This window comes from Bradyrhizobium sp. SZCCHNS3052 (assembly GCF_032484495.1).
In the GTDB taxonomy this organism is placed as follows: domain Bacteria; phylum Pseudomonadota; class Alphaproteobacteria; order Rhizobiales; family Xanthobacteraceae; genus Bradyrhizobium.
Genome location: NZ_JAUETB010000006.1, coordinates 57672 through 171382, shown reverse-complemented (window position 1 = coordinate 171382; position 113711 = coordinate 57672). Strand labels below are relative to the sequence as shown.

At 65.2% G+C, this 113711-nt stretch carries 107 protein-coding genes and 4 tRNA genes (1 of these 111 only partly in view); 72 read left to right on the top strand and 39 right to left on the bottom strand.

The features are described 5' to 3' along the window. The 5 genes from QX073_RS20485 to QX073_RS20465 all read left to right on the top strand — a co-directional run. A protein-coding gene (locus QX073_RS20485) for a riboflavin synthase (RefSeq protein ID WP_316226268.1) crosses the window boundary here: on the top strand, window positions 1–192 show its final stretch. It extends 417 nt beyond the left edge of the window; 192 of the gene's 609 nt are visible here — the last part of the coding sequence; the start codon falls outside the window, past its left edge; its stop codon occupies window positions 190–192. A 182-nt stretch (window positions 193–374) separates the two neighbouring features. Next, window positions 375–866, top strand: a complete 492-nt coding sequence (gene ribH / locus QX073_RS20480; RefSeq protein WP_315752917.1) for a 6,7-dimethyl-8-ribityllumazine synthase — start codon at window positions 375–377, stop codon at window positions 864–866. Between the two features lies 1 nt (window position 867). After that, window positions 868–1377, top strand: coding sequence for a transcription antitermination factor NusB (gene nusB, locus QX073_RS20475; protein ID WP_315752916.1), 510 nt, complete (start codon window positions 868–870; stop codon window positions 1375–1377). 187 nt (window positions 1378–1564) lie between these two features. Then, window positions 1565–2557 (top strand): thiamine-phosphate kinase, encoded by a 993-nt coding sequence (thiL, locus tag QX073_RS20470; RefSeq protein WP_316226267.1) that lies wholly within the window; start codon window positions 1565–1567, stop codon window positions 2555–2557. Window positions 2558–2758: 201 nt separating this feature from the next. After that, a complete protein-coding gene (locus tag QX073_RS20465) occupies window positions 2759–4879 on the top strand; it encodes a sodium-translocating pyrophosphatase (RefSeq protein ID WP_315711448.1) in 2121 nt (706 codons plus the stop codon). 85 nt (window positions 4880–4964) lie between these two features. On the opposite strand, the gene QX073_RS20460 is transcribed toward QX073_RS20465, so the two are convergent. The 3 genes from QX073_RS20460 to QX073_RS20450 all read right to left on the bottom strand — a co-directional run bounded on the left by QX073_RS20460 (window position 4965) and on the right by QX073_RS20450 (window position 7892). Then, complete coding sequence (locus tag QX073_RS20460) at window positions 4965–6047, bottom strand: DUF2336 domain-containing protein (RefSeq protein WP_316226266.1); 1083 nt, start codon at window positions 6045–6047, stop codon at window positions 4965–4967. A 219-nt stretch (window positions 6048–6266) separates the two neighbouring features. Beyond that, on the bottom strand, window positions 6267–7274 hold the full coding sequence (locus QX073_RS20455; protein ID WP_315752914.1) for a tripartite tricarboxylate transporter substrate binding protein: 1008 nt from the start codon (window positions 7272–7274) through the stop codon (window positions 6267–6269). Window positions 7275–7430: 156 nt separating this feature from the next. Continuing rightward, the gene (locus QX073_RS20450; RefSeq protein ID WP_316226265.1) at window positions 7431–7892 is read right to left on the bottom strand and encodes an outer membrane protein assembly factor BamE; all 462 of its coding nucleotides are present in this window, start codon (window positions 7890–7892) and stop codon (window positions 7431–7433) included. Window positions 7893–8021: 129 nt separating this feature from the next. Here QX073_RS20450 and QX073_RS20445 point away from each other — a divergent pair, with 129 nt between their 5' ends. From QX073_RS20445 to QX073_RS20405, 9 genes are all read left to right on the top strand, one after another. Further along, window positions 8022–8558, top strand: coding sequence for a ubiquinol-cytochrome C chaperone family protein (locus tag QX073_RS20445; RefSeq protein ID WP_315711454.1), 537 nt, complete (start codon window positions 8022–8024; stop codon window positions 8556–8558). A 4-nt stretch (window positions 8559–8562) separates the two neighbouring features. Next, entirely contained in the window at window positions 8563–9189 is a 627-nt protein-coding gene (locus QX073_RS20440; protein ID WP_315827201.1) for a DUF177 domain-containing protein, read from the top strand. Window positions 9190–9508: 319 nt separating this feature from the next. Beyond that, window positions 9509–10570, top strand: coding sequence for a phosphate acyltransferase PlsX (gene plsX / locus QX073_RS20435; RefSeq protein WP_315752912.1), 1062 nt, complete (start codon window positions 9509–9511; stop codon window positions 10568–10570). Further along, window positions 10567–11541, top strand: coding sequence for a beta-ketoacyl-ACP synthase III (locus QX073_RS20430; RefSeq protein WP_315711459.1), 975 nt, complete (start codon window positions 10567–10569; stop codon window positions 11539–11541). The genes plsX and QX073_RS20430 overlap by 4 nt, the downstream gene beginning before the upstream one ends. 132 nt (window positions 11542–11673) lie before the next feature. Beyond that, the gene (locus QX073_RS20425; RefSeq protein ID WP_315711462.1) at window positions 11674–12030 is read left to right on the top strand and encodes an integration host factor subunit alpha; all 357 of its coding nucleotides are present in this window, start codon (window positions 11674–11676) and stop codon (window positions 12028–12030) included. A 135-nt stretch (window positions 12031–12165) separates the two neighbouring features. Then, on the top strand, window positions 12166–12729 hold the full coding sequence (locus QX073_RS20420) for a MerR family transcriptional regulator (protein WP_315711463.1): 564 nt from the start codon (window positions 12166–12168) through the stop codon (window positions 12727–12729). A 203-nt stretch (window positions 12730–12932) separates the two neighbouring features. Next, window positions 12933–13010: transfer RNA gene (locus QX073_RS20415), tRNA-Pro, on the top strand. Between the two features lie 186 nt (window positions 13011–13196). Beyond that, window positions 13197–14072 carry a class I SAM-dependent methyltransferase gene (locus QX073_RS20410; protein WP_315827200.1) on the top strand — a complete coding sequence of 292 codons (876 nt, stop codon included), beginning with the start codon at window positions 13197–13199 and terminating at the stop codon, window positions 14070–14072. Window positions 14073–14173: 101 nt separating this feature from the next. Further along, entirely contained in the window at window positions 14174–15055 is an 882-nt protein-coding gene (locus tag QX073_RS20405; protein ID WP_315752910.1) for an AraC family transcriptional regulator, read from the top strand. Window positions 15056–15583: 528 nt separating this feature from the next. Here the strand turns inward: QX073_RS20405 and QX073_RS20400 are convergent. From QX073_RS20400 to QX073_RS20365, 8 genes are all read right to left on the bottom strand, one after another. Beyond that, on the bottom strand, window positions 15584–17143 hold the full coding sequence (locus QX073_RS20400) for an oleate hydratase (protein ID WP_315827199.1): 1560 nt from the start codon (window positions 17141–17143) through the stop codon (window positions 15584–15586). Between the two features lie 115 nt (window positions 17144–17258). Next, window positions 17259–18818 carry an oleate hydratase gene (locus tag QX073_RS20395; RefSeq protein WP_315827198.1) on the bottom strand — a complete coding sequence of 520 codons (1560 nt, stop codon included), beginning with the start codon at window positions 18816–18818 and terminating at the stop codon, window positions 17259–17261. Window positions 18819–18971: 153 nt separating this feature from the next. Then, entirely contained in the window at window positions 18972–20447 is a 1476-nt protein-coding gene (locus QX073_RS20390) for an ABC transporter ATP-binding protein (RefSeq protein ID WP_316226314.1), read from the bottom strand. Between the two features lie 50 nt (window positions 20448–20497). Beyond that, complete coding sequence (locus QX073_RS20385) at window positions 20498–21181, bottom strand: isochorismatase family cysteine hydrolase (protein ID WP_315827197.1); 684 nt, start codon at window positions 21179–21181, stop codon at window positions 20498–20500. A 15-nt stretch (window positions 21182–21196) separates the two neighbouring features. Beyond that, window positions 21197–22123, bottom strand: coding sequence for an ABC transporter permease (locus QX073_RS20380; protein ID WP_315827196.1), 927 nt, complete (start codon window positions 22121–22123; stop codon window positions 21197–21199). Window positions 22124–22126: 3 nt separating this feature from the next. Further along, window positions 22127–23236, bottom strand: a complete 1110-nt coding sequence (locus tag QX073_RS20375) for an ABC transporter permease (RefSeq protein ID WP_316226264.1) — start codon at window positions 23234–23236, stop codon at window positions 22127–22129. Further along, the gene (locus tag QX073_RS20370; protein WP_316165183.1) at window positions 23233–24342 is read right to left on the bottom strand and encodes a BMP family ABC transporter substrate-binding protein; all 1110 of its coding nucleotides are present in this window, start codon (window positions 24340–24342) and stop codon (window positions 23233–23235) included. The genes QX073_RS20375 and QX073_RS20370 overlap by 4 nt, the downstream gene beginning before the upstream one ends. Window positions 24343–24743: 401 nt before the next feature. After that, window positions 24744–24899: a hypothetical protein gene (locus QX073_RS20365; protein WP_315711478.1), complete on the bottom strand. Its 156-nt coding sequence runs from the start codon at window positions 24897–24899 to the stop codon at window positions 24744–24746. A gap of 224 nt (window positions 24900–25123) precedes the next feature. Between QX073_RS20365 and QX073_RS20360 the strand changes: the two genes are divergently transcribed. After that, entirely contained in the window at window positions 25124–26092 is a 969-nt protein-coding gene (locus QX073_RS20360; protein ID WP_315711480.1) for an SDR family NAD(P)-dependent oxidoreductase, read from the top strand. A 202-nt stretch (window positions 26093–26294) separates the two neighbouring features. Here QX073_RS20360 and QX073_RS20355 read toward each other — a convergent pair whose 3' ends face one another. The 3 genes from QX073_RS20355 to QX073_RS20345 form a co-directional block, all read right to left on the bottom strand. Then, window positions 26295–26771, bottom strand: a complete 477-nt coding sequence (locus QX073_RS20355) for a GcrA family cell cycle regulator (RefSeq protein ID WP_316226263.1) — start codon at window positions 26769–26771, stop codon at window positions 26295–26297. An 86-nt stretch (window positions 26772–26857) separates the two neighbouring features. Next, window positions 26858–27055: a hypothetical protein gene (locus QX073_RS20350; protein WP_006614936.1), complete on the bottom strand. Its 198-nt coding sequence runs from the start codon at window positions 27053–27055 to the stop codon at window positions 26858–26860. Between the two features lie 1041 nt (window positions 27056–28096). Then, a complete protein-coding gene (locus tag QX073_RS20345) occupies window positions 28097–29038 on the bottom strand; it encodes an acetamidase/formamidase family protein (RefSeq protein ID WP_316175218.1) in 942 nt (313 codons plus the stop codon). Window positions 29039–29168: 130 nt separating this feature from the next. On the opposite strand from QX073_RS20345, the gene QX073_RS20340 reads away from it, so the two are divergent. Beyond that, entirely contained in the window at window positions 29169–29957 is a 789-nt protein-coding gene (locus QX073_RS20340; protein WP_315755032.1) for a YdcF family protein, read from the top strand. Here QX073_RS20340 and QX073_RS20335 read toward each other — a convergent pair. After that, complete coding sequence (locus tag QX073_RS20335) at window positions 29954–31801, bottom strand: tetratricopeptide repeat protein (RefSeq protein WP_316226262.1); 1848 nt, start codon at window positions 31799–31801, stop codon at window positions 29954–29956. The genes QX073_RS20340 and QX073_RS20335 overlap by 4 nt on opposite strands. Window positions 31802–31987: 186 nt before the next feature. Between QX073_RS20335 and QX073_RS20330 the strand changes: the two genes are divergently transcribed. The 3 genes from QX073_RS20330 (at window position 31988) to QX073_RS20320 (ending at window position 35301) form a co-directional block, all read left to right on the top strand. Continuing rightward, on the top strand, window positions 31988–32773 hold the full coding sequence (locus QX073_RS20330) for a DUF169 domain-containing protein (protein WP_315711487.1): 786 nt from the start codon (window positions 31988–31990) through the stop codon (window positions 32771–32773). Window positions 32774–32904: 131 nt separating this feature from the next. Further along, window positions 32905–34083, top strand: coding sequence for a saccharopine dehydrogenase family protein (locus QX073_RS20325; protein ID WP_315711488.1), 1179 nt, complete (start codon window positions 32905–32907; stop codon window positions 34081–34083). 39 nt (window positions 34084–34122) lie between these two features. Beyond that, window positions 34123–35301 (top strand): saccharopine dehydrogenase family protein, encoded by a 1179-nt coding sequence (locus QX073_RS20320; protein ID WP_316226261.1) that lies wholly within the window; start codon window positions 34123–34125, stop codon window positions 35299–35301. Here the strand turns inward: QX073_RS20320 and QX073_RS20315 are convergent. The 3 genes from QX073_RS20315 to QX073_RS20305 all read right to left on the bottom strand — a co-directional run bounded on the left by QX073_RS20315 (window position 35298) and on the right by QX073_RS20305 (window position 39413). Next, a complete protein-coding gene (locus QX073_RS20315) occupies window positions 35298–36572 on the bottom strand; it encodes an O-antigen ligase family protein (RefSeq protein WP_315827190.1) in 1275 nt (424 codons plus the stop codon). The genes QX073_RS20320 and QX073_RS20315 overlap by 4 nt on opposite strands. An 87-nt stretch (window positions 36573–36659) precedes the next feature. Next, window positions 36660–38189: an undecaprenyl-phosphate glucose phosphotransferase gene (locus tag QX073_RS20310; protein ID WP_315755021.1), complete on the bottom strand. Its 1530-nt coding sequence runs from the start codon at window positions 38187–38189 to the stop codon at window positions 36660–36662. A gap of 153 nt (window positions 38190–38342) precedes the next feature. Continuing rightward, complete coding sequence (locus QX073_RS20305) at window positions 38343–39413, bottom strand: glycosyltransferase family 4 protein (protein WP_315712597.1); 1071 nt, start codon at window positions 39411–39413, stop codon at window positions 38343–38345. Here QX073_RS20305 and QX073_RS20300 point away from each other — a divergent pair. Continuing rightward, window positions 39363–39515, top strand: a complete 153-nt coding sequence (locus tag QX073_RS20300; protein ID WP_315827303.1) for a hypothetical protein — start codon at window positions 39363–39365, stop codon at window positions 39513–39515. The two genes, QX073_RS20305 and QX073_RS20300, sit on opposite strands and share 51 nt — an antisense overlap. 325 nt (window positions 39516–39840) lie before the next feature. Continuing rightward, complete coding sequence (locus QX073_RS20295; RefSeq protein WP_316170099.1) at window positions 39841–42144, top strand: lipopolysaccharide biosynthesis protein; 2304 nt, start codon at window positions 39841–39843, stop codon at window positions 42142–42144. On the opposite strand, the gene QX073_RS20290 is transcribed toward QX073_RS20295, so the two are convergent. Beyond that, a complete protein-coding gene (locus QX073_RS20290; protein WP_315755017.1) occupies window positions 42141–43373 on the bottom strand; it encodes a GNAT family N-acetyltransferase in 1233 nt (410 codons plus the stop codon). The two genes, QX073_RS20295 and QX073_RS20290, sit on opposite strands and share 4 nt — an antisense overlap. Before the next feature lie 275 nt (window positions 43374–43648). Here QX073_RS20290 and QX073_RS20285 point away from each other — a divergent pair, with 275 nt between their 5' ends. Further along, the gene (locus tag QX073_RS20285) at window positions 43649–44710 is read left to right on the top strand and encodes a polysaccharide deacetylase family protein (RefSeq protein ID WP_316226260.1); all 1062 of its coding nucleotides are present in this window, start codon (window positions 43649–43651) and stop codon (window positions 44708–44710) included. Here the strand turns inward: QX073_RS20285 and QX073_RS20280 are convergent, their stop codons facing one another. After that, window positions 44711–44932 (bottom strand): DUF2842 domain-containing protein, encoded by a 222-nt coding sequence (locus QX073_RS20280; protein ID WP_315711497.1) that lies wholly within the window; start codon window positions 44930–44932, stop codon window positions 44711–44713. Window positions 44933–45034: 102 nt separating this feature from the next. On the opposite strand from QX073_RS20280, the gene QX073_RS20275 reads away from it, so the two are divergent. The 4 genes from QX073_RS20275 (at window position 45035) to QX073_RS20260 (ending at window position 47652) form a co-directional block, all read left to right on the top strand. Beyond that, entirely contained in the window at window positions 45035–46123 is a 1089-nt protein-coding gene (locus QX073_RS20275; RefSeq protein WP_315711498.1) for a COX15/CtaA family protein, read from the top strand. Between the two features lie 704 nt (window positions 46124–46827). After that, window positions 46828–47121 (top strand): BrnT family toxin, encoded by a 294-nt coding sequence (locus QX073_RS20270; protein WP_315711499.1) that lies wholly within the window; start codon window positions 46828–46830, stop codon window positions 47119–47121. Beyond that, complete coding sequence (locus QX073_RS20265; protein ID WP_315711501.1) at window positions 47114–47326, top strand: hypothetical protein; 213 nt, start codon at window positions 47114–47116, stop codon at window positions 47324–47326. Before QX073_RS20270 ends, QX073_RS20265 begins: the two co-directional genes overlap by 8 nt. 29 nt (window positions 47327–47355) lie before the next feature. Further along, window positions 47356–47652, top strand: coding sequence for a transcriptional regulator (locus tag QX073_RS20260; protein ID WP_315711502.1), 297 nt, complete (start codon window positions 47356–47358; stop codon window positions 47650–47652). A gap of 174 nt (window positions 47653–47826) precedes the next feature. On the opposite strand, the gene QX073_RS20255 is transcribed toward QX073_RS20260, so the two are convergent. Both QX073_RS20255 and QX073_RS20250 read right to left on the bottom strand, forming a co-directional pair. Beyond that, on the bottom strand, window positions 47827–48735 hold the full coding sequence (locus tag QX073_RS20255; protein WP_315711503.1) for an amino acid ABC transporter substrate-binding protein: 909 nt from the start codon (window positions 48733–48735) through the stop codon (window positions 47827–47829). Between the two features lie 172 nt (window positions 48736–48907). Next, a complete protein-coding gene (locus QX073_RS20250; RefSeq protein ID WP_316226259.1) occupies window positions 48908–49807 on the bottom strand; it encodes a LysR family transcriptional regulator in 900 nt (299 codons plus the stop codon). Window positions 49808–49936: 129 nt separating this feature from the next. Here QX073_RS20250 and QX073_RS20245 point away from each other — a divergent pair, with 129 nt between their 5' ends. Further along, window positions 49937–50569, top strand: coding sequence for an RraA family protein (locus tag QX073_RS20245; protein ID WP_316226258.1), 633 nt, complete (start codon window positions 49937–49939; stop codon window positions 50567–50569). Window positions 50570–50680: 111 nt separating this feature from the next. Here QX073_RS20245 and QX073_RS20240 read toward each other — a convergent pair whose 3' ends face one another. Next, window positions 50681–51019 carry a hypothetical protein gene (locus QX073_RS20240; protein ID WP_315750861.1) on the bottom strand — a complete coding sequence of 113 codons (339 nt, stop codon included), beginning with the start codon at window positions 51017–51019 and terminating at the stop codon, window positions 50681–50683. A 318-nt stretch (window positions 51020–51337) separates the two neighbouring features. Here QX073_RS20240 and QX073_RS20235 point away from each other — a divergent pair, with 318 nt between their 5' ends. After that, window positions 51338–51532: a hypothetical protein gene (locus tag QX073_RS20235; RefSeq protein WP_316226257.1), complete on the top strand. Its 195-nt coding sequence runs from the start codon at window positions 51338–51340 to the stop codon at window positions 51530–51532. 330 nt (window positions 51533–51862) lie between these two features. On the opposite strand, the gene QX073_RS20230 is transcribed toward QX073_RS20235, so the two are convergent. The 3 genes from QX073_RS20230 to QX073_RS20220 all read right to left on the bottom strand — a co-directional run bounded on the left by QX073_RS20230 (window position 51863) and on the right by QX073_RS20220 (window position 55017). Beyond that, window positions 51863–53146 carry an O-acetylhomoserine aminocarboxypropyltransferase gene (locus QX073_RS20230; RefSeq protein WP_315750864.1) on the bottom strand — a complete coding sequence of 428 codons (1284 nt, stop codon included), beginning with the start codon at window positions 53144–53146 and terminating at the stop codon, window positions 51863–51865. A 225-nt stretch (window positions 53147–53371) separates the two neighbouring features. Beyond that, entirely contained in the window at window positions 53372–53956 is a 585-nt protein-coding gene (locus tag QX073_RS20225; protein ID WP_315711509.1) for a CoA-binding protein, read from the bottom strand. Between the two features lie 239 nt (window positions 53957–54195). Next, on the bottom strand, window positions 54196–55017 hold the full coding sequence (locus tag QX073_RS20220; protein ID WP_315750868.1) for an enoyl-CoA hydratase: 822 nt from the start codon (window positions 55015–55017) through the stop codon (window positions 54196–54198). Between the two features lie 70 nt (window positions 55018–55087). On the opposite strand from QX073_RS20220, the gene QX073_RS20215 reads away from it, so the two are divergent. The 3 genes from QX073_RS20215 (at window position 55088) to rpsI (ending at window position 56623) form a co-directional block, all read left to right on the top strand. Continuing rightward, entirely contained in the window at window positions 55088–55516 is a 429-nt protein-coding gene (locus QX073_RS20215; RefSeq protein WP_315827182.1) for a PaaI family thioesterase, read from the top strand. Window positions 55517–55674: 158 nt separating this feature from the next. Continuing rightward, window positions 55675–56139 carry a 50S ribosomal protein L13 gene (rplM, locus tag QX073_RS20210; RefSeq protein WP_315711511.1) on the top strand — a complete coding sequence of 155 codons (465 nt, stop codon included), beginning with the start codon at window positions 55675–55677 and terminating at the stop codon, window positions 56137–56139. Window position 56140: 1 nt separating this feature from the next. Further along, entirely contained in the window at window positions 56141–56623 is a 483-nt protein-coding gene (gene rpsI / locus QX073_RS20205; protein ID WP_172109671.1) for a 30S ribosomal protein S9, read from the top strand. A 96-nt stretch (window positions 56624–56719) separates the two neighbouring features. Here rpsI and QX073_RS20200 read toward each other — a convergent pair whose 3' ends face one another. Beyond that, the gene (locus QX073_RS20200; protein WP_316226256.1) at window positions 56720–58819 is read right to left on the bottom strand and encodes a LamG-like jellyroll fold domain-containing protein; all 2100 of its coding nucleotides are present in this window, start codon (window positions 58817–58819) and stop codon (window positions 56720–56722) included. A 390-nt stretch (window positions 58820–59209) separates the two neighbouring features. On the opposite strand from QX073_RS20200, the gene QX073_RS20195 reads away from it, so the two are divergent. The 4 genes from QX073_RS20195 (at window position 59210) to QX073_RS20180 (ending at window position 62721) form a co-directional block, all read left to right on the top strand. Continuing rightward, a complete protein-coding gene (locus QX073_RS20195) occupies window positions 59210–60433 on the top strand; it encodes a GGDEF domain-containing protein (RefSeq protein ID WP_315711515.1) in 1224 nt (407 codons plus the stop codon). Window positions 60434–60501: 68 nt separating this feature from the next. Continuing rightward, a complete protein-coding gene (locus QX073_RS20190) occupies window positions 60502–60804 on the top strand; it encodes an antibiotic biosynthesis monooxygenase family protein (RefSeq protein WP_315711517.1) in 303 nt (100 codons plus the stop codon). Window positions 60805–60841: 37 nt separating this feature from the next. Beyond that, on the top strand, window positions 60842–61390 hold the full coding sequence (locus QX073_RS20185; protein ID WP_316226255.1) for a phosphohydrolase: 549 nt from the start codon (window positions 60842–60844) through the stop codon (window positions 61388–61390). Between the two features lie 161 nt (window positions 61391–61551). Beyond that, window positions 61552–62721: a M20 aminoacylase family protein gene (locus QX073_RS20180; protein ID WP_315711520.1), complete on the top strand. Its 1170-nt coding sequence runs from the start codon at window positions 61552–61554 to the stop codon at window positions 62719–62721. Window positions 62722–62739: 18 nt separating this feature from the next. Here the strand turns inward: QX073_RS20180 and QX073_RS20175 are convergent, their stop codons facing one another. Beyond that, on the bottom strand, window positions 62740–63888 hold the full coding sequence (locus QX073_RS20175) for an AI-2E family transporter (protein ID WP_315711522.1): 1149 nt from the start codon (window positions 63886–63888) through the stop codon (window positions 62740–62742). 235 nt (window positions 63889–64123) lie between these two features. On the opposite strand from QX073_RS20175, the gene QX073_RS20170 reads away from it, so the two are divergent. From QX073_RS20170 to QX073_RS20160, 3 genes are all read left to right on the top strand, one after another. Further along, complete coding sequence (locus tag QX073_RS20170; protein ID WP_316226254.1) at window positions 64124–64894, top strand: gamma-glutamyl-gamma-aminobutyrate hydrolase family protein; 771 nt, start codon at window positions 64124–64126, stop codon at window positions 64892–64894. 82 nt (window positions 64895–64976) lie between these two features. Continuing rightward, on the top strand, window positions 64977–65585 hold the full coding sequence (locus tag QX073_RS20165; RefSeq protein ID WP_315711525.1) for a hypothetical protein: 609 nt from the start codon (window positions 64977–64979) through the stop codon (window positions 65583–65585). A gap of 58 nt (window positions 65586–65643) precedes the next feature. Then, on the top strand, window positions 65644–66219 hold the full coding sequence (locus tag QX073_RS20160) for a hypothetical protein (RefSeq protein WP_410051865.1): 576 nt from the start codon (window positions 65644–65646) through the stop codon (window positions 66217–66219). Between the two features lie 426 nt (window positions 66220–66645). On the opposite strand, the gene QX073_RS20155 is transcribed toward QX073_RS20160, so the two are convergent. The 3 genes from QX073_RS20155 to QX073_RS20145 all read right to left on the bottom strand — a co-directional run bounded on the left by QX073_RS20155 (window position 66646) and on the right by QX073_RS20145 (window position 69227). Next, window positions 66646–67038 carry a hypothetical protein gene (locus QX073_RS20155; protein ID WP_315711527.1) on the bottom strand — a complete coding sequence of 131 codons (393 nt, stop codon included), beginning with the start codon at window positions 67036–67038 and terminating at the stop codon, window positions 66646–66648. Window positions 67039–67256: 218 nt separating this feature from the next. Next, window positions 67257–68666, bottom strand: a complete 1410-nt coding sequence (glnA, locus tag QX073_RS20150; RefSeq protein ID WP_006611030.1) for a type I glutamate--ammonia ligase — start codon at window positions 68664–68666, stop codon at window positions 67257–67259. Window positions 68667–68888: 222 nt separating this feature from the next. Continuing rightward, window positions 68889–69227 carry a P-II family nitrogen regulator gene (locus QX073_RS20145; RefSeq protein ID WP_009027873.1) on the bottom strand — a complete coding sequence of 113 codons (339 nt, stop codon included), beginning with the start codon at window positions 69225–69227 and terminating at the stop codon, window positions 68889–68891. Window positions 69228–69765: 538 nt separating this feature from the next. Between QX073_RS20145 and QX073_RS20140 the strand changes: the two genes are divergently transcribed. Continuing rightward, a complete protein-coding gene (locus QX073_RS20140) occupies window positions 69766–71265 on the top strand; it encodes an NAD(P)H-hydrate dehydratase (RefSeq protein ID WP_316194897.1) in 1500 nt (499 codons plus the stop codon). Window positions 71266–71369: 104 nt separating this feature from the next. Here QX073_RS20140 and QX073_RS20135 read toward each other — a convergent pair whose 3' ends face one another. Both QX073_RS20135 and QX073_RS20130 read right to left on the bottom strand, forming a co-directional pair. Then, the gene (locus QX073_RS20135) at window positions 71370–72452 is read right to left on the bottom strand and encodes an enolase C-terminal domain-like protein (RefSeq protein WP_316226253.1); all 1083 of its coding nucleotides are present in this window, start codon (window positions 72450–72452) and stop codon (window positions 71370–71372) included. Window positions 72453–72479: 27 nt separating this feature from the next. Next, the gene (locus QX073_RS20130; protein WP_316226313.1) at window positions 72480–73784 is read right to left on the bottom strand and encodes a multicopper oxidase domain-containing protein; all 1305 of its coding nucleotides are present in this window, start codon (window positions 73782–73784) and stop codon (window positions 72480–72482) included. 174 nt (window positions 73785–73958) lie between these two features. On the opposite strand from QX073_RS20130, the gene QX073_RS20125 reads away from it, so the two are divergent. The 7 genes from QX073_RS20125 (at window position 73959) to QX073_RS20095 (ending at window position 82054) form a co-directional block, all read left to right on the top strand. Further along, window positions 73959–74043, top strand: a tRNA-Leu gene (locus QX073_RS20125). A gap of 171 nt (window positions 74044–74214) precedes the next feature. Continuing rightward, complete coding sequence (gene tig, locus QX073_RS20120; RefSeq protein ID WP_315711530.1) at window positions 74215–75573, top strand: trigger factor; 1359 nt, start codon at window positions 74215–74217, stop codon at window positions 75571–75573. Between the two features lie 298 nt (window positions 75574–75871). After that, entirely contained in the window at window positions 75872–76504 is a 633-nt protein-coding gene (locus tag QX073_RS20115; RefSeq protein ID WP_315711531.1) for an ATP-dependent Clp protease proteolytic subunit, read from the top strand. Between the two features lie 444 nt (window positions 76505–76948). Then, entirely contained in the window at window positions 76949–78223 is a 1275-nt protein-coding gene (gene clpX / locus QX073_RS20110; RefSeq protein WP_012044595.1) for an ATP-dependent Clp protease ATP-binding subunit ClpX, read from the top strand. A gap of 327 nt (window positions 78224–78550) precedes the next feature. After that, a complete protein-coding gene (lon, locus tag QX073_RS20105) occupies window positions 78551–80974 on the top strand; it encodes an endopeptidase La (protein ID WP_315711533.1) in 2424 nt (807 codons plus the stop codon). A gap of 185 nt (window positions 80975–81159) precedes the next feature. Next, window positions 81160–81236: transfer RNA gene (locus QX073_RS20100), tRNA-Val, on the top strand. A 332-nt stretch (window positions 81237–81568) separates the two neighbouring features. Next, the gene (locus QX073_RS20095; RefSeq protein WP_316165221.1) at window positions 81569–82054 is read left to right on the top strand and encodes a cyclic nucleotide-binding domain-containing protein; all 486 of its coding nucleotides are present in this window, start codon (window positions 81569–81571) and stop codon (window positions 82052–82054) included. Here the strand turns inward: QX073_RS20095 and QX073_RS20090 are convergent. Then, on the bottom strand, window positions 81993–82820 hold the full coding sequence (locus QX073_RS20090; RefSeq protein WP_316226252.1) for a metallophosphoesterase: 828 nt from the start codon (window positions 82818–82820) through the stop codon (window positions 81993–81995). The two genes, QX073_RS20095 and QX073_RS20090, sit on opposite strands and share 62 nt — an antisense overlap. Here QX073_RS20090 and QX073_RS20085 point away from each other — a divergent pair. Both QX073_RS20085 and QX073_RS20080 read left to right on the top strand, forming a co-directional pair. Continuing rightward, a complete protein-coding gene (locus QX073_RS20085; protein WP_316193065.1) occupies window positions 82819–83580 on the top strand; it encodes a hypothetical protein in 762 nt (253 codons plus the stop codon). The genes QX073_RS20090 and QX073_RS20085 overlap by 2 nt on opposite strands. Before the next feature lie 112 nt (window positions 83581–83692). Beyond that, complete coding sequence (locus tag QX073_RS20080; protein ID WP_316193064.1) at window positions 83693–84550, top strand: class I SAM-dependent methyltransferase; 858 nt, start codon at window positions 83693–83695, stop codon at window positions 84548–84550. A 17-nt stretch (window positions 84551–84567) separates the two neighbouring features. Here QX073_RS20080 and pepT read toward each other — a convergent pair whose 3' ends face one another. Continuing rightward, complete coding sequence (gene pepT / locus QX073_RS20075) at window positions 84568–85824, bottom strand: peptidase T (protein ID WP_315711541.1); 1257 nt, start codon at window positions 85822–85824, stop codon at window positions 84568–84570. Between the two features lie 698 nt (window positions 85825–86522). On the opposite strand from pepT, the gene QX073_RS20070 reads away from it, so the two are divergent. Then, window positions 86523–86599: transfer RNA gene (locus tag QX073_RS20070), tRNA-Asp, on the top strand. A gap of 194 nt (window positions 86600–86793) precedes the next feature. Here the strand turns inward: QX073_RS20070 and QX073_RS20065 are convergent. After that, complete coding sequence (locus tag QX073_RS20065) at window positions 86794–86994, bottom strand: hypothetical protein (RefSeq protein WP_315711542.1); 201 nt, start codon at window positions 86992–86994, stop codon at window positions 86794–86796. 589 nt (window positions 86995–87583) lie between these two features. On the opposite strand from QX073_RS20065, the gene QX073_RS20060 reads away from it, so the two are divergent. The 22 genes from QX073_RS20060 (at window position 87584) to mtnK (ending at window position 108389) form a co-directional block, all read left to right on the top strand. Further along, window positions 87584–87949, top strand: a complete 366-nt coding sequence (locus tag QX073_RS20060; RefSeq protein ID WP_008964559.1) for an NADH-quinone oxidoreductase subunit A — start codon at window positions 87584–87586, stop codon at window positions 87947–87949. Then, the gene (locus QX073_RS20055) at window positions 87946–88530 is read left to right on the top strand and encodes a NuoB/complex I 20 kDa subunit family protein (protein ID WP_173424458.1); all 585 of its coding nucleotides are present in this window, start codon (window positions 87946–87948) and stop codon (window positions 88528–88530) included. Before QX073_RS20060 ends, QX073_RS20055 begins: the two co-directional genes overlap by 4 nt. A 12-nt stretch (window positions 88531–88542) precedes the next feature. Next, window positions 88543–89148 (top strand): NADH-quinone oxidoreductase subunit C, encoded by a 606-nt coding sequence (locus QX073_RS20050; protein ID WP_315750887.1) that lies wholly within the window; start codon window positions 88543–88545, stop codon window positions 89146–89148. A gap of 43 nt (window positions 89149–89191) precedes the next feature. Further along, window positions 89192–89572, top strand: a complete 381-nt coding sequence (locus QX073_RS20045) for a four helix bundle protein (RefSeq protein ID WP_316170112.1) — start codon at window positions 89192–89194, stop codon at window positions 89570–89572. Window positions 89573–89627: 55 nt separating this feature from the next. Then, on the top strand, window positions 89628–90824 hold the full coding sequence (locus tag QX073_RS20040; RefSeq protein ID WP_315711546.1) for an NADH-quinone oxidoreductase subunit D: 1197 nt from the start codon (window positions 89628–89630) through the stop codon (window positions 90822–90824). Then, window positions 90824–91783, top strand: a complete 960-nt coding sequence (locus tag QX073_RS20035; RefSeq protein ID WP_315750889.1) for an FkbM family methyltransferase — start codon at window positions 90824–90826, stop codon at window positions 91781–91783. The genes QX073_RS20040 and QX073_RS20035 overlap by 1 nt, the downstream gene beginning before the upstream one ends. Before the next feature lie 14 nt (window positions 91784–91797). Further along, window positions 91798–92409 (top strand): NADH-quinone oxidoreductase subunit NuoE, encoded by a 612-nt coding sequence (gene nuoE, locus QX073_RS20030; protein ID WP_172109602.1) that lies wholly within the window; start codon window positions 91798–91800, stop codon window positions 92407–92409. Continuing rightward, a complete protein-coding gene (locus QX073_RS20025; protein WP_315711550.1) occupies window positions 92406–92621 on the top strand; it encodes a hypothetical protein in 216 nt (71 codons plus the stop codon). The genes nuoE and QX073_RS20025 overlap by 4 nt, the downstream gene beginning before the upstream one ends. 22 nt (window positions 92622–92643) lie before the next feature. Further along, entirely contained in the window at window positions 92644–93969 is a 1326-nt protein-coding gene (gene nuoF / locus QX073_RS20020; RefSeq protein ID WP_316226251.1) for an NADH-quinone oxidoreductase subunit NuoF, read from the top strand. Window positions 93970–94068: 99 nt separating this feature from the next. Then, a complete protein-coding gene (nuoG, locus tag QX073_RS20015) occupies window positions 94069–96138 on the top strand; it encodes an NADH-quinone oxidoreductase subunit NuoG (protein WP_316226250.1) in 2070 nt (689 codons plus the stop codon). A gap of 10 nt (window positions 96139–96148) precedes the next feature. Further along, window positions 96149–97219: an NADH-quinone oxidoreductase subunit NuoH gene (gene nuoH, locus QX073_RS20010; RefSeq protein ID WP_315711556.1), complete on the top strand. Its 1071-nt coding sequence runs from the start codon at window positions 96149–96151 to the stop codon at window positions 97217–97219. Between the two features lie 7 nt (window positions 97220–97226). Further along, a complete protein-coding gene (gene nuoI, locus QX073_RS20005; protein ID WP_006611003.1) occupies window positions 97227–97715 on the top strand; it encodes an NADH-quinone oxidoreductase subunit NuoI in 489 nt (162 codons plus the stop codon). A 9-nt stretch (window positions 97716–97724) separates the two neighbouring features. Then, window positions 97725–98363, top strand: coding sequence for an NADH-quinone oxidoreductase subunit J (locus QX073_RS20000; RefSeq protein WP_015666525.1), 639 nt, complete (start codon window positions 97725–97727; stop codon window positions 98361–98363). Next, entirely contained in the window at window positions 98360–98668 is a 309-nt protein-coding gene (gene nuoK, locus QX073_RS19995; protein ID WP_315711558.1) for an NADH-quinone oxidoreductase subunit NuoK, read from the top strand. Before QX073_RS20000 ends, nuoK begins: the two co-directional genes overlap by 4 nt. A 65-nt stretch (window positions 98669–98733) precedes the next feature. Then, window positions 98734–100806 carry an NADH-quinone oxidoreductase subunit L gene (gene nuoL / locus QX073_RS19990; protein ID WP_315750892.1) on the top strand — a complete coding sequence of 691 codons (2073 nt, stop codon included), beginning with the start codon at window positions 98734–98736 and terminating at the stop codon, window positions 100804–100806. Continuing rightward, window positions 100803–102311, top strand: coding sequence for an NADH-quinone oxidoreductase subunit M (locus QX073_RS19985; RefSeq protein WP_316226249.1), 1509 nt, complete (start codon window positions 100803–100805; stop codon window positions 102309–102311). Before nuoL ends, QX073_RS19985 begins: the two co-directional genes overlap by 4 nt. Before the next feature lie 29 nt (window positions 102312–102340). Continuing rightward, window positions 102341–103768 carry an NADH-quinone oxidoreductase subunit NuoN gene (nuoN, locus tag QX073_RS19980; protein ID WP_315750893.1) on the top strand — a complete coding sequence of 476 codons (1428 nt, stop codon included), beginning with the start codon at window positions 102341–102343 and terminating at the stop codon, window positions 103766–103768. Further along, window positions 103769–104572, top strand: a complete 804-nt coding sequence (locus tag QX073_RS19975; RefSeq protein ID WP_315711562.1) for a biotin--[acetyl-CoA-carboxylase] ligase — start codon at window positions 103769–103771, stop codon at window positions 104570–104572. It abuts the gene before it with no gap. Beyond that, complete coding sequence (locus QX073_RS19970) at window positions 104573–106243, top strand: ribonuclease J (protein ID WP_316226248.1); 1671 nt, start codon at window positions 104573–104575, stop codon at window positions 106241–106243. It abuts the gene before it with no gap. Between the two features lie 47 nt (window positions 106244–106290). Continuing rightward, window positions 106291–106695: a methylmalonyl-CoA epimerase gene (mce, locus tag QX073_RS19965; RefSeq protein ID WP_316170116.1), complete on the top strand. Its 405-nt coding sequence runs from the start codon at window positions 106291–106293 to the stop codon at window positions 106693–106695. Between the two features lie 15 nt (window positions 106696–106710). Further along, entirely contained in the window at window positions 106711–106986 is a 276-nt protein-coding gene (locus QX073_RS19960) for a DUF1467 family protein (RefSeq protein WP_315711565.1), read from the top strand. Window positions 106987–107087: 101 nt separating this feature from the next. Beyond that, a complete protein-coding gene (gene mtnK / locus QX073_RS19955) occupies window positions 107088–108389 on the top strand; it encodes an S-methyl-5-thioribose kinase (protein WP_410052380.1) in 1302 nt (433 codons plus the stop codon). 166 nt (window positions 108390–108555) lie between these two features. On the opposite strand, the gene QX073_RS19950 is transcribed toward mtnK, so the two are convergent. From QX073_RS19950 to QX073_RS19940, 3 genes are read right to left on the bottom strand one after another with little or no spacing between them, the layout of a single operon-like run. Then, window positions 108556–109593: an ABC transporter permease gene (locus tag QX073_RS19950; RefSeq protein ID WP_315711566.1), complete on the bottom strand. Its 1038-nt coding sequence runs from the start codon at window positions 109591–109593 to the stop codon at window positions 108556–108558. A 10-nt stretch (window positions 109594–109603) separates the two neighbouring features. Beyond that, the gene (locus QX073_RS19945; protein WP_316226247.1) at window positions 109604–111109 is read right to left on the bottom strand and encodes a sugar ABC transporter ATP-binding protein; all 1506 of its coding nucleotides are present in this window, start codon (window positions 111107–111109) and stop codon (window positions 109604–109606) included. 10 nt (window positions 111110–111119) lie between these two features. Beyond that, window positions 111120–112142 (bottom strand): sugar ABC transporter substrate-binding protein, encoded by a 1023-nt coding sequence (locus QX073_RS19940; RefSeq protein WP_316226246.1) that lies wholly within the window; start codon window positions 112140–112142, stop codon window positions 111120–111122. A gap of 197 nt (window positions 112143–112339) precedes the next feature. On the opposite strand from QX073_RS19940, the gene QX073_RS19935 reads away from it, so the two are divergent. Next, the gene (locus QX073_RS19935; RefSeq protein ID WP_316226245.1) at window positions 112340–113185 is read left to right on the top strand and encodes a metallophosphoesterase family protein; all 846 of its coding nucleotides are present in this window, start codon (window positions 112340–112342) and stop codon (window positions 113183–113185) included. The last annotated feature ends 526 nt before the right edge of the window (window positions 113186–113711 follow it).

The window sequence follows — 113711 nt, the reverse complement described above, 5'->3', positions numbered from 1 at the left end:
ACCAAGGGCTCAGTAACCCTCGACGGCGTCTCGCTCACGGTCAACACCGTCGATGAACTGGTCTTCTCGGTGCTGATCATTCCGCATACGCTGTCGGTCACCACGCTGTCGTCCTGGCAGGCCGGCAGCGAGGTCAATCTCGAGGTCGACCTGATGGCGCGCTATGCCGCGCGCCTCACGGAAATGAAGTAGCCTCGAAGGGGGCTTTCCGTCTTGGCTTTGCGGGCGCTCGCGCCTACAAGGCCAGCCCTCATGGCGAGGAGGCGCCGATGTGTCGTCTCGCAGCATGAGGCCGATTTCATCTCGCTCTTCGCGACGCGGCCGGATGGCCGCTCCATTGGGGCGAGGCACCTGAAGACAATGGAAACAGAACCATGGCAGACGCACGGCGCGCGCCGCTCAAAGACCAGACCGACATCTCCGGCGCCCGCGCGCTGATCGTCGAGGCCCGCTTCTACGATGACCTTCAGGACGCCCTGCTGGAGGGCGCCACCGCCGAGCTGAAGGCGGCGGGCGTGGGCTATGATGTTCTCACCGTCGCCGGCTCGTTGGAGATTCCGGCGACTATTGCCATTGCGCTCGATGCTGCCGCGAAGGCCGGCAAGCCCTATGACCTCGCGATCGCGCTCGGCTGCGTCATCCGTGGCGACACCATCCATTTCGAGATCGTGTCGCAGGAATCCTCGCGAGCCCTGATGGATCTGTCGGTGGCGCGCGGCCTGCCGCTCGGCAACGGCATCCTCACCGTCAACAATGAGGACCAGGCGTGGGCGCGCGCCCGCGTCTCCGAGATGAACAAGGGCGGCGATGCCGCCCGCGCCGCGCTCGCCGTGCTGCGCATCAAACGCCGTCTGGCGCGAGGCTGACATGGCCGAGAGCAGCAACAAGCCAATCAAGGGCCCGGTCCGTGCCGGCGACCGCAAGGCCAATCGCCGTGGCGCCGCCCGTCTCGCCGCCGTGCAGGCGCTCTACCAGATGGACATCGCAGGCGCCGGCATCAACGACGTCCTGGCCGAGTTCGAGAGCCACTGGCTCGGCAACGAGGTCGAGGGCGAGCAGTATCTGCCGGCCGAGGCTGCGTTCTTCCGCGACATCGTCTCCGGCGTGGTGCGCGACCAGACCAAGATCGATCCGGTGCTCGATACGGCGCTGGAGCGCGGCTGGCCGCTGCAGCGGATCGAGGCGATCCTGCGCGCGGTGCTGCGCGCCGGCGCCTATGAACTGGAGCGACGCAAGGACATTCCGGCGCGGGTCGTCGTGTCCGAATATGTCGACATCGCCCATGCCTTCGTCGAGCGCGACGAGACCGGCATGGTCAACGCGGTGCTGGAGCAACTCGCCCGGCAATACCGCGCCGACGAGATGGGGCCGAAGTAGCGATGGGCGGCGCCGGAGCACGATCGCTGCGAACCGGCGCGATGCCAGTCTCTTTCCTCGACTGTCATCACCCGCGACGGCGGGTGATCCCGTATTCCACAGACGTTCAAGGGATACGGAAGGGCCGCGGCGTACTGGATCGCCCGGTCGAGCCGGGCGATGACAGCAGAGTGTGGGGGACGAGCGCGTGACCCGCGACGCCTCCGGCGAAGATTCCCTGATCGCCCGCTACTTCAAGCCGCTGGCGACCGACCCCGGCGCGTTCGGCCTCCTCGACGATGCCGCGATCATTCCGGCCAATGGTGACGACATCGTCGTCAAGACCGACGCCATCGTCGAAGGCGTCCATTATCTCGCCAACGATCCCCCCGACACCATCGCGCGCAAGGCGCTGCGGGTGAACCTGTCCGATCTCGCCGCCAAGGGTGCGGTGCCCGCCGGCTTCGTCCTGACGCTGGCGCTGCGCGAGAAGGACGACGCGTGGCTGTCGGAGTTCGCGCGTGGCCTCGGCGAGGACGCGGCGGCGTTCGGCTGTCCGCTGCTCGGCGGCGACACCGTGTCGACGCCCGGTCCCGTGATGATCTCGATCGCGGCTTGGGGGAGGGTGCCCAGGGGCCGGATGGTGCATCGCTTCGGCGCGCGTCCCGGCGACCGGGTGATGGTGACCGGGACCATCGGCGACGCCTTGCTCGGCCTGCGCATCCTGACGGGCACAGCCGAGGCCGCGGCGCTGGCCGACGATGCCGCCGCGCGGGATATGCTGATCGGCCGTTATCGCAAGCCGCAGCCGCGCAATGCACTGGCCGCGGCCGTGAGAGACTGCGCGACCGCCTCGATGGATGTCTCTGATGGCCTCGCAGGCGACCTGACCAAGCTCTGCGCCGCCTCTTCCGTGAGCGCCGACATCGCGCTGTCCGACATTCCTCGATCGCCGGCAGCGGCGAAGCTGCTTGCTGTCGGGGCCGCGCAGCTTGAAGGCATGATCTCCGGCGGCGACGATTACGAGATCCTCTGCACTGTTCCCGCAGCGCAATGCGCAGCGTTCCGTGCTGCAGCCGAGACGGCGGGCGTTGCCGTCACCGACATCGGCGCCATCGTCGAAGGGGCGCGAGCCCCGCGCTTCCTGGACGGGCAGGGCCGTCCCGTCACACTGACGCGGTTGTCCTTCAGCCACTTCTGACACCTATTTGCACCGCACAATGCGACCAAAGAAGCGTCTGAATTTGGAGCGGTTCAGGCGTCGCGGCGTTGCGTCATCATGGCGATTTTGGCAAGCTTCATATGTTCGAGGCGGCTCCGCCCGGAGCGGCCTGACAGGGGGCGTGCGTCGCACCATCGCGGCGTGACGTAGTTAGAAAAAGCAAAGAGCCGAGGAAACTAAATGTCAGCTTTATGGGTGATCGTGCTCTGCGGAGCGCTGTCGATCGTCTATGCGATCTGGGCCACACAATCGGTGCTCAGCGCGGACGCCGGCAATGCGCGCATGCAGGAAATCGCGGCGGCGGTGCGTGAGGGCGCGCAGGCCTATCTTCGCCGCCAATATACGACGATCGGAATCGTCGGTGTCGTGATCTTCGTGCTCCTTGCGTATTTCCTCGGCATGCTCGTCGCGATCGGCTTTGCGATCGGCGCGATCCTCTCCGGCGCGGCCGGCTTCATCGGCATGAACGTGTCGGTGCGCGCCAACGTCCGCACCGCACAGGCGGCCATCACCTCGCTCGCCGGCGGCCTGGAGCTCGCCTTCAAGGCCGGCGCCATCACCGGTCTGCTCGTGGCCGGTCTCGCGCTGCTCGGCGTCACCATCTACTTCGGCATCCTCACCGGCTTCATGAAGCTCGCGCCCGACAGCCGCACCGTGATCGACGCGCTCGTCGCGCTCGGCTTTGGTGCCTCGCTGATCTCGATCTTCGCCCGTCTCGGCGGCGGCATCTTCACCAAGGGCGCCGACGTCGGCGGTGACCTCGTCGGCAAGGTCGAAGCCGGCATTCCCGAGGACGATCCGCGCAACCCCGCGACCATCGCCGACAACGTCGGCGACAACGTCGGTGACTGCGCCGGCATGGCCGCCGACCTGTTCGAGACCTACGCGGTGACCGCTGTCGCCACCATGGTGCTGGCGGCCATCTTCTTCGCCAAGTCGTCGCTGCTGACCAACATGATGACCCTGCCGCTCGCCATCGGCGGCATCTGCATCATCACCTCGATCGCCGGCACCTTCTTCGTCAAGCTCGGCGCCAGCCAGTCGATCATGGGCGCGCTGTACAAGGGCCTGATCGCCACCGGCGTTCTCTCGCTCGGCGGCGTCGCGCTGGCGATCGGGTGGCTGATCGGCTTCGGCAAGCTCGACGGCGTCGACTACACGGGCACGGCGCTGTTTATGTGCGGCGTCGTCGGTCTCGTCGTCACCGGCCTGATCATCTGGATCACCGAATACTACACCGGCACCGACTTCCGCCCGGTGAAGTCGATCGCGGCCGCCTCGGTCACCGGTCACGGCACCAATGTGATCCAGGGCCTCGCCATCTCAATGGAGTCGACTGCGCTGCCCGCGATCGTCATCATCGCCGGCATCCTGGTCACCTACAGCCTCGCCGGCCTGTTCGGCATCGCGATCGCGACCACGACGATGCTGGCGCTGGCCGGCATGATCGTCGCGCTCGACGCCTTCGGCCCGGTGACGGACAACGCCGGCGGCATTGCCGAAATGGCCGGCCTGCCCAAGGAGGTCCGCAAGTCGACCGACGCGCTCGACGCAGTCGGCAACACCACCAAGGCGGTCACCAAGGGCTACGCGATCGGCTCCGCCGGTCTCGGCGCCCTGGTGCTGTTCGCGGCCTATAACCAGGACCTGCAGTTCTTCATCGCGGATTCGGCGCACCATCCCTATTTCGCGGGGATCAAGCCGGACTTCTCGCTGAACAACCCGTATGTCGTGGTCGGTCTGCTGTTCGGCGGCCTGCTGCCGTATCTGTTCGGCGCGATGGGCATGACCGCGGTCGGCCGTGCCGCCGGCGCGATCGTCGAGGAGGTGCGCCGCCAGTTCCGCGAGAAGCCCGGCATCATGCAGGGCACCGACAAGCCGGATTACGGCAAGGCCGTCGACCTGCTGACCAAGGCGGCGATCAAGGAGATGATCATTCCCTCGCTGCTGCCGGTGCTGTCGCCGATCGTCGTCTACTTCCTGATCTACGCGATCGCAGGCGGTGGCGCGGCCGGCAAGTCGGCAGCGTTCTCGGCCGTCGGCGCCATGCTGCTCGGCGTCATCGTCACCGGCCTGTTCGTCGCGATCTCGATGACCTCCGGCGGCGGCGCCTGGGACAACGCCAAGAAGTACATCGAGGACGGCCATTTCGGCGGCAAGGGCTCCGATGCTCATAAGGCTGCGGTCACCGGTGACACCGTCGGCGATCCCTACAAGGACACCGCGGGCCCCGCGGTGAACCCGATGATCAAGATCACCAACATCGTGGCCCTGCTGCTGCTGGCGATCCTCGCGCATTGAGGCGCGCCGACGCGTCTTGACGAGCGAAGACCCCGCGGCGCGAGCCGCGGGGTCTTTTCATGAGGCTGTGTTGTTTGGTTGTTTGCTACTCGGCCGCGCGCTGCCGCGTCCGATAGCTCTGCAACGTGCTCTGCGCCATGCGCGGCTGCAGCTGCGAGAAGCTCGCCAGATGCTGGTCGAGCTGTGGGCGTGCGCTGCCGCTGGCGCTCGCCTGCATGAACAGCAGCGTCGTCGTCGTGACCCAGGACAAGTCGAGCGCCTTGGCGAGCACCAGGAGCTGGTCCGGCTGGTTGCGCACGAAGGCGCGCTCGACCACGTCGAGCGGCAGCTTGCACATCAATGACAGCGCCAGCGTGACCTTGTCGAAGCTGGCTTCCTTGGCGAAGCCGTGCAGTTGCGCCTCGTGGAGCTGGCCGGTCGCGTGCAGCAGCTCGACATAGTCCCTGGCGGTGACGAAGTCGGCCGAGCGTGTCCGCGCGGCGGCCTGCAGATGATCCGAAGCCTGCGCCACGGCGAGCTCGACGATCTCGGTCCGCGCCGCGTCGGCGCTGGCGAGCTGGCTGCGCACCGCGTCGGAGGCTTCGACGAACAGCCGAACCAGCACCTCGCGTGGGCTGTCGGGTCGACTCCAGAGTTTCAAGGCGAGGCCGGGATCGTCGGACGCCTTCGTCACCAGGCCGGAGAAGCCGTGATCGGAGAAGCGCGCGCCGCCATTGTTGGCGGTGTTCGAGACGACGGCCTGATTGCCGCGATCGACCAGAACGTCGGTGACGGATTGGGTGAGGATCTTGCGGTCGGAGATCGCGAGCAGATGCTCCTGGCCCCGGGTCTGCGCGGTCGCAACCAGGATCTCGTCGTCGAGCCGGTCGCTCCGGCGCAGCACGGGGCCTGCCACCGCAATCGTCTCGTCGCTGGCGAGCAGCCGGAGCAGCCGCGGCGGTGCATCAGGCAGGACCGCGAGCCGGCTGCCGAGCTGCGCCCGCGCCGCAATGGCGACGTTGTCGAGCAGCTTGGACAGCACGTGGTCGAACAGATCGACATGTTCTTCGGTGAACTTGCCCGAGCCCACCACGAACAGGTCGGTGACGCGCTCCAGGATCTCGGCGCGCCGGGAGACGTAGCGGCTGGCGAGAATGTCTTCGAGCTGATGGAGGACGCTGTTGGGCAAGGCACGGCTCACGCGATGGACGACGCCGACGCCTGCCCCTCGGACGATGATCGGACCGCATCCACGCGAGGTTGTCGGCCCGGCATCCGCCGACGGTATCTCGCAACCAGATCAAAGACACGCGGCCGCCATCTATCGCATCATCCCGCTTAAGGTGCCGTTACACCACGAACCCCCATTCCAATGCTCCGCCGAGACGCGGCGCCGCCGGGCCCAGGGCTATTTCACGTCCATCTGCAGGCCTTCCTTCTGGATGATCGACGCGAATTTGGCTGTCTCGGCTTGGACGAAGTCGCCGAACTGCTGCGGCGTGCCGTAATCGGCCCGCGCGCCCATCGCGGCGATATTCTTGCGGATGTCCTCGCGCTCCAGCATCGCCTTGACCTGCAGGTTGAGCGCGCTGACGATCTCGGGCGGGCAGGCCTTGGGCAGGAATACGCCGAACCAGGACGAGACGTCGAACTTGGCCAGCTCCGGCGCGCTTTCGCGCATCGTCGGCAGGTCAGGCGCATTGGCGCTGCGTTCCGGCGTGGTGACGCACAGGCCAGTCAGCTTGCCCTCCTGCACCTGCGGCAGCGATGGAAACAGATTATCGAACAGAATCTGAATGTCGCCGGCGAGGGCGGCCTGCAGCGCCGGGCCGGCGCCGCGGAACGGAATGTGCGTCATCTTCAGCCCGGTGAGCTGCAGGAACCAGGCGCCGGTCAGATGCGGGCTCTGGCCGACGCCGGACGAGGCGTAGTTCAGCTTGTCGGGATTGGCCTTCAGAAAAGCGATCAGCTCCGGGATCGACTTGAGGCCGGTCGAGGGATGCGCCGAGACGATGTTGGGGATGCGGATCATGTTGGAGACCGCCTGCAACTGATCCGGCTTGTAGGCGAGGTTGCGGAAGATCGAATAGGCGATCGCGTTGGGACCGGGGTTGCCGATCAGGACCGTATGGCCGTCGCCCTTGGTGTTGCGCGCGACCTCGGCGGCGCCGATCGTGCCGCCGCCGCCGGAGCGATTCTCGACCACCGCCGATTGTCCCCACGCCGTCTGCAGATGCGCGGCCAGCAAGCGTCCCATCACATCGGTGCTGCCGCCGGGCGCGGCGGGCACGATCAGCTTGACCGTCTCGGTCGGACGCCAGTCGGCGAGACTCGCGCGCGGCAGGATGGCGGCTGTGGACAGCGCGGCGGCTCCGGACAGCAGCTTGCGGCGCGACAGCGCGATACGAAGAGCCAATGATTCCTCCCTGCCTGTGTTTTGCGGCAGGGTAGGGAAGATTGCGGCGCCAGAGCAAGCAGGCGAATGGCGCACGAGCTGCGCCAATCAGCGCAGTTCACCGGCTTTGTGCCGTCACCCGGAAACATATTCCGGACCGCGGCGATCGGGCCCGGATCAGTTGAAGCTGAGCAGCTTGAACAGCGGCGTCAGGTAGCTGAGCTCCTGGCCGGAGGTCGGCGTCGTGCGGCTGACGAAGTCGAAGATCTTGCCGTCCTTCATGCCGTAATTGGCGAGGCGGCGGACCTGGCGGTTCTTGTCGAAATAGATCGCAATGACGCGCTGATCGACCACCTTCTGGTTCATGAAGGCAACCGGGCGCTCGGCTCGCTGGGAGATGTAGTAGAATACCTCGCCGTCGAGTGTCGCCACCGTCGAGGGCGTGCCCATCACGATCAGCACCTGGTCCTGGCTGGCGCCGATCGGGATCTGCTCCAGCGCGCCCGGCGGCATGATGTAGCCCTTCTGGAACTGCTCGCCGGTGCAGGCGCCGAGCGCCAGGCAGATCAGCGCGATCGCACCAAGGGTGCGCAGACGGGAGCTCAAGCCACGGGAGAGCAGGCGGGCAGTCGTTCGCATTGTCTGGGTCATCTTCTTCAGATCGGATCCCGTCCCCTTGCGTCGGGCAGGGCGTTGACGTACCGGGCAAACTTGCGGATTGCAACATGCCCCTGAACAGGGTCAGGGAAACTCGACCGCGGAACCGTCATGCTCTGGCCATTCAACCATCTCAGGAAATCCCGACCGTCCCCGCGCGGGACCATCGAGCCGATCTATGGCACGATCGTGGCACAAACCCGAGACCCGTTGTTTTATAGACACTTGAATGTCCCTGACACGGTCGATGGGCGGTTCGATCTGCTGATTCTGCACCTCTGGCTGGTGCTGCGGCGGCTGCGCGGGGTGGGATCGGACCTGTCGCAGGCGCTGTTCGACCGGTTCTGCGACGACATGGACGACAATCTGCGCGAGATGGGGGTGGGGGATCTCACCGTGCCCAAGCGGATGCAGAAGTTCGGCGAGGCGTTCTATGGCCGCACCGCCGCCTATGACCTTGCCTGGTCCGAGAGCGAGGCCCGGCTGGCGGACGCATTGCAGAAGAATATCTTGAACGGGGAGCATCCGGACAGCGCGGCCGGACTTGCCGCCTATGCGGCGCGGGTGGCCGCGCACCTCGCCGCTCTCGACGACAACAGGCTGCTCGGCGCCGGCTGGAGCTTCCCGCGGCCGGTTCAGCAGGACTAGCGACATGACCAGAGACAGAGACACCTCGCGCGAAACGGCGCGAGACCCTTCCAAGGACCCCTGGCGGGCACCGCCGGTGATCGTGGCGCAGATTCCGGATGCCGGCCTGCATCGCGAGATCGAGGCCGACGAGGCCACGCGCAACGCGCTCGCCGCGATTGCCGATCTGCGCGAGGTCATCTCGGCCCATGCCTCGTTCGACGTCGTCCAGAAGCGGGACGGCAAGGTGCATGTCGAGGGCCGTGTGCAGGCCCGGATCGGTCAGACCTGCGTCGTCACGCTGGATCCGATCGAGATCGAGATCGACGAGCCGATCGACCAGATGTTCGCCCCGCCGGAGCAGATTCCGGAGCTTGCCGATCTGGTCGAGGACGATCCCAACAGCGAGGTGGAGACGGCCGATCCGCCGGAGCCGATCATCGGCGGGCAGATCGATCTCGGCCGGCTCGCCGCCGACGCGCTGCTCCTGGGGATCGATCCCTATCCGCGCAAGCCGGGCGCCGTGTTCGAGCAGCCGGTGGCTGCGGCCGCCGAGCCGGAGGACCATCCCTTCGCGGCGCTGAAGGCGCTGAAATCGGCAGATGCCGCCGGGCCGGGCGCGGTCAAAGCGAAGAAAACGGGTGAGGATTGACGCGCCGTTGGGCAGGCCGGAAACGATCGATCCTGTCACAAAGCCTCTCGAAATCCTCTCAAGCTGCTGATTTCGATGGCAAAGGCGGGTCCCTGCCGGCCCCGGCCCGGCGCGGCGGTTGCAAAATGCATCGCTCCCGGGAGGTTGTTTCGACACGGAGAGACGCTATTGTCGCGCCCGGGTCGGGGTGCGACGAAAAGGCCCGGACGGCCTCTGGCCCGTCCATCGGCCGCGCAATGCCTCTGAACGACCGCCAAACACGGCCAACCAAGTCAAGGCCAAGACGAGACAAAGCTCGAGATCAGGTTTCCGGGACGTCATGCCTCAAAAGGTTCGAATCGCGCTGGACGCCATGGGCGGGGATTTCGGCGCGGCCGTCGTCATCCCCGGTGCCGCGATCGCGCTGAGCCGCCATCCGGATGCAGAGTTTCTGCTGTTCGGCGACAGTGCCAAGATCGTTCCCGAGCTCGACCGGCATCCGCGGCTGAAGGCGGTCTCGCGCGTCATTCACACCGATGTCGCCGTCAGCATGGAGGACAAGCCGAGCCAGGCGCTCCGGCGCGGCCGCAAGACCTCGTCGATGTGGCTCGCGCTCGAGGCGGTGAAGAAGGGAGAGGCCGACGTCGCCGTGTCCGCCGGCAACACCGGCGCGCTGGTGGCGATGGCGCGCTTCTGCCTGCGCACGCTGGACGGGATCGACCGGCCGGCTCTGGCCGCGATCTGGCCGACCGCGCGCGGCGAATCGGTGGTGCTCGACCTCGGGGCAACGATCGGCGGCGATGCCCACCACCTGGTCGCGCTGGCCGTGATGGGCGGCGCGCTGGCGAGCGTGCTGTTCAACAAGCCGAGGCCGACCGTCGGCCTTCTCAACATCGGTGTCGAGGAGATCAAGGGCCATGAGGAGATCCGCGAGGCGGCCGAGCAGCTGCGCGCGATGAACCTGCCGCAGCTCGACTATATCGGCTTCGTCGAGGGCGACGGCATCGGGAAGGGTGCCGCCGACGTGGTCGTGACCGAAGGCTTCAGTGGCAACATCGCCTTGAAGACGGCCGAGGGCACCGTCCGCCAGGTCACGGATTTCCTGCGCGGCGCGATCCAGGCGAGCTGGCTTGCCCGGATCGGCTATCTGTTGGCCCGCGGCGCCTTCGCCGCTTTGCGGGCCCGGCTCGACCCGCGCAAATCCAACGGCAGCGTGGTGCTCGGCCTCAAGGGCATGGTGGTCAAGAGCCACGGCGGAACCGATGCCGAGGGCTTTGCCTCGGCGGTCAGGGTTGGCTATGAGATGGCCCGCTACGATCTCCTGACCAAGATCAATCAAACACTCAATCCCGACGGCGGCGCGCCAGCGTCCGAACCCGTCGCCCAGGAGGCTGTCTCGTGACAATTCGTTCGGTCGTGCTCGGCTGTGGCTCGTACCTCCCGCAGCGGGTCGTGACCAATGCCGAGCTGGCAAGCCGCATCGAGACCTCGGACGAGTGGATCGTGCAGCGCACCGGCATCCGTGAGCGCCACGTCGCAGCCGACGGCGAGTTCACCTCGCATCTGGCGATCAACGCGGCTCGTGCCGCGTTGGCCGCGGCCGACGTCGATCCGCAGTCGATCGATCTGATCGTCTTGGGCACCTCGACCCCGGACAACACCTTTCCGGCGACTGCAGTGGCCGTGCAGAACGGCCTCGGCATCCATCATGGCGCGGCGTTCGACCTGCAGGCGGTGTGCTCGGGGTTCGTCTATGCGCTCGCGACCGCGGACAATTTCCTGCGCAGCCGCTCGTTCAAGCGCGCGCTGGTGATCGGCGCCGAGACCTTCTCGCGCATCCTCGACTGGAACGACCGCACCACCTGCGTGCTGTTCGGCGACGGCGCCGGAGCGCTGATCCTGGACGCTCAGGAGCAGGGCGGCACGGCAGCCGATCGCGGCGTATTGACCACGCATCTGCGCTCCGACGGCCGTCACAAGGCCAAGCTCTATGTCGACGGCGGTCCGTCCTCGACCCAGACCGTCGGGCATCTGAGGATGGAAGGCCGCGAGGTGTTCAAGCACGCCGTCGGCATGATCACCGACGTGATCGTCGACGCCTTCGATGCCACCGGCCTGTCGGCCGAGACCATCGACTGGTTCGTGCCGCACCAGGCCAACAAGCGAATCATCGACGCTTCGGCGCACAAGCTGCACATCGCGCCGGAGAAGGTGGTATTGACGGTCGATCGGCATGGAAATACCTCCGCTGCCTCGATCCCGCTGGCGCTCGACGTGGCCGTCAAGGACGGCCGCATCAAGAAGGGCGACGTGGTCTTGCTGGAGGCGATGGGCGGCGGCTTTACCTGGGGCTCGGCTTTGGTGCGCTGGTGAGCCTGCCGCGCGGCGGGATTACGCCTGAGATTGGCACTACGGCCTGTACTTCTATTCACGCTGCTGTTGACCACCGCCGCTTAACCTCTTAATTTCCGGAGCGAATTATTCGCCGTGAGTTTGGGGCAGGCGATGGCGGGAACCGGAAAAACAGTCACACGCGTCGATCTCTGCGAGGCAGTCTACCAGAAGGTGGGACTGTCGCGGACGGAGTCGTCTGCGTTCGTCGAGCTGGTCTTGAAGGAGATCACCGACTGCCTCGAGCGCGGCGAGACGGTCAAGCTATCGTCCTTCGGGTCGTTCATGGTGCGCAAGAAGGGACAGCGCATCGGACGAAACCCGAAGACCGGCACGGAAGTGCCGATCTCGCCGCGGCGGGTCATGGTGTTCAAGCCGTCCGCGATCCTGAAGCAGCGCATCAACGGCCAGCAGGGCAGCGGCAAGATGAACGGCGAGGCCAGCGCCGAGTTCGGCGCCGAGCCGGATTAGGGTCGAGGCCGTCGCCCCGCCGCATGTCGGCAGGGCCGTGCCGAACGCGTATCGTTCGTCCCGCGTATAGTTCGTCCAATCTTTTCAGCGTAGTCTCCCACTTTCTTGTCAGCACGGTCGAAGGGGAACGGGCATTTGGACAAGGCGCCGGATGCGTTTCGGACGATCAGCGAGGTCGCGCAGGAGCTCGACATTCCGCAGCACGTGCTGCGGTTTTGGGAGACCCGGTTCGCCCAGATCAAGCCGATGAAGCGGAGCGGCGGCCGGCGCTATTACCGGCCCGACGACGTCGACCTGCTCAAGGGCATCCGGCGTCTGCTCTATGGCGAAGGCTACACCATCAAGGGTGTGCAGCGCATCCTGAAGGAGCACGGCGTCAAATCGGTCCAGGGACTGGCCGACAGCTCCGCCGCGGTCTCGTTCGGCGCGATGGAGGAGACGCTCGGCCAGGCGATGATGGAAGAGGAGCCGATCGGCGAGGCCGAGGTCGAATCGGAGGACGAGGAGGAGGAAGCTTCCGACGAGGAGGGCATCGACTTCCGCTTCGTCGACACCGAGGACGACATCCTCGACACCTTCCGCGTCGGCCCACCGACCCGCGCCGGCATGAAGCCGGAGGAGCGGGAGAAGCTCCAGGGCGTGCTCAAGGAGCTGCTCGACTGCCGCGCGCTGCTCGACCGGGCGATGAGGGAGGTCTGAGGGGGCTGGTCGTCAGAATGCGCCAGCATGGCGGCAGGTGTCCGTTGCATTGAGCCACGCCGAGCAGCCGCGAGTCGGCTGTGCACCCTCCACCGTTCTGGAAGGGGGCGAAGGGCGACGATCTCCGCTCCATCCGATCACGCCATGAAACCCTTCCGCCGTGCCTTGCATCCCGCCCCGATCACGGCTAGAGGAACGGCCATCGGAGCGTGGCGCAGCCCGGTTAGCGCACTAGTCTGGGGGACTAGGGGTCGTGGGTTCGAATCCCGCCGCTCCGACCATTTTCTCAAATCGCTGTATTTGACGTCGGCCGATGCGGTTTTGCGCGCACCTGCCACGACCGCTTCGTCCGTGAGATTGGCTTTTCAAGCTGCAGACCGCCCCCTAAACTCCCCGAACTGGGCGCCGCTGGACACTGTTCGAGCCGGCTCGTTTCATTTGTGAACTTTGTTGCCGAGACTTCCCTCATGGACGCCGCCGTCGCCGACATCTCCTTTGGGCATTTCGAGAACGCCGAGCAGATCGCCTTCTGGAACGGTACGGGCGGCGGGCGCTGGGTCGCGCGCCGCGCCGAGATCGATGCGCTGCTGGCGCCGGTGCAGGAGGCGCTGCTGGAGCGCGCGGCAATTCAGGCGGACGAACGGGTGCTCGACATCGGCTGCGGTTGCGGGGCGACCTTGATCGCGGCTGCCGAGAAGGTCGGCCCCGGCGGCAGCGTGCTCGGCCTCGACGTGTCCGCAGCCATGCTGACCGCGGCCCACGAGCTCGCCCCTGCCGATGCGCCGGTGAGCTTCGTGCAAGGCGACGCCATGGTGCACCACTTCAAGGCCGCGAGCGCCGATCTCGTGATCTCGCGCCTCGGCGTCATGTACTTCGCCAATCCGGTGCGCGCCGTGCTCAACATCCGCAATGCGTTGCATTCGGAGGGGCGCGTCGCGTTCGCCTGCTGGGGCGAGCTGCGCGACAACCCGTGGGCGCTGGAGCCGCTGCAGGCGGCCTATGACCACGTGCCGAAGCTGCCGGGCTTGCCGCCGCACGCGCCGGACGATTTCGCGTTCGGTGCTCCCGAGTGGATGGAGACGGTGACGACCGATGCCGGGCTGCGGCGCATCCGGCTCGAGCGTCACGACATCGCGCTCGACTTCGGCGCGGGCGCCGGCCTCGATAGCGCGGTGCAGACGGCGCTCGCGATCGGGCCCGCCGGCCGTGCCGTGGCCGGGCAGCCGTCCGAGGCGGTGGAGGCCGCGACGGCCGCCGTGAGGAAGGCGTTGGCGCGCTACGCCAAGGGCCCGGGCGTCATGGTGCCCGCTTCGTTCTGGACCGTGACGGCCGTCGATCCGTGAAAGTCGGTCTTGATCACTGCGTCCCGTGACAAAGTCGCAAGATCGGTCGAGCGCGTCATGTCCGCCTGCGCTTAGCTGCAGCCGCCACGGAGCAGGGAACGATGAAGGCGGCGCTGCGAAACTACCATGCGCGGATGCAGCGGGTGCTGGATCATATCGACCGGCATCTGGAGGATGATCTCGATCTGGACGCGCTGAGCAGCATCGCGGCCTACTCGAAATATCATTTCCACCGGCAGTTCACGGCGACCTTCGGTCTGTCCGTGAATCGCTACATCCAGCTCGCCCGCATGAAGCGGGCGTCCTATCAGCTGGCCTACAGCGATGCCCAAAGCGTCACCGAGGTCGCGATGGAGGCCGGCTACGACGCGCCGGACGCCTTTGCCCGCGCCTTTCGGCAACGGTTCGGGCAATCGCCGTCATCGTTCCGGAAATCTCCCGACTGGGAGCCGTGGCTTGCGGCCTTCGGGCCTCTCGACGACGCAAGGAGCAAGCTGATGCGGACGACCTATACCCCTGACGACGTGACGATTCGCGAGGTGCCGACCACGCCGGTGGCGATCATGGAGCATCGCGGCGACCCGGCCACGCTCGGCGCCACGATCCAGCGCTTCATCGCCTGGCGCAAGGCCGCCGGCCTGCATCCCCGAGCCAATCCAACCTTCACGGTCTGGCGCTCCGAGCGTCGCCCGGCCTCGCCTGCCGACTACAGCGTGGACCTTTGTGTCGGGACCGACCAGCCGGTCGAAACGCAGGACGCGACAATCAGGGCCGGCGTGATCCCCGGCGGACGCTGCGCGGTGCTGCGTGTCGTCGGCAACACCCACAATCTGGAGCCGGCCGCGCTGTTCCTCTATCGCGACTGGCTTCCGGCCAGCGGCGAGGAGGCGCGTGACTTCCCGATCTATTGCCAGCGGCTGAACTTCTTCCCGGAGGTTCCCGAGCACGAAATGGCTGCGGACCTGTTCCTGCCGCTGAAATAGCGCCTGACGGCCGGATCCATCCTAAAAACTTGCAGCCAGGAGCCTTCTCAACCTTCGAGCCCCGCAGAAGGCGGCTCTGAAGGGGAGAGGGGCCTTCGTTGGAGCGATTCCTGTTCCATTCGGGAACCGCGATCGGCCATGTCCGTTAACGATCGAGCAGCTCAATTGAGGCCCCACACCCTGACATTGAACCTTTGCGCGCACGCGCGCACCAAACCTGTGTTCGGCTCGTTGTGGAGCCGGTTCCAGGAAATTTCAGACTGACATCGGGGTTCACCCCGATGTGCTGTTCATTGTCGTTGAAGGAGGCGCGTATGGTCCTCAGGACTTTGAAAGTTTCGCTGTCCGTTTTCGCCGCTGCAACCTCGGTGGTATCGCTGTTTGCCGTCAGCTGGGTCGGTCTCGCACTGCTCGGCTACTGACAATTCACGCAACAAGGATCGAGGCGCATCTGTGCCTCGCGAGACGGAAAGCGCGCCCGGATCGAGACTGATCCGGGCGCGCTCGTTCTTGCCGATGCGAGAGGCGTTATGCGAAGGCCTTCTCCATCGTCTCGATCAGCACGCGGAACGACTTGTCGTGGCGCGTGATCGGCGGGATCGCCCGGGTGATGCCGAGCAGCTGATAGACCGCCATCTGCGCCGCGCGCACCGAGTATTCCACCGTGAACACGACGTCGTCGGGGATCTCGACGAACTGGCTGACGAAGGCGAGGTTCTTCGAGTTCGCCGGCACCGGCAGCGGCCGGTCCGCCTTGTTGCGCGGCATGAACATGCTGGTGATGTAGGGCAGGCGGCAGGGCACGCAGGTCGCCTGGTCGAACACCGAGAGATCGAAGTTGAGGTGGCCGCAGAGCTCCTTGAGAATGTCGGCGCCGCCGCAATCGGCCATCGCCTTCGGCACAAAATTGCCGATGCGATCGGGATGCAGCGCATAGCCCCAGAACACCTGCACGTCGGCAGGCTGATCGACGAAATGCGGCTGGTGATACAGCACGACCGACATCAGCCAGTTGGATTCGGTGAAGGTGACGAGCCCGCCGGTGCCGGCGGCGTTGCCGCTGAACGCCTCCATCGCGTCGAAGAAGCGCGGATTGCGGCAGGTGACGGTGAACGATTCCCAGCAGGATTCCGGTATCGATGAGTTGAACGCCGCGGGATTGCCAAAATCGGGGCGGTCCTTCGCGATCTTCTCCCACAGCGTCCAGCCCTGGCTGTCCTGCTTGGTGAGCCGCGGCGGCGGTGAATCCTGGGTGCCCAGGCTGGTCGCGTCCGTCATCGAGCCGTTCTGCAGGAAGACGAGATCGTCGCTCGACAGCGCAATCGTCTCCGGCTGGCCGTTGCGATCCAGCATCAGGCGCTTGACGACGTGCTTGCCGGCTTCCGTCGCGATCTCCATGTCGGTGACGTCGACGCCGCCAGCGAAATTCACGCCACGGCCCTCCAGCCATTTGACGAGCGGCACGACGATCGCGTCGTACTGATTGAACACGGTGCGCTTGACGCCAGCCAGCGTCTCGATGCGCGGAAACTCGTTCATGAAGCGATGCAGATAGCGCTTGAACTCGACCGCGCTGTGCCAGGGCTGGAACGCGAACGTCGTCTGCCACATGAACCAGAAGTTCGTGGTGAAGAACGGCGGCGACAGCCAGTCGGTGATGCGGGAGTTGCCGAGCTTCTCCTCGGAGGCCTCGGTCAGCCGCACCAATTCGAGCCGGTCCTGCATGGTGAAGCCCATGGTGGAGACGTCGACCTTGTGCCGGTTGCGGTCGACGAGGCGCGCCTGCGAATGCGCGACATGGACCTTGTTGAAGGCGATCGTTTCGTCGCGCACGGTGCGGTTGGGATCGCCGGCATCGGGGATGGTGGAGAGCAGGTCCCACGTGCACTCGTAGTGATCGGTCGTCAGCATGCGGCCGCCGCGCAGCGAATAGGAGCCGTCGGGCAGCCGCGCACCATCGAGGCTGCCGCCATAGGGCAGGTGCTTTTCGAAGATCGTGATGTCGCGGCCTTCGACGCCGCCGTCACGGATCAGGAATGCCGCGCCGGCCAATGCGCCGATGCCGCTGCCGATGAAATACGCCTTCATGATGGTTCACCCGGGATCGTGTGCTACGATCCGGGGCTTAGCCGCTGTGTTCCCTCGTGGAACTGATCCAGGTCAAGCGCTGCGACGCGCGGTGATCACGATCTCGCGTGGTCCGTCAGGCGAATGATTTCACCACCGACTGCAGCAGCGCCTTCAGCGATTTGTCGTAGGGCGTCACGGGCGGAATGGCCCGGTCGATCTTCAAGAGCTGATAGACCGCATGCATGGCCGCGCGCACCGAATATTCGATCGTGAAGACGGCGTCCTCAGGCAGCTCGACATATTGGCCGATGAAGGCGAGATTCTGCGAGGTGAGCGGCACCGGTAGCGGCCGGTCGCCATAGCTGCGCGGCATGAACATGCTCATGATGTAGGGCATCCAGCACGGCACGCAGGTCGCCTCGTCGAACACGGCGAGCGGGAAGCGCAGATGCCCGCACAGCTCCTTCAGGATTTCGGCGCCGCTGCACTCGGACATCGGCTTCCCCACGAAATTGCCGACGCGGTCGGGATAGAGCCCATAGCCCCAGAAGATCCTGATGTTGTCGGGTTGGTCCGGAAAGTATGGCTGGGTGTAGAGCACGATCGACATCCGCCAGTTCGAATCCTTGAACGTGACGAGCCCGCCGGTGCCGGCGACATTGCCGGTGAAAGTCTGCATCGCATCGAAGAAGCGCGCATTGCGGCAGGTCACCGTGAACGACTCGAAGCTCGATTCCGGAACCGATGAATTGAACGCGGCCGGATTGCCGAACTCGGGGCGGCCCTGTGCGAGCTTCTCCCACAGGGTCCAGCCGTGGCTGTCGTCCTTGGTGAGCTGTTGCGGCGGAGCCCCGTGGCTGCCGAGGCTGGTCGCATCCGTCATGGAGCCGGCCGTGTAGAACACCAGATCGTCGTCGGCGAGATCGATCGTGCGGCTCGCGCCGTCCTGCGTCAGAGCAAGCCTGACGGCGCGGTGCTTGCCGCTGATGGTGACGAGCTCGATATCGGTGACATCCGTGCCACCGACGAAGTTGACGCCGTGGCCTTCGAGCCAGCGGACCAGCGGCTTGACGATCGAGTCGTTCTGATTGTGCACCGTCCGCTTGACGCCGCCAAGCGTATCCATCATCGGGAATTCGTTCATGAAGCGGCGCAGATAGCGCCTGAACTCGACCGCGCTGTGCCAGGTCTGGAAGGCAAACGTCGTCTGCCACATGTACCAGAAATTGGTGGTGAAGAAAGGCGGCGACAGCCAGTCCGAGATCAAGGAATTGCCGAGCTTCTCCTCGGAGGCCTCGGTGAGCCTGGTCATCTCGATGCGGTCCTGCATCGAGAAGCCCATGGTGGAGACGTCGACCTTGTGCCGGTTGCCGTCGACCAGCCGCGCCTGCGCGTGGGTGACGTGGAGCTTGTTGAACGCCACGGTCTCCTGGAGGATGGTCTCCTGAGCGTTGGTTTCGCAGGGAATGGTCGACAGCAGGTCCCAAGTGCATTCGTATTGCTCGGTCGTCAGCATGCGCCCGCCGCGCATCGAGTAGGAGCCGTCCGGAAGACGCGTGCCGTCGAGGCTGCCGCCATAGGGCAGGCGCTTCTCGAAGACGGTGATGTCCGATCCGGAGATGCCGCCGTCGCGGATCATGAATGCTGCGCCTGAGAGCGAACCGATGCCGCCGCCGATGAAATAGGCCTTCATGAGACCGACCTGCAATCTAAGGGTTTGAAACACAATAACGAAAATGCGGGCAGGCGCGGCGTATCACAGGCCGATCAAAGCCCGCCGGGAGCCATGTTACCCCGGCGCGATGAATTAGTCGTCAACACGTTGAAGTCGTTTCGCGGGGCCGGCTCAATGCCCCGCCATGTGGCGGCCGATCTCGGTGAGATCGGCACCGCTCGCCCGGGTCTCGTAGACCAGCTGGCCGTGGAACATCACCACGAGGCGGTCCGACAGTTCGAGCAGCTCGTCGAGGTCCTCGCTGACCAGGAGCACGGCTGCGCCGCGGTTGCGGGCGGCCATGATCTCGGCATGGATCTGCGCCACCGCCGCGAAGTCGAGGCCGAAGCAGGGATTGGCGGCGATCAGCACCTCGACGTCGTGGCAGAGCTCGCGCGCCAGCACGGCGCGCTGCACGTTGCCGCCTGAGAGTGCCGAGATCGGCGTGTCCGGCGTGCGGGTCTTGATCTTGTAGCGGTTGATCTTGGCGGTCGCGTCCTTTCGGAAGGCGGACTTGTTCAGCCAACAGCCGCCGCGCGCGAACGGAACGCGGTCGAAATCGCGGAGCGCGATGTTGTCTGCGACGCTCATGCCGCCGACGCAGGCGTTCCTCAGTGGCTCCTCGGGGAGCAGCGACATCTTGTGCCGGCGCATCTCGTCGCGCGTGGCGGAATAGGCTGCGCCGGAAACTCTGACAGCGCCGCTCTCGGCCTCGCGCTGGCCGGCGAGCACCTCGACCAGCTGGCGCTGGCCGTTGCCGGAGACGCCGGCGATGCCGACGATCTCGCCGGCGCGTACGGTCAGCGACAGGTCATGCACTGCCAGGCCTCCGGCGTCGTCGCGGGCGACCAGCTTGTCGATCGCGAGCCTGATCGCACCGGCCGCGCCGGTGCGCGCCGGCTGTACGGTGAGCTGCTCGGCGCCGATCATCATCCGCGCCATGTCGTCGGGGGTGAGCTCGCCGACCTTGCCGCGGCCGGCGAGCTTGCCGCGCCGGAGGATCGTGACCTCGTCGGCGAACGCCATGACCTCGCGGAATTTGTGGGTGATCATCAAAATGGTCAGCTCGCCGGCCTCGACCATCTTGCGCAGCATGCCCAGGACTTCATCCGCCTCGCCCGGCGTCAGCACGGAGGTCGGCTCGTCCAGTATCAGGAAGCGCCGCTTCAGATAGAGCTGCTTGAGGATCTCGCATTTCTGCCGCTCGCCGGCGGAGATGTCCGACACTTTGGCGTCGAGCGGCACGCGGAACGGCATGCGCGCCAGGAAGGCCTCCAGCTCCTTCTTCTCCTTTGCCCAGTTGACCACCGCCGGTACGTCGTCACGCGCCAGCACCAGGTTCTCGGCCACCGTCATCGCCGGTACCAGCGTGAAGTGCTGGTAGACCATGCCGAGGCCGAGCGCATGCGCATCCCTGGGGTTGTCGATTGCGCGCTCGCGCTCGGCGATCAGCACATCGCCCTCGGTCGGCCGATAGTAGCCCATGATGCATTTGACCAAGGTCGACTTGCCGGCGCCGTTCTCGCCGAGCAGCGCGTGGAACGAGCCGGGCCTGACCTTCAGCTCGACATTGTCGAGCGCGGTGAACGCGCCGAAGCGCATCGTCATCGCGATGGCCTCGACGCCGAACGCGCCCGCAGGCGTCGGATCGTCGCCGATCACGACAGCGCCTCGATCAGCGCGGAGGAGGTCGCGACCGCGCCGAACACGCCGCCCTGCATCTTGATCATCTTCAGTGCGTGATCGTGATTGCCCTTGTCGGTGGCGCCGCAGCAGTCCGACAGCAGCACGCATTCGAAGCCGCGGTCATTGGCTTCGCGCATCGTGGTGTGGACGCACACGTCGGTGGTGATGCCGGTCAGCACGATGTTCTGGATGCCCTTGAGGCGCAGGATCAGCTCGAGGTCGGTGGCGCAGAACGAGCCCTTGCCGGGCTTGTCGATGACGATCTCGCCCGGAGCCGGCGCGAGTTCGGGAATGATCTCCCAGCCCGGCTCGCCGCGCACCAGGATGCGGCCGCACGGCCCGGGATCGCCGATCCCGGCGCCGATCTGCTGCGAGCGCCAGCGCTTGTTGGCGGGCAGGTCGGAGAGATCGGTGCGGTGGCCCTCGCGGGTGTGGATGATCAGGAAGCCCTGCGCGCGCATCACCGTCAGCAGCGTCTTGATCGGCTCGATGGGGGCGCGGGTCAAGGAGAGGTCATAGCCCATTTTGTCGACATAGCCGCCGACGCCGCAGAAGTCGGTCTGCATGTCGATCACGATCAGTGCCGTGTTCTCTGGACGGAGATCGCCGTTGTAGGGCCAGGCATAGGGCTCGGAGCGGATGGTGCGCGTGGTCATGATGGACCTCCGAAATCAGCGGGTGATGGACAATTCAGCCGGCGCGCCGCTCAGGGTGCGTTTCGGCGAGCAGGTGATGATCATGATCAGCAGCGTCAGGATATACGGCGCGGCATTGAACAGATGATAGCCGGAGGTGACGCCGACGGATTGCAGCGCCGGTCCGAGCGCGGCAGCACCGCCGAACGCCAGCGAGGCCCACAGGCACAGCATCGGGTCCCAGCGTGCGAAGATCACCAGCGCGACCGCGGTGATGCCTTGTCCCGACGACAAGCCCTCGTTCCAGCTGCCGGGATAGAACAGCGACAGGAACGAGCCGCCGATGCCGGCGAGGAAGCCGCCGGCCATGGTGGCGCGCAGTCGGATCATCAGCACCGAATGGCCCATCGCCCGCGCCGCATCGGCGCTCTCGCCGGCAGTGCGGATCAGGAGGCCCCAGCGCGTGGTCTTGAATGCCCACAGCAGCAACGGCGCGAGCACGACGCCGAGCAGGAAGAGGACGTTGATGCGCAAGGCCGCGCGCACCTGCGGCACGTCGCTCCACCAGCCGAAATCGATCGCCAGCAGCCGCGCGGCGGTGGGCTCGATCAGCGGCTTGCCAAGGAAGAAGGCGAGGCCGGTGCCGAACAGCATCAGCGAGATTCCTACCGCGACGTCGTTAACGCGCGGCAGCGAGCAGATGCCGGCGTGGAGCGCGCCGAGCAGCGCGCCGGTGAGGCCAGCGGCGAGCACGCCTGCCCACGGCGATCCCGTGAGATAGGAGATGCCATAGGCGCTCATTGCGCCCATCACCAGCGTGCCCTCGAGGCCGAGATTGATGCGGCCCGAACGCTCGGTGATGCATTCCCCGAGGCTCACGAACAGGAACGGCGTGGAGACGCGGATGGCGCCGCCGAGCACCGCGAGCGGCACGGTCCAGAGCCCGATATTGCCGTCAGCCATGGATCAGGACTTTCCCTTGAGGAAACCGATGCGGCCGTAGAGCGCGTCGCTCGCCAGCACCGAGATGAAGATGATGCCCTGCAGCACCAGCACCGAGGCGTCGGGCAGGCCGAGCCGGCGCTGCAGCAGTCCGCCCGACGCATTGATGCCGCCGAGCAGGATCGCGACCGGAATGATGGCGAGCGGATTCTGCCGCGCCAGGAACGCCACCAGGATGCCGGTGAAGCCGTAGCCGACCGCGAGATTGGCGTTGGTGCGGCCCTGCACGGCGGCGACCTCGACCATGCCGGCAAGGCCGGCGCAGGCGCCGGCGAGAAAGCAGACGGTGAGGATCAATTTGCCGACCGACAGACCGACGATCTTGGCGGCGCGGATGTTGCCGCCGGCGACGCGCGCGGCGAAGCCGAAGGTGGTGTGGTAGATCAGCACATAGGCCGCGATGGCGGCAATCAGGCCGAACACCAGGCCCCAATGCACGTCGGTGCCGGGAATGCTGCCGATCATGTTGGCGGCGCCGATCTCGCGCGTCGACGGCTTGTTGAGGCTGGCCGGATCGCGCATCGCGCCTTCGACGAGATGGTTGAGGATCGCGAGCGCGATATAGACCAGCAGCAGGCTCGAGATCGTCTCGTTGACACCGCGATACTGCCGCAAGGCCCCGGACAGCAGGATCCACAACCCGCCGCCGGTCATGCCGGCGATCACCATCGCGATCTGCACCATCAGCGGCGGCATCCCCTGCAGCGCCAGTGCCGCCGAGGTTGCCGAGAGCGCGCCGATCAGGAGCGCGCCTTCGCCGCCGATGATCACCATGCCCAATTGCGCGGGCAGGGCGGTGCACAGCGCTGTCAGAATCAAGGGAGCTGCCCGCGTCAGCGTGTTCTGCCAGGAGAACCAGGTGCCGAACGCGCCGTAATACATGTACCAATAGAGATCGAGCGGGTTCTTGCCGAACAGCGCGACGAAGATGCCGAACACGATGAGCGCGGCGACCAGCGCCGCGCCCGGGATGAGAATGTATTCAATGCTCGCGCCATAACGTTGCAGGAAACCTGCGTCGGCGGCCGGCGCGATGGCGGCCACATCAACCGGATCGGCCGCCTCTGATGTCACGACGTGGCTCCGATCACGCCCTCGACCAGGTAGTCCATCTTCTCGAGCTCAGGATCCTTCTGGCCGCGCTCGGTGCCGGCGGTGATCACGGTGTTGCCCTTGTTGTCTTTGATCGGGCCCTTGAAGATGGTATAGCCCTCACCGAGGAACTTGCTCTTGATTTCGTCGGCATGCTTGCGCGCCTGCTCGGACACCGCCTCGCCATACGCCGAGATCTTGACCACTTCTTCCTTGAGGCCGCCGCGATAGAAGTTCGGAATGCTCTCGCCAGCCTGGAGCATCTTGACGAACTTCGGATACAGCGCTTCCCAATTCCATTCTGCGCCCGTGAGATACGCTTTCGGTGCCAAAGGCGACTGGTTGACGTGATAGCCGGTGACGAAGGCGCCGCGGCGCGCGGCATTCTCCACCATCGTCTTGGGACCATCGACATGGCAGGTCAGCACGTCGACGCCCTGGTCGATCAGGCTGTTGGTGGCCTCGGCCTCCTTGACCGGCATCGACCAGTCGCCGGTGAAGATCACCTGCGTGGTGGCCTTGGGATTGGCGAGCTTGGCGCCGAGCGTGAAGGCGTTGATGTTGCGCAGGACCTGCGGGATCGGCTTGGCGGCGACGAAGCCGAGCTTGCCGCTCTTGCTCGTATAGCCGGCGACGATACCGGCAATGTATTGCGCCTCGTCGATATAACCGAAATAGGAGCCGGCGTTCTTCGGGTCCTTCTCGCTCCACAGGCCGCCGCAGTGTTCGAAGCGCAGCTTCGGATACTTCGCGGCCATCTTGATCATGTGCGGATTGTAGTAGCCGAACGAGGTCGGGAAGAGCAGCGTGGCGCCGTCGAGATTGATCATCGACTCGATCGTCTTCTCGACCGCGTCGGTCTCCGGCACCTTCTCCTCTTCGATCACCTTCAGCCCGGGCAGCTTCTTCAGCGCCGCCGCGCCTTGCGCATGCGCCTGGTTGTAGCCGTAGTCGTCGCGCGAGCCGACATAAATGAAGCCGATCGTCGTCTCCGCTGCGAAGGCCGGCCGCAGGCCCGCGGCTGCGCCGAGCGTCAGCGCCGCGCCACCCTGCAACAGATGCCGTCGTGAAATCCTGCCAAAGTCCATTGGTGAGCTCCCTCGGCGGGTCGGTCCGCCCGCGCTGTCATCTCGGCTTCACCGCCACGGCGGAGCCTTGAAGGGGGTGATCGCAAGCTTTGTGCCAGCGGCGCGCGGGAAGGCAGGCGCACCAAGCTGTTGAAATGGCAACATTTTGCAGATGATCGCAGCTTAGGCAGACGAATTTCCTGCCTGATATCAGCCTAAAATTTAGTCAATTGACTTTAATTGTATGCAACGAGTTCGACCGGATGGGACCTGTACCGCTGCCTGCGACGCGGCGGCGGCCTCCAGCTCAAAGCGGTGCAGAACGAACGTCGCGGCGAGGAGGAGCGGCGGCGCAATCGTCCTGCGCAGGCCGATCGCCGGTGGCGAGCCTTTTCATATCTGCTGCAGACGGTCTCGGGGTCTCAGATCCCGAGCAGCCAGACCGCGACGATGGTGCCGATCACTGCGAGCCCGCTGATCGTCCAGCCCGTCACATAGGCGCCGTCGTCAGATCCCGCGGGATCGACCATCGTGTCGCGCCAGCCTTCGTCCTGCCAGTGCCCCTGTTGGTACGCCATGCGAACCTCCTCGAGCCTGCCTCCCCGTGGAATAAGTCGGACGCCCCTCGAGAAGGTTCAACCCCAAGCTGAAATCTTCGTTGCATGCGCTGCAACGCAAATCCCCGACATCCCCTCTGGTCAGGCCGGCGAAACGTCCTAAGCTCGGAACGCGTTCCGCGAAGAGAACGAGCAAGTCGCCGGGACGGCATGGCCGTCCCGCAGCAGGGAAGGAAGACCATCCAATGAAGGATTTCGCCGGCAGGATCGCCGTGATCACCGGGGGCGGCACGGGCATGGGCCGCGAGCTCGCGCGCCAGCTCGTTGCCGAAGGCTGCAACGTCGCCATGTGCGACGTCTCGGCCGAGGCGATGGCCGAAACCAAGCGGCTGTGCGAGGCCGAGAAGCTGCCGCAGGGCCTGCGTGTCACCACCCATGTCGCCGACGTCTCGATCGAAGCGCAGCTGCAGCGCTTTCGCGATGAGCTCGCCGAGCAGCAGGCCACGGACAGGATCCACCTGCTGTTCAACAATGCCGGCATCGGCGGCGGCGGCAGCCTGTTCACCAACTCCCGGGAGCAGTGGGAGCGCACCTTCAACATCTGCTGGGGCGGCGTCTATCTCGGCGTCCGCACCTTCCTGCCGATGCTGCTGAAGGCAGACGAGGCCCATATCGTCAACACCTCGAGCGTCAACGGCTTCTGGGCCTCGGTCGGCATGGGCGTCTCGCACACCGCCTACAGCGCCGCAAAGTTCGCGGTGAAGGGATTTACCGAAGCGCTGATCAACGACCTCCGCCTCAACGCCCCGCACATCAAATGCTCGGTGGTGATGCCCGGCCACATCGGCACCTCGATCGTGTCGAACTCGCGCAAGGTGCAGAGCGGCACCGAGTCAGACGAGCTGAGCGAGACCGAGATCGGGCTTGCGCGCCAGCGCATGAAGGGCATGGGCATCGACGTCGCCGCCATGAGCGATGCCGACATCCAGGCTGCCGCCCGCGAGCGCGCCCGCAGCTTCCTCGAGGACGCCCCGACCACGGCGGCACAGGCGGCGAAGATCATCCTTGACGGCGTCAAGGCCGAGCAATGGCGCATCCTCGTCGGCGAGGACGCCAAGCTGCTGGACCTGCGCGTCCGCCAGTCGCCGGAGCAGGCCTACGAGCCCGAGTTCTTCCAGCGCTTCGCGCAGGAGGCGGGGTGGAAGCTGGGGTAGGGGATTGTTGTTAGTTAAAGATCGCTGCTCTCGCTACGCAGACGGTGAGCTCCCCTCCCCGCAAGGGGGAGGGGAGACGAGACCGCCGCGCCGTCCCCGCAGAACGCGGAGACTTAGCAAGGCGTAGCGCGTCAGCTAGCTCTATGCGGGCTCTGCTGCCCGCGCGGGGAAGGCTCCGACAAGGAGCTCGGCAGATTGTTGCTTACCGCGACGACGCCACCCGGTACGCCATCCGCGTGTGGCTCGGGCAATACGGCAGCCCCTCGATCGGCTTCGATCCGCAGAAGCAGAAATCATCCGCGCCGGGCGTCGAGATCGGCCAGCGGCAGCGTTCCTTGGAGAGCTCGAACAGCGAGCAGCCGTTCACGACGGTGCCGACCGGCTCCTCGACGATCACAGGCGGCGGGTCGTTCTGAACCGCGCGCAGGATGCGGCGGCGCAGCTTTGGCACGGGACGGCGTGCGCCATCGCGTGTCGGCTCGGCGCGCACCACGCGCCTGGTGTCGCCGCCATTGTCGCGCGTCAGCGCCAGGCGGGAGATCTTGCCGATCACGGCGTTGCGGCTGACGCCGAGCTCGGCGGCGATCTCTCGGCAGGTCAGCCCGGCCTCAAAGTGCTGCTTCAGGGCCTGGAGCCGTTCCTCGGTCCAGGTGGGGAGTGTCTGTCGTTCGGCGGGCATTGTTGTCGCTTCCAAGTTTGATCCGTCCTGGATCGTCCTGGCCGACGGCTGCACCGAAACTGTTGTCCGCGTTGCGTGTCCCTAGCTTACGCCCGTCCGTTGTCGCGAATCGACAGCAGCCCATCCTTGATGGCGAGCCGGATGCCTTCTTCAATCAACGTTCTGCAGACACCCGGAACGCTGGTGCCGTGGGTTCCCTGTTTCACGAGCTTTTCGAGATAGCCGATGGTTGCCAGGGCTAGGGTTACGGGGATGCGGTCAGTTTCGGCTTTTTCCGTCGCCATGCCTAAAAGCTAGTCCGTAACCGGTGTACAGAAAAGTAACTTTTTAGACTCTATTAGGAATCCAATAGGTTGTACAGCGGCTTGGGGATAACTGGTTAAGATATTGAATTTTATCGTAATATGACGAATCGGCGAGGTCGCGATGGTGACTCTCCGCCCGCTCGGCGAGTCCGGGGCCGGAATGGTACGGGAAAGCAAGGGCCGGGAAGATTCGCGTTAGCCGCGGTGCCCGATGGTCGCTTCAACCACCGCCGTGCCGCGGCGCCTGCTTCGGGATCCCCTTGGTGAATTTTAAGCAGAGCAGGCAGACGGGTCATCGCGGTCACGGCGAGAAAAGTTCGTCATTCCAGAAATAACGCTTTCGCTTTTCCGGAAATTGTGCTTTGGATGCCGCCATCCCGCCTCACTCGGAAGGGGCGTTGCGCGCGATCGTCACGACACGCGAGGCGGGGAGCGATGGCCGCGATGGAGCCGCAGCGTATCCTCTCGGGTGCGCGGACGAACGGCTCGGCGCGGACGTGAAGTCGCAGCGTGCTGACACCCCGACGCTGGTGTTATCCGCGCAACGCGCTCTGCGCGTTGTCGCGATCGCGACGAGGCTTCGCCTCGCGCGGAGGTGGCCAACAAGCCCGGCGCACCAGGCAGACTGCGTATAAGCGTGAAGACCATCGCGCAGGGAAGGCCGGGCGTTCTCGGCTGCACCTGTGGTACCTGCCGCCTGCATTTTTTCTCGCAGGCGGGCCGCAGGCGCCAGCCGGCGCCTGGCCTTCCCTGCGCCCTCCGACATTTCAGAGGGTGAGATCTGCAGCATGACCCGGGCAGGATCTGCCGCGGCAGCGCGACGTCACGCGTCGTTCGATGCGCTCCCTCGCGCGGCATCAATGGCGTCGTCCCCGCGAACGCGGGGACCCATAACCCCAGGGAGCAGTTGGCTTGCGCAAGTCCAACCACCTCGCGTCACGACTTGGTTCGGTGGTTATGGGTCCCTGCGTTCGCAGGGACGACAGCAGTGTGTTTGGCCCGACGCTCAGCCCTGTCTTCTCACCCGTGCACCACCGCCTTCGCGATCATGCAATGAATGCCCTTGGAGCCGTTGACGGTCTGGGTCACCCGCAGGTCGGCGGCGAGGCTGCACAGGGTATAGGCGTCCTCGCGCGACAGATTGCGCTTCTCGCCGAGCAAGACGATCATGTCGCGCAGCGCCTTCACCGCGCACTGGTCGAGGTCGGGGTCCATCGCCATGGTCATGTAGTGGGTGGCCGTCTCGGCGCGCGGATAGTCGAATTTGAGATCCTTGCGCACAGTGAGACGGAAACGCCCCTGCAGCGCGGTCTCGATCGCGGTGACGCAGACCTCGCCGTCGCCCTGCACGCCGTGGCCGTCGCCGCAGGAGAACAGCGCGCCGGGCACGAACACCGGCAGATACAGCTTGGCGCCGGCACCGAGCTCCTTGTTGTCGAGATTGCCGCCCATCGCGCGCGGGATCAGCGACGTGATGCGGCCCCAGGCCGGCGGCGGCGCCACGCCCATCACGCCGAAGAACGGCGCCAGCGGCAGCTCCAGGCCCCACGGCAGCTTGCCGACCATCCGGTCCTTGTCGAGCGGGATGTTCATCAGCCGGCTCTCGTGGAAATCGTCGGGCAGGGTGCCCGCCAGCGGCCGGATGAAATTGTAGCCCCAGTCCTGCCGCAGCTGGACGTCGAGGATGTCGACCTCGAGCACGTCGCCGACCTCCGCGCCCTTGACCGCGATCGGGCCGGTCAGGATGTGGCCGGGCACCATGCGCTCGCTGCGGGCGTGGACGTCGAACAATTCCGGCGGCACATGGAATTTGCTGGTGTCGGGCACCACGTCGGGCCCGCCGCTGATCGAATCGATCGTGACCTCGTCACCGCTGTCGATCGTGAGCACCGGCTTCAGCCGGGATTCGAAGAAGCCCCAGTGGCAGGTCTCGGGGCTCGCGTGCAGATGGTGATGGGCCATGGTCCTCTCATTCGTACCGGTTCGGGACCAAGCATAGCGCATCCGCCGGCCGCCGCAGAGAGATGGCGACGCATGGCCGCTGTCGTGTATGAGGGCGGCCGTGGCACCTCACCCCGCGCCGGAGCTCGCAATGTTCTTTGTCCTGTCGAAGACGCTCGGTCTGCTGGCACTGCCGACCAATTTCATGATCGCGCTGGGCCTCGCAGGCGCCATCCTGATGCTGACCCGGTTTGCCGTGCTGGGGCGCAGGCTCGTGGTGTCTGCCATGCTGCTGCTGGCGATCGTCGGCCTGACGCCGCTCGGCAGCCTGATGCTCTATCCGCTGGAGAGCCGGTTTCCGAAATGGGACCCGGCGAACGGTGCGCCCGACGGCATCATCGTGCTCGGTGGTCCCGTCGATTCCGATCTCTCGGTGATGTACGGCATGCCGGTGACGGTGGCGGGCGCCGATCGGGTGATCCAGGCCGCCGCGCTGGCGCGGCGCTATCCGAACGCGCGCATCCTGTTCACCGGCGGCAGCGCCAATCTGATCGCGACCGAGGCCAAGGAGGCCGACGTCGGCGCCGAGATCCTGCTCAGCCTCGGCGTGCCGAAGGAGCGGCTGTTGCTGGAGCGGCAGTCGCGCAACACCTACGAGAATGCGATCTTCTCCAAGGCGATGATCTCCCCGAAGCCGGGCGAGCGCTGGCTGCTGGTGACCTCGGCCTATCACATGCCGCGCTCGGTCGGGCTGTTCCGCAAGGCCGGCTTTCCAGTCGAGCCCTATCCGGTGGACTGGCGCGTCGGCCGCGTGCTCGACTTCGACGGCATCTCGCTGCTCGGCCTGCGCCGCGCCGACATTGCGGTGCGCGAATGGGTCGGGCTCGTGGCCTACCGCCTGCGCGGCCGCATCGACGATCTGTTTCCGGGACCGGCCTAGGCAATCGTCTTGCTGAAGCTCGCCGCTTTCGCGGCCAGCTCGCCGCGCACGCGCGCGACGACCGGCTCGTAGCGGCAGCTCGAATCCTGCCGGAACAGCCGCGCGCTCGGATACCACGGGCTGTCGTCGCGATCCCTGAGCCAGCGCCAGTCGGCGAGGTGGGGCAGCATGATCCAGGTCGGCCGTCCGAGCGTCGCGGCGAGATGCGCGACGCTGGTGCAAACGGTGACCACGACGTCGAGACAGGAAATCAGCGCCGCGGTCTCGACGAAGTCGGTCAACTCGACGGTAAGGTCGCGGATGCCGCTCTGCTGCGCCAGCACCGCCTTGTCGGCTGGCCGCAGCTCTTTTTGCAGGCTGATGAAATCCGCCCCGAGATCGAGCAGCGGCAGCAGGGTCGCAAGCGGCATCGAGCGGTTGCGATCGTTGCCCTGATGCGGATTGCCGGACCAGACGAGGCCGACCCGCAGCCGGTCATGCGCTCCGAGCCGCCGCTCCCAGGCCGCGATGCGCTCGGCCGGCAGTGGCGGGAGATAGCTTGGCGGTGGAATGGTATCGAGCGTGGTGCCGAAGGCCAGCGGCAGGCTCATCACCGGGCAGTGCATGTCGAAGACCGGCCGCTGCAGGTCCGGCGCGTAGGCGAGGCATTGCGTCACACCGTCGATGCCGGCCATCAGCGGCCGCAGCGCCTCGCGCACCACCAAGATCACCTTGGCGCCGCGCGCGGCGACCATCGGCACGTAGCGGGCGAACTGGATGGTGTCGCCGAAACCCTCGTCCTCCTCGATCAGGATGGTCTTGCCGGCGATGTCCTCGTGGCCCAGCCATTTGGACTCGGCAAAGCGCGGATAGTCGATCGAGAAATCCGGCATGGCCCAGCGCGCCTCGCGCCGGGCCCAGCCGGAGACGAAGTCGCCGCACTGCAGCTCGATATGCGCGAGCTGCCACGCCGCCTTGGGATGATCGGGGACGAGCGCGAGAATCTGCCGGTAGACGGCAGCAGCATCCTCGAAACGCAGGAGCTGCATCAGCGCAAAACCCTTGTTGAGCAGCACCTCGACGAAGTCCGGCCGCAACGCCAGGGCCTGATCGAACCACGGCAGCGCCTCCGCGCTGCGGCCGAGACAGACAAAGGCATCACCGAGATTGTTGCAGACCATCGCCTCGGTCGGCGCCAGCGCATGCGCGCGTTCACAATCGGCCAGATACGCGTCGTAGTGTTTGAGCTCGCGGAGGCACCGGGCGCGCATCTGCAGCGACTGCAGGTCATTCGGCAGCTGCGTCAGGCAGATCGTGAAGGCCTGGGCGGCTTCCTCATAACGCTGCTGCTGATGCAGCAGCAGGCCGCTCTGGAACGCGGCCTCGCGGTGCGAAGGATCGATCGTCAGCGCGTGCTGATAGCTCAGCAGCGCCTCGGCGCCACGGTCGAGCGCCAGCAGCACGCCGCCCATATGCTTCCACAACTCGGCCTCGTCGGGCTTGAGCTGGATCGCCTTGTCGAAGACGGCGAGGGCGTCGTCGAGCCGGCCCATCTGCTTCAGGGTGAAGCCGAGGCTGGTGAGATAGTCGATCTTCGGCGTCTGTCGGATCGCGCGCGAGAACCACGCAACGGCATGGTCGTGCTGGCCGGTCTGCAGCGCGATGATGCCCATCAGCGCAAGGCTGTCGGCGTGGGCCGGGTCGGCCGCCAGCGCCTGCTCGCAGCACATCTGGGCATCGAGCAGACGCCCTCCGCCGAGGTGATGCAGTCCCGCCTCGTAGAGCGCGGCGGGCGACAGCACGGGCGTTCCGCCGGGGCCGGCCGTTGCGCTCTTGGCGCCTTCCTTCCGGTCGCTGCGGGTCATCGACTGATCCTGTCCGAGGATCGAAAATTCATAAGTGATTCCCGTAATATCGAGAAGGATCATGGTATGGCGGGCGAGCCCGGAGGGCGGAAATACTGGCATCACGCGGTGCGAGGGTCTAACAAGCGCCCCGAAGTCGAACCACGCATTGGACCGGCAGGCGGTGCGGTAGGGAGGGAGCGCCACATGCAACAGCCGAACGGGACGGACAGGCTGGATCTGGCGGCCATGGTGGCCGATCTCAACGGCCTGCTGCGGCTGAAGACGACCGTGATCGGCATCAAGATGTTCGCCCGCGTCGAGGACATGGAAGCGGTGGAGAAGATCCGCCGGCCCAACGCGGTGCACACCACCGACCAGATCGTCAGCATGGCCTCGCGGCTCGGCTGGACAGTCGGCATCACCGGAGATGATCTGGTCGGCGCGCAGTGCCGCGCGGTGATCGGGCTCGGCCCGCAGGACGACACCTGGCTCGAGGGCGCGAACTATGTCGGCGTCTGGCACGGCACGGCGGAGGACGCGCGCAAGCGACAGGAGGCGCTGGATGTCGTGCCGTTCGGCCGCTACCAGGCCATGGCCGTCAGCCCGCTGTCGAGCGGCCGGCTGGATCCGCCGGACATCTGCCTAGTCTATGCGACGCCGGGACAGATGATCATCCTGATCAACGGCCTGCAATATGTCGGCTACAAGAAGTTCGAATGGGGCGTCGTCGGCGAGACCGCCTGCGCCGACTCCTGGGGACGCGCGCTGAAAACCGGCGAGCCGAGCCTGTCGCTGCCATGCTTCGCCGAGCGCCGCTATGGCGGCGTGCCGGACGAAGAGATGCTGATGGCGCTGAAGCCATCCGATCTCGCCAAGGCGATCGCCGGCATGAAACAGCTTGCCAGAAACGGCCTGCGCTACCCGATCGCCCCCTACGGCATCCAGAACGACGTCCGCGCCGGAATGAATGTGTCTTATGGAAAAAAGTAGACCCGCAAACTCCGTCATTGCGAGCGCAGCGAAGCAATCCAGGGCTGAGGACGGGACTCTGGATTGCTTCGTCGCTGCGCTCCTCGCAATGACGGGGCACTAAAATCGCAGCTGATCGCTAGGGAACAAGAATGACGTCATCCAAGTTCGATATCATCGTCTATGGCGCGACCGGTTTCACCGGGCAGCTCGTCGCTGAATATTTGGCCACGCAATATCGCGGCGACAGCTCGCTGCGCTGGGCGATGGCTGGTCGCAGCCTCGACAAGCTCGCGTCCGTGCGCGATGCGATCGGCGCGCCCGCCGATACGCCGCTGATCGCGGCCGATGCCGCCGATCCTGCATCCCTAAAGGCCATGGTGGCGCAGACGAAGCTGGTGCTGACCACCGTCGGTCCCTATCAGCTCTATGGCAACGAGCTCGTCGCGGCCTGCGCCGAGACCGGCACCGACTACGTCGATTTGTGCGGCGAGCCGGTGTGGATGCGGCAGATGATCGACAAGCATCAGGCCACCGCCGAGAAGAGCGGCGCGCGCATCGTGTTCTCCTGCGGCTTCGATTCCGTGCCGTTCGAGCTCGGCGTCTATTTCGTGCAGCAGCAGGCCAAGAAGGTGCTCGGCGCCGCAGCGTCGCGTGTGAAGGGCCGCGTCCGCGGCATGAGCGGCACGCTCTCGGGCGGCACCGCGGCGAGCGCCAAGGCGACCTTCGATGCGGTCGCCAAGGATCTGAGCCTGGTCGCGATCCTCAAGGACTCGTTCGCCCTGACGCCCGGCTTCAAGGGTCCGAAGCAGCCGTCGGGCAACAAGCCCGTCTATGAGGAAGATCTGCAGTCCTGGACGGCGCCGTTCATGATGGCGCTGATCAACACCCGCAATGTCCACCGCTCCAACATGCTAATGGGTTTTCCCTACGGGCAGGACTTCGTCTATGACGAGATGGTGCTGACCGGCCCGGGCGAGAAGGGCGAGGCCAACGCCAAGAAGGTGATGGCGGCGAATGCCGAGAAAACCGGCCCCAACGCGCCGAAGCCAGGCGAGGGTCCCTCGAAGGAGGAGCGCGAGAATGGCTACTACAATCTTCTCTTCGTCGCGATAGCCCCCGACGGCCGCCAGGTCCGCGCATCCGTGAAGGGCAACCGCGATCCCGGCTACGGTTCGACCTCGAAGATGATCAGTGAATGCGCCGTCGGCCTGTTGCGCGACGGCGCCGGCGTGAAGGGCGGGTTCTGGACCCCGGGCGCGGCGCTCCGCGACAGCCTGATCCAGCGGCTGGTGGACCACGCCGGCCTGACGTTCACGGTGGAGGGCTAAGAGCGGTGGAATCCATCCGCCGCGGCCCAGAGAGCAACCATGACGTCGGCTAATTTCGACATCGTCGTTTATGGTGCAACCGGTTTCACCGGCCAACTCGTGGCCGAGTATCTCGCCGCGCGCGGTAGCGGCGAAGCCAAGCTGACCTGGGCCATGGCTGGGCGCAGCCGCGACAAGCTCGCCAAGGTGCGCGATGCGGTCGGAGCGCCGCCTGATCTGCCGCTGATCGTGGCCGATTCCAGCGACCCCGGCTCCATTCGCACGATGGTCGATCAGGCTAGACTGGTGTTGACTACGGTCGGACCCTATCAGCTCTACGGGGCCGATGTGCTCGCCGCCTGCGTCGCTGCGGGGACCGATTATGTCGATCTCTGTGGCGAGCCGCTGTGGATGCGCCAGATGATCGAGAAGCATCGAGATGAGGCGGAGCACAGCGGTGCAAGAATCCTGTTCTCGTGTGGCTTCGACTCGGTGCCGTTCGAGCTCGGCGTGCTGTTCGTGCAGCAGCAGGCAAAACAGGTGCTAGGTGCGCCACAGCCGCGCGTGAAGGGGCGCATTCGCGGCATGAGCGGCTCGCTGTCGGGCGGCACTTCGGCGAGCGCCAAGGCAACAGCGGCGGCATTGACCGCCGATTTGAGCCTTGTGGCGATCATGAAGGACCCGTTCGCGCTGACGCCGGGATTCACCGGCCCGAAGCAGCCACCGGCCAACCGACCGATCTATGAGGAGGATCTCCAGTCTTGGGCCGCGCCGTTTGCAATGGCGCTGGTCAACACACGCAACGTCCATCGTGCCAACGTGCTGATGGGTTTTCCGTACGGGCAGGACTTTGTCTACGACGAAATGGTGCTGACGGGCGATGGAGAGGAAGGCCAAGCCAACGCCAAGTTGGTCATGGCGGCAAATGCCGAGAAGACCGGCCCGAATGCGCCCAAGGTCGGGGAGGGGCCCTCGAAGGAGATGCGGGACAACGGATACTTCGACCTGTTGTACGTCGCAGTGTCTCCCGACGGACGGCGCGTTTGCGCGTCGGTGAAAGGGAAGGGCGATCCCGGCTACGGTCTGACGGCGAGGATGATCAGCGAATGCGCCATCGGCCTGCAGCGCGATGGTGCCGTTGTGAAGGGCGGTTTCTGGACGCCCGGCGCCGCGCTCGGCGACAGCTTGATCAAGCGGCTGGTCGACCACGCCGGCCTGACGTTCACGGTGGAGGATTAGTAGGCTGCGATGTGCGGGCCGATCCCTGCGGATCGGTTCGCCTCGGCCTGATGGGCGCGCGTGGCGGCGATCATGCCCCACATCGTGCCGAGCATCAGGAAGAAATGCCGCCAGTGGTCGGTGTCGATGATGAAGCTTTCGCCGACGGTGCCGAGGAACGCCGAGAATACCGCGATGTAGGTGCGCTGCCAGGGCACGCGCACGAACAGATAGCGGAAGCCGAGAATGACAGTGGTGAACACCAGCGCGGGATAGCAGATGCCGGACAGCCAGCCACCCGACATGAAGGCGTTCAGATAGGAGTTGTGGGTGTCCTCGGGGAAGTAGTTGTGGAACTGCAGCGGCCCGATCCCGAACGGCAGGTCGAGCGCCATGTCGGCGCCGAGAATGTGGCGTCCGAAGCGTCCGAACCGGCCCTCGTCATAGCTCTGGTCGAAGCTTGCCCGCTGCTTGAACATGTCGGCGATGGAATCGATCGAGAGCAGAACGCCGATCAGGACGATGCCGGCCACGGCGGCCGCCAACGTCATGAAGATGATGCGGGAGCGCTCGCCCCGCGTCTGGCTGGTGAGCACCATCATTGCCAGCATGAAGGCGGCGGTGAGGACAAGGCCGCCCCAGGCCGCGCGCGAGAAGGCGAGCAGGATGGCGAGCGCCATCACGCCGAGCGCAAAGCTGGCGCGCAATGTCGCGGCGAAGCGGGCGGTCACGACGTTCTGCAGCGCGAGCAGCGCCGGCAGGATCAAGAACGCGCCGAGCACGTTGGGGTCCTTGAACGTGCCGCGCGCGCGGCCATACAAGGTGAGGAGATCGTAGCCACCGGGCACCAGATGGAAGTAGCCGGCGACACCCGCGAGGGCCGCGATCGCGCCGCCCATCACGAGGCCGCGCCGGAGCATGTCGAGCCGCGCTTCGGTGTCGTCCGACGTGAGCATGGCAATGAAGATCGCCGTGAACGCCATGTACCAGGAGGTGGCGATCCAGGTCGCGATCTTGGAATCGTCGAGCAGCGGTATCGCGCTGATCGTGTAGCCGAGATTGACCAGGACCAGCAACAGGAGGAGCGGCAGGAAGACGAGGCGCAGCCTGATGCCGGTCGCGAAGAACACCGCGGCGGAGGCGAGCGTGACGAGCTCATAGGGGCTCGGTTCGATGAACACGATGGCGCCGGAGACCCCGACCAGCCAGACCAGCGTGCGCTGCAGGGCGACGACGCCCGGAGGGGCCATCGGCCTGGATGCGAACTCTTCGGCTGCTGCCGTCACGGCCATCGCGAACTCACACTCATACGCAACGCACGGCGGGATCGGCCAGACACACGCGCGAAGCGGACGTGGGCCCGCTCCGGATCCCCGCGATCAATAGGCGTTCTCGCTCTTGGTCATCAGCGCCAGCGGCGTCTTGAGCAGGATGTAGAGGTCGAACAGCACGGACCAGTTCTCGATGTAGTAGAGGTCGAACTCGACTCGCTTCTGGATCTTCTCCTGGTTGTCGATCTCGCCGCGCCAGCCGTTGATCTGGGCCCATCCAGTGATCCCCGGCTTGACGCGGTGGCGGGCGAAGTAGCCGTCGACGGCCTCGTCGAACATCCGGTTCTGCAATTTGCCCTGCACGGCGTGCGGCCGCGGACCGACCAGCGAGAGGTTGCCCTTGAACACTACGTTGAACAGTTGCGGCAGCTCATCGAGGCTGGTCTTGCGGATGAAGCGGCCGACGCGGGTCACACGTGGATCGTTCTTGGTGACGACCTTGGACGCCGTGGGATCAGCCTGATGGTGATAGAGCGACCGGAACTTGAAGACGTCGATGCGCTCGTTGTTGAAGCCGAACCGCTTCTGCCGGAACAGCACCGGTCCCGGGCTGTCGAGCTTGATCGCAAGCGCAACCAGCGCCATCACCGGCAGTGCGAGCAGCAGGATGAGGCCGCCGACCAGTCGATCGAACAGCATCTTCATCACCAGGTCCCAGTCGGTGATGGGAGCCTCGAACACGTCGAGCGTCGGGACCGCGCCCAGATAGGAGTAGGAACGCGGACGGAAACGCAGCTTGTTGGTATGGGCCGAAAGGCGGATGTCGACCGGCAGCACCCACAGCTTCTTCAGCATGTCCAGGATGCGTGTCTCCGCCGAGATCGGCAGCGCGAACAGCACCAGGTCGACGCGGGTGCGGCGGGCAAACTCGACGATATCGTCGACCTTGCCGAGCTTCGGCGCACCGGCGCAGGCCTCGAGCGATCGCGAGTCGTTGCGGTCGTCGAACACGCCGAGGATCTCGATCTCGGAGTCGTCCTGCGCCTTCAGCGCACGCACCAGGTCCTCGCCGCTCTGGTCGGCTCCGACGATGATGGTCCGTCGATCGAGACGTCCTTGCCTGGCCCAGCTGCGGATCAGGTTGCGCAGCACGACGCGGCTCGCGATCAGCGCGCCGAGCCCCACGAAGAAGAACGCGGCGAGCCAGAGACGGGAGACTTCGCTGCCGATCTTGGCGAAGAAGGACAGTCCTATGAACAGCAGGAACACGAAGCAGTAGGACGAGACCATCCGGGTCATCTGCCGCACCTGGGCGCGGAAGACCTGGATCTGGTAGATGTCGGCGGCCTGGAAGCACACCACCGTGCTCACGGCGAGGCCGACGATGGCAACGAGATACTCCCAATGGAAGCCGCTGAGCGGCACCACGTAGCCGAAATAGACGGCGCTGCCGACGACGCTCAGCAGTACGAAATCGGTGATGCGGACGATGCCGGCGAGGACGATCGGAGAGTAGGCGCGGTGAACCTTCTGATTGGCGACCGCCAGGGCCGCCGGCGACAGGCGGCGACGCCGTTCAACGGCCGGCTTGCCTGCCGCGGCCGTCGATGCGGCCGTGGCCGCAGCAGCATCCAACATCGAGCGAGCGTTGATCGGTTCCACAGTCGTACAAGCCCGGATTATGTTTGTTAGTATTTGTGGTCATGTAAGCGCTGATAGCGCCGGGGGAAATTCCCCACCGGCGGGATTAAGGGCCAAATCGGAAGAAACGGTTAGCGATGGTAAATGACGTCAGGTCTTGGTAAACGCCTCGCGGTAGCTGTCGAGCACGCCCTCGACCATCGCCTTCTGCGAGAAATGCTGGAAGATCCGCTCGCGCAGCGCCTTGGCGCGCAGCTGCGCGGTAGCCGGATCGTCCAGTGCGGCTGCAATGGCGTCGGCCAGCGCGGTCGCGTTGCCTGGCATAAACATCGCGTCGTCGTGCGCCCCGAAGATCTCGGGGATGCCGCCGACCCTCGCCGCGATCATCGGAACCCCAGCGGCTCCCGCCTCGATCACGACATAGGGCATGGAATCGCCGCGCGACGGAACGACGAGCAGTCGTCCTTTGGAAAATCCGTCGCGGGCCTTCACATGGCCGATGAAACGCACCGCGGCCGCAAGACCGAGGCGTTCGACCTGGGCTTTGAGCTTCGACATCTCCTCGCCGTCGCCGCCCAAGGTCAGCGTCAGCGGCCGGCCACGGGAGCGCAACTGCGCGACAGCGTCGATCAGCAGATCCGTGCCCTTGATGTGCCTGAACTCGCCGACATAAGCCAGGTCGGTCTGGTCCTGAGCCGGCGTGACCGGGTCGAATTCGCCTGCAGTGACGCCGTTGAAGACGCAATTCACCAATCCGTTGGGATGGCCGATCATGCGCTCATAGGTATCGCGGGCGAAGGCGCTCTCGAACAGGAAGAGATCCGTCCGGTTCATCAGCGCACGTTCAAGCCGGCCATACAGCGCGCCTTTGAGCGTGTCGAGCGGGTAGTGCAGCGAGCCGCCGTGAGGCGTGTAGATGCGGATCGTTCCTGGCCGATGCGGCAGCAGGCGTACGAACGCGCCGGCTTTGGCGCCGTGGCCGTGCAGCACGTCGGGGGCGAGCGCGCGGGAGAGGCGATGGAATCGGCTGAGTGCCAGAATGTCGCTCGGCCAAGGCTCCCGATGAATGGGAACGCGGTGCACGCCGAGTGTCAGGCGAGGCGCGATCTGGGCCAGCGCGGCATCGGCGCGTTCGCCGCCGGTCAGGCTGTCCGCAATGATGCCCACGTCATGCCCGCGATCGACCTGGCCGTTGGCAAGGTCGAGGATGTGCCGAAAGATGCCGCCGACGGGAGCTCTGACCGCGTGAATGATTTTGAGAGGTTTGTTCTGCGACGGTGCCATATCGAACTCGCCCGCGCCTTCGGCCTGCGCGTGGTTTAGCCAGGCGTCGCTGCGCGAGCTGATCTGACGACTGGCGGATAGAGGAAGCACGGGCGCCTCTCGTCGCTGAATATTGATAGCTCCAACCTCGATAGAGGCTTGATGGTTAACAAAGTCTCACTTGTCGTCATTGCCGGGCAGGTTCGCTCCAGCATTGTGACGATCTGGCGCAAGCCTACGTGTTGCGAGCAGCATTTGGCGAAGGATGACGATTGTTCGATAGGGCGAGGTTGCAGGCGCTCCGGTTAACCCGTCAGCAACCTTAATGGAGTGTAATTGTACCACGTATGGTAGCGGCGTGGCGTAGGTCTCGCGGGAGTGGATGATGCGGTTGGCGTTCTGGCGTGCCGGCGAGAAGACACAGGTTGACGGAGCCTCCGTCCGACCCGTGACAGGCTCGCCATCGTCGGCGGAGCCGGGCCCGGCCGGCGATCTCGATCTCCGGCTGGTCGGCCGCGCCTTGGCACGAAAGCGTGGCTTCATTCTTTTGCCGACGCTGCTCGCTCTCGTTCTGTCGATCACCGCGGTCAACATGATCACGCCGCGCTACAAGTCCGAAGCGCGGATCCTGATCGACGGACGCGAGAACGTGTTCGTGCGGCCGAACGGGGAGCGTACCGAAGAGCGGACGGCACTCGATGCCGAGGCGGTCACGAGCCAGGTGCAACTGGTCCTGTCGCGAGATCTGGCGCGCGACATTATCGCGAAGAACAGGTTGGGCGAGCTGCCGGAGTTTGATCCCGTCCTGCGCGGCGTGTCGCCGCTGAAGTCGGTCTTGGCGATGGTCGGGCTCGTGAAGGATCCGCTTGCCATGACGCCGGACGAACGCGTCATGGATGCCTATTACGAACGCCTGACCGTCTACGCCGTCGACAAATCGCGCGTCCTCGTCGTCGAGTTCCAGTCGCAGGATCCGGCGCTTGCGGCGAAGGTCGCGAATTCGATCGCGGACGGCTATCTCGTTGTTCAGCAGAACGCTCGGCAGGCGCAGGCGAAGTCGGCCAGCCAGTGGCTGGCCGGGGAGATCCAGGGCCTGCGCAAGAAGGTCGAGGAGGCGGAATCGCGGGTCGAGGAGTTCCGCGCCAAGTCGAATTCGTTCATGGGGACCAACAACACCTCGCTGTCCAACCAGCAGATGGGCGAGGTCAATACCCAGCTCAACAATGCGCGCGCCTTGAAATCGGATGCCGAGACCAAGGCGCGGCTGATCCGTGAGATGCTGCAGAGCGGCCAGCCGATCGAGGCGTCCGAGGTGCTCAATTCGGAGCTGATGCGGCGCTTGTCGGAGCAGCGCGTGAGCCTGCGCGCGCAACTCGCGGAACAGTCGTCGACGCTGCTCGACAATCACCCGCGCATCAAGGAGCTGAAAGCGCAACTGGCTGATCTCGACCGCCAGATCCGCGACGAGGCCGGCAAGATCTCCCGCTCGCTCGACAGCGACGCGCGCATCGCCGACGGGCGGGTGCAGATGCTGAGCCAGAGCCTCGATCAGGCCAAGAAGCAGGCCACCTCCACCAATGGCCTCGATGTCCAGCTGCGGGCGCTGGAGCGGGATGCCAAATCGCAGCGCGACCTGCTGGAATCGTATCTCGCCAAATACCGCGAGGCGAACACCCGTGAGTCGCTCGACACCCCGCCCGCGGATGGACGGATCATCTCGCGGGCGGTGGTGTCCAACACGCCGGCGTATCCGAAGAAGCTGCCGATCGTGCTGATCGCGACATTGGCGACCTTGATGCTGACCTCGGGCGTGGTCATCACCGGCGAGCTGCTGCGCCTCACGGCTCCGCGTGCGGTGGGCCCGGCCGCCCCGGCCATGAGCAGCATGGCCGATGTCATGGTGCTCGCGGCGCGGGTCGAGCCGATGATCGCCCCGCGTACGGTCTCCGCATCGCCGGCCGTTGCACCACCTTCGACGTCGGCGCCGGTTGAGGCCGCGCGTCCGGCTTCGGTACCGCCGCCCCCCACGGCCATGCAGCCGGCCGAGGCGCCGTCGGCCGAGCCGGTCAAGCCTGCGCCGCCACCGCTGAACGAGTTCGAGCAACTCGCCGCCGATCTGCTCGGCGCGGGCGAGGGCGCCCGCAAGGTCACCGTGCTCGGCACGGCCGGCGGCGAGGCCGTCACGTCCACTGCGCTCGCGATCGCCCGCACCATGGCGGCGCAGGCGCGCGTGGTGCTGGTTGACCTCGCCGGCAGCCCGCAACTGCTTGCGGGCGTCTCGGTCGATCCGGCCGCGCCCGGGCTGATCGAGCTGATGCTGGGCGAGGCATCGTTCGCGTCCATCATCACCAAGGACCAGGCCTCGCGGCTGCACATCGTCAATGCTGGCCGTCCCGGCGCCGACCGCAGCCAACTGCAATCGCCGCGGCTCGCGCTCGCGATCGACGCACTGTTGCGCGTCTACGACCACGTCCTGCTCGACGCTGGCAATGCCTCCGATCTGCCGGCCGAGCTCCTGACCGCGGGCGCGCGCGCCGTCGTCGTGCCCGATCCCAAGATGGCCGCCGAGGCGCGCAGCCAGATGAGCGAGCAGCTGCGCGAGGTCGGCTTCGGCGCCGTCACCATGCTGAAGGCACCGGCCGGAGGCGCCAACCGCAACCAGCCGGGGCCGCGCGGCGTCGCCGCCTAATCTTCGGCCCTCTCGTCAGCCTTGGCGGCGCCGCCACGCGATTGCAGCGCGCCGCGCAGCTGTTGCGCCAGACGGAACAGGGCAGGGCTGTGCTTGACGGCATGCTTGGCCCGTCCAACCGCAGCCATCGTCGTCGCGGCGACGCGCCCCCGCGCGGTCAACGACATGAAGCTGTCGAAGATCGGCTCGTCATTCTTGCAGAACATCCGCTTGTAGTCGTCCGATCCGATGCCGAGATCGAGGGCACGAAAATCCTGTTGCGCGTAGTGATCGATGATCGAGCGCATCAGGATCAGTCCGGGACTCCAGCGCGCATTCTCCGACAACGTGTAGGTGTTGAACATCATCGAGAAGCGCGCCCCGTCGGCCACGCCGGCAAACAGTGCGATGATCTCGGCGTCGCAGCGCAGTGCGTGGATATCGATGGCGCGATGCCCGCAGTCGAGCTTTGCCATACAGGCGCTTCGCACGAAGGCCTCGATGCAGGGCTCGGCGAACACGTTCGGCAGCCTCTGCTCGGCCATGCGGATCGGCTTGGTGCGGAAGAACCAGTCGAGCAGTTCGGCGATCTCGGCGTCGCTGCTCGCGACCATGTAGCGGTAGCCGGGCAGCGTCTGCAGCTTCTTTTCCTTGCTCTTCAGCCGCTTTCGGAACGAATTCGACAACAGCGCCGTCGGCGCAGCCCCCGGCGGCATCAACAGCACCGGACAGTCGTTCACCGACGGCTGGTGCGGCCATTGCGCCAGCGGATTGGCGAGATCGCGCCAGCGCTCCGGCTGCTGTGTCAAGGCGAGCAGGTCGACACCGCCGCGATCGCGCAGCCCTGCGAGCAGGACGTCGAGATCGCCGGCGCTGGCGCGCGCGGCGAATTCGCGATCCATCAGCGGCATGTTGAAGGTCGTATGCTTGCCGCCCATGAAGGTGGCGATGCGCACGCCGCAGGCGTGCCGCAACGTCAGCGGCAGCAGCAGCAGCGGGCGTTGCTCGGCATCACGCCCGATAACGATGAACGGCGTCGCATGCTCGCGCGCGCCGACGTCGCGCTGCCATGCGCCGAGCAGATCGAAGCGCTGGTAGGGCGTCGAGACATGTTCGGGGACTTCGAGCGCGCGCCAGACCGGCTCGGCGGCAGCCAGATCGGACACGATCTCCACCCGCGCGAGCCCCGACGGCAGCCGCCGCGCGGGCGCCTGCGCCGTCCGGCTCTCGATCACGGCGGCCATGGTCATCGCGCAGCTCGCGTTGTCGTGGAATTTTGTTGCTTGACGTCCGGAGACCCTCGCAAAGAAGTCTCAACAAAAGGTAATGGCAATGACGTCGTCCCAAATCGGGAATGGCACAAACAAAGACCTGTTCAAATCGGCAGCGGCCACGCGATCTTGACGGCGGACGATCGCTATCATCGGATGGCGGTGATCATGACGCGATCGCGCCACGGTCTGTCCGCATCAGGTGGGCGCGGACGGTCTGGTTTCAAGTGGGATTCGGGGAAGGGGCGCGGGAATTGTCGTCGGACAACAGGTGGCTGCGCAGCGCCCGGCTCGAGCTGGCCTATTTCAGCGGTGGCACGCTGCTCGCGTCGCGCGCCACGGGTGGCGCGGGCGCCGTGCTGCGGTTCGAGCGCGTGCGCCCGCGGCGCAAGGGCGCGTTCCAGCCGCTGAAATGCGCGGAGATCACCCCCGTTTTCCTCGACAAGGTGATCCGGGCGCTGAAGCGCTGGGGCTATGACATCGTCTCGCTCGACGAGGCCTGCGACCGCGCCGTGCGCCTTCCCCAAAGCAGCCGCTTCGCCTGCCTGAGCTTCGACGGCACCGCGAGGGACCTGATCACGCACGCCTATCCGGTGCTGGCGCGCCACGGCGTGCCGTTCACCGTTTACGTGCCCTCGGCCTTCCCCGATGGGCTCGGCGAAGCCTGGTGGCTGGCGCTGGAGGCCGTGATCGCGCGCGAGGCCCGCATCAGCCTTGTGATCGACCATCGGGAACAGCGCTTCAACGTGGTCACGCCGGCCGAAAAATACGAGCTGTTCGCGTATCTTTCGGCGTGGCTGCGCAAGCTGCCACCGGCCGAGCTGTCGATCGCGATCCGCGACCTCTGCTCGCGCCATTCGGTCGATCTCGCCGCCCTCAGCCGTGAGGCCTCGATGGACTGGGCCGACATCGCCCGTCTCGCCGCCGACCCCAACGTCACGATCGGCAGTGCCACCGTGCATTACTCCGTGCTCGCCAATCTCAGGGATGCCGACGCCCAGCGCGAGATCACGATGGGCAAGGCGGTGCTGGAGACGGCGCTGCGCCGCCCGGTCCGGCACATGGCGTATCCGTTCGGCGGCCGCTATTCGTTCCGCCGCAGCGACGTCGTGCTCGCCGAGCAGGCGGGCTTCGTCAGCGCGGCCTCGACGATGCCAGGCGTCGTGCAGAGCGAGGGCCGCACGCATCTGCACATGCTGCCGCGGATCGCCTGGGACGGCCGCTCGCGCTCGCTGCGCGCCTTGAAGGTGCTGATGGCCGGCATCACCCTGCCGCGGGAAAAATCCGCGCCGCAGCCGAAGCTCGATCTCGGCTGATCAGCCCTGCTGCCGCTCCGGATCCGGGCGCAGCATCCAGCTCACGATCGGCATCGCGGGCAGCACCCAGCCCATGCCGACCACGACGTAATACACCGCCTGCAGCCAGCCCGAATTGGCTATCAGGGGGAATTGCGCCATCACCATGCCCATCATCGACCAGGCGAAGGCGAGCAGGAGCAGCGCGACGGCGCCGATCAGTTTGCGGGTGCGGATCGTCATGACGGGATTGTCAGCCTCGGCTGGGGGCGGCGCGGCTTGCGCGTGATTTCCCCGGGATTATAAGGGCCTGTCAGCCCCGGTTCAATCGAGCGTTCAACGTCCATGACCACGGTTCCCCGCACGACAGATCTTGCCGCGATCCGCATCTGGCTGCTCGCCGTCGCCGGCCTGATCGCGCTGATGGTGTTGGTCGGCGGCGCCACGCGGCTGACCGAATCCGGGCTGTCGATCGTCGAATGGAAGCCGGTCACCGGCACCCTGCCGCCGTTGTCCGAGCAGGCCTGGACCGACGCCTTCGAGGCCTACAAGACCATTCCGCAGTATCGGCAGATGAACGCCGGCATGACCCTGCACGAGTTCAAGACCATCTTCTGGTGGGAATGGAGCCATCGGCTGCTCGGCCGCGTCATCGGCATGGTCTATCTGCTGCCGTTCCTGTGGTTCCTGTGGCGCGGCGCCGTGTCCGGCCCGCTCGGCCGCAGGCTGTGGCTGATCTTCGGCCTCGGCGCGCTGCAGGGCGCGGTCGGCTGGTGGATGGTGGCCTCCGGCCTCACCGAGCGCACCGAGGTGGCGCCGGTCCGTCTCGCGACGCACCTCTCGCTGGCGCTGTTGATCTATGCGTCGATCGTCTGGACCTTGCGGCGGCTTTCGTCGCGTGAGGAAACCGCGGCACCGGCGCGGCTGCGGCTCACCGCGTGGATGCTGGTCGGCGTCACCTTCGTGCAGCTCTATCTCGGGGCGCTGGTCGCCGGCCTGCGCGCCGGCCTCGTCTACAACACCTGGCCGGAAATCGACGGCGGCCTGATCCCGAAGGCGGCCAATCTGTGGATCCATTCGCCGTGGTGGATCAATCTGTTCGAGAACGATCTGACGGTGCAGTTCATGCATCGCATGACCGCCTACACGCTGCTGGCATTGGCAGCCTGGCACGCCTTCGACGTGATGCGTGCCGGCGTCGGCCGCGACGTGGTGCGCGGCGCGCACCGGCTGCTGGCGGCGATCCTGGTGCAGGCGGTGCTCGGCATTCTCACCTTGCTGGCGCTGGTCCCGATCTCGCTGGCGCTGCTGCATCAGGGCACGGCCATCATCGTGCTGACCTTCGCCGTGCTGCAGGCCGAACGCCTGTCGCCGCGACGTGTCGCTGTTGTCGCCGTGCCGCAGACGGCCGTGGCGGCCGGGCAGGCGGGGTAGGGCGTTCTCGCGCTCGCTGTTGCAGCGACCTCCGCCGTCATTCCGGGGCGCCCGCAGGGCGAGCCCGGAATCCATTGAGCCGCGAGACACGCTGGAAAATGGATTCCGGGCTCGTGCTGCGCACGCCCCGGAATGACGGTGGAGAGACATTCGCGCAAGCCAACAAGCGTGACTACGCACGCTGCGCAATGATGTGAAGACAAACATCCTCTTCCTCGCGCGCCATCACGCCGAGTTCTGCCGGTCGTTTCACCCTCGAAACACGCGAGGGCGCAGGGAAGGCCGGATGCCTGGCCGGCACCCATGGCCCGCGTGCAAAGAAAAGAGCACGCGGCGGTCACCACAGGTACGGCCTGATACATCCGGCCTTCCCCGCGCGATGGTTTTAACGCTTATACGCGATCTCCCCGGGGACCGGGCTCTCTTGCCCCCGTCATCTCGCGCGATGCGTTGAGCACCGACACGAGACTTGGCGCCAGCGTCGGGGCGCCAGGACCACGCGATTTCGCCGTCCGTGACAATCCGCTCGTCCGCGCAAACCTTCGTCCACGCACGGCCCGCCACGTCCACCGCATTCCCAATCCCACGCAACTGGACGATCCGGAAGCGCCCCTCGGCTGGACAGGAACAAAAAGAGAACATAAGCTGATTTGCGTCGTTTGGCAAGCGTGGCGTGTCGCGGACATCGCCGGGTGGGGCGGACCATGCAATTCGAGTTCGATTGGGATCCGGCCAAGGCAGAGAGCAATCTGCGCAAGCATGGCGTTGCGTTTGAGCAGGCGATGAGCATCTTCGGCGATCCGTTGGCGCTCTCGCGTCTCGATGACGGATCTGGCGCAGGCGAGGAACGATGGGTTACGATGGGACGCAATATTGCTCACGAGCTACTGCTGGTCGTGCATACGTACACGGAGCTATCGGCAGACCGCGCAGCGATCCGCATCATTTCTGTCCGTCGCCCGACCCGACGCGAAATCCGCTCCTACGAGAATGGGTGATCCGATGAAGGATGAATACGATTTCTCGAACGCCGAACGCGGCAAGTTCTTTCGCAAGGGCGCGCGAATGCTGCCTCCGGTGCATCTCGAGCCTGATGTGCTCGATCACCTGACCGGGCTGGCCAGCGCGCGGGGCGTCTCGTTGACCGAATTGGTCAACACGCTTCTCAAGGAGGATATTGAGCGGATCGAGGCTGCGAAATAGCTCTTTGGGAGTTTCTGCGAGCACCTCATGTGCCTTCGCGACCAGACTTCCGCGACACGGTTCGGGCGCGCGCGGACCGCGATCCGGCGTTTCGCGAGGCGTTGCGCGGAGAGGTCGATGACGGCCGCGCCGGCCTGCGTGCGTATATCAACGCAACGATCGGCTTCGAGGCGTTGAGCAACGCGCTTGGGCGGCCGTCGAAGAGCCCGATGCGCATGTTAGGGCCATCCGGCAATCCCACGGCCGAGAACCTGCTTGGCGTGATCGGCGTGTTGCAGGCAGAGACAGGCGTGCAGTTCGACGTGCGCGTCGTGGTCGCGGAGTGAGTTACTGGCGCGCGCGGATCAACAAGATCACAGCTGCTCTCAACCAATGAAGAACGAATACGACTTCTCGAACGCCGCCGCTGATCTCGGCAATATCCGATGGCCGTCTGTCGCAGGCGACCGCGGCGGATGAGGCTGTCTCCGCCGTTGCCGTTTGCACGGATACCGCAGGCTTCAATCGGGCGCATACGCGTCCGGGTCGGGACTGCTGCTGGGCGACTTGAACGCGGCGCGCAGGGGGGCCGGCATCTGGTAGTTGAAGTTGATCCCGGTCGGCGGCACGGGTGACTCGAACCATTTCTTGTAGAGCGCGTCGATGGCGGGGCTCTGATAGAGCTCGGCGGTGACGCGATCGGCGATGGCCTTGAACGGCGCATCGTCCTTGCGCAGCATGATGCCAAAAGGCTCGGGCTTGGAGAATGCGTCGTTGCTGATCATGTACGCCGCCGGGTCCTTCGACCGCGCGATGGCGACCGCGAGCTGGACGTCGTCGAGCACATAGGCCTGAGCCCGGTCGGTCTCCAGCATCAGGAACGCTTCGGCCTGGTCCTTGGCCGGAACGATGTTGATGCCGAGCTTGCGTTCGACATTGACCTTGTTCAACTGGGCGATGTTGGTCGATCCGGCGATCGCGACGGCCGTCTTTCCCCTGAGGTCGTCGATCGTCTGGAGCGAGAGCGATTTCTTGGCCGCATAGCGTGTGGCGCTGAGAAAGTGCGTATTGGCAAAGGCCACGAGCTTCTGACGTTCGGCGTTGTTGGTGGTGGAGGCGCACAGGAGGTCGATCGTGCCGTTCGTCATCAGCGGGATGCGATTGGAGGACGTCACCGGAACGGTTTCGATCGTGAGGTTAGGAAGCCCCAGCTCCTTTTTGACCGCATCCGCGATCCGGCCGCAGATGTCGAGCGCGTAGCCCACCGGCTTCTGGTTGCCGTCGAGATAGCTGAACGGCACCGACGATTCCTGGAAGCCGATCGATATCCTGTTCGTCTCCTTGATCTTCTGGAGCGTGCCCGTCAGTTCCTCGGCGCCGGCGGCGTTTGCAGCGAGCGCTGCCGTCAGCAGAAGTCCCCAAATGCGCATCAAAGCCTCTCCTCGCAGCAATCCTCTTCGCGCGTGCAGCGTTGCACGCGCAGCGACGATGCAGCCTCGCTGCGTCCAGCCTGGATGAAAAGGGATAAAACCGCCTTCTTTCTCATTCCTGGAGGTGATGGATCGCCGCGCCGGGCGTCGTCGCCGGGTTCACCTACCCGGTCTAACCTTCGAGTTGACGGCCGAAATCGCAGGTCTGGCGCGCCAGCTCCGCTACGGCGGCCGCGAAGGCCGAGGGTCTGTCGTTGCGATACATGGCCGCATAGGGCACGGCCGGCAGCGTCGGCTTGACGGGCAGGATGACCAGCTTCTTCTGCTCGAACAGAGGACGAAAACAGCGTTGCGGAAGATAGCTGATGCCGAGGCCGGCCACGGCAAGCCCGACCAGCGCAGTCAGATTGTCGACCGAGATGGCGCGCTTGAAGGAGACACCGTTGGCCGCGAGCCATTTGTTGACGAAGAGGCCGGAGCCCGAGCGACGGCCCTGCATCAGGATCGTATGATGACCAAGCTCGTCGAAATCGAGGCTCCGGCGCGCTCTGACCAGGCCGGGGCGCGCCGTCCACACGTTCTGCACTTCGGCAAGCCGCAGCGACGTCACCTCCGGGTCCGAGAAGACGTCCGGGATGACGACCAGATCGAGGCTGCCCTCGATCAGCCGATCGTAGAGGCTTCGGGAGGTTTCGACCTCAGGCTCGATCATCACCGCCGGATGGGCTTCGCGAATCGCCGAAACCAGACGCGGCAGCCATGTCAGCGCTGACAGCTCCGTCGCCCCGAGCCGCAGACGGCGGGCCGGTGACTGCCGGCCGTCCTTCAACTCCAGGATCTGGTCCTGCAACGCCAACATCTGCCGGCCAAGAGCAAGGATCTGCTCGCCACGTTCGGTCAGGCGAGCCCCGCGCTGGCTGCGATCGAACAGCGGAACGCGCGCGGAGGCCTCCAGCTCCTGGATGCGCTTCGAGATCGCCGATTGCGTCGTGTTCAGCTTGGCTGCGGCGCGTTCGAACGTGCCGAGCTCCGCGATCCAGTTCAAAGCTTCCAGCTGCTTCAGGGTGACCATGTTCGCATTCAAAAAAGAGATGGATCGATATCTCCATTTATCGGTTTTCTGAATTCAAGGCGAGTCCTACACCGCCGAGGCGGGGCGCCATCGAGCGACGCTCTGGACTGTGCAAGACGGGGAGCGAGAATGGGTGAGGGACAAGCGCAGCCTGGTGCGCCAATCGATGCGGCGGTCGTCGCCGCGTTCAAGAGCGTTTCCACGGCCGTGATCAGTGACAACCTTCAGCGGCTGCCTGGTGCAACCAGTCTACGGCCATTCTATACGGGCTCGCCGATGGCCGGGATCGCGCTGACCGTGAATACGGCGCCGGGGGATAATCTCTTCATTCATCGCGCGCTCGATCTCATCACGCCTGGCGACGTCCTCGTCGTCAATGGCGGCGGCAACGAGACGCGGGCATTGGTCGGCGAGATCATCGCCGCCATCGCGAGGGAACGCGGCGCGGCCGGGATCGTCGTCGACGGTGCGATCAGGGACTCCGGCGTGCTGATGAAGTCCGACTTCCCCGTGTTCGCGCGTGCGGTCAATCACCGCGGCCCCTACAAGAACGGTCCGGGCGCGATCAACGTGCCGGTGTCGATTGGCGGCATGATCGTCACGCCAGGCGATATCGTGGTCGCCGACGCCGACGGGGTGGTCGCTTTCGCGCCGGCGATCGCGTCCGAGCTGCTCGAGTCCGCCCGCGCGCAGGAACAGCGTGAAGCCGAGATCCTGGCGAGCATCCGCGCAGGGCGCTATGCCGGTGCCTACGCAAAATAGCCGGCTATTGCGGTCGTCCGCACGAGCCTCGGTGGTATGCGGAACCTCGTCCTTGTCGTCCCGGATGTCGCTTCGCCCATCCGGGCTACTTACATGCCAACGGCACCCCGCTCAGCAATACCCATACACGCCACACGCGTAGGGCAGGCGGAACATGTAGTTGGTATAGCCTTCGCCGCCGTAATAGGGGCCCTGGTAGTCGTAGGAGAAGGCGCGGCCGTAATAGCCGGGCAGCTCCTGGCGGCCGAACAGCAGCGGCGTCGAGGGCCACATCGGGGAGATCAGCGAGTCCTGGTCCCTGACGACGACGACCGTCGGCGGCGGCGCTCTCACGGCGCGGCGGGCCTTGGTGTGCACGATCTTGTCGTGGACGGCCGGCAGGTCGGCCGCGAGCACGACGCCGTTCGCCGCGATGGCCGCCAGCAGCATCATGATCACCAACGTTCGCATCCTGCTCTCCTCGACTTCTGTTCGGGTGGCGTCGGCGCTTCGCGATACATCCACCGCTGCTTTCACGCGGGTCCGGAAGGCGATTCCACGGGCGGCAGGATGAGCCGGGTATGGTTAACGAAATCCTTCCGGCATCCGACAGTTGGCTGCAATCATCCGTAGAAGGACGGGCATTTTCAGCTTTTGTTAAGTTCTGCGGGTGCAAGCTTACTGCTGCCGGCGATTTTGAAGGTCGGCCGAATGCAGCCCGGCCGCTGCGTCCGGGCGCGAAAATCTCTGCTGCATTTCATCAGAGTCTCAGACCAGAAGGTTTCGAGCATGTCGGTGATCATGTTTTCGGCGTCGGCGCGCCAAAATCTCCAATCACGGACCGGCTCAGTCAACGCTGAACTCGCTGCCATTGACGAGGGCGCCGCCGGCCTGCAGGCGCTGTCGGCGAGCCGGCTGATCGCGGCCTCCGCGCTGCCTCTGGCCGGCCAGATGCACACGCGCCTGTTGCAGCTGATGAGATGATCACCTGGAGTTAACGAGGGCGCGGTCCGAGAAGCCGGCAACGGCCCGGCCGTGGGACGAAGGAGAGCGCGGAAGCCCAAGGGGGCCGCCCGCGCTCTCTTTGTTTTCGGGGCCGCTTGCTGCCTCAGCTGTCAGTTGTTCGTCATGCGCGGGCTTTTCCCGCCTGCGGGGCCGAAGCCCCTTCGGCGCGGCGACGGCCCGCGCATCCACGTCGTCATTGCCGGGGCAAAGACATGAATGGCCGGGACAAGCCCGGCCATGACGTGGTGAGAGATGCGCTCGTCATGCCGCATGTCGACGCGCGGCGCGATCCGTGGAGCGAAACGCGCCTTACGCGCTCAGCGCCTGCTCGAGGTCGGCGATCAGGTCTTCCTTGTCCTCGATGCCGACGGAGATGCGGACGATGTCGGGGCCGGCGCCGGCCTTGATCTTCGCCGCGTCGTCGAGCTGGCTGTGCGTGGTCGAGGCCGGGTGGATCACCAGCGAGCGGGTGTCGCCGACATTGGCGAGATGCGAGAACAGCTTCAGGTTCGACACCAGCTTGACGCCGGCGTCGTAGCCGCCCTTGAGCGAGAAGGTGAACACGGCACCGGCGCCCTTCGGGCAGTATTTGCGGGCGAGCGTGTAATACTTGTCCTCGGGCAGGCCGGCGTAGTTCACCGAGGCCACGCCGGGATGCTTGCTGAGATATTCGGCGACCGCCTTGGCATTGTCGCAGTGCTTCTGCATGCGCAGCGGCAGGGTCTCGATGCCGGTCAGGATCATGAAGGCGTTGAATGGCGACAACGCCGGTCCGAGATCACGCAAGCCCAGCACGCGGCAGGCGATCGCGAAGGCGAAATTGCCGAACGTCTCGTGCAGCCGGATGCCGTGATATTCCGGTCGCGGCTGCGTCAGCATCGGATATTTATCGCCGCTGCCGGCCCAGTCGAAGGTGCCGGCGTCGACGATGACGCCGCCGATCGAGTTGCCGTGGCCGCCCAGGAACTTGGTCAGCGAGTGCAGCACGATATCGGCGCCGTGATCGATCGGGCGGATCAGGTAGGGCGAAGCCAAGGTGTTGTCGACGATCAGCGGCACGCCCGCCTTGCGCGCCACCTGCGCGACCGCCTCGATGTCGGTGATGGTGCCGCCGGGATTGGCGATCGACTCGATGAATACAGCCTTGGTGCGTGGGCTCACCGCCGCCTCGAAGCTCGCGACGTCATCGGTGTCGGCCCACACCACGTTCCAGCCAAAGCTCTTGAACGAATGCGTGAACTGGTTGATCGAGCCGCCATAGAGTTTTCGCGCGGCGATGAACTCGTCGCCGGGGGACAGCAACTGCTGCAGCGCCACGACCTGCGCGGCATGGCCCGAGGCAACGGCAAGCGCGGCGGTGCCGCCCTCGAGCGCGGCGACGCGCTCCTCCAGCACGGCGTTGGTCGGGTTGCCGATGCGGGTGTAGATGTTGCCGAATGCCTGCAGTCCGAACAGCGAGGCGGCGTGGTCGGCATCGTTGAACACGAACGACGTGGTCTGGTAGATCGGCGTCGCCCGCGCGCCGGTGGTCGGGTCGGGCTGGGCGCCGGCGTGAATGGCAAGGGTGGCAAATCCCGGGGGACGTTCGGTCATGGTGTTTCCTCTTGGCTTGATCCGTTGCGCGCCGGCGCCGGCTGGCGCAGGGATCGATGATGGGAGACGGTGTCGATAGCGCGCATCGTGCGCCTCCGCGTCATCCCGGCGGAGGACATTTGCCAGCGGCCAGGATGGCGTCAAGGCTGCCGGCGCCGATCGCTCCGATTTGAAATGCGCTGCTGTGTCGCGCCGTCGTCGCAACACGTTCCTTTCGCAGATGCGTCAGGCGGGATCGCTTCTGTCCTTCGCGGCGCGGTCGGCCGCGGCCGTCGTGCCGCCGCCGACGCTGGTGCGGTTCAGCGACAGCCGCATCCCTTGCGTCGGGATCGGCGCGCGCTTGGCGCTGATGGTGCGCGAGTTGACGCCCATCCAGGAGATCTCCGACGACAGCCGGCCATATTCGATCTTTGGGCAGCGGTTCATCACGACCTTCAGCCCAGCGGCCTCGGCCTTTTCGGCCGCCGCATCGTCACGCGCGCCGAGCTGCATCCAGATCACCTTCGGCAAAGGTGAGAGCTTCAGCGCCTCGTCGACGACGGGCATGATGTGCTGCGAGCTCCGGAAGATGTCGACCATGTCGAGCGGGCGGCCAATGTCGGCGAGCGAGGCGACGAAGGGGCGGCCCATCAGGCTCTTGCCGACATGGCCGGGGTTCACCGGGATCATGTCGTAGCCGCGCTGCACCAGATATTTGAAGGCGAAGAAGCTCGGCCGGATCTCCGACGGCGAGGCGCCGACCATCGCGATCACCTTCACGCCGTTGAGAATGCCGCGGATGTAGTCGTCGGGATAGGTGTCGTGATTCATGGCGGGACGCTTCTATTAGTTATTGTCATTCCGGGGCGTGCGCAGCACGAGCCCGGAATCCATACTCCCGATCGTGGTTATGGATTCCGGGCTCGCCCTCCGGGCGCCCCGGAATGACGAGCCAGTTTCAGTTTCTGTCATTGCGAGGAGCACTTGCGACGAAGCAATCCAGGGGCTCGAGCGGGACTCTGGATTGCTTCGCTGCGCTCGCAATGACGAAGGAGAGAGCAGGGCGAGCTTCACTCGTCCCGCCAATTCGGCGTCCGCTTCTCGATGAAGGCGCCGATGCCTTCCTCGGCGTCGCGGGCGAGCATGTTCTGCGTCATCACCTCTGCCGCATAGCGATAGGCGTCGGCAAGGCTCATCTCGGCCTGGCGGTAGAATGCCTCCTTGCCGAGCTTGATCGTATAGGCCGATTTGCGCGCCACTTGTTGTGCCAGCGCAATCGCGGTGTCGCGTTCCGTGCCGGCCGTGACCACGCGGTTGACGAGGCCCAATTCGCGGGCGCGGACAGCGGGAACCGGCTCGCCGGTCAGCAGCATCTCCATCGCCTGCTTGCGGGGTACGTTGCGCGACAGCGCCACCATCGGCGTCGAGCAGAACAGGCCGATGTCGACGCCGGGCGTGGCGAACGAGGCGCGCTCGGAGGCGACGGCGAGATCGCAGCTCGCGACCAGTTGACAGCCGGCGGCGGTGGCGATGCCCTGCACGGACGCGACAACCGGCTTGGGCAGATGCACGATCGCCTGCATCATCGCGCTGCAGGCGTTCATCAGCCGGGCGAAGAAGGCGCGGCCGCGGTCGGCCTCGCTGCGATGCGCGGTGAGTTCCTTGAGGTCATGGCCGGCGCAGAACGCAGGGCCATTCGCTGCGATCACCACGGCGCGCACGGCCTTGTCGGCGCCGATCTCGGCCAGGGCCCGATGCAGCTCTGCGATCAGCGGCTCCGACAGGCTGTTGCGCTGTGCCGGGCGGTTGAGCGTGAGCACGGCGACGGGGCCCGCCATCTCGCGCAACAGAATCGGCGTATCGGCGGCGTCGGCGAGGGCAGGGACGGACATTGCGATTTCCATATGGGCGCATCGATGCAGCTAATGTAACAGATGAGCAACGACGAGAGCAGGGGGAGAGATGACGGCGAAGATGACCATCGCGGAGCTGGAAACGTTCCTGCACGCGGAATTTCCCCAGGCGTTCCGCACCGGCGGTGACATTTCGATCGAGAGCGCCGACGGCAAGAGCTGCCGGATGCGCCAGCGCTTCAATGAGCGCATGTTGCGCCCCGGCGGCACCGTCTCCGGGCCGACATTGATGGCGCTGGCCGATTTCGCGATGTACGTGGTGCTCTTGTCGGCGATCGGTCCGGTCGGTCTTGCGGTGACCACGAATCTCAACATCAACTTCCTGCGCAAGGGCGCGGCCGGCGCCGATGTGCTGGCGGAGGCGCGGCTGCTCAAGCTCGGCAAGCGGCTCGCGGTCGGCGAAGTCACGCTGCTGTCAGGGGAATCGCCCGATCCGATCGCCCATGTCACGGCGACCTATTCCATTCCGAATGCGTAGGGTTTTCGAGGGTATTATTGCACCATATTTGCAAGCTGCTGTTTTTGTTGCATTAATTTGACGCCGATGGCGTTGACGAATGCAGGCCGCTTCTCTAGAAGCTGCGACCAGTTCGGTGCGTCACCCGCGCCGCATTCTCCCTGTCACGGATATCTCTCATGAAAACCTTTTCGGCAAAGCCGGCCGAGGTCCAGAAGAAGTGGGTCGTGATCGACGCCAAGGGTCTGGTCGTCGGCCGTCTCGCCACGCTGGTCGCCATGCGGCTGCGCGGCAAGCACCTCCCGATCTACACGCCGCACGTCGACTGCGGCGACAACGTCATCATCGTCAATGCCGCGCACGCCGTGCTGACCGGCCGCAAGCGCGAGCAGAAGGTGTACTACAAGCACACCGGCTATGTCGGCCACGTCAAGGAGCGCACCGCGCGCCAGATCCTCGAGGGCCGCTTCCCCGAGCGCGTGATCGAGAAGGCCATCGAGCGCATGATCCCGCGCGGGCCGCTCGGTCGCGTGCAGATGGGCAATCTGCGTGTCTATGGCGGACCCGATCATCCGCACGAAGCGCAGAACCCCGAGAAGATCGACATCGCCAAGTTGAACCGCAAGAACACGAGGGCCGCATAAGATGGCCGAAAGCATCCAGTCTCTCGATCAGCTGTCGCAGCTCAAGGGTGCCGTCACGGCTCCCGACGCTCCGAAGTATGAGAAGAAGGTCGACAAGTTCGGCCGCGCCTATGCCACCGGCAAGCGCAAGGACGCGGTCGCCCGCGTCTGGATCAAGCCGGGCTCCGGCAAGGTCACCGTCAACACCCGCGACATCGAGGTCTACTTCGCCCGTCCGGTGCTTCGCATGATGATCGAGCAGCCGATGGTCGTCGCTGCCCGCAAGGGCCAGTACGACGTGATCTGCACGGTCGCCGGCGGCGGCCTGTCCGGCCAGGCCGGTGCGGTCCGTCACGGCCTGTCCAAGGCGCTGACGAATTTCGAGCCGGAGCTGCGCGGCGTCCTCAAGAAGGGCGGCTTCCTGACCCGCGACTCGCGCGTCGTCGAGCGTAAGAAGTACGGCAAGGCCAAGGCCCGCCGCTCCTTCCAGTTCTCGAAGCGCTGATCGCCTGGCTCCGGCTCCGTCCGGATCCATCAGCTTCAAATACGAACGGGCGCCCTCGCGGGCGCCCGTTTTGCTTTTGACGCAGGCTTGCGCGGGTCAGGCGCTGGCGCGGCGCGCGGTCAGCCATTGGCTCGGCGCCAGCGGTTTCGACACCACGCGGACCTCGCCGATGCTGCCGATGAAGCCGTCCGACGGCGCGCGGTCCCACCAGCCGCAGCCGAGTGCCCAGGGCTGCGACGCCGCCGTCGAGGCGATGCCGTTGCCGCCGATGACGCTGCGCACGACCGGCGCGCCCTCGATGTAGAGCACGGTCGAATTGTCGGCGGGATCGTTGACGATCGCGAGGTGATACCAGGTGTCGAGCATGATCTCGCCGGACCAGTCGGTCTGCGGCTGCTGGGTCGAACTCGACGGCACGATCTCCCACTGCACCTCGCGCAGGTTCGAGATCGCAAACAGGATCGGCGGCGATTCCGGATCGCCGCCGGCGTAGCCCGGCAGCCAGCCGCGGTTGCCGAAGCGGGTCAGGATGTTGCACCAGGCGTGGTCGGCGGCCTTCCAGTTCGGATCGATCTTGACGAAGGCTTCGACGGTGTAGCCGGATGCGAACGTTGCCGCGTTGATCGGCGCGTTGGCCGCGGTCGTGAACCAGCTGAAGCGGCCGGCGCCCTGCTTGGTCGTGTTGAGGAACTGCACGCTGCCCGGCGCCGACGACAGGCGATGCTTGTCGGCTGTGAAGACGACGTCGGCGACCTCCGCGGCACCCGCGAGCGTGGCGCGCTGCATCGGGTTGGCGGCGGTGAGGTCCGACAGCGCGGTGCCGGCGGCCACGGCCCTGCCGATCGCCGACGACGTGATCCGCCAATGCGCAACGGTCTCGGCCACGAGCGGATAGTCCTGCTCGTTCGCGGGCGGCACCACCACCGGTTCGGGCGCCTCGGTGTAGTTGGCGTAGAGATCCTGCTTGAGGCGCGGCAGGATCGGCGTGCCGGCGAAGGCCGGCAGATGGCTGAAATTGGTGAAGCGTGAAAACCGCCGGTGGAAGTCGATGGGAATCGAGAACGCGTGATTGTCCTCGGACAGCCAGGCGCGGTCGAACTGCTTCAGGCTGTCCTTCGGCTTCTCGACCACCCAGGGCGAGAACGAGGCGACGTCGATCTTGTTGGCCGTGAAGTCGAACTCGTACAGCCGCATCAGGCCGTTGCCGCCCTGATAGGCCATCTGATAGTCGACCACCATCTGGTGGACGGGGTTGTGGAAGTCGTTGATCTTCGTCAGCAGCGCGCCACCGTGATAGTGGCCGTTCAGGGTCATGAAGATCTGGTCGTTGCTGCGGATCAGCTTCTCCCACAGGTACTGGCCGTAGGCGACCTCGAGCGGGCTCGTGCCGTCATTGGCGATGTTCAGCAACTGGTGATTGGCGAGGATCACCGGCAGCATCGGATGCCGCGCGATCATGCTGCGCGCCCAGGCGATCGCATCGTCCGAGGCGCGCCACGACAGCGACAGCACCATGAAACTGACGCCGCAGGCATGGAACACATGCGCCTCGTGCCAGCCGCTCGGATGCCGCTCCAGGAAGGTCCGCTGCTTCGCGGCGCGGCTCGTCGGAAACCATGTGAGATAAGGCTCGGACGCGCCGCGCTGCGCATCGGTGCCCGCGCCCTGGCTCGCCGCGTTCTCGAATTCCAGCGCCGAAAGCACGTCGTGATTGCCCGCGAGCACCGAATACGGCCGGCCGGCGTTCTCTAAGAGCTTCATCGCGGCATCGGCGACCGCCCATTGCTGCGGATGCTTGGACTGGTCGACGACGTCGCCGAGGTGGATCGTGAACGGGATGTGGTACTTCGCGGCGTTGTCGACGATGAACTGCGTCTGCGCGGGGTAGGGCGTGCTGCCATATTGCCGCTGATAGGCCTGGCCTTCTTCTGACGTCGCATAGCGCGAGTAGAACTGCGTATCGGGAAGGACGGCGAGCGCGAAGCTGGTCGTGACGTGACGATGGTGACGGTGCATGCGCCAATGCGCGTGCGCCGCCTGGCCGGGCAGCAGGCTGGCGCCGAGGCCGAGCGCCGAGACGCCCATGGCATTGCGCAGCAGGGTGCGGCGATCGACGCCCTGCGCCGGCTGCGGGTCGCGCGCCGGATGATCGCCTGCGGCCGCCTTGTTGTTCGATGAATCGTCGTCGAAAGACATCCTTGTCCCCACCTCGAGCGGCGGATCGCGCCGCGGTCGGGACGTGTTAGGGAGAGATGATCTCAAATTTGAGAAGGTTTCTTATCGTTTCGATGAGTGTTCGCCGCAGGACGGGAAACCATTGATTCCGCACGATGGGGCGCACAACTATCAATGAATGACGCTGTGCCGTGTACAATCAGGGCGGGCGGTCGCGCGGATTGCCCCGGCATTTTTGAATCCTGTTTGCAGATTTCTTGCGCAGCAATTTGCTGACGAGTTGTGCCGAGCTTTTCGAGAAAACTTGGTATCCCAGGCAAACCTCTTTCCAACAAACCGCCCGCTAGGTTGATCGCGATAAGGCCGCGCTAACCCTGAATTTCCGCGCCGCCGCAGCAAGCGAGGTGATCGATGGCGCTTGATAGCATGACGCTCGACATCGTAGCGACCATGGTCGCAGCGCTGCTTGGCGCTATGTTGCTCCACTTCGGCCGGCAGGAGAACACGCCGGCGCTGCGCTGGTGGGGCGCGGCCTACGTCCTCGGCGCGGTCGCGATCGCGCTGTGGACCTTGATCGGCGAGCTCTACGGCGAGGTGGTGTCGCTGTTCCTGAGCTCCATCGGCCTGATCGCCACCGCCATGGTGTGGAACGCCGCGCGCGTGTTCCACGGCAAGCCGGCGAGCGTGCCCGGGCTCGTGCTCGGCGCGACGGTCTGGATCGCCAGCGGCATGCTGCTCGATGCGTCGGCGCAGGCGCTGCGGCTGACGATCGGCGCAGCGATCGTCGTGATCTACGCCATGCTGACCGCGGCCGAGCTGTGGCAGGAGCGGCGGCGGACCCTGCACAAGCGCTGGCCGGCGCTGATCGTACCGGTGATGCATGGCTTCGTGCTGATGTTGCCGATCCTGCTCGGCAACATGCTGCGCGATTCCGACGGCGCCTTCGCCGCCGCCTGGGTCACGATCTTCTCGATCGAACTCGTGCTGTATGCGGTCGGCACCGTGTTCGTGATCTTCATGCTGGTGTCCGAGCGCATCGTCAGCGCCCACAAGCGCGCGGCGACCACCGACCCGCTGACGGGCCTGCTCAACCGCCGCGGCTTTGCCGAGTCCTGCGCGCAGCTGATCGAGCGCGAGGCGCGCGAGCAGCGCCCGGTCAGCGTGCTGATCTTCGACATCGATCATTTCAAGTCGATCAACGACCGCTTCGGTCACGCCGAGGGCGACGAGGTCCTGAAGCTGTTCGCAAACGTCGTGGTCAACAATCTACGCCTCACCGATCTCTCGGGCCGGATCGGCGGCGAGGAGTTCGCAGCACTTCTGCCCTGTTCCATCGAAGAGGCCATGGTCGCCGCCGAGCGTGTCCGCGAGGCGTTCGCGGCCTCCGGCGTGGTGTGCGAGGACAAGCCGGTCGATACCACCGTCAGCATCGGCGTTGCCGGCGGGCCGGGCGGGACCGATCTCGACGTGCTGCTCGCGGCCGCCGATACCGCGCTCTACAAGGCCAAGCGCTCCGGTCGCAACCGGGTCGAGGCCTCGGCGGAGCTGCCGCTGTCGCTCGACCGCTACCGCCGCCAGCGCGCTGCCGCGGCTGCCAGCCTGCCGCAGTCGGGAGAGGCGGTGTTGTCCAGCTGAGGTGCGGCTTTCGCTCTCCCGAGGTCTGGGCTAGACAAGCGGCCCACACCAGGGGAGGCCGACAGAACATGATCACGGAAATCGCCCAGATCGACGTCAAGCCGGGCACGGAGAAGGATTTCGAGGCCGCGGTCGCGAAAGCACGCGCCGCCTTCGGCCGCTCCAAGGGCTTTCACGGCTTCGAGCTGCACAAATCGATCGAGAAGCCGCAGCGCTACCGCCTGATGGTGAAGTGGGAAACGCTCGAGAACCACACGGTCGATTTCCGCGGCTCGGAGAACTTCACCGAATGGCGTGGCCTGGTCGGGCAGTATTTTGCCAATCCTCCGGATGTCGAGCACACCGAGACGGTGCTGACCTCGGCCGGCTGAGGCCGCGCGTCAGCGCTGCTCCGCCACGGAACACAACATGACGCACGACGATCTGGTCGAAGCCTACTCTGCCGGGGGACGGCACTACCACGATCTTCGCCACGTCCAGGATTGCCTGGACCAGCTCGATCGCGTCGCGGACCTCAGCGTCCGCGAGCGCGAGGTCCTGACGCTGGCGATCTGGTGGCACGACGCCGTGTATGATCCCACGCGGTCCGACAATGAAGAGCAGAGCGCCATCCTTGCCGAGCGTCACGTCGCGCCCGAGCTGCGCGACGAGGTCGGACGCCTGATCCGGCTGACCCGGACGCACGATGTCGCGCCCGACGATCGGCTGGGCGCGCTGCTCGTCTCGATCGATCTCGCCATTCTCGGCGCCGACGAGGCCAGCTACGACGTCTACGCGGATGCGATCCGGCGCGAATATGCGCATGTGCCGGACGACGCCTACCGCGCCGGGCGCGCGGCGGTGCTGGAGCGGTTCGCGCGGCGCCCCGTGATCTATCCAGATGCGGGCTTTGCCGCTGCGCTCGACCAGAAGGCGCGGGCCAACCTCGCGCGCGAGCTGCGCGGCCTTCGATCATAAGCAGGATCGGCTCAGGCGTTTCGCGCGGCCGCGTCGCCGCGGCAATGCAGGCTGCGCAGCATCGCATGTGCTGATAGCGCTTGTCTTTTGCCGTGGCCCGACATGCAATGGGATGACATGCGCGTCGCCATGACGCGCTCCTCATTTTCTGGAACTCCGTCATGCCGATCATCAACCGCGCCGCCGAGCTGGCGGAAGACGCCAAGGTCTGGCGCCGCGATTTCCACCAGCATCCCGAGCTCCAATATGAGGTGCATCGGACGGCCGGGCGCGTCGCCGAGCTCTTGACCTCGTTCGGTGTCGACGAGGTCGTCACCGGCATCGGCCGGACCGGCGTCGTCGGCGTCATCCGCGGCCGCGAGTCGTCGCCGCGGGTGATCGGCCTGCGCGCCGACATGGACGCGCTGCCGCTGCAGGAGGTCAGCGACATCCCGCACAAGTCCACCATTCCCGGCAAGATGCACGCCTGCGGCCATGACGGCCACACCGCGATGCTGCTGGGCGCGGCGCGCTATCTCGCCGAGACGCGCAACTTCGCCGGCACGGCCATCGTCATCTTCCAGCCAGCCGAGGAGGGTGGGGCCGGTGGCCGTGCGATGGTCGAGGATGGCCTGATGGAGCGCTTCGGCATCGAGGAGGTCTACGGCCTGCACAATGCGCCGGGCCTGCCGCTCGGAACGGTCGCGACGCGCACCGGCGCGGTGATGGCCGCGGCCGACACCTTCGAGGTGCGTCTGAAGGGCCTCGGCGGCCACGCCGCGCGGCCGAACAAATGCGTCGATCCGATCATCGCCGGCGCGCAGATCGTGACCGCGCTGCAGACGATCGTGGCGCGCAACGTCGATCCGGTCGAAAGCGCGGTGCTGTCGATCACGCGCTTTCACGCGGGGACGACCGCCGACAACATCATTCCGCAGACCGCTGTCATTGGCGGCACCGTGCGCACGCTCGATGAGGACATCCGCCGCTTGATGGACGAACGCTTCAAGGGCCTGGTGACGGCGCTCGCGAGCGGCATGGGCGTGGAGGCGGAGATCGACTACGAATGGGGCTATCCGGTCGTCATCAACCATGCGGAGCAGACTGCGTTCGCGGCCGACGTGGCGCGCAGCGTCGTCGGGCCGGAACAGGTCATCACCGACATGCCGCCCCGGCTCGGCGGCGAGGACTTCGCCTACATGCTGCAGGCGCGGCCCGGCGCGTTCGTCTTCATGGGCATCGGCGATGGGGCCGGCGTGCATCACCCGGAATATGATTTCAACGACGACGTGATCCCGCACGGCATCAGCTATTGGGCCAAGCTGGTCGAGACCGCGATGCCGGCCGGCTGAGCGGGCTCTGACCGGGCCTCAGATCGCGGCCGCGGCGTCCTCGGTGCGGCGGTCGCTCTTGAAATAGTCGATCATGACCTTGGCGATCGCCATCAGCGGCAGCGCCAGGGTCAGGCCCCAGACGCCGAACACGATGCCGAGCAGGATCTGGAACGCAAACAGCGTGGCCGGCGGGATGTCCAGCGCCTGGCGCTGGATCAGCGGCGTCAGCACGTAGCTCTCCATCGCGTGCACGCCGAGGAACAGCACGAAGGCGCTGACCGCAGCGACCCAGCCGGAGGCGAGGCTCGCCAGCACCACGATGACGCCGGCGATGATCGCGCCGACGGTCGGAATGAACGCCAGCAGGCCGGCCTGGATGCCCAGGATGAACGAGCTCTGCACGCCGATGATGGCGAGGCCGATCCAGGTGACGAGGAAGACTGCGAACATCGTCGTGATCTGGGCGATCAGCCAGCGTTCCAGCGTGTAGCTGATGCGGTCCACGATCACGGTGGCCTGGTCCCGGTACTTCGCCGGCGCCAGGAAAAGCAATCCGCTGCGGTAGACCGCCGGCTGGGCCGCGAAGGCCAATCCCAGGAACAGCACGATGAAGAAGTTGCCGACGGCGCTGACGGTGCCGAGCAGCAGCTTGAAGGTCTGGCTGACGATGGCGCCGCCGGAGGAGGCCAGCGCGCTCGGCGAGGGCAGGCCGCCCGGCAGGCCATGGGACGGCGTCTGGGTCGGTGTGGTCGAGCCGCCATCAGGCGCGGCAGTGGCCGTGCTCGCGGCGTTGAAGTCGAAGAAGCTGGTGTCGATGCCGTTGCGGTCGAGGAAGCCCTTGATGTTGCCGAGCTGCGACTTGATCGTATCGCTCAGCACCTTGGCCTGGTCCGCGATGGTGGTGCCGCCGAGGAAGACGATGCCGACGAGCACGGCCGCGAGCGCCAGGCAGACGATGACGAGCCGCGCCGGATGCGGCCAGGGCAGGACGCGGCCGAGCAGGCTGGTCATCGCGTTGAGCGCGACGCCGAGCAGCATGCCCGCGAACAACAGGAAGATCGCAGCCGCGTAATACCAGGTGAAGGCCATGCCGGCCATGAACAGGGTTACCCCGATGCCGCCCACGGCAATGGCCCAGGCCAGGTCGCTGCGGGCCTGGAGGCGTGGGTCGGCGGGGGCGGTCATGAGGCATCCTCTGTGCTGATCGGCCCCCACACATTGGCGAAAACGGCTGGCGGATCAAGCGCAGGCTTGGGGAAGCGGGGCGCTGCAGGACGCTTGCGGGGGTGTCCGGAATTGGCATTGGGGACCCGCGTGGCCATATGTTGATCCTGCCGTGCGACGCAGGCATGATTTGTGCCTGCCACACTGGCGGACGCGGCCGCCAACGGCCACATAAGAGGGGAGAGAAACAAAAACAATGAAACGTCCGGTGGTCGGCGTGATCGGCAACAGCCATCGCGTCGAGAACAGGTTCACCGTGCAGATGGTGGGCGAGCGCAACCTGAGCGCCGTGGCCGAGGTCGCGGGCGCGCTACCGCTGATGTTTGCCGGTGTTCCCGAGATCACCGACATCGCCGCGCTGCTCGATGTCGTCGACGGCGTGGTGCTGACCGGCGCCCGCGCCAACGTGCACCCGACCCGCTTCAACACCGAGCCGAGCCTCAAGCACGAGCCCTACGACGTCCACCGCGACGAGGTCGCGCTGCAGTTGTCGGAAGCCTGCGTCTCCAGAGGCATCCCGCTGTTCGGCATCTGCCGCGGCTTGCAGGAGATGAACGTCGCCTTCGGCGGCTCGCTGCATCCGGAGATCCGCGAGATTCCCGGCCGCATGAACCACCGCATGCCCAGGTTGGAGAACGGCGAGATCCATCCCGATCCCAACGTCGTGTTCGCCGATCGCCACGAGGTGCGGCTCACGCCGGGCGGTGCCTTCGCCAGCATCCTCGGTTGCGACAGCATCAAGGTCAATTCGCTGCATGGTCAGGGCATCCTGGAGCCGGGCGACCGCGTCGTGATCGAGGGCATCGCCGAGGACGGCACCATCGAGGCCATCCGCATCGCGGACGCGCCATCCTTTGCGCTCGGCGTGCAATGGCATGCCGAATATGACCCGCAGAAGAACCCGATCAATCGCAAGCTGTTCGAGGCGTTCGGTGAGGCGGTGAGGAAGCGGCAGCTGTCATCCTGACGTCGGGGCTGAACCGGGTTTCCAAAACGGCAGACGAAGCTGCAGAGACGGCTCATCGTGAGCTCGTCACAAGGAAACCGTGATGCGCCACGTCCTGACTGTCGCCATTGTGCTCCGCGCCGCTCCGGCCTTGGCCCAAGGCACGCCGCCGATGGAAGGCCCGATCACCTGCTCGTCGCCGGTCGCGGCCACCGATTCGGCAAACAGCCTCAAGCAGCGCTATGGCGACGAGGCCGTGGTTCAGGATCTGCCGGGCGCCGAGGGCGAGACCTACAAGGGCCTCGTGCTGTTTCCGCGGGCGATGGACCGGCGCATCGAGGTCGGCTTCATCGACGATAAGGTCGCGACGGTGTCCGGGCTCACCTTGCGCGATACGGCCAAGACGAGCCGCTGGAGCGTGGCCGGCATCACCATCGGGGCCAGCCTCGTCGAGGTCCAGAAGGCCAATGGCAAGTCGTTCGTCGTGAGCGGCTTCGGCTGGGACTATGGCGGCTTCGTCACCGACTTCAAGAACGGCGCGCTGGGACGCATCCTGCCGGGCGGCTGCTCGATCACCGTGCGCTTCGGCAAGGACAAGGACCCACCGCGAGCGCTCTCGGGCGATGGCGTGAAGGTGTCGTCCGACAATCCGGCGCTGGTGAAATTCGCGCCCGTCGTCACCGAGATCGGCATCAATTTCGCCGCGAAGTGATGGCTTCATAGTCGCAGGACTGACCGGGATGAGCATGCGCCGAACGAGCTTGTTGTTGATGCTTCTGGCTGCGCCGGCATGGGCACAGACCGCGCCGCCTGCCGATGGGCCGATCACCTGCACCTCGCCGGTGTCGGTCACGGACTCCGCCAAGAGCCTGATGCAGCGCTACGGCCAGGAGGCGGTGACAGACGACCAGTTGTTCACCGGGGTGGAGGACATCACCTATCAAGGCGTCGTGCTGTCGCCAAAAGTGCCGGACTGGCGTATCGAGATCGGCTTTGCTGACGAGACGATGCGGCGGGTGTCACGTCTCACCTTGATCGACTCCAAGACGAGTCATTGGAACGTTGCCGGCGTGACGCTCGGCTCCACTTTGGCCGAGGTGCAGAAGATCAATGGCAGGCCGTTTCTGATCCGCGAGTTCTTCACCGATGGTGGCGGCTTCGTTGTCGACTGGAAAGGCGGCACGCTGAGCCGTCCTTTGCCGGGTGGATGCTCCGTCAGCGTTCGCTTCGGCAGTGACGACCACGAGGGAAATCCGATCGGTGATCGCATCGCATCCGACAAGGCGGAGTTGCGCAAATGGGGACCGGTGGTCGAGCAGATCGTGGTGAGGTTTCCCGAGAAATAGCGGCTGAGTGCGCCCTCGGGCCTCATGGTTCGAGACGGCGCGCACTTCTGTCGGATGATCTCATTGACTCATGGGCGCGCGCCTCCTCACCATGAGGAGAAACCACGGCCTCGCGCGACCTCCATCTCCTCATCCTTAAGGAGCTTGGCGATAGCCGAGCGTCTCGAAGGACGAGTCCCGTTGGATCATCGCAGATGAGCAGCCACCAACAAAAGGCGCCCGGTGAAGGGCGCTGGGGGCAGGGGTGGTGCGGCAAGATCTCCATCAGGAAAGCTTGCCGCGTTTCTCGATAGCCACGACAACGCAGCGCTCGTCAATGGGCGCCGGTCGCAGGCGCGTCCGGCGGATTCTCCGAGAGCGGCCGTCTCCTACGGCCAAGCCCAATCCGTGCAGTTCGTCCCGCGCGTGGCGAGAGCGCAGCTCCGCTCAGGGCTTTGCGAGATGCCAGGCGTTGTTCAGGAAGCCGTCGCCTGTGATGTCGCCGGGCTTCTGATCCTTGGCGAAGGTGTAGAGCGGCTTGCCCTTGTAAGCCCACTGCCTGGAGCCGTCGTCCCGGGTGATGATGGTGTAGTTGGCGTCGGCCTTGTCGCTGGCTTCGGCTTTCAGGACCGGCCAGTTGGTCGCGCAGGGACCGTTGCAGGCTGATTTGCCGTCGACGTCCTTGTCGAACGTGTAGAGCGTCATGCCCTTGTTGTCGGTGAGGATGTCACCCTTCGTGCTGCTGCCGCTCTTGGTTGGAGGCGCCGCGCTGGCGGACGAGATCGCCGCGAGTGAGATTGCGGCGGTCAGGAAGAGGCGCGAGATCGAAAGCCTGGTCATTCGAAATCTCCCAATGCATGTGGATCACAGGGATAGAAACTCATTCCGGCCCGATCTATTCCTTGCGCCTGTCCCTATTCGTCATTGGGAGGAATGTCGTACCGCCGTTCTGGCGCTCATGCCGGCCTTGGCATTCGCAGCACGGCACTGCGACACCAATGAAAAGGGCGCCCCGTGAGGGGCGCCCTGGTGTCGTCATCCGCCGATCAATCGGGCTGTCAGCCCGAGTAGTACATGTCGAACTCGACCGGGTGCGGGGTCATTTCGAAGCGCTCGACCTCGGTCATCTTCAGCGCGATGTAGCTGTCGATGAAGTCGTCGTCGAACACGCCGCCGGCCTTCAGGAAGGCGCGGTCCTTGTCGAGGTTCTCGAGCGCCTCGCGCAAGCTGCCGCAGACGGTCGGGATCTGCTTCAGCTCTTCCTTCGGCAGGTCGTAGAGGTCCTTGTCCATCGCCGGGCCCGGATCGAGCTTGTTCTTCACGCCGTCGAGGCCGGCCATCAGCATCGCGGCAAAGCCGAGATAGGGATTGGCGAGCGGATCGGGGAAGCGGACCTCGACGCGCTTGGCCTTCGGCGACGAGGTGTAGGGGATGCGGCAGGACGCCGAGCGGTTGCGCGCGGAGTAGGCGAGCAGCACCGGCGCCTCATAGCCCGGGACCAGACGCTTGTAGGAGTTGGTCGACGGGTTGGTGAAGGCGTTGATGGCCTTGGCGTGCTTGATGATGCCGGCGATGTAGGACAGGCAGGTCTCCGACAGGTCGGAATACTTGTTGCCCGCGAACACCGGCTTGCCGTCCTTCCAGATCGACTGGTGGACGTGCATGCCCGAGCCGTTGTCGCCATAGACCGGCTTCGGCATGAAGGTGGCGGTCTTGCCGTAGATGTGCGCGACCTGATGGATGCAGTATTTGTAGATCTGCATCTGGTCGGCCATCAAGGTCAGCGTGTCGAACTTCATGCCGAGCTCGTGCTGGGCCGAGGCGACCTCGTGATGGTGCTTCTCGACCTTGACGCCCATGCGCGCCATGGCGCCGAGCATCTCCGAGCGCATGTCCTGCACCGAGTCCTGCGGCGGCACCGGGAAATAGCCCGCCTTGGTGCGGATGCGGTGGCCGAGATTGCCGCCCTCATATTCGGTGTCGGAGTTGGTCGGCAGCTCCGAGGAGTCCAGGCGGAAGCCGGTGTTGTAGGGCGACGAGCTGTAGCGCACGTCGTCGAATACGAAGAACTCGGCTTCGGGGCCGACGAACACGGTGTCGCCCACGCCCATCGACTTCACCATCGCCTCGGCCTTCTTGGCGATGCCGCGGGGGTCGCGGTTGTACGGCTCGCCGGTGGTCGGCTCGAGCACGTCGCAGGTGATGATCATGGTGGTTTCGGCGAAGAACGGATCGATCGTCGCGGTCACCGGGTCGGGCATCAGGCACATGTCGGATTCATTGATCGCCTTCCAGCCGGCGATCGAGGAGCCGTCGAACATCGTGCCTTCGGCAAAAATGTCTTCGTCGATCATGCTGACGTCGAAGGTGACGTGCTGCCACTTGCCCCGCGGGTCGGTGAAGCGGAGGTCGACGTATTTGACGTCATTGTCCTTGATTGCTTTCAAGACGTCCTTGGCGGTCTTCATGAATACCCCTCTTGGCTTATAACGTCACGGCCCGGCGCGGGACGGCGTCCGCGGGTCATGCTCCATAGCCTCGTGCGGGAGCCAAGACAACATCGGAAACGGCAAAACGGCCGCGTGCAAGCGCCTCGCAGAGGACACTCGAGCTGCCGTGGGGGCTGCTGGCGCAGCAAACGTTCCGTGGGGGGCCTGGAGCGGACGGTCCGTTGAGGCCCCCCGGTCAGGCTAGATCGCGTCCAGCCCGGATTCTCCGGTTCGGATGCGGATGGCTTCCTCGATGTTGGACACGAAGATCTTGCCGTCGCCGATGCGGCCGGTCTGGGCGGCGCGGCGGATCGCCTCGATCGCGCGCTCGACCAGGTCGTCGCCGATCACGATCTCGATCTTCACCTTGGGCAGGAAATCAACGATGTATTCGGCGCCCCGGTAGAGCTCGGCATGGCCTTTTTGCCGGCCGAAACCCTTCGCTTCGGTAACGGTGATGCCCTGAAGTCCCACCTCCTGAAGCGCCTCCTTCACCTCGTCGAGCTTGAACGGCTTGATGATGGCTTCGATCTTCTTCACTGAGCGCCTCCCGGGCATTCCGCTATAAACAACATGTGGGTCATCGTCAGGCTGCGCCCACGCGCAAGTCGTTCGATCATTTCGTTACCGGGCCCAACACTCTCCGGCGGAGGCCCGGTGATTGATTGCCCGACTTGCCCCGTGCCGAAGTGGCTCCACAAAAGCAGGGTCTATGCCAAGTCGTTAACGGGCCCAAATGGAGCCGATATTCAGGCATTTCACCAGCACCCGACGATTCCCTCAAGGAACGTCTAGAATACCGGAGCCTTGAGATTAGGCAAACAGATCAAACATTGTGCAGGTCTTGACGGCGGGGCCGCGCGCTGTCCGAAATGCCCAGGGAAAAGGCGACGTGCCGGGTTTCGTCGCGTCTTGCCAGATGTGCAGCGCCCTTGGAAGTTGCGGGCTGGCGCGGCAATAGGGAGCGCGGGATTCGCCCGCACCGGCTCCGAGGGACGGGGCGCCGACGTCCGCTGCGAGGCGACGGGGACGACATCACGCAGCCGGCGCAAGACGGCGGCTGGGGACGAGAGCGGTAATGGACATCTTGACCACGAGCGAAATGGAGCGCGCCGACCGGCTGACCATCGCGGCCGGCACGCCGGGCTTTTCGCTGATGCTGAGCGCCGGACAGGCGGTGGCCGAGGCGGCCATGGACCTGGTCGAGACCGGGCCGATCGTGGTCGTGTGTGGGCCGGGCAACAATGGCGGCGACGGCTTCGTTGCCGCGGCCGAGCTCGCCGCGCAGGGCAGGGACGTGTCGGTCATCCTGATGTGCGAGCGCGACGCGCTGCACGGCGACGCGGCCTCCGCCGCCAAGGGATGGAAGTTTCCGGTGCTACCGTTCACGCCGCAGGCGATCGGCAAGCCGGCGCTGATCATCGACGCGCTGTTCGGCGCAGGTCTCAGCCGGCCCGTCACCGGCGAGCCCCATGACGTCATCGCAGCGATCAACGGCAATGGCGCGCCGGTGCTCGCCGTCGACCTGCCGAGCGGCATCAACGGCACCACGGCCGCGGTGATGGGCATCGCGGTCCGCGCCACCGAGACGGTGACCTTCTTCCGCAAGAAGCCGGCGCACTTGCTGCTGCCGGGCCGCCAGCATTGCGGGCGCGTCCGGCTCGCCGACATCGGCATCGATCCCCAGGTGCTCGCCGAGATCAGGCCGCAGGCCTTCGAGAACGATCCCGAGCTGTGGCAGGGCCATTTTCCGGTGCCACGCATCGACGGCCACAAATACGCCCGCGGGCACGTGCTGGCGATGTCCGGCGACGTCACCGCCACGGGCGCGGCGCGGATGGCCGCGCGGGCCGCATTGCGGGCGGGCGCCGGCCTGGTTACGCTGGCCTCGCCGCGCGATGCGCTGGCGGTCAATGCTGCGGCGCTGACGGCGGTGATGGTGCGCGCCGCCGACACCGCGATCGCGTTCGGCGAATTGCTCGGCGACAAGCGCTACAACACCTGCATCATCGGACCCGGCACCGGCGTCAGCGAGCGCACGCGCGACCTCGTCTACACCGCGCTGACGGCGCAGCGTCATCTCGTGCTCGATGCCGACGCATTGACGAGCTTCGCCGATGCGCCGGAGCGGTTGTTCGAGCAGATCAGGGCGATGACCGAGGCGCAGATCGTGCTGACGCCGCACGAGGGCGAATTCCCGCGGCTGTTCTCGGATCTCAGCAACAAGCATCCCGGCCGCTCCAAGCTCGAGCGCGTCCGCGCGGCGGCCGTGCGGTGCGGCGCCGTGGTGCTGTTGAAGGGCGCCGACACGACGGTGGCCGCGCCCGACGGCCGCGCCGCAATCGCCGCGAACGCGCCGCCCTGGCTCGCCACCGCCGGCGCCGGCGACGTGCTCGCCGGCATCATCGCCGGCTTGCTGGCGCAGGGTGTGCCGGCGTTCGAGGCCGCCTGCATCGGCGTCTGGATGCATGGCGAGGCGGGCAACGAGGCGGGGCCGGGGCTGATCGCGGAGGATCTGACGGAGACCTTGCCTGCGGTGTTCCGGCGGCTCTATGACCGGTTCGGCGTCGAGTATTGATAGGGCGAGTCGTCGCCTCAACCACACTGTCATGCCCGCCTTCGCGGGTGATGACAGTTGGGGATGAGGCGGCGACGGCGCGTCCTGCTCTTGGCTGAACCCGCTCACGTCACCTGATATTTCGCCACCGCGCTCTCGTTCCAGGCGAGGCCGAGACCCGGGCCTCGCGCGGTGACCTTGCCGTCCACGATTTGCAGCGGCTCGGCGAGAATGGCGCCGGCGAAGTCCAGCACTTCGAGCCAGTGCGCAGTCGGCGTCACTGCCAGCACATGGGCGCTCGCCTCGGGCAGGATGTGACTCGACATCGGGATCGAGGCGGCGTCGGCTTGCCCCGCGACGTTGAGCCAGCCGGTGATGCCGCCGACCTTCATCAGGTCGGGCATGATGAAGTCGGAGGCGCCGGCGGCGATCGCCTCGGCAAAGCCACGCGGAAACCACCAGTTCTCGCCGGCCTGGATCGGGATCTCCGAGCGCTCGCGCACCCGGGCATGGCCGGAGAGGTTTTCCTGCGGCACCGGCTCCTCGATCCAGGTCAGGTCGTAGGCAGCAAGGTTGGTAATTCGACGTGTCGCCTCAGCGGGATCGAGCGACTGGTTGAAGTCGAGCATCAGCGCCATGTCCGGGCCGAGCAGGGCGCGCAGGCCCTTGATCATCGCTTCGTCGGTCGCGAGATCGCCATGACCGCCCTTGGTCTTGATGGCGCGGAAGCCGTGCTCGTCGCGCGCGGCGCGCAAGGTGCGCTCGTCGTCCTTGGCATCGAGCACGCCATAGCTGTCATAGGCCGGAATCGGCCGCGCCGTGCCGCCGAGCAGCTCGACGACGGGCTTGCCCGCGAGCTGACCGAGCGCATCCCAGAACGCCATGTCGAGGCCCGAGACGGCCATGCCGACGAGGCCCTGCCAGCCGAGCAGGCGGAATTTGGCGTCCATGAATTTCATCAGGTCGAACGGGACCAGCGCTTGGCTTTTGAGCTCTCGGCCGATCTCCTCGACCAGATGCAGCAGCGGTTTCAAGGCGAGCCTGGTGTAAGCGAACAGGTAGGAATGGCCGGTAACCCCCTGATCGGTTGCGACGTCGATCAGCACCAGCGGTCCGGAGTCGATGATGCCGAACGCGTTGCGCAGGGGGCGCTGCATGGGCGTGATCACGGCGCGCGCCGTGACCCCGGTGATGGCGGCAGTGGTCATGGGGACTGTTCCCTCAGGTTCGTTTCCTCACCTGATCTCATACCACCGCAGCAGCCGCGGCGCCGCCCAGTTGGTCGCCATGCTCTCGACCAGGAACCGGCCGGATTGCTCGGCAAGGAATGCAATGCGCTGGGTCTGGCCGGCCTCCAGCGCCAGCGTGTCGAGCCAATAGGGCTTCCAGCCGTCGTCGAGCCGGTCGAGCAGCCGAAACGGCTGGCCATGAAGGTGGACCACATGGGTGCCGGCGGTCTTGTTCGCCAATGCCAGCACGACCACTTGGCCGGCCCTGGCCCGGAACGTGGGGGCGCCGCCGGCGTTGAACGCGGCGGGCGGTTGCCAGCCGGCGCCGTCGAGCGCGAGCTCGGCCCGAGCGGCGGTCCTCAGGTCCAGCTTGTCCGGCAACCCGTTCGACGGCAAAGGCGGCGCCGGCGGCAGTGGGGCGGCACGGAGCGGCGGCTCGCTCGACGCCACCAGCCGGGCGAGGGGACGCGGATTGCTGCCGTCGTGCAGCAGCACGGCCAGCACCGTCTTGGCGGCGGGCATGTCGATGAAGACGTCGGTACGGCCGCCGGGCGGCAGCACCACCGCGCCGTTTCGAGCCAGGAAAGGCTCGGCCGGCTGGCCGTCGATGGCCATCACGCGGACGGCGTCGAGGTCGGCGATTTTGATCGCGATCACAGCGCGTTGACAGCCATTGATGAACCGCAGCCTGACCCGTGCATGGGTCCGCAGCGCGATCTCGGGCTGGATGTGCCCGTTGACGGTGTAGATGAGCTCGGTGTCTTGCGCTTCGGTTCCTGGCGCAACCGCGGTACCGTCCGCCTTGAGCCTGAAATCCTCGACCAGGAAAATTTCGTCGCGGTCGACAGTTACCGTCGCGGCCTCATCGACGATGACAGGCAGCGGGCGGATCGGCACGGCGTCGGCGAGCAGCCGCAGGTCGAGCAGGCCGGTCCCGGCGCGCGACGCCAGGGCTGGAATGGTGGCCCGGCCGCCGGGGCCGAGCTCCGCCTGCGCCAGTAGCGGTGCGGGCAAAGTGAGGCCGCGGCTGGACAACGCGGCCGGGATCGAAAGGCCATTCGAAAGGTCAAGGTCGAGCGCCGTGCCGCGGGCGAGCCGGACCACCGGGGCCGGTGCAGCCAGCCGCCAGAGCGGGCTGGCCGAGCGTCCCTGGGCCAGCACGAGAGATTCGCCGCGAGCGTTCAACGAAACCGAGATTCGGCCACCGGCCCGAGCCGAGCGGGTAAACGAGGCCGCGCCGGCTGCGGCGAGGCCGCCGAGCAGGGCGCGGCGGCTGAGCCCCTCCGACGGTTCCGTCATGCGACAAAACATCGTGCGATGAGGGGGATGCGGATCATGCTGTTTTCCCTTATCTGTGCGTGCGACACGGTCGATCGGCCTGCCGGTGGTGCTTTCGACAGCCCATTTTTTTGCTGCGGACGGTTTCGTGCGTGGTATAAGCCGCGCCGCCCGCGGCACCGCGGCCGGGCTATCGATGCAGTTCACGCGGGCGTGGCGGAACTGGTAGACGCGCTGGATTTAGGTTCCAGTGACGAAAGTTGTGGGGGTTCGAGTCCCTCCGCCCGCACCAAGCGCTTCTCCGGCGTTTGCCCCAAGTTTTACCGGCAGACCCGCTCTCTCGCACAGAGAAGCGGGGCCGCCGATCCACCGGCGCAAAGCCTTTTGCTGCGCGTCGTCCACAATTGAGTCAGATGTGTCCGGATCGCAAGGGTTCGGACCGAAGCGGAAGAAGATTGACGCCATGCAGGTCACAGAAACCTTGTCGGAAGGCTTGAAGCACGAGTTCCAGATCAGCGTTCCGGCGGCGGATCTCGACGCCAAGGCGGACGCCAAGCTGGTCGATCTCAAGGACAAGGTCCGCATCAACGGCTTCCGCCCCGGCAAGGTGCCGGTCGCGCATCTGAAGAAGATCTATGGCAAGTCGGTCATGGCGGAGACCATCGACCAGACCATCCGCGACACCAACACGCAGATCTTCACCGAGCGCGGCTTCCGCCTCGCCACCGAGCCGAAGGTGACGATGCCGACGGAGGAGGCCGAGGTCGAGAAGATCCTCTCCGGCCAGTCGGACCTGACCTACACCGTGGCCGTCGAGGTCGTGCCGGCGATTGCGCTCGCCGACTTCAAGACCTTCTCGGTCGAGAAGCCGGTGGCCGACATCACCGATGCCGATGTCGACGAGGCGATCAAGCGCCTGGCCGATGCCAACCGCAGCTACGCGGCGAAGGCCGAGGGCGCGAAGGCCGCGAGCGGTGACCGCGTGAAGATCAACTTCAAGGGCACGATCGACGGCGTCGCCTTCGAAGGCGGCACGGGTGAGGGCATCGACGTCGTGATCGGCTCGAACACCTTCATTCCCGGCTTCGAGGACCAGCTGATCGGTATCGGCGTCGGCGAGACCCGCACGCTGAAGGTCACGTTCCCGACCAATTATCTCAACAACGAGCTGGCCGGGAAGGCGGCGGAGTTCGAAACCACCGCCACCGCCATCGAGGCGCCCGAAGACAAGGTGGTGGACGATGAGTTCGCCAAGACGCTCGGCCTCGAATCGCTCGACAAGCTGAAGCAGTTGATGCGCGATCGTCTCGCCGGCGAGTTCAGCCAGGCGACCCGCCAGCGCGTCAAGCGCGCGCTGCTCGACCGTCTTGACGAGACCCACAAGTTCGATGCGCCGCCGTCGCTGATCGACGAGGAGTTCAACCTGATGTGGAACTCGGTCAAGGCCGAGATGGATTCCAGCGGCAAGACCTTCGCCGACGAGAACACCACCGAGGACAAGGCGAAGGAGGAGTACCGCACCATCGCCGACCGCCGCGTGCGCCTCGGCCTCGTGCTGTCGGAGATCGGCGAGAAGAACAAGATCACCGTGACCGACGACGAGGTCAGCCGCGCCGTGATCGAGCGTGCGCGCTCGATGCCGGGCCGCGAGAAGGAGGTCTGGGACTTCTATCGCAGCAACCCGCAGGCGCTCGCGCAGCTGCGCGCGCCAATCTACGAGGACAAGGTCGTCGACTTCATCCTCGAACTCGCCAACGTGACCGAGAAGAAGGTCTCCAAGGACGAGCTGTTCAAGGACGACGACAGCGACAAGGCGGCCTGAACAGGCTGTCCATCGTAGGGTTCGCGACATAAGCGCGAGATTAAGGTTGACCGGCGAAAGCGCCGGTCGTCCAGGTTCCGGCGCTGGCCGCCGCCGCGGGAATCAGCTTGAACAGGGCAACGACCTCGCTTGCGGCGGGCCAGGGCACCCGGTCTTGTCACCGGCAAATTGGTCCATATCTGTGGGCTCGGTCTTGAAGTTCTGCATCACGGGACACCGGTCCGTCGCTGCTCGTTGAAATGAGCCTCACCTGCGGCGGCCGGTCGTCTCAACTGCTGGTCCAACCCTTGGGTGATTCATGCGCGATCCCGTCGAAACCTATATGAACCTTGTGCCTATGGTGGTCGAACAGACCAACCGCGGCGAGCGCGCCTACGACATCTTCTCGCGCCTCCTGAAGGAGCGCATCATCTTCGTGACCGGTCCGGTCGAGGACGGCATGGCGACCCTGATCGTCGCTCAGCTCCTGTTCCTCGAGGCCGAGAACCCGAAGAAGGAAATCGCGATGTACATCAACTCGCCCGGTGGCGTGGTGACGTCGGGCCTCGCGATCTACGACACGATGCAGTTCATCCGTCCGGCGGTGTCGACGCTGTGCACCGGCCAGGCGGCCTCGATGGGCTCGCTGCTGCTCTGTGCCGGCCACAAGGACATGCGCTTCTCGCTGCCGAACTCGCGCATCATGGTGCATCAGCCGTCCGGCGGGTTCCAGGGCCAGGCGACCGATATCATGCTGCACGCCCAGGAGATCCTGAACCTGAAGAAGCGGCTGAACGAGATCTACGTCAAGCACACCGGCCAGCCCTACAAGGCGATTGAGGACGCCCTGGAGCGCGACAAGTTCCTCACGGCGGAAGCCGCCCAGGAGTTCGGCCTGATCGACAAGGTCATCGACAAGCGGCCGGAAGATCCGGCGGCGATGGGCAAGTGAGCCAACAGTAAGCGACGCGGGGCCCGATGGACGGGCCTGGGGGATGTAACGGCGGCTCCTTTACCGGCTTCGGTCGGCAAAGGTGCTGAGGTAGGGTCCCAAAAGAGCCGCAACCTTGCCGTGCGGCCGGCAAATAGGCGTGGCAAACACGCAACGCTCCGCTGATTTCGCGTGTTATTGCCGTGTCAAGCCCCAAAATCACGGTAATGTCACGGTCTAGGGTCTGTGCTCCGATTAGCGAATTCTTGATAGTCGGATGACAGCATGATTGGCTAGAGTGTCGAGTTATGGATCGTGGGGGATTCGCGTAGGTCGTGGGTGCACGACAGGTGAAGAACAAGGTGTTAATTTTGGTACGAAATTTGCTCTTTCACCAGTCTGGTCCGGCCCGTGCCGGATCGGGACGAACGAGCGGACAAGAGCGAACCGCGGACGGAGACAGGAATGAGTAAGGTCGGCACGAGCGACTCGAAGAACACGCTATATTGCTCGTTCTGCGGCAAGAGCCAGCACGAAGTCCGCAAACTGATCGCAGGTCCAACCGTCTTCATCTGCGACGAGTGCGTCGAACTCTGCATGGACATCATCCGCGAGGAGAACAAGTCCTCGCTGGTCAAGTCGCGCGACGGGATTCCGACCCCGAAGGAGATCTGCAAGGTTCTCGACGATTACGTGATCGGTCAGAACCATGCGAAGAAGGTGCTCTCGGTCGCGGTCCACAACCACTACAAGCGGCTGAATCACCAGACCAAGCACTCGGACGTCGAGCTCGCGAAGTCGAACATCCTGCTGATCGGTCCGACCGGCTCGGGCAAGACGCTGCTGGCGCAGACGCTGGCGCGCATCCTGGACGTGCCGTTCACGATGGCGGATGCGACGACCCTGACCGAGGCCGGCTACGTCGGTGAGGACGTCGAGAACATCATCCTGAAGCTGTTGCAGGCGGCCGACTACAATGTCGAGCGCGCGCAGCGTGGCATTGTCTACATCGACGAGATCGACAAGATCAGTCGCAAGTCGGACAATCCCTCGATCACCCGCGACGTGTCGGGCGAGGGCGTCCAGCAGGCGCTGCTCAAGATCATGGAGGGTACGGTTGCGTCGGTTCCGCCGCAGGGCGGCCGCAAGCATCCGCAGCAGGAGTTCCTGCAGGTCGACACCACCAACATCCTGTTCATCTGCGGTGGTGCGTTCTCCGGCCTCGAGAAGATCATCTCGGCGCGCGGCCGGTCGACCTCGATCGGCTTCGCCGCCCAGGTTCTGGCGCCGGAGGACCGCCGCACCGGCGAGATCTTCCGTCACGTCGAGCCTGAGGATCTCCTGAAGTACGGCCTGATCCCCGAGTTCGTCGGCCGTCTTCCGGTCGTTGCGACGCTCGAGGACCTCGACGAGAACTCGCTGAAGAAGATCCTGACCGAGCCCAAGAACGCGCTGGTGAAGCAGTATCAGCGGCTGTTCGAGATGGAGAACATCGAGCTCACCTTCGCCGACGAGGCGCTGGGCGCGGTGGCGCGCAAGGCCATCGAGCGCAAGACCGGCGCGCGCGGTCTGCGGTCGATCCTCGAGAGCATCCTGCTCGAGACGATGTTCGACCTGCCGGGTCTCGAGGGTGTCGAGGAAGTGGTCATCTCGCGTGAAGTGGTCGAGGGCACCGCCCGCCCGCTGTACATTTACGCCGATCGCTCCGATCGCGCGGTGGAAAGCAGCGCCAGCGCGTGAGGCGCGCTGGTACGAGAGACAGAAGACCTCGATTTATTAGATCGGCGATCGCCGCGGACGTCATGTCCGCGGCATCGCAGCGTTTCAGCGTCCCGCCGCGTAAAGCCATTTTTGGCGGGTGTTTACCGATACTTGACACCCCCCGGGTCGATAGCCACCTAATGTCGCGTGGCGATACAAATCTCAATCCCGGGATTCGCCTCAACAACGATCCGAAACAAGCGGGCGATATCGACGCGTCAGTGATGTCCGGATCAGATCGCACCTTGTGGCGGTTGCGCACGATGGCGGACTGCGTGCAAGGGGGCTAAACAAAAGGAACAGGCCATGACGACCCCCAAACCCCGGCCGACCATCGTTTATGGCGAGAGCCACGCCTATCCGGTTCTGCCGCTCCGCGACATCGTCGTCTTCCCGCACAACATCGTTCCGCTGTTCGTCGGCCGCGAGAAATCCATCCGCGCCCTCGAAGAGGTGATGAAGAACGACGCGCTGGTGATGCTCGCGACGCAGAAGAACGCGTCCGACGACGATCCAGCTCCGGATGCGATCTACGAGACCGGGACGCTCGCCAGCGTGCTGCAACTCCTGAAGCTGCCCGACGGCACCGTGAAGGTGCTGGTCGAGGGCCTGGAGCGCGCGCGCGTCGAGAAGTACACCGATCGTGCCGACTACTACGAAGCCACTGCCGTTGCGCTCGAGGACACCGACGCCAAGTCGGTCGAAGCCGAGGCACTCGGGCGCTCCGTCGTGTCGGATTTCGAGAGCTATGTGAAGCTGAACAAGAAGATCTCTGCAGAGGTCGTCGGCGTCGTTCAGTCGATCACCGATTTCGGTAAGCTGGCCGACACCGTCGCCTCGCATCTCGCCGTCAAGATCGCCGATCGCCAGGGCATCCTGGAGACGCTGTCCGTCACCACGCGCCTGGAGAAGGTGCTGGGCCTGATGGAGAGCGAGATCTCGGTGCTGCAGGTCGAGAAGCGCATCCGCTCGCGTGTCAAGCGCCAGATGGAGAAGACCCAGCGCGAGTACTACCTGAATGAGCAGATGAAGGCCATTCAGAAGGAGCTGGGCGACGAGGACGGCCGCGACGAGCTCGCCGATCTGGAAGAGCGCATCAACAAGACCAAGCTCTCCAAGGAAGCGCGCGAGAAGGCGCAGCACGAGCTGAAGAAGCTGCGCCAGATGTCGCCGATGTCCGCGGAAGCGACCGTCGTGCGCAACTATCTGGATTGGCTGCTGTCGATCCCGTGGAACAAGAAGTCCAAGGTGAAGAAGGATCTGGAGGCCGCGCAGGCGGTTCTGGATGCGGATCACTATGGGCTGGAGAAGGTCAAGGACCGTATCGTCGAGTACCTGGCGGTGCAGTCGCGCGCCAACAAGCTGACCGGCCCGATCCTGTGCCTGGTCGGACCTCCCGGCGTCGGTAAGACCTCGCTCGGCAAGTCGATCGCGAAGGCCACCGGCCGCGAGTTCGTTCGCGTGTCGCTGGGCGGCGTGCGCGACGAGGCGGAGATCCGCGGTCATCGCCGGACCTATATCGGCTCGATGCCCGGCAAGATCATCCAGTCGATGCGCAAGGCCAAGACCTCGAACCCGCTGTTCCTGTTGGACGAGATCGACAAGATGGGCTCGGACTTCCGGGGTGACCCGTCGTCGGCGCTGCTGGAGGTCCTGGACCCCGAGCAGAACACGACCTTCAACGATCACTATCTGGAGGTCGACTACGACCTGTCGAACGTCATGTTCATCACGACCGCGAATACGCTGAATATTCCCGGGCCGCTGATGGACCGCATGGAGATCATCCGCATCGCAGGCTACACCGAGACCGAAAAGCTCGAGATCGCCCGCAAGCACCTGATCCCCAGCGCGATCTCCAAGCACGGACTGGACTCGAAGGAGTGGTCGATCGACGACGACGCATTGCTGCTCGTGATCCGGCGCTACACCCGCGAAGCGGGCGTACGTAATCTGGAGCGTGAGATTTCCACACTGGCCCGCAAGGCCGTGAAGGAGCTCATGATGTCCAAGAAGAAGTCGGTGAAGATCACCGAGAAGACCGTCGAGGAATTCTTGGGTGTTCCGAAGTTCCGCTTCGGTGAGATCGAGAGCGACGATCAGATCGGGATCGTCACGGGTCTGGCATGGACCGATGTCGGCGGTGAGCTGCTCACCATTGAAGGCGTCATGATGCCCGGCAAGGGCAAGATGACGGTGACGGGCAATCTGCGCGACGTCATGAAGGAGTCGATCTCGGCGGCGGCGTCCTACGTCCGCTCGCGGGCGATCGTCTACGGCATCGAGCCGCCGATGTTCGACCGCCGCGACATCCACGTCCACGTTCCGGAGGGGGCGACCCCGAAGGACGGTCCGTCGGCGGGTGTCGCGATGGCAACCGCAATCATCTCGGTCATGACGGGCATTCCGATCCGTCACGACGTCGCGATGACCGGTGAGATCACCTTGCGTGGTCGCGTGCTGCCGATCGGCGGTCTGAAGGAGAAGCTCCTGGCCGCGGCCCGCGGCGGCATCAAGACGGTGCTGATCCCCGAGGACAACGCCAAGGATCTCACGGAGATTTCCGATGCGATCAAGGGCGGCATGGAGATCATCCCGGTCTCCCGTCTCGACGACGTCGTCGCCCGGGCCTTGGTCCGCAAGCCGGTGCCGATCGTCTGGGAAGAGGATACCAAGGTCCCGGTGAAGGCCGATGGCGACGAAGCCGCCGGCGGCCTGACCGCCCACTGAGGTCCGAACTGATCCAAGGAAACGGCGCCCGTAAGGGCGCCGTTTTCGTTTGGGGGATCGAGCCACCGACCCTTCGAGCGTGCGTGGTCTGCCCCCACCGGTCCCGCTGCGGCGGTTTCTCGCTGCCGCCGCGTGGTTCCGGCGTTGATTGAGGATCGGGCAGGGGGTAAAGAAGCGCGACGTGAGGGCGGCTAGCTCAGCTGGTTAGAGCATCTCGTTTACACCGAGAGGGTCGGGAGTTCGAATCTCTCGCCGCCTACCATTAGCATCCGCTGGGACGCACCCTCGCAATGGTGACGCTGCTATTGTGGTGCGTCGATTTTCCAAGCTGATGGCGATACTCTCCAGAAGCGCGTTTGTGCGTCGGGTTTCATCGATCTGCTGCTCTCCAAGCTGAGCCACCTTGCCATCGAGCCTCGGCGGCTGAGCCAAACCCACGTCCCGATCACGATGATGGCGCCGCCGAGTGCTCAATTCGGACAAGGGTTCAAAATCCTTTGCGACAGCTGGTGCGAAGCGCCCGGACGATTTCGCGTGGCGATGAACCGTTCTTCGGCTAGCTTGGCGCGCGGCGTGAACATCGCGGGCGAACCGATGACCGACTTCCTGCGCCACTGCACCGGCGGACATGAGCGCGCCATTCCGGCGGGCACCATGCTGCTCGAGGAGGGGCACAACACTGGGCATCTCTACATCCTGCTCGACGGAGAGCTGGAGGTGATCAAGGCCGGCGCCACGGTGGCCGTCATCTCCGAGCCGGGCGCGCTGTTCGGCGAGATGTCGCTCCTGCTGGAGCAGCCGCACACGGCGACCGTGCGGGCGCTCGTCGATTGCCGGATCTACGAGATCCCGGATGCGCCACGCTTCCTCAGTGAAAATCCCGAGGCGACGCTCGCGATTGCGCGCATGCTGGCGCAGCGCCTCAACGTCGCCAACAGCTATCTCGCCGACCTGAAGCGGCAATATGCCGGCCATGGCACCCATCTTTCGATGGTCGGCGAGGTGCTGCAGGGCATGATCAACCTGCCGCCGCAGCAGGTTTCGCCAGGAACGGATCTGGAATCCGATCCACGACTCTGAGCCAGTCCGGCGCCGCCGTCACCGGCTGCGCCGGGCGTTGCAGGGGGCCGGCGAGATCGATCCATTCGGCTTGCCCCGCCGCCAACCAGAAGGCGCGCCCTTCGTCGGTGTCGAGCACCATGTAGGTCGGCGGTCGCCCGGGTTGCCGCCCGGTGTTGAAGACCCAAGTCTCACCGACGCGATCGAACCAGGACCCATCCGTGATGAAGGGCGACTGGTGGACGTGGCCGGAGATCACCATCGCCGGGCGGTGCCGCGCGATGAAGCCTTCGAGCTCGGTGTCGCCGAAGAAGCGCTTGCCGCCCCAGCTCACCGGCGAGTTGGCCGGCGGCGCATGATGCACCCAGATCCAGCGGGCTGTGTCGCGCCTCGCGGCGGCATCGAGCTGGCTTGCGATGGCGGCCTTGACGAGAGGACCGTCCCACCATGGGCAAACCGAGAACAGCGTGTCGCCGATCAGAAGGTCATCGCCGTCGGCTGCGATGCCGAGCTCGCGGACCGTCCTGATCCAGGCCGCGATCTTCTCGCCATCCGGGTTGCGCTCCTCCAGGTCATGATTGCCCGAGCAGATCATGACCCGCGTCTTGGCCGCCAGGAGCGCGAGATATGTCTTCACGACCACGATCTGGGCGCGAATGTCGACGATCGAGGCGAGATCGAGCGCATCGCCGGCGAACACCACCGCATCAAAATGATCGGCAGCCGCCACCAGCCAGTCGAACTGCGGCAGCGAGTAATGAAGATCGGCAACGATGAGAGTGCGCATGTGGCTCCTGACGCGCCTGATCGAAGCAAGAGCGAGACCAGACCCGGCGACACCAGAGGCTGTCCCGCTATTGCATTGCGCTACGGCGCTCGCCAGCAGGTCCGCGCGCATCTATCGATCCCTCACCCGCGGCGGTATGATGGGGCCGTTGTTCAGCCGCAGCTGCCAATTGCGAGTGTCCATGTCTCGTCGTCCGCGACCGCCAATGACTGTTTCCTTCGTCCGCACCGGCGAACGCCGCTACGCGGTGCGCGCGACGCTCGGCGACGGACACACCCTCGAAATGAGCCCGGCGCCTGGCTTCGATCCCTGGATGCCGCATGATCTGCAACACTTCATCGTCGAAAAGCATCTCGGGATTGACGGCGCCGTATTCGGGCGGCTCGCGGCCGGCGGCACGGCCGGGACCTTTCATTTGGTCCCGCATGCGACCTCGTCCCGCGAGGCCGCGCGGCTGCGCCGCAGGCATGAGACCAAGGACCAGCGCCTGATGCCGGAACGCAGCGAGGACTATGCCCGCTCCGAGCGCGCTACATATGTGTGCTGGCAGGACTGGCTGCAGCAGGCTGACGATCCGGCGCTGCGGGCGCGCGGGGCCGAGATGGCACCGTCGGCGCGCAGTCTGCTGGACGGGATGTCAGCGGAGGAGCGCGCGGCCTACACGCCGGCGCGGCGCGACGCCATCCGACAGGAGTTCGCGCGTCTGAGCCGACGTTGGAGCGCTCTCGCCATCGGCGAAAGTCTCTCCGAACCGTGGTGAGGAACGGCCCACTTTCTTACTCAAGCGCATCGCGGCCTCGTGCCTTGACAGGACAGGCGGCTGCATGCGCCATGCCGGTTCTTGCGATGACCTCAATCAGACAGGGCACATCATGCAATTGCCGGCAGGGGACGACCGCAACGCCGACCAGATCGCCTATTGGAACGGGCCCGGCGGCCAGCGCTGGTCCGATCGCCAGGAGGCGCAGGATATCCTGCTCGCACCGGTGTCGCAGATCCTGATCGAGCGTATCGCCGCGAAGCCGGGTGATCGCATTCTCGACATCGGCTGCGGCTGTGGTGGTTTGTCGATCGCACTGGCCGGGCAGGTGGCGCCCGGCGGCTCCGTTCTCGGCGTCGACATCTCCGCACCGATGCTCGAGCGGGCGCGCGCGGTGGCGCCGGCCGGGCTTCCCGCCGAGTTCGTGCTGGCCGACGCGACCGTGTATCCGTTCGCGCCGGCGAGCCTCGATCTGCTGGTGTCGCGGTTCGGGGTGATGTTCTTTGCCGATCCGGTGGCGTCGTTCGCCAACATCCGCCGCGCGCTGAAGCCGGGCGGCCGGGTCGTGTTCGCCTGCTGGCGCGAGCCGAAGGCCAATCCCTGGATGATCGCGCCGCTGCAGGCGGTCTATCGTCACGTCCCGAAGCTGCCGGAGATGGCGCCGGAGGATCCTGGCCCGTTCGCCTTCGCATCCGAAGCGCGAGTGGCGCGGATCCTCGGCGAGGCCGGCTTCAGCGACGTCGCGCTGGAGGCGCATGCGCTGTCACTCGACATCGCCCGCGGGCAGGGTCTCGAGGCGGCAGTGGAGTCGGCGTTCGAAATCGGCCCCGCCAGCCGCGCGCTGGAGGGGCATCCCCAGGAGACGCGCGAGGCGGCGCGGCAGTCGGTCCGCGAGCTGCTGACGCAGTATGTACGCGGCGACAGCGTGACGCTCGCCGGCTCGATCTGGCTGGTGACGGCGCGCGTCTGACGCGCGCCGGACGGCGCTCAGGATCGCTCTTCCCAGATCATCGCCAGATGGACGATGGTCTGCGCCGCCTTCTCCATGTCCTGGACGCTGACCCATTCGAGACGCGAGTGGAAGGCATGCTCGCCGGCAAAGATGTTGGGGCAGGGCAGGCCCATGAACGACAGCCGCGAACCGTCGGTGCCGCCGCGGATCGATGTCCTGACCGGCGTCAGGCCGGCGCGGCGGATCGCCTCCTCGGCATAGGTCACGATCTCCGGATGCAGATCGATGACCTCCTTCATGTTGCGGTATTGCTGCCGAACCTCCATCCGATAGCTCGAGCGCGGATAGTCCTTCAGGACATCCCTGACGATGTCCTCGAGCAGCGCTTCCTTCTGCCGCAGGCCCTGCTCGCTGAAATCGCGCACGATGAAGTCGAGTCGCGCCTGTTCGAGCGCGCCGGAGATCCCGACCGGATGCAGGAAGCCTTCCTTGCCCTCCGTCGTCTCCGGCGAGCAGCCATCCTTCGGGAGCCGATCGACGATTGCGGACGCGATCTTGATCGCGTGCTCCATCTTGCCCTTGGCAAAGCCGGGATGGGCGCTGACGCCGTTGATGAGGATGGTGGCGCCGTCGGCGGCAAAGGTCTCGTCCTCGATGTTGCCGGCGGTTTCGCCATCCATCGTGTAGCCGAAGTCGGCGCCGAGCTTCTTCAGGTCGACCCGGTCGACGCCGCGGCCGATCTCCTCGTCCGGCGTGAACAGGATCTTGATGGTGCCGTGCTTGATCTGCGGATTGCTGATCAGGAACTGCGCCGCGTCCATGATCTCGGCGATGCCGGCTTTGTTATCGGCCCCGAGCAGGGTGGTGCCGTCGGTGGTGACGATGTCGTTGCCGATCTGGTCCTTCAATGCAGGATGCTCAGCCGCACGGATGATCTGGCTCGGGTCCCCCGGCAGCACGATGTCGCCGCCCTGGTAGTTGCGCACGATCTGCGGCTTCACGTTGGCCCCGGAGCAATCGGGCGACGTGTCCATGTGCGAGCAGAAGCAGATCACCGGCACGGCCTTGTCGGTGGTGGCGGGGATGGTCGCATAGACGTAGCCATGGTCGTCCAGGTGGGCGTCCGAGAGGCCCATTGCCTGCAGCTCGGCTGCGAGCATCCGGCCGAGATTCTTCTGTTTGAGCGTCGAAGGACAGGTCGGCGACGTCGGGTCCGACTGGGTGTCGATCGCGGCGTAGCGGAGCAGGCGCTCGGTGACGGAGTGGGTGTAGCTGCGAAGCGGGTCGGACATGGGCACCAAGAGAGAGAGGGAGAGAGGGAGAGAGGGAGATGTTACCGGAGGTATCAGTATACTAATATATCAGTTATTGCATGCCAGATACCAGGGGGTGGCAGGTTATCAATGGTTTCCGCTCTGATCAAAGATCGTCCGCCAGCTCCCGTGCGGAATACGGCGGGGTCGCGGGCCGGCGTTGATCAGCACCGCCTCGCCGACAGCAGGATTGCGCACTCCGGCGCGCGCCACCTGCAGGATACCGACTCCGGCGATTCGAAGCTCATCTTCCTCGCACCGGTGGCGGGCGATTCGTGGGCAGCGTCCGCGAGGAATCTCCTCTCACTCGCTTCCTGGTCAGCAAGTGCGCCTCGGCGGGGACCGCGGCCGGAAATTTCAATATGCCCGGTCGGAAGCATGCGCGGTCGGACTTGGCGCCCATTTTGCCATATCCGGCCTGCGACGTCGTCGCGAAGCGACCGCCAGCGCCGCCGCCGCGGGGCGGGGTTGCCGCGGTCCGGAAGGAGAGACGCGGGACAGGTCGATTTGGCCCATCATCGTGCGGCGACTAACGTTGGCTGCCTGGGCCCAGCCAAGGAGATCGGGCGTCCTGCATTGCTCCCCCATCAAGGACTTCGCACAGCTGTCGGTTCATTGTCCTTGACTTCGAAACATCGCCCCTTTAAGTCGCACTCCTCCGCGGATTTCGCGATCACGCGGGAGTAGCTCAGTTGGTTAGAGCGCCGGCCTGTCACGCCGGAGGTCGCGGGTTCGAGCCCCGTCTCTCGCGCCATGTTTTCAATGGCTTAGCTTTTGATGTGATCTGTCCGCTGGCGCAAGCAGCGCCGCCGCGCGATCCCTTCCCGTGTACGACCTGGCGCTCCGCCGGACGGCAAGTGCTCCGTCGCCGATTTTCCGATCGGGCATGAAAAAGGCCACCCGGCGGGTGGCCTGCGATTGCTGTCAGATGGCAGCGGAGCAGTGGCCTCAGCGGACGACCATCGAGTCGCTGGAACTCGTCATGGTCACCGGCTTGCCTGCCTTCACGACGTGCGATGCCGTCTGGCTGTAGTCGACGTTGGCGCGGGTCGCGATGCCGAAAGCGGTCACCGCGATGCCGGCGACCAGGGCAACGACGACGATCTTCAGATGGGTCGATCGGTCTGCGGAATGCAGCGAGTGGTTCATGTCAGCCTCCCGGCGTCTCAGAGCGCCACTTTGTTGCCTGGACATGTACCCCCGCTTTGTTTCGATCCCGTTTCTTCGTTTCCTCAAAATGGTTTCATCGGTTGCAGCCGCCGCGGCGGCAATCGGGAGTATGCGGCCGGGGCTAACAGCGCGCGGCGGTGCCGGTATCGACGGCGGCCGTGGATGATCTTGATCCGGCGGCCCTTCGTGACCATCTCCCGCGGTAACGGAAGCCTATCGGGTGACGGTCCCGTCGCCTCGTTTGGATCTCCCGATCGAGCGCTGATCCGCATCCGTCTCCGACCAGCCAGCCTGCGCACACCGGCGTGCGTCCTCGCGATTGCTGATCGCCTCAGCGTCCTGCGTTGGACCGTGCGGCACCGTAATGCTGCGGGTCTGCAATGCGGCTCCTGCACGCGTCATCCGCGGCGCCGCTGCTCGGTGTGTCCGGGTTTCCGCAATGTGGGGAGGGATGACACCGGCGAGACGGCTTGTCTTGCGCGGCTTGGTGCGCTGCGCTAAGGCTTCGACCAATTCCAATGCAACGAGTCTGCGGTTTGCACCGAAACCGCAGAGGAAAGTGGCGCCGATGACCGGCATCCTTCAGAACTATCTCCCCCTCGTCGTTTTCATAGGTGTCGCAGCCATCATCGGGGTGGTGCTGCTGATCGCGCCGTTCCTGGTCGCCTACCAGCAGCCCGATCCCGAGAAGCTCTCCGCGTACGAGTGCGGCTTCAATGCGTTCGACGACGCCCGCATGAAGTTCGACGTCCGCTTCTATCTGGTTGCCATCCTTTTCATCATCTTCGACCTCGAAGTCGCCTTCCTGTTCCCCTGGGCAGTCGCATTCGGCAAGCTCGGCGCGGCCGGCTTCTGGTCGATGCTGGTGTTCCTGGCCGTGTTGACGGTCGGGTTTGCCTACGAATGGAAGAAAGGCGCGCTTGAATGGGATTGAGCCCGACCACGTCCTCGACCGGGCCGGCGATCGCTCCGGCCCCGAAGGGCATTCTCGATCCCGCGACCGGCAGGCCGATCGGTGCCAACGACCCGTATTTCCTCGAGGTCAGGCACGAGCTGTCGGACAAGGGATTCTTCGTCGCCACCGCTGACGATCTCATCACCTGGGCCCGCACCGGCTCGCTGATGTGGATGACGTTCGGCCTGGCCTGCTGCGCCGTCGAGATGATGCAGGTCTCGATGCCGCGCTACGACGTCGAGCGGTTCGGCTTCGCGCCGCGCGCCTCGCCGCGCCAGTCCGACGTGATGATCGTCGCGGGCACCTTGACCAACAAGATGGCGCCGGCGCTGCGCAAGGTCTACGACCAGATGCCGGAGCCGCGCTACGTCATCTCGATGGGGTCGTGCGCCAATGGCGGCGGCTACTATCACTATTCCTATTCGGTGGTCCGCGGCTGCGACCGCATCGTTCCCATTGACATCTACGTGCCCGGCTGTCCGCCGACCGCCGAAGCGCTGCTGTACGGTGTGCTGCTGCTGCAGAAGAAGATCCGGCGCACCGGCACCATCGAACGCTGAAGGTTTTTCGTTATGGACGACGGCAGGCTCGACGCCCTTGGGCAGACGATCGTAAGCGCGCTCCCGGGCGCCGCGATCGGCCATACGGTCGCTTTCAATCAGCTCACGGTGAACGTGGAGTCCGCCCGGATCGTCGAGGTCGTGACACATCTGCGCGACGATCCGGCTCTCCGCTTCGTCAACATCACCGACATCACGGCGGTCGACTATCCTGAGCGCGCCAAACGTTTCGATGTCGTCTATCACTTCCTGTCACCGACGCTGAACGCGCGCATCCGGCTGAAGGCCGAGGCCGACGAGACGACGCAGGTGCCGTCGCTGATCGATGTCTTTCCGGGCGCCGATTGGTTCGAGCGCGAGGCCTACGACCTCTACGGCGTGATCTTCGTCGGCCACCCGGACATGCGCCGCCTGCTGACGGATTACGGCTTCGACGGCCATCCGCTGCGCAAGGACTTCCCGACGACGGGGTTCGTCGAGGTGCGCTACGACGATCAGGAGAAGCGGGTCATCTACGAGCCGGTGCGGCTCAACCAGGAATTCCGCAAGTTCGATTTCCTGTCGCCCTGGGAAGGTGCGGACTATCCGCTGCCCGGCGACGAGAAGGCGACGAAGTGAATTGGGCGAATAGGGAATAGCGAGTAGCGAATAGGGATGATGGTTGACCTCGCAGCCGATAAATTCATATCGCGACCTCCGGGTTTGGCAGGATGCCATGTCCCTTGCGGAGGCGTGTTATCGGCTGACGCGCCAATTTCCTCGCGAGGAGCAGTTCGGACTGACGTCACAGATCAGGCGGTCATCAGGTTCGATTGCCGCCAACATCGCCGAGGGGCACGGGCGAGAGAACACCGGCAGCTTCGTCCAGTCTTTGCGAATCGCGCAAGGCTCACTGAAAGAACTCGAAACACATCTGATCTTGGCGGAGCGTGTTGGCCTTTTGCCGTCGTCGGACCTGAAAGCCTCGCTCACGCAATGCGAGAACTTGGGCAAGATGGTTCGCGCGCTCATCCGGTCGTTACAGGACAAGTCGCCGAAATGACGTTCGCTATTCGCTATTCGCCATTCGCTACTCGCCAGGAAGCGGGAGCTTCAGCATGAACGAGCAGAGCCCGGCCCTCCGCAACTTCACGATCAATTTCGGCCCGCAGCATCCGGCGGCCCATGGCGTTCTGCGTCTGGTGCTGGAGCTGGACGGCGAGGTGGTCGAGCGCGTCGATCCGCATATCGGCCTGCTGCATCGCGGCACCGAGAAGCTGATCGAGACCAAGACCTACATGCAGGCGATGCCCTATTTCGATCGGCTCGACTACGTCGCGCCGATGAATCAGGAGCATGCCTTCTGCCTCGCCGCCGAACGCCTGCTCGGCATCGAGGTTCCGCGCCGCGGCCAGCTGATCCGCGTGCTCTACTCCGAGATCGGACGGCTGCTGTCGCATCTGCTCAACGTCACCACCCAGGCGATGGACGTCGGCGCGCTGACCCCGCCGCTGTGGGGCTTCGAGGAGCGCGAGAAGCTGATGGTGTTCTATGAGCGCGCCTCCGGCTCGCGCATGCACGCCAACTACTTCCGCATCGGCGGCGTCCACCAGGACCTGCCGCCGAAGCTGATCGACGACATCGACGCATTCTGCGATCCGTTCCTGAAGGTGGTCGACGATCTCGACCGGCTTCTCACCGGCAACCGCATCTTCAAGCAGCGTAACGTCGACATCGGCGTCGTGACCCTGAAGCAGGCCTGGGAGTGGGGCTTCTCCGGCGTGATGGTGCGCGGCTCGGGCGCGGCCTGGGACCTGCGCAAGTCGCAGCCCTACGACGTCTATGCCGAGATGGAGTTCGACGTTCCGATCGGCAAGAACGGCGACTGCTACGACCGCTATCTGATCCGCATGGAAGAGATGCGCCAGTCGGTGCGTATCATGAAGCAGTGCATCCAGAAGCTGCGAGCACCGGACGGGCAGGGCCCGGTGATGATCACCGACAACAAGATCGCTCCGCCGCGCCGTGGCGAGATGAAGCGCTCGATGGAAGCGCTGATCCACCACTTCAAACTCTACACCGAAGGCGTGCACGTGCCGGCAGGCGAGATCTATGCGGCCGTCGAGGCGCCGAAGGGCGAGTTCGGCGTCTATCTCGTCGCCGACGGCACCAACAAGCCGTACAAGTGCAAGATCCGCGCTCCGGGCTTCGCGCATCTACAGGCGATGGATTTCATCTGCCGCGGCCATCTGCTCGCCGACGTCTCGGCCATTCTCGGCTCGCTCGACATCGTGTTCGGAGAGGTGGACCGCTGATGGGCCATGCGCCGATCCAGTTCGATCGTGCTTCTGGAGCGCTCGAAGGAGCGAACCTCTGGGAGCGCACGGCTGCATTGGCGCTGTCGACCGGCTCGAAGATTTCCTCGCATTTCTCGCATCGCGGCTACAACCGCTGTGCCAATCTGCTGCGGCTGGCGCTGCCCGAACGCGACATCGCGGTGAAGCTCAACCCGGACGCCGTGTTCGAGTTTCCCTATGGCGACGGCTATTGGAGCAAGCTGCTCAACCGCGACTATCACTATGAGGACGAACTCGAGTTCCTGTTTCTCGGCACTGTCGATGTCGACTACACCTTCATCGACGGCGGGGCCAATTACGGCTACTGGTCGGTGCTGGTGTCGAGCACGCCCTACGGCGCGCACAAGGCGATCGCGATCGAGCCGTCCTCGGCGAACTTCGCCAAGCTCGCGAACAATGCGCAGATCAACGGCGGCCGCTTCGAAGTGATGAAGTGCGCCATCGGCGAACGCCGCGGCGTCGCGCATCTCACCGGTACCAAGCACGAGGCCTTCAGTATCGCCGGCGACAGCGCCGGCGGCGAGCAGGTGCCGGTGATGGCGCTCGACGATCTGATCGACGACGGCAAGGTCGCCGCTTCCGGCAAGTACCTGATCAAGCTCGACGTCGAGGGCGTCGAGATCGAGGCGATCAAGGGCGGGGCGCGGCTGCTCGCGACCGACAGCATGATCCTGTGCGAGGAGCACGGCCAGGATCGCAACCATACGGTCTCGCGCTACATCCTCGATCAGACGCCGATGCAACTGATGGTCTACGACCCCGCAAGCGGCCGCCTCGAGACCGTGACAGAGCTGTCGATCCTCGACCGGATCAAGGCGTCCGCCCACGTCGGCTATAACGTGTTCGGAACTGCAAGTGCCTTCTGGCAGAATCGCGTCGCAGCGCTCAATGCAAGTGCCGCGCGCCGCATGCAATGAAAGATTGAAGAGCCATGTCCGTCCGCCGTCTTGCCCCGAAGGAAGTCCAGCCCGCGAGCTTTGCGTTCACGGACGAGAACCTTGCCTTCGCCAAAGCGCAGATCGCGAAATATCCGGAAGGCCGCCAGGCCTCGGCCGTGATCGCGATCCTGTGGCGCGCGCAGGAGCAGAACGAGGGCTGGGTGTCGGAGGCGGCCATCCGCGTCGTCGCCGACATGCTCGGCATGCCCTACATCCGCGTGCTCGAGGTGGCGACCTTCTACACGATGTTCCAGCTGCAGCCGGTCGGCAAGAAGGCGCATGTGCAGGTGTGCGGCACCACGCCGTGCCGTCTGCGCGGCGCCGAAGAACTGATCGAGGTCTGCAAGCATCGCATCCATCACGATCCCTTCCACCTGTCGAAGGACGGCGACTTCAGCTGGGAAGAGGTCGAGTGCCTGGGCGCCTGCGTGAACGCGCCGATGGTGCAGGTCTGGAAGGACACCTATGAGGACCTGACGCCGGAGAGCTTCGGCAAGGTGCTCGACGGCTTCGCGACCGGCAACCTGCCGACGCCGGGTCCGCAGAATGGCCGCCAGTTCTCGGCGCCGGCGGGCGGGCCGACCACGCTGAAGGAGAAGACATGAGCCGCAATCGCACCCGCGTTGCGGCCCTGACCGAAGAGGGCGCCGCGATGAAGAACTGGCGCTACGTGGCGCTGCATACGCTCGCAGCCGCCGCTTTCATTTTCGTGCTGCAGCGGTTCGCGCTCAATGCGACGCTGGAGTCCAGTCTGCTGTGGGCCTTGGTGTTCGGCGGCTGCGCCGCCTTCATCGCCACCATGCAGTCGAACCGCTGACATCCGAGGAAGCCGTCTGATCATGCTCGACGACAAGGACCGCATCTTCACCAACCTCTATGGCCTGCATGATTGGGGCCTCGAAGGCGCACGCCGGCGCGGCAGCTGGGATGGCACCAAGGCGCTGATCGAAAAAGGTCGCGACTGGATCATCAACGAGATGAAGGCTTCAGGCCTGCGCGGCCGCGGCGGCGCCGGCTTCCCGACCGGCCTGAAATGGTCGTTCATGCCGAAGGAATCGACCGACGGTCGGCCGAGCTACCTCGTGGTCAACGCCGACGAGTCCGAGCCCGGCACCTGCAAGGACCGCGAGATCATGCGGCACGATCCGCATCATCTCGTCGAGGGCTGCCTGCTGGCCAGCTTCGCGATGAACGCGCATGCCTGCTACATCTATGTGCGCGGCGAGTTCATCCGCGAGCGCGAGCGGCTGCAGGCGGCGATCGATCAGGCCTATGAGGCCAACCTGATCGGCAAGAACAACATCCATGGCTGGCCGTTCGATCTCTATGTCGCGCATGGCGCCGGCGCCTATATCTGCGGCGAGGAGACCGCGCTGCTGGAGAGCCTCGAAGGCAAAAAGGGCCAGCCGCGGCTGAAGCCGCCTTTCCCGGCGAACGTCGGCCTCTATGGCTGCCCGACCACCGTCAACAACGTCGAGTCGATCGCGGTGGCGCCGACCATCCTGCGCCGGGGCGCCGCGTGGTTTGCCGGCATCGGCCGTCCGAACAATGTCGGCACAAAACTGTTCTGCATCTCCGGTCACGTCGAGCGGCCCTGCAACGTCGAAGAGGCGATGGGCATCCCGTTCCGCGAGCTGATCGAGAAGCATTGCTGCGGCATCCGTGGCGGCTGGGACAATCTGAAGGCGGTCATCCCCGGCGGCTCGTCCGTGCGCATGGTGCCGGCCGAGCAGATCATCGATACGCCGATGGATTTCGACAGCCTGTCGAAGCTGCGCTCCGGCCTCGGCACCGCGGCCGTGATCGTGATGGACAAGTCGACCGACCTGATCCGGGCGATCGCGCGCATCTCCTACTTCTACAAGCACGAGAGCTGCGGCCAGTGTACGCCGTGCCGCGAGGGCACCGGATGGATGTGGCGCGTGCTGACGCGCATGGCCGAAGGCCGGGCGCACAAGCGCGAGATCGACATGCTGCTCGAAGTCACCAAGCAGATCGAGGGACACACGATCTGCGCGCTGGGCGACGCGGCAGCTTGGCCGATCCAGGGGCTGATCACGCATTTCCGTCACGAGATCGAGGCGCGCATTGACCAGTATTCGCACAAGGCCGATGTCGACGACGTCGGCGTGCGCGATCCCGCGCACATGGTGGCGGCGGAGTAGGTGATGGCGGTCCGGTTCGCCAGCAACGTTTTCCCCGCGCTCGCGCCCTCACGGTGCGCAGCGGCGCGGCGGTCCGTGGTTTGAGAGAGATGTGAGGCAATGACCAAGATCATCATCGATGGCAAAGAGATCGATGTGCCGCCGGAGTACACGCTGTTGCAGGCGTGCGAGGCGGCGGGCGCCGAGATCCCGCGCTTCTGCTATCATGAGCGGCTGTCGATCGCCGGCAACTGCCGGATGTGCCTCGTCGAGGTGAAGGGCGGACCGAAACCGGTCGCGAGCTGCGCCTGGGGCGTGCGCGACTGCCGGCCGGGCCCGAAGGGCGAGCCGCCGGAGATCTCGACGCGGTCGCCGATGGTCAAGAAGGCGCGCGAAGGCGTGATGGAATTCCTTCTGATCAACCATCCGCTGGACTGCCCGATCTGCGACCAGGGCGGCGAGTGTGACCTGCAGGACCAGGCGATGGGCTATGGTGTGGACACCAGCCGCTTCGCCGAGAACAAGCGCGCCGTCGAGGACAAGTATCTCGGCGCATTGGTCAAGACGTCGATGAACCGCTGCATCCAGTGCACGCGTTGCGTCCGCTTCTCGGCGGAAGTCTGCGGCGTGCCGGAAATGGGCGCGATCGGCCGTGGCGAGGACATGGAGATCACGACGTATCTCGAGCAGGCGCTGAGTTCGGAGCTGCAGGGCAATCTGGTCGACATCTGCCCGGTCGGTGCGCTGACCTCGAAGCCCTACGCTTTCGCCGCACGCCCCTGGGAGCTCGGCAAGACGCAGTCGATCGACGTCATGGACGGCGTGGGCTCGGCGATCCGTGTCGACACCCGCGGCCGCGAGGTGATGCGCATCCTGCCGCGCATCAACGATGCCGTGAACGAGGAGTGGATCTCCGACAAGACCCGCCATGTCGTCGACGGCCTGCGCACGCAGCGGCTCGATCGTCCCTACGTTCGCGAGGATGGCAAGCTGCGCGCCGCCTCCTGGCCGGAGGCGTTCAAGGCGATTGCCACCAAGCTGTCGCGCATCGACGGCAAGCGCATCGGCGCGATCGCCGGCGATCTCGCCGCGGTCGAAGAGATGTTCGCCCTCAAGGATCTGCTCGCCAAGCTCGGCTCGACCAACGTCGCGGTGCAAGGCGGTGACAGCTTCGATGCCAAGCTCGGCCGTGCGTCCTATCTGTTCAATCCGACCATCGCGGGTATCGAGCAGGCCGATGCGATCCTGATCATTGGCGCCAATCCGCGCAAGGAAGCGGCCGTCCTCAACGCCCGCATCCGCAAGCGCTGGCGCTCGGGCCAGCTCAAGGTCGGCGTGGTCGGTCCCAAGGCCGACCTGACCTATGCCTATGAGCACATCGGCGCGGGCACGGACTCGCTGAGCGACGTCGCCGCCGGCAAACACTCGTTTGCAACCACCTTCCGCAACGCCAAGAACCCGATCGTGCTGGTCGGCGCCGGCGCCGCCGCGCGCCACGATGGCGGCGCGATCCTGTCGCTGGCCGCCAAGATCGCAATGGACGTCAACGCCGTGCGCGACGACTGGAACGGCTTTGCCGTGCTGCACGACACCGCCTCGCGGGTCGGCGCCCTCGACATCGGCTTCAACGGCACCGGCCTCACGGCCGCGCAGATGACGACGTTCGGCACCATGGACGTGATGTTCCTGCTCGGCGCTGACGAGGTCGAGGTGCCCGAGGGCGTTTTCGTCGTCTACATCGGTACCCATGGCGACCGCGGTGCCCATCGTGCCGATGTCATCCTGCCGGGGGCTGCCTACACCGAGAAGTCCGGGCTCTACGTCAACACCGAGGGCCGGGTGCAGATGACGGGCCGGGCGTCATTCCCGCCGGGCGAGGCACGCGAGGACTGGGCAATCATCCGGGCGCTGTCCGACGTGCTCGGCAGGAAGCTCGGCTACGACTCGCTGGCCGCGCTGCGCGTTGCGATCATCAAGGCCGTGCCGCATCTTGGCCGCGTCGACCAGATCGAGGCGGGCAAGATCGCCGACATCAAGACCCTGGCTGGCAAGGGCGGCAACCTCGAGAAGGCACCGTTCAAGCCGCTGATCGACGACTTCTATCTCACCAATCCGATCGCGCGCGCATCGGCGGTCATGGCGGAATGTTCCCGCCTGGCTTCCGGGCAGATGCTGACGGCAGCGGAGTGAGCGTGACCTGATGGCTGATTTCTTCGCAAGCTCGTTCTGGACCGGCTTCCTCTGGCCGCTGATCATCATGGTCGCGCAGAGCGTCCTGCTGCTCGTCGTCCTGCTGGTCGCGATCGCCTACATCCTGCTGGCCGACCGGAAGATCTGGGCGGCGGTGCAGATCCGCCGGGGTCCCAACGTGGTCGGGCCCTGGGGCCTGTTCCAGTCGTTCGCAGACCTGCTGAAGTTCGTGCTCAAGGAGCCGATCATTCCGGCCGGCGCCAACAAGGGCGTGTTCCTGCTGGCACCGCTGGTCTCCTGCGTGCTGGCGCTGGCGGCCTGGGCGGTGATCCCGACCAATCTCGGCTGGGCGATCGCCGACATCAATGTCGGCATTCTCTTCATCTTCGCGATCTCGTCACTGTCGATCTACGGCATCATCATGGCCGGCTGGTCGTCGAACTCGAAGTATCCGTTCCTGGCGGCGCTGCGCTCGGCGGCGCAGATGGTGTCCTACGAGGTCTCGATCGGCTTCGTCATCATCACCGTGCTGCTCTGCGCCGGCACCTTGAACCTCTCGGCGGTGGTCGAGGCGCAGCATGCCCGCGGGCTTGCGAGCCTGATCGGCCTGCCGCAGTTGACGATCCTGAACTGGTACGTCTGGCCGCTGTTCCCGATGTTCGTGGTGTTCTACGTCTCGGCGCTGGCCGAGACCAACCGTCCGCCCTTCGATCTCGTTGAGGCGGAATCGGAGCTCGTTGCCGGCTTCATGGTGGAATACGGCTCGACGCCGTATCTGCTGTTCATGCTCGGCGAGTATGTCGCGATCACCACGATGTGCGCGCTGGCGACGATCCTGTTTCTGGGCGGCTGGCTGCCGCCGATCGATCTGCCGCCGTTCAACTGGGTGCCGGGCGTCATCTGGTTCTCGCTCAAGCTGTTCTTCATGTTCTTCCTGATCGCGATGGCGAAAGCGATCGTGCCGCGCTACCGCTACGACCAGTTGATGCGACTGGGCTGGAAAGTGTTCCTGCCGCTGTCGCTGGCCATGGTGGTCATCGTCGCAGGCGTGCTGCACTTCGCCGGCATCGCGCCGAAATGAGGCTGTCATGAACATTTCCGCCACCGCACGGTCGCTGCTGCTGCAGGAGTTCGTCTCCGCGTTCTTCCTCGCGATGCGCTACTTCTTCCAGCCGAAGCCGACCCTGAACTATCCGTTCGAGAAGGGCCCGATCTCGCCGCGCTTCCGCGGCGAGCACGCGTTGCGGCGCTATCCAAACGGCGAAGAGCGCTGCATCGCCTGCAAGCTGTGCGAGGCGGTCTGTCCCGCGCAGGCGATCACGATCGAGGCCGGTCCGCGCCGCAACGACGGCACCCGCCGCACGGTGCGCTACGACATCGACATGGTGAAGTGCATCTATTGCGGCCTGTGCCAGGAAGCTTGTCCGGTCGACGCCATCGTCGAAGGACCGAACTTCGAGTTCGCGACCGAGACCCGCGAGGAGCTGTATTATGACAAGGCCAAGCTGCTCGCGAATGGCGACCGCTGGGAGCGCGAGATCTCCAAAGCCATCGCGCTCGACGCGCCGTACCGCTGAGGCCGTCCGATGATCCTTCCTGCGCTCTTCTTCTATCTCTTCGCGGCGGTCTGCGTGGCCTCGGCCGTGATGGTGATCGTCTCGAAGAACCCCGTTCACTCGGTGCTCTATCTGATCCTCGCCTTCGTCAACGCCTCCGGCCTGTTCGTGCTGATGGGCGCCGAATTCCTGGCGATGATCCTCGTGGTCGTCTACGTCGGCGCGGTCGCGGTGCTGTTCCTGTTCGTGATCATGATGCTCGATGTCGACTTCACGGAGCTGCGCGAGGGCTTCCTGCAGTACATGCCGATCGGCCTGGTCATCGGCGGCATCTTCCTGTTCGAGCTGCTGCTGACGGTGTCCTACTGGGTCATCAACCCGACGACGCCGAAGGCGATCACCGCGGCGATCCCGACCAACGTCACCAACACCGAGGCGCTCGGCCTCGTGCTCTATACGAAGTACATCCATTACTTCCAGCTCTCCGGCATGATCCTGCTGGTGGCGATGATCGGCGCGATCGTGCTGACGCTGCGCCACAAGGCGAGCGTCAAGCGCCAGGACATCAACGTCCAGAACGCGCGCACGCCGGAGATGGCGATGGCGGTCCGCAAGGTCGCGGTCGGGCAGGGGCTGCAGGATACGGACGCGGCGGAGTGGGTGAAATGACCATCGGATTGGGACACTATCTCGCCGTCGCCGCCATGCTGTTCACGCTCGGCATCCTCGGCATCTTCCTGAACCGCAAGAACATCATCGTCATCCTGATGTCGGTCGAGCTGATCCTGCTCGCGGTGAACATCAATCTGGTGGCGTTCTCGACATTCCTGGGCGACATCGTCGGGCAGGTGTTCGCGCTGCTGGTTCTGACAGTTGCGGCGGCGGAAGCCGCGATCGGCCTTGCCGTGCTGGTGGTCTACTTCCGCAACCGCGGCTCGATTGCGGTCGAAGACGTCAATATGATGAAGGGCTAAGGGCGCATGATCCGCACAGATGGGGGCCGGCTCGCCGGCAAGGTCATGCGTAAGGGAACGGGCGAATGATCCAGGCCATTGTCTTTCTGCCGCTGCTGGGCGCGATCCTGGCCGGCCTGATCGCGCTGCTCGGCGCGCATGCGCGCCATCCGAGCGGTGATACGGTCGAGCATCATCACGACGACGGTCATCACCACGGCGCCGCCGACGCGCACGCGCATGACGATCACGGCCACGGACACGACGACCATCATGTCGCCGAGCCGCCGGCCTCCGGCACCTGGGCGGCGCAGGTGATCACGACGGCGCTGCTGTTCGTGTCGGCCGGCCTGTCCTGGGCGATGCTGATCAGCGTCGGCTTCATGCACCACGAGGCGGGTGTGAAAGAGCTGTTGCCCTGGATCAATTCCGGCGAGCTGCAGGTGTCCTGGGCGCTGCGTGTCGACACGCTCACGGCGGTGATGCTGGTCGTTGTGACCAGCGTGTCCTCGCTCGTCCACCTCTATTCGATCGGCTATATGGACGAGGATCCGAACCGTCCGCGCTTCTTCGCTTATCTGTCGCTGTTCACCTTCGCGATGCTGATGCTGGTGACCGCGAACAACCTCGTGCAACTGTTCTTCGGCTGGGAGGGCGTCGGTCTGGCGAGCTACCTGCTGATCGGCTTCTGGTTCCAGAAGCCGTCGGCCAACGCTGCCGCCATCAAGGCCTTCGTCGTCAACCGCGTCGGCGATTTCGGCTTCGCGCTCGGCATCTTCGCCGTGTTCCTGCTGGCGAAGTCGACCGACTTCGAGACCATCTTCGCCGCCGCGCCGAGCTTTGCCGGCAAGACGATCAACTTCCTCGGCTGGCATGCCGACGCGCTGACCCTGACCTGCCTGCTGCTGTTCATGGGCGCCATGGGCAAGTCGGCACAGTTCCTGCTGCATACCTGGCTGCCGGACGCGATGGAAGGTCCGACCCCGGTCTCGGCGCTGATCCATGCCGCGACCATGGTCACCGCCGGCGTCTTCATGGTCGCGCGCCTGTCGCCGCTGTTCGAGCTCGCCCCGAACGCCCAGGCCGTCGTGATGTTCTTCGGCGCGACCACGGCGTTCTTCGCTGCGACCGTCGGCCTCGTGCAGAACGACATCAAGCGCATCGTCGCCTACTCGACCTGCTCGCAGCTCGGCTACATGTTCGTGGCGATGGGAGCAGGGGCCTATTCGGTCGGCATGTTCCATCTGTTCACGCATGCCTTCTTCAAGGCGCTGCTGTTCTTGGGCTCTGGCTCGGTGATCTACGCGATGCATCACGAGCAGGACATCCGCAACATGGGCGGCCTGTGGCGCAAGATCCCATACACCTTCGCGGTGATGACGGTCGGCACCCTGGCGCTCACCGGCTTCCCCGGCTTCGCAGGCTTCTTCTCCAAGGATGCGATCATCGAGGCCGCGTACGCCGCGCACAATCCGTTCGCGACCTACGCGTATTTCCTCACCATTGTCGCCGCCGGCCTGACCTCGTTCTATTCCTGGCGCCTGGTGTTCAAGACCTTCTTCGGCACGCCGCACGATCAGCATCATTATGATGCCGCACACGAGAGCCCGATCTGGATGCTCATCCCGATCGGCGTGCTCGCGGCAGGCTCGATCCTGGCCGGCCTCCCGTTCAAGGGCGTGTTCACCGATCCCCATGGCGTCGAGCACTTCTTCGGCGAGTCGCTGAAGATGAACCCGCACATTCTCGAAGACATGGAGCACATGCCGGCCTGGCTCGCTCAGCTTCCCTTCGTCATGATGGTGCTGGGATTTGTGGTCTCCTACATCTTCTACGTCAGACGTCCGGACATCCCGGAGGAGCTCGCCGCGCAGCAGCCGCTGCTCTACAAGTTCCTGCTCAACAAGTGGTACTTCGACGAGCTGTATGACGTGATCTTCGTCCGTCCGGCGAAGTGGCTCGGCCGCTTCCTCTGGAAGAAAGGCGACGGCTTCGTCATCGACGGCTTCGGTCCGGACGGTGTCTCGGCGCGGGTGCTCGACATCACGCGCAACGTCGTCAAGATCCAGACCGGGTACCTCTATCATTACGCCTTTGCCATGCTGATCGGCGTCGCCGGCCTGATCACCTGGTTCATGTTCATGGGGGGCCAGCAATGACCACCTGGCCAATTCTCTCCGTCGTCACCTTCCTGCCGATCGTCGGTGCGCTGCTGATCTATCTGGTCCGCGGCGACGACGAGGCGGCTAGGCGCAATGCGCGCTGGATCGCGCTGTGGACCACGCTGATCACGTTCGGGGTGTCGGTGATCCTGGTGCTGCGCTTCGATCCCGCCCAGACCGACTTCCAATTCGTCGAGAAGTCGAACTGGCTGGCAGCCGGCATCAGCTACCACATGGGCGTCGACGGCATCTCGCTGCCGTTCGTGATCCTGACCACCGCCCTGATGCCGTTCTGCATCATCGCGAGCTGGAAGTCGGTGACCAACCGGCTGCGCGAATACATGATGGCGTTCCTGATCCTGGAAACGCTGATGGTCGGTACGTTCTCGGCGCTCGACCTCGTGCTGTTCTATCTGTTCTTCGAGGGCGGCTTGATCCCGATGTTCCTGATCATCGGCGTCTGGGGCGGTCCGCGCCGGGTCTACGCCTCGTTCAAGTTCTTCCTCTACACGCTGCTCGGCTCGGTGCTGATGCTGCTCGCCATCATGGCGCTGTACTGGAACGCCGGCACGACCGACATTCCGACCTTGATGCATACGGCGGTGCCGCGGTCCTTGCAGACCTGGGCGTGGCTGGCGTTCTTCGCCTCCTTTGCGGTGAAGATGCCGATGTGGCCGGTGCACACCTGGCTGCCGGACGCGCACGTCGAGGCGCCGACCGCGGGCTCGGTGATCCTGGCCGCGATCCTCTTGAAGATGGGTGGCTACGGCTTCCTGCGCTTCTCGCTGCCGATGTTCCCGCTGGCCTCGCACGACTTCGCGCCGCTGGTGTTCACGCTCTCGGCGATCGCGATCATCTACACCTCGCTGGTCGCGCTGATGCAGGAGGACATCAAGAAGCTGATCGCCTACTCATCGGTGGCGCATATGGGCTTCGTCACCATGGGCATCTTCGCGGGCACCATGCAGGGTGTCGCCGGAGGCGTGTTCCAGATGATTTCGCACGGTATCGTCTCGGGCGCGCTGTTCCTTTGCGTCGGCGTGGTCTATGACCGCATGCATACCCGCGAGATCGCGGCCTACGGCGGCCTCGTGAACCGGATGCCGGTCTATGCTCTGGTGTTCATGGTGTTCACGATGGCCAATGTCGGCCTGCCCGGCACGTCCGGCTTCGTCGGCGAGTTCATGACTCTGCTCGGCACTTTCAAGGTGTCGATCCCGACCGCGTTCTTCGCGACATCAGGCGTCATCCTCTCGGCGGCCTACGCGTTGTGGCTTTACCGCAAGGTGGTGTTCGGTGCGCTGACCAAGCCGTCGCTCGCCAGCATCAAAGATCTCACCCTGCGTGAGGGCGTGATCCTGTTTCCGCTGGTGGCGCTGACCATCCTGTTCGGCGTTTATCCGAAGCCGATCCTCGACATGTCGGCGGCGTCGGTGCAGCAGCTCGTCAACCACTACAATACCGCCGTGACGGCCGTGAAGGCCGCCGCGCTGCTCCAATGATGAGACCTTGAGGGGTCGGGACACAGACGATGATCGAGAATCTTGGGCCTCAGCTTTGGGTGGTGCTGCCGGAGCTGTTGTTGGCCGTGGGGGCCATGGCGCTGTTGATGCTGGGCGCGTTTCGCGGGCAGGAGACGACGGGGCTCGTCACGTGGTTGGCGGTCGCTCTGCTGATCGTGGTCGGCATCCTCGTGCTCAGGCAGCCGGGCGGCCAGGCCTTCGGCGGCAGCTTCATCGCTGACAGCTATGCGCGCTTCCTGAAGATCCTGGCGCTGATCGGTTCGATCGCGACCCTGATCATGTCGGCGGAGTTCCTGTCGAAGCCCGATCGTCGCATCTTCGAATATGCGATCCTCGTGCTGCTCTCGACCTTGGGCATGCTGGTGCTGATCTCGGCCGGCGACCTGATCACGCTCTACCTCGGTCTCGAGCTGATGTCGCTCGCGCTCTACGTCGTCGCGGCCAGCCATCGTGACAACGTCAAGTCGACCGAAGCCGGCCTGAAGTATTTCGTGCTCGGCGCGCTGTCCTCCGGCATGCTGCTCTACGGCGCCTCGCTGATCTACGGCTTCACCGGCACGGTGAGTTTTGCCGGAATCGCGGCGGTGACCAAGACCGGCAGCGTCGGCATCATCTTCGGCCTCGTCTTCCTGTTCGCCGGCATGTGCTTCAAGGTCTCGGCGGTGCCGTTCCACATGTGGACGCCGGACGTCTATGAAGGCGCGCCGACGCCGGTGACGGCGTTCTTCGCCTCCGCGCCCAAGGTCGCGGCGATGGCCGTGTTCGCGCGCGTCGCGCTGACGGCGTTTCCCGGCATCACCTTCCAGTGGCAGCAGATCATCGTGTTCGTCTCGATCGCCTCGATGGCGCTCGGCTCGTTCGCCGCGATCGGCCAGACCAACATCAAGCGCCTGATGGCCTATTCGTCGATCGGCCACATGGGCTTTGCGCTGGTCGGTCTCGCCGCCGGTACGGTCGAGGGCGCGCAGGGCGTGCTGACCTACATCGCGATCTATGTCGCGATGACGCTCGGCTCGTTCGCCGTGATCATGGCGATCAAGCGCAACGGCCAGTCGTTCGAGAAGATCAGCGACTTCTCGGGGCTGTCGCGCACCAATCCGCTGCTTGCCTTCTTCTTCGCGATGCTGCTGTTCTCGCTGGCCGGCGTGCCGCCGCTCGCGGGCTTCTTCGCCAAATGGTACGTCTTCGTCGCTGCCATCAAGGCCGGGCTGTTCACGCTGTCGGTGATCGGCGTGCTCACCAGCGTGGTCGGCGCCTACTATTATCTCCTGATCGTCAAGACGATGTATTTCGACGAGCCGCTGCCGACGCTCGATCCGGTCCGTATCGAGCTGCGCACGGTGCTCGCGATCTCCGGCGTCTTCAACATCCTGTTCTTCGCCTATCCCGGCCCGCTGGTCAGCGCGGCCGCGGCCGCGGCGAAGTCGCTGTTCTAGATGACGTTTGCGCTAGGGTCCCAGGCTGACAAGGCTGGCTACCGACTCGTCACGTTCGACCAGACCGGCTCAACCAATGTCGAGGCGCTGAAGTCGGCCCGAGAGGGCGGCAAGGCGCCGTGCTGGTTTGTCACATCTGAGCAGACGGCCGGGCGCGGCCGGCGCCAGCGCCCGTGGATCGCCCCGCGCGGCAATCTGGCCTCGAGCGTGCTGGAAGTGCTGAACGTGGCTCCTGCGATCGCAGCCACACTCGGCTTCGCCGCCGGCCTCTCCATCGAGAGCGCGTTGCGCCAGGTGAGCATCGAGGCCGCGCTGCGGTCCGGAGCACGCGCGTCATTCGCGCTGAAATGGCCCAACGACGTGCTGGCTGACGGCCGCAAGATCGTCGGCATGCTGCTCGAGGCGGAGCAGGTGGCTCAAGGGCTTGCGGTGGTTGCCGGTATTGGAACCAACGTGGTCGCGGCGCCGCTGGATACCCCGACACCGGCGGTGTCGTTGGCGGACCTCGGCATCCAGGTGACCGCCGAGGACCTGTTCTCGGCGCTGTCGGATGCCTGGGTCGAGTATTTCGGCATCTGGAACGAGGGACGGGGCTTCGGTGACATCCGGAAACTCTGGCTCGAGCGCGCCGCAGGCCTCGGCCAGCCGGTCGCCATCAGGTCCGGACATGCTATCATCGAGGGGATTTTCGACACGATCGACGAACAGGGTTGTATGCTGGTGCGGACCGCGGAGGGACGATTGGAGCCGATCACGGCCGGTGATGTTCATTTCGGCTCGGTCGCATCCAAAGGAGCGGTCTAGATGGCACGTCCCGACGAACTGACATTTGCGCCGCTCGGAGGTGTCGGCGAGATCGGCATGAACCTGTCGATCTACGGGCTCGGCAATCGCCACCAGCGCTCATGGCTCGCGATCGATCTTGGCGTCTCCTTCGGCGACGAGGAGCATCTGCCGGGCATCGACCTGATCATGCCCGACGTTGCTTTCCTGGAGAAGGAGCGCGACAATCTCGTCGGCCTCGTGCTGACCCACGCGCATGAGGATCATTTCGGCGCGATCATAGACCTGTGGCCGCGGCTGAAGTGCCCGATCTACGCGACCAAGTTCAGCGCCGCACTGTTCGAGGCCAAGTGCGAGGCCGAGCGCCTCCCAGCCAAGATCCCGGTCAAGGTGATCCCCTCCGGCGGCCGCGTCGATATCGGTCCGTTCAACGTCGAGTTCATTCCGGTCGCGCATTCGATCCCTGAATCGCACGCGCTGGCGATCCACACCGAGGTCGGCACTGTCCTGCATACCGGCGACTGGAAGATCGATCCGACGCCGGTGCTGGGCGCGCCGACCGACGAGAAGCGGCTGCGCGAACTCGGTGATGCCGGATTGCTCGCACTGATCGGCGACTCCACCAATGCCGTGCGCGAGGGACGCTCGCCGTCCGAGGCCGAGGTTGCCAAGACGATCGCGGCTTTGGTGAAGGAAGCAAAGGGCCGCGTGGCCGTGACCACCTTCGCCTCCAACGTCGCGCGTATCCGCGCCGTTGCCGAAGCGGCGCGCGAGGCCGAGCGCGAGGTCGTCATCGTCGGCCGTGCCATGGAACGCGTGGTCCAGGTCGCGCGTGAGACCGGTTATCTCGACGGCGTGCAGAACTTCCGCGGCATGGATCTCTACGGCCATTTCCCGGCCGACAAGGTGCTCGCGCTCTGCACCGGCAGCCAGGGCGAGCCGCGCGCGGCGCTCTCGCGCATCGCCAATGACGATCATCCGCTGGTCACCTTGAACAAGGGCGACACCGTCATCTTCTCGTCGCGCACCATCCCCGGCAACGAGAAGGCGGTCGGCGCCGTCATCAACGGGCTGGTGCAGCAGGGCATCGAGATCATCACCGACCGCAACCATCTCGTCCATGTCTCCGGCCACCCGCGCCGCGACGAGCTGCGCGACATGATCGCGTGGACGCGGCCGCAGCTCCTGATCCCCGTGCATGGCGAGGCGCTGCATCTGCACGAGCACGCGAGGCTGGCGCGCGCCTGCGGCGTGCCCAAGGTCATCACCTGCCGCAATGGCGACCTCGTCAAGCTCGGCCCCGGTGATCCCGGAATCATCGACCAACTGCCGGCGGGGCGGCTCTACAAGGACGGCAGCATCGTCGAGGATTCGAAGTCGCGCGCTGTGGTCGAGCGTCGCAAGATGGCCTTTGCCGGCTGCATCTTCGTGGCGCTTGCCATCACCGAGAAGGGCGAGCTGGCCGACGATCCCGAGGTCGACATGGTCGGCATCCCCGAGAAGAATGCGGCGGGCGAGGAGATGGACGACATCGTCTTCGATGCTGTCGTTTCCACCTTCGAAGGTCTTCCGCGGGCGCGTCGGCGCGATTCTGACGCAGCGGCAGAATCCGTCCGGCGGGCCGTGCGTTCGGCGGTCAATGAGCAGTGGGGCAAGAAGCCGATCTGTCTCGTCCATGTGTTGGAAGTCTGACGCGGGCCTGCTGAACGGCCGTTCAAAAAGAAGAAGTGGAGGATGTCATGCTGGGCCGGCTCAACCACGTCGCCATCGCGGTCAAGGACGCCGAAAAGGCCGCCAGGATTTATGGCGCGGCATTCGGTGCTGAGATTTCGGCGGCGGTACCGCTGCCGGAGCATGGCGTGATCACGGTGTTCGTCACTCTGCCCAACACCAAGATCGAGTTCATCCAGCCGCTGGGCGAGGCGTCACCGATCGCCAAATTCCTCGAGCGCAACGCGGACGGCGGCATCCATCACGTCTGCTACGAGGTGGCCGACATCATCGCCTCGCGCGACACCCTGATCAAGGAGGGTGCCCGCGTGCTCGGCGACGGCCAGCCGAAGGTCGGCGCGCATGGCAAGCCGGTTCTGTTCCTGCATCCGAAGGATTTTTCCGGCGCGCTCGTCGAGATCGAGCAGGCCTGAGGCAGCGGGGCGACCATGGCCTATACGATCTCCACCTGGCTCGCGATCTACTTCGTGATGTGGTGGGTCACGCTGTTCGTGACCCTGCCGTTCGGCATCCGCAGCCAGCACGAGTCCGGCGGAGGCCCGCTAGGCACCGACCCCGGTGCGCCGACGATCAGCCGAATGGGGCGGCGCCTGATCTGGACGACGCTGCTGTCGGCCGCGATCTTCGCCCTGTCACTCGTGGCCTATCAGGCCGGCTATCTCAGCGTTGAGCGGCTGTCGCGGCTGATGGGGATTCCGTTCTAGCCCCGCTCGCATCGCACAACGTTCTCTCGAAGCCGATGCGCGGACGTGCGTCGGCTTTTTTGCTATAGGAGGTCAAAACAAGACCGACAGGGAGGTTGCGCGTGATGACATCGGCCGAGGCCCGGAACGGGACGCAATCGGGCTATCGCATTCTGAACGAGGTTGATCTTCGAAACTATCTCGCGGGGATCCCTTCAGTTGCAGGGCAACTCGGCGGACCGGCCGAGCGCTGGTCAATCACCGAGGTCGGCGATGGCAACCTCAATCTGGTCTTCATCGTCAAGGGATCGTCCGGCGGTCTCGCGGTGAAGCAGGCGCTGCCTTACGTGCGGCTGGTCGGCGAGAGCTGGCCGCTGCCGCTGTCACGCGCCCACTATGAGCATCTGGCGCTGACGCATCAGAACCGCCTTGCCCCCGGCCTCGTGCCGGCCATCGTTCATCATGATCCGGCGCTGGCGCTGACGGCGATGGAGTTGCTGGAGCCGCACATCATCATGCGCAAGGGGCTGGTCGCGGGCACAACCTATCCGGCCTTCGTCGATCACATCACGACCTTCATGGCGCGGACGCTGTTCTTCTCGTCCGACCTCGCACTGTCTGCCGCCGAGAAGAAGGAGGCGATCGCAAGCTTTGCCGGCAATCATGCGCTGTGCAAGATCACCGAGGATTTGATCTTCACCGATCCCTATCGCATCGCCGAACAGAATCGCTGGACGTCACCGTGGCTCGACGCGACCGCGGCCGACATTCGCGGCGATCTCGATCTGCACGTCGCGATCTCCAGGCTCAAGCTGAAATTCCTGTCGTGTGCCGAGGCGCTGATCCATGGCGACCTGCACACCGGGTCGATCATGGTGACGGACACCGAGACCAAGGTGATCGACCCCGAATTCGCCTTCTACGGTCCGATGGGATTCGACGTCGGTGCGGTCCTCGCCAATCTGCTGATGGCCTATTTTGCGTCCGAAGGACACGAGCAGCGGGCGGGCGAGCGGGAGCACTTCGAGGGATGGGTGCTGGCGGCAGTCGATGAGGTCTGGAACGGTTTCGCGGACAAGTTCCTGGCGCTGTGGCGCAGCGAGGCGACCGGCGATGCGTATCCGCGGTCACTGTTTCCGGGTGAAGCGGGCGCCGCACGCCTGGAGACCGAGCGTCGGGCCTACGTGGCGAGATTGTTCCAGGACGCCATCGGTTTCACCGCAGCCAAGATCATTCGTCGCATCCTCGGCCTCGCTCACAACATCGATTTCGAACTGATCGAGGACGCCAAGCGGCGCGCGACCTGCGAGGTGCGGGCACTGCGGTTGGCACGGTCGCTGATGGTGGAGACGACGACGTTCACGACGATCGGGGCGGTGACGCGGGCTGCCCGCGAGTTGCGCCACTGGCAGCCGGGGCTTTAATTTCGTCGCCTCGTTTTTTTGCGTCGTTATGAGGAGCGAGTTGCGCTCGCAACGTCGCGGAAGAGCTCGTAGCCCGGATGAGCGAAGCGACATCCGGGTTTTCCGATACGGCTCGTGTGATCGCGGATGTCGCTTCCGGGCTACGGCAGCGCGTGTCGCAGCCCGCTCAATCCGCCGCCTTCGCCCGCAGCCGTTGGGCATAGACGTTGATCACCAGGGCGGCGAGCAGGATCAGGCCGCGGATCAGGATCTTCAGGAAACTGTCGATGTTGACGTGGTCGAGGCCGTTGTTGAGCACGCCGAGCACGAACAGGCCGACGATGGTGTTGCCGATGCCCCCGCGGCCGCCGAACAGGCTGGTGCCGCCGACCACGACGGCGGCGATCGAATCCAGCAGGTAGGTGTCGAACTCGTTCTGCTGCGCGCTGCCGAAATGCGCTACGCCGAGCATGCCGCCGATCCCCGAGCAGACGGCTGAGATCACCATCACGCTGCCGAGGATCAGCTTGACGTTCAGCCCCGAATACTCCGCCGCCTCGCGGTTGCCGCCGACCATGTAGACGTAGCGGCCGAACCGCGTGTAGGTCAGCACGAGGTGACCGAGCAACAGCATCAGGGCGGCCACGATCACGATCCAGGGCACCCCCGCCACGGAACTGGAGCCGAGCGTCGTGATGATGGGGGGAACCTTGTAGGCGATCTGGCCGCGCACCAGCATCGCCGAGATGCCGGCGGCGATCTGCATCATCGCGAGCGTCATGATGAAGGAGGGAATCCCGATCACGGTCAGGCCGAAGGCGTTGACCAGGCCGAGCAATGCGCACAGCGCCAGCGCGAGCAGGATGGCGACAAAACCGGGCATCGGCACGTTGGCGATGTTGACGTAGGACTCCTGCATCGTGAAGTAGGCAACAGCGATGCCGGTCACGTTGGCGATGGCGGCGATCGACAGGTCGATCTCGGCGCACAGGATCACGAAGGTGAGGCCGACCGCGATGATGCCGGTGACCGACACCTGGGTCAGGATGTTGCCGACGTTGTCGAGCGTGGCGAAGGACGGACTCGCGATCGCGAAGAACGCCGTGAGGAAGATCAAGGTCAGGAACGGCGCGATGTTGCGCATCTGCGAGCGCAGCAGCGATGCGACCCCGCCTGCGCGCCGCGACGGCGCCTCCGGCATCGGAACGGTCTCGCCATGCGCCATGACAATCTCCCTACGCCGCCTCGAGCAGACGGTCTTTGCTGATGGTTTCGCCAGCAAATTCGCGCACGACCTCGCCGCGCTTGAGCACGATGACACGGTCGGCCATCGACAGCACGGTCTCTGGCTCGGTCGAGAGCACGATCACGGCGATGCCCTGGTCGCGCAGCTGCCGCACGATTCCGATCACGTCGCTCTTGGCGCCGACATCCATGCCGCGGGTCGGCTCGCACAGCACCAGCAGCCGCGGCGGATGGCTGAGCCATTTAGCGAGCGCGACCTTCTGCTGGTTGCCGCCCGAGAGCAGGCCGAGGTCGATCTCGACATCCGCGGGCCGGATCTGCAGCTGCTCGACCTGGCGCTTCGCCAGCGCCCGCTCATGTGCCGGCTTCAGCAGCACGGCGTTGATGCGGTCGAGGATGCTGATCGAGATGTTCTTGTAGACGGGCTCCTGCAGGAACAGCATGTCGCGCCGGCTCTCCGGCACGAAGGCGATGCCGGCGCGGCGCGCATCCGCCGTGCTCTTGAAGCGGTTGCGCTGGCCTGATACGCGCAGCTCGCCGGCGTCGGGCGCAAGCTTGCCGAACAGGATGCGCGCCAGCTCGAGCTGGCCGCAGCCCATGAAGCCGTAGATGCCGAGCACCTCGCCGGCGCGCACGGCGAACGAGACGCGCTTCAGATTGCGCGCCAGCGACAGGCCGTCGGCTTCGACGACCACGGGCTTGTCGGCCGTCGGCGCGGGCAGGGTGATGTCGTGGGTGTAGCTGTCCTCCAGCGCATCGCGTCCCTTGCCGATCATGGCCTCGATCAGCGCGGCCTTGCTGGTGTCGGCGGCACGCGTTTCCATGATCTTGCGGCCGTTGCGGAACACCGTGACCTCGTCGGAGATCAGCAGGATGTCCTCGATGAAGTGTGAGATGAAGACGATCCCGGTGCCCTGCTCGCGCAGCCTGCGCAACGCCGCGAACAGCCGCTCGACCTCGGGCGGCGACAGCGCCGAGGTCGGCTCGTCCAGGATGATGATGCGCGCCCCGGAGAACAGCACTCGCGCGATCTCGATCAGCTGCTGAACGCCGATCGGCAGATCTCCCAGCCGGCTCATCGGATCGGCGTCGATGCCGAGCCGCTTGAGCTGCTCGGCGGCCTCGCGTGCCATGCGACGCCACTGCACGATGCCCAGCGCATTGGTCGGCTGGTTGCCGAGAAACACGTTCTCGGCCACGGTGAGGTCCGGCGCGACGCTGAGTTCCTGGTGCACCATCGCTATGCCGGCCGCGCGGGCGTCGCGCACGGAGTTGAAATGAACCTCGCGGCCGTCGAGCAGGAAACGGCCGGAGAAACCGGTGTGCACGCCGGCGATGATCTTCATCAGCGTGCTCTTGCCGGCGCCGTTCTCCCCGACGAGACCATGGATCTCGCCGGGGCGAAGAGTGAAGTCGACGCCGCGCAACGCGGTGACGCCGCCGAACGACTTGGTGATGTCCTGCAATTCCAGAAGAGGCGGGCGGCTGTTCGACATGGGAGGGACTTCAGATCAGGAAGTGATCCTCCATCCATTGCATGCCGGCGGCATTGGCCTTGGTCACGACGGGTCCGTCGGTGATGACGTGCTTCGGAATGCCCTGGCCGCTCTTTTCGCCGGCGGTGACCGCGGCGACGCCTGCGACGATCGCGCCGCCATGGATGCGGCAGGACGGATTGCGCACGGTCGCGAACATGCGGCCCTCGCTGACCGCCTGGATCGCCGGCGGCATGGCGTCGACACCGCCGATCAGGATGTTGGTGCGGTTGCGCGCCTTCATGATGTTGTAGGCGGCGAGGGCCATGTCGTCATTGTGGAAGAACGCCGCGTCGATCTGCGGATATTTCGTGAGATAGGTCTCCCACAGCCGTGCCGCCTTCGACACGTCCCAGTCGGCCGGCTGCGTGTCCAGCACCTCGATGTTCGCAAACTGCTTGATCACCGAGTTGAAGCCCTTGGCGCGGCCCTGCGCGCCGGTGTGGCCGAGCGCGCCCTGCGTCATGATGATCTTGCCCTTGCCGCCCATCGCAGTCGCCAGAGCCTGCGTGACCGATGCGCCCATGAACTCGTTGTCGGGTGCGAGGAAGGAGTGGACGTTGATCTGATCGAGCGGCGCGATCAGCGTGTCCATGTCGATCACGGGAATGCCGGCATCGATCATCTTCTGCACCGGCTGAGTCAGGGTTCCGATGCCGAACGCCTGGATCGCGACGAAGTCCCACTTCTGCGACGCCATGTTGTCGATCGCGGCGCGCTGCTTCACCGCATCGAGCTGGCCGTCGAACCAGGTCACCTCGACATTGAGCAGCTTGCCCCACCATTCCGCGGCCTGCTTGCCCTGGGCGCACCAGGTCGCCTGCAAGCCGGCATTGGAGAAGGCTGCCTTGAGCGGCTTTTCGGAGCGGCCCATCTCGGCAGCCATCGCCGGAGTGATGCCAAAGCCGGCGAGAAGGGCCGCCGCAGAGCCCGCGGCCGTCGCCGCCTGGAGAAGATCGCGCCTCGTCGTGGACGTTTTTCTAGTGCCGGACATCCCGTGCTCCCTGTCCCATCGTTGTCCGGCGGCGTCATTGATCGCGCCGCCGAGAGCAGCAGTGTTTCACAACCCCATTGATCACGCCACAGCCGGATGTTGTGCGTCGCACCGAGCGACTTTCGCGCTGCACGCGCGATGTCAGAAAACCGTGATGCGCCCGTGGTACGCGGCAGCGCAGCTTTGGGAGAGAACCTTTGGCAACGACGCGCATCGCCGTGATCGCCGACATCCATCACGGCCGGGATACGCCCACGAAGCGGGGATCGGTGGCGCTGCAATTGCTGGAGCGCTTCGTCACGGAAGTGAACGCCGAAGACATCGATGCGGTCATCGATCTTGGCGACAGGATTTCTGACGAAGATCCCGAGCGCGATCGGCTGCTGCAAAGCGATGTCGCGATGTGCTTTGCGAAGTTGGCATCGACGCATCATCACGTCAGTGGCAATCATGATGTCGCATTGCTCAGCCTCGCCGACAATGAAGCGATCCTCGATCGTCCGAGCGGGTCGCGCGCGGTGATCGTCGGCGATGTCAGATGTGTGTTCTGGCAGCCCGACGTGAGTCTGACTCCGACGCGCGGCTTTCGCCTGTCCGCGAGCGATCTCGACGCGCTGGTCCAGCTGCTCGCCCAGGATGACCGGCCGACCTTGCTCGTCAGCCACGTGCCGTTGTCAGGACATGCTCAGACCGGCAACTACCACTTCGAAGCCAATCCGGGACACGCGGCCTATGCCGAGACCGACGCGATCCGCGCGGCGATCGCGGATGCGCCGTGCCCGATCGTCGGGCTCGCCGGCCATGTTCATTGGAATACGCTGACAACGGTCGATGGCACACCGCATCTGACCTTGCAGTCGCTGACAGAGACGTTCATCTCGGGCGATCCAGCCGAAGCGGCGGGCATCCTCACGATCGGCGATGGTTCGTTGCGCTGGACCGTGACTGGCCGCGAACCGCTGTCGGTGACACTGCCATGGCCGAGGACCAAGGCGCGGTGGTGCGCTCCGTTGTCGTGCTTTGCGACTGCTGCGATGGCCTGAGGTGATTGCGTGTTCAGACAGCGTTCATGCGGCCCGCGATACCGTCAACGGAGAATATCGTGGCGCGCTGCGATGACTGCCAAAAAAATAGAGCAGGGCAGCGGGCCCTGCTCGGAAATTGTGTCGACCCTTTAGATATCCCGCAAGTTCAGATTTGATCTTGTTAAGCGGGGTGACGCTGCTTGTTGCGCGCCAGGGCTCCTCCCGAGACTTGGACCACCAGACTTCCGCAAGCGATAGCCTGAGGCCCGAATTCGTAGACGATCTTTTGGCGTTTGTCATCCTTTTCGGCAACGATTGTTCAAATTTCGCGCACTTCCTGAAATGATCGGTAAGTGCTTGCAATTGACGAGCTTTATTTTCGAGTCTTCTCGCGGTAGGTGCTGAATTACCTTGGAGGCTGGCGTCCCGCGAAGGCCCATCCGGGCGTAGCGGATTGTTCTTAATCAACGACCGCTGGCGAAATGTGCTGACTGTGCCCTGCGCGACCTCGACTCCGGGCGTTCGCTCGGGCACAACAATTCAG

Coding starts and splice junctions, on each gene's coding strand:
- nuoH (WP_315711556.1), top strand. CDS start 96,149: ATGGCTGATTTCTTCGCAAGCTCGTTCTGGACCGGCTTCCTCTGGCCG.
- ribH (WP_315752917.1), top strand. CDS start 375: ATGGCAGACGCACGGCGCGCGCCGCTCAAAGACCAGACCGACATCTCC.
- QX073_RS19945 (WP_316226247.1), bottom strand. CDS start 111,109: ATGTCGAACAGCCGCCCGCCTCTTCTGGAATTGCAGGACATCACCAAG.
- nuoG (WP_316226250.1), top strand. CDS start 94,069: ATGACCAAGATCATCATCGATGGCAAAGAGATCGATGTGCCGCCGGAG.
- QX073_RS20390 (WP_316226314.1), bottom strand. CDS start 20,447: ATGACGATGCGCTTCGGCGCGTTCACCGCGCTCGACAATGTCGAGCTG.
- lon (WP_315711533.1), top strand. CDS start 78,551: ATGACGACCCCCAAACCCCGGCCGACCATCGTTTATGGCGAGAGCCAC.
- QX073_RS20445 (WP_315711454.1), top strand. CDS start 8,022: ATGCTCTGGCCATTCAACCATCTCAGGAAATCCCGACCGTCCCCGCGC.
- QX073_RS20325 (WP_315711488.1), top strand. CDS start 32,905: ATGACGTCATCCAAGTTCGATATCATCGTCTATGGCGCGACCGGTTTC.
- QX073_RS20450 (WP_316226265.1), bottom strand. CDS start 7,892: ATGCGAACGACTGCCCGCCTGCTCTCCCGTGGCTTGAGCTCCCGTCTG.
- QX073_RS20255 (WP_315711503.1), bottom strand. CDS start 48,735: ATGCGCATTTGGGGACTTCTGCTGACGGCAGCGCTCGCTGCAAACGCC.
- QX073_RS20320 (WP_316226261.1), top strand. CDS start 34,123: ATGACGTCGGCTAATTTCGACATCGTCGTTTATGGTGCAACCGGTTTC.
- QX073_RS20185 (WP_316226255.1), top strand. CDS start 60,842: ATGACGCACGACGATCTGGTCGAAGCCTACTCTGCCGGGGGACGGCAC.
- nuoN (WP_315750893.1), top strand. CDS start 102,341: ATGATCGAGAATCTTGGGCCTCAGCTTTGGGTGGTGCTGCCGGAGCTG.
- QX073_RS20130 (WP_316226313.1), bottom strand. CDS start 73,784: ATGTTTTGTCGCATGACGGAACCGTCGGAGGGGCTCAGCCGCCGCGCC.
- QX073_RS20465 (WP_315711448.1), top strand. CDS start 2,759: ATGTCAGCTTTATGGGTGATCGTGCTCTGCGGAGCGCTGTCGATCGTC.
- QX073_RS20035 (WP_315750889.1), top strand. CDS start 90,824: ATGGGCCATGCGCCGATCCAGTTCGATCGTGCTTCTGGAGCGCTCGAA.
- QX073_RS20425 (WP_315711462.1), top strand. CDS start 11,674: ATGGCGGGAACCGGAAAAACAGTCACACGCGTCGATCTCTGCGAGGCA.
- QX073_RS20350 (WP_006614936.1), bottom strand. CDS start 27,055: ATGGCGACGGAAAAAGCCGAAACTGACCGCATCCCCGTAACCCTAGCC.
- QX073_RS20170 (WP_316226254.1), top strand. CDS start 64,124: ATGAAACGTCCGGTGGTCGGCGTGATCGGCAACAGCCATCGCGTCGAG.
- QX073_RS20000 (WP_015666525.1), top strand. CDS start 97,725: ATGATCCTTCCTGCGCTCTTCTTCTATCTCTTCGCGGCGGTCTGCGTG.
- QX073_RS19975 (WP_315711562.1), top strand. CDS start 103,769: ATGACGTTTGCGCTAGGGTCCCAGGCTGACAAGGCTGGCTACCGACTC.
- nusB (WP_315752916.1), top strand. CDS start 868: ATGGCCGAGAGCAGCAACAAGCCAATCAAGGGCCCGGTCCGTGCCGGC.
- nuoK (WP_315711558.1), top strand. CDS start 98,360: ATGACCATCGGATTGGGACACTATCTCGCCGTCGCCGCCATGCTGTTC.
- QX073_RS19985 (WP_316226249.1), top strand. CDS start 100,803: ATGACCACCTGGCCAATTCTCTCCGTCGTCACCTTCCTGCCGATCGTC.
- nuoI (WP_006611003.1), top strand. CDS start 97,227: ATGAACATTTCCGCCACCGCACGGTCGCTGCTGCTGCAGGAGTTCGTC.
- QX073_RS20440 (WP_315827201.1), top strand. CDS start 8,563: ATGACCAGAGACAGAGACACCTCGCGCGAAACGGCGCGAGACCCTTCC.
- QX073_RS20050 (WP_315750887.1), top strand. CDS start 88,543: ATGGACGACGGCAGGCTCGACGCCCTTGGGCAGACGATCGTAAGCGCG.
- QX073_RS20025 (WP_315711550.1), top strand. CDS start 92,406: ATGAGCCGCAATCGCACCCGCGTTGCGGCCCTGACCGAAGAGGGCGCC.
- QX073_RS20265 (WP_315711501.1), top strand. CDS start 47,114: ATGGGTGATCCGATGAAGGATGAATACGATTTCTCGAACGCCGAACGC.
- QX073_RS20140 (WP_316194897.1), top strand. CDS start 69,766: ATGGACATCTTGACCACGAGCGAAATGGAGCGCGCCGACCGGCTGACC.
- QX073_RS20315 (WP_315827190.1), bottom strand. CDS start 36,572: ATGGCCGTGACGGCAGCAGCCGAAGAGTTCGCATCCAGGCCGATGGCC.
- QX073_RS20395 (WP_315827198.1), bottom strand. CDS start 18,818: ATGAAGGCCTATTTCATCGGCGGCGGCATCGGTTCGCTCTCAGGCGCA.
- QX073_RS19940 (WP_316226246.1), bottom strand. CDS start 112,142: ATGTCCGGCACTAGAAAAACGTCCACGACGAGGCGCGATCTTCTCCAG.
- QX073_RS20400 (WP_315827199.1), bottom strand. CDS start 17,143: ATGAAGGCGTATTTCATCGGCAGCGGCATCGGCGCATTGGCCGGCGCG.
- QX073_RS20090 (WP_316226252.1), bottom strand. CDS start 82,820: ATGCGCACTCTCATCGTTGCCGATCTTCATTACTCGCTGCCGCAGTTC.
- QX073_RS20135 (WP_316226253.1), bottom strand. CDS start 72,452: ATGACCACTGCCGCCATCACCGGGGTCACGGCGCGCGCCGTGATCACG.
- QX073_RS20235 (WP_316226257.1), top strand. CDS start 51,338: ATGTCGGTGATCATGTTTTCGGCGTCGGCGCGCCAAAATCTCCAATCA.
- QX073_RS20240 (WP_315750861.1), bottom strand. CDS start 51,019: ATGCGAACGTTGGTGATCATGATGCTGCTGGCGGCCATCGCGGCGAAC.
- QX073_RS20310 (WP_315755021.1), bottom strand. CDS start 38,189: ATGTTGGATGCTGCTGCGGCCACGGCCGCATCGACGGCCGCGGCAGGC.
- rplM (WP_315711511.1), top strand. CDS start 55,675: ATGAAAACCTTTTCGGCAAAGCCGGCCGAGGTCCAGAAGAAGTGGGTC.
- QX073_RS20080 (WP_316193064.1), top strand. CDS start 83,693: ATGCAATTGCCGGCAGGGGACGACCGCAACGCCGACCAGATCGCCTAT.
- QX073_RS20365 (WP_315711478.1), bottom strand. CDS start 24,899: ATGGCGTACCAACAGGGGCACTGGCAGGACGAAGGCTGGCGCGACACG.
- tig (WP_315711530.1), top strand. CDS start 74,215: ATGCAGGTCACAGAAACCTTGTCGGAAGGCTTGAAGCACGAGTTCCAG.
- QX073_RS20250 (WP_316226259.1), bottom strand. CDS start 49,807: ATGGTCACCCTGAAGCAGCTGGAAGCTTTGAACTGGATCGCGGAGCTC.
- QX073_RS20340 (WP_315755032.1), top strand. CDS start 29,169: ATGTTCTTTGTCCTGTCGAAGACGCTCGGTCTGCTGGCACTGCCGACC.
- QX073_RS20095 (WP_316165221.1), top strand. CDS start 81,569: ATGACCGACTTCCTGCGCCACTGCACCGGCGGACATGAGCGCGCCATT.
- QX073_RS20345 (WP_316175218.1), bottom strand. CDS start 29,038: ATGGCCCATCACCATCTGCACGCGAGCCCCGAGACCTGCCACTGGGGC.
- QX073_RS20215 (WP_315827182.1), top strand. CDS start 55,088: ATGACGGCGAAGATGACCATCGCGGAGCTGGAAACGTTCCTGCACGCG.
- QX073_RS20200 (WP_316226256.1), bottom strand. CDS start 58,819: ATGTCTTTCGACGACGATTCATCGAACAACAAGGCGGCCGCAGGCGAT.
- QX073_RS20330 (WP_315711487.1), top strand. CDS start 31,988: ATGCAACAGCCGAACGGGACGGACAGGCTGGATCTGGCGGCCATGGTG.
- QX073_RS19960 (WP_315711565.1), top strand. CDS start 106,711: ATGGCCTATACGATCTCCACCTGGCTCGCGATCTACTTCGTGATGTGG.
- QX073_RS19950 (WP_315711566.1), bottom strand. CDS start 109,593: ATGGCGCATGGCGAGACCGTTCCGATGCCGGAGGCGCCGTCGCGGCGC.
- QX073_RS20280 (WP_315711497.1), bottom strand. CDS start 44,932: ATGACGATCCGCACCCGCAAACTGATCGGCGCCGTCGCGCTGCTCCTG.
- QX073_RS20410 (WP_315827200.1), top strand. CDS start 13,197: ATGGACGCCGCCGTCGCCGACATCTCCTTTGGGCATTTCGAGAACGCC.
- QX073_RS20405 (WP_315752910.1), top strand. CDS start 14,174: ATGAAGGCGGCGCTGCGAAACTACCATGCGCGGATGCAGCGGGTGCTG.
- QX073_RS19970 (WP_316226248.1), top strand. CDS start 104,573: ATGGCACGTCCCGACGAACTGACATTTGCGCCGCTCGGAGGTGTCGGC.
- QX073_RS20065 (WP_315711542.1), bottom strand. CDS start 86,994: ATGAACCACTCGCTGCATTCCGCAGACCGATCGACCCATCTGAAGATC.
- QX073_RS20085 (WP_316193065.1), top strand. CDS start 82,819: ATGTGGCTCCTGACGCGCCTGATCGAAGCAAGAGCGAGACCAGACCCG.
- QX073_RS20355 (WP_316226263.1), bottom strand. CDS start 26,771: ATGCCCGCCGAACGACAGACACTCCCCACCTGGACCGAGGAACGGCTC.
- QX073_RS20115 (WP_315711531.1), top strand. CDS start 75,872: ATGCGCGATCCCGTCGAAACCTATATGAACCTTGTGCCTATGGTGGTC.
- QX073_RS20040 (WP_315711546.1), top strand. CDS start 89,628: ATGAACGAGCAGAGCCCGGCCCTCCGCAACTTCACGATCAATTTCGGC.
- QX073_RS20195 (WP_315711515.1), top strand. CDS start 59,210: ATGGCGCTTGATAGCATGACGCTCGACATCGTAGCGACCATGGTCGCA.
- mce (WP_316170116.1), top strand. CDS start 106,291: ATGCTGGGCCGGCTCAACCACGTCGCCATCGCGGTCAAGGACGCCGAA.
- nuoL (WP_315750892.1), top strand. CDS start 98,734: ATGATCCAGGCCATTGTCTTTCTGCCGCTGCTGGGCGCGATCCTGGCC.
- QX073_RS20190 (WP_315711517.1), top strand. CDS start 60,502: ATGATCACGGAAATCGCCCAGATCGACGTCAAGCCGGGCACGGAGAAG.
- QX073_RS20220 (WP_315750868.1), bottom strand. CDS start 55,017: ATGTCCGTCCCTGCCCTCGCCGACGCCGCCGATACGCCGATTCTGTTG.
- QX073_RS20180 (WP_315711520.1), top strand. CDS start 61,552: ATGCCGATCATCAACCGCGCCGCCGAGCTGGCGGAAGACGCCAAGGTC.
- nuoE (WP_172109602.1), top strand. CDS start 91,798: ATGTCCGTCCGCCGTCTTGCCCCGAAGGAAGTCCAGCCCGCGAGCTTT.
- QX073_RS20335 (WP_316226262.1), bottom strand. CDS start 31,801: ATGACCCGCAGCGACCGGAAGGAAGGCGCCAAGAGCGCAACGGCCGGC.
- QX073_RS20290 (WP_315755017.1), bottom strand. CDS start 43,373: ATGACCATGGCCGCCGTGATCGAGAGCCGGACGGCGCAGGCGCCCGCG.
- QX073_RS20385 (WP_315827197.1), bottom strand. CDS start 21,181: ATGACCACGCGCACCATCCGCTCCGAGCCCTATGCCTGGCCCTACAAC.
- QX073_RS20300 (WP_315827303.1), top strand. CDS start 39,363: ATGCCCGCGATCGACCTGGCCGTTGGCAAGGTCGAGGATGTGCCGAAA.
- QX073_RS20230 (WP_315750864.1), bottom strand. CDS start 53,146: ATGACCGAACGTCCCCCGGGATTTGCCACCCTTGCCATTCACGCCGGC.
- QX073_RS20165 (WP_315711525.1), top strand. CDS start 64,977: ATGCGCCACGTCCTGACTGTCGCCATTGTGCTCCGCGCCGCTCCGGCC.
- QX073_RS20160 (WP_410051865.1), top strand. CDS start 65,644: ATGCTTCTGGCTGCGCCGGCATGGGCACAGACCGCGCCGCCTGCCGAT.
- QX073_RS20270 (WP_315711499.1), top strand. CDS start 46,828: ATGCAATTCGAGTTCGATTGGGATCCGGCCAAGGCAGAGAGCAATCTG.
- QX073_RS20225 (WP_315711509.1), bottom strand. CDS start 53,956: ATGAATCACGACACCTATCCCGACGACTACATCCGCGGCATTCTCAAC.
- QX073_RS20275 (WP_315711498.1), top strand. CDS start 45,035: ATGACCACGGTTCCCCGCACGACAGATCTTGCCGCGATCCGCATCTGG.
- QX073_RS20295 (WP_316170099.1), top strand. CDS start 39,841: ATGCGGTTGGCGTTCTGGCGTGCCGGCGAGAAGACACAGGTTGACGGA.
- QX073_RS20370 (WP_316165183.1), bottom strand. CDS start 24,342: ATGGACTTTGGCAGGATTTCACGACGGCATCTGTTGCAGGGTGGCGCG.
- QX073_RS20155 (WP_315711527.1), bottom strand. CDS start 67,038: ATGACCAGGCTTTCGATCTCGCGCCTCTTCCTGACCGCCGCAATCTCA.
- QX073_RS20380 (WP_315827196.1), bottom strand. CDS start 22,123: ATGGCTGACGGCAATATCGGGCTCTGGACCGTGCCGCTCGCGGTGCTC.
- pepT (WP_315711541.1), bottom strand. CDS start 85,824: ATGTCCGACCCGCTTCGCAGCTACACCCACTCCGTCACCGAGCGCCTG.
- QX073_RS20175 (WP_315711522.1), bottom strand. CDS start 63,888: ATGACCGCCCCCGCCGACCCACGCCTCCAGGCCCGCAGCGACCTGGCC.
- QX073_RS20245 (WP_316226258.1), top strand. CDS start 49,937: ATGGGTGAGGGACAAGCGCAGCCTGGTGCGCCAATCGATGCGGCGGTC.
- clpX (WP_012044595.1), top strand. CDS start 76,949: ATGAGTAAGGTCGGCACGAGCGACTCGAAGAACACGCTATATTGCTCG.
- nuoF (WP_316226251.1), top strand. CDS start 92,644: ATGCTCGACGACAAGGACCGCATCTTCACCAACCTCTATGGCCTGCAT.
- glnA (WP_006611030.1), bottom strand. CDS start 68,666: ATGAAGACCGCCAAGGACGTCTTGAAAGCAATCAAGGACAATGACGTC.
- QX073_RS20060 (WP_008964559.1), top strand. CDS start 87,584: ATGACCGGCATCCTTCAGAACTATCTCCCCCTCGTCGTTTTCATAGGT.
- rpsI (WP_172109671.1), top strand. CDS start 56,141: ATGGCCGAAAGCATCCAGTCTCTCGATCAGCTGTCGCAGCTCAAGGGT.
- plsX (WP_315752912.1), top strand. CDS start 9,509: ATGCCTCAAAAGGTTCGAATCGCGCTGGACGCCATGGGCGGGGATTTC.
- QX073_RS20360 (WP_315711480.1), top strand. CDS start 25,124: ATGAAGGATTTCGCCGGCAGGATCGCCGTGATCACCGGGGGCGGCACG.